Origin of the sequence: Pararhizobium sp. LjRoot255 (genome assembly GCF_964252905.1) — a bacterium.
In the GTDB taxonomy this organism is placed as follows: domain Bacteria; phylum Pseudomonadota; class Alphaproteobacteria; order Rhizobiales; family Rhizobiaceae; genus Pararhizobium.
Map to the genome: position 1 here is coordinate 452,918 of NZ_CAXUPQ020000002.1, position 114,059 is coordinate 566,976.

The following is a 114,059-nucleotide window of genomic DNA, read 5'->3' on the forward strand; positions in this document are numbered from 1 at the left end:
GCGCCGACCTTGAAGACCAGCCCCGCGACGATGAAGATCACCGCCAGCAGCAATCCGGGATCGCGCGGATCGCCGGTCACCGCCGCAGCCATCGCGTCCAATTGCGTCGTGCCGGTGAGCCCGTAGACCAGCGAAACGCCGTAGAGGAAAATCCCGGTCGAGACCGACCCAAGGATCACATATTTCAGCGCCGCTTCGTTCGACCGCCGCTCCTGTCGCAGGAAGCCGGTCAGCACATAGGTGCAAAGCACCATCAGCTCGAGGCCCACATAGATCGACAGGAGATCGGTCGCCGATGCCATGATCATCATTCCCGACAGCGCGAAGAGCAGTAGGACATAGTATTCGCTGCTCCCGATCCCCTCGATCTCGGCGTATTTTCGCGAAAGGAGGAACGTCAGGATGGTGGCCAGATAGAACACGAACTTGAAGAAGACCGCGAAGCGGTCGGCGATGAACATGCCCGTGTAGGCCGGCCGCACCTCGCCCGCCAGCGTGAGTGTCGCCAAGGCGGCAATCAGCACGATGGCGACGGAAGCCCAGACAAGGACGTGTTCCTGCCCCTTGCGCACAAACTGTCCCAGGATCAGCAGGATGCAGGCCCCAGTGATCACCACGATCTCGGGCAGGCTTGCAAGAGCCGACTGGAAAAGCACGGCGCTAGTCATTGGCCGCTCCCCTTGCTGTGCACGTGCGCCAGCAAATGCTTCACCGAGGCGTCAATAATATTGAGAAAGGGTTTCGGATAGAGCCCGACCCAAAGCACGAAGACGGCCAGCGGGACGATCGCAGCCATCTCGCGGGCGTTCACGTCGTGTATCTTGAACCGGGCGCCGGCGCTTGCCGGACCAAGCGCGACCTTTCTATACATGCCAAGCAGATAGGCCGCGCCCAGCAATGCGCCAAAAACGGCGGCCGCGCCGGCAGCCAGGTTGGCCGCAAACCCGCCCGACAGCACCAGCAACTCGCCCACGAACGAATTCGTTCCCGGCAGCGCCATCGACGACAGGGTGAACAGCGCAAGAAACGTGGTGTAGACCGGCGCCGCCTTCATCAACCCGCCATAATCCCCTATGCTGCGCGTATGTGTCCGCTCGTAGATCAGGCCGACGAACAGGAATAGCGCGCCCGTCGTTACGCCATGATTGAACATTTGCAGGATGCCGCCCTCGAGTCCGCGGAGGTTCAGCGCAAAAATCCCCAGCGTCACAAAGCCCATGTGGCTTATGCTGGAATAGGCCACCAGCTTCTTCAGGTCGTCCTGCGCCAGCGCAAGCAACCCGCCATAGACGATCGCAAGCGCCGAAAGCGCCAGCATCAGCGGCGAATAATACACCGACGCCTCCGGCAGCATCGGCAGGGAGAACCGCAGGAATCCGTAAGCGCCCATCTTCAGGAGCACTCCGGCAAGAATGATGCTGCCCGCCGTCGGTGCCTGCACATGGGCGTCCGGCAGCCAGGTATGGACAGGGACCATCGGCACCTTGACCGCAAACGCGACCAGGAAGGCGAAGAACAGCCAGGACTGGACACGGAACGGCAAATCGTGCGCTGTGAGGGCCAGGATGTCAAAGGTCTCACCGCCGTTGAAATAAAGTACGATGACGCCGATCAGGAACAGGACGCTGCCCGCCAGGGTGTAGAGGAAGAACTTGAACGCCGCATAGACCCGGCCGTCACCGCCCCAGATGCCGATGATCAGGTACATCGGGATCAGCATCGCCTCCCAGAAGACGTAGAACAAGAACAGGTCGAGCGCGCAGAACACTCCCAGCATCAGCGCCTGCATGGAGAGCAGACTGACCATGAACTCCTTCACCTTGCGGTCGATCGCGACCCACGAGGCGAGCACGCAGGTCGAGCCCAACAGCGCGGTCAGGAAAACAAAGAGCGCGCTTATCCCGTCGATGCCAAGCGCATAAGTGATCCCGAGCGCAGGCACCCATGTGCGCGTCTCGATGAACTGCATCTCGTGGGTCGTAGTGTCAAAGCCGGCCAGCATAGCGACGCAGAGAGCGAGGTCGAGGACGGTGACACTGAGCGCACTCCAGCGCACTGCATCGTCGCTGCGGAGAAACATCAGAACCGCTGCCCCGGCGGCGGGTGTGAATACGATAAGGCTAAGGAGCGGGAACCCCATCGCGCGCCCCTACCGCCACACCACGGCGAAGACGACGGTGGCTGCGACCACACCGACGATCATCGCCAGCGCGTAATGGGTCACGACGCCGGTCTGGAGCCGCCGCAGCGCCCCGCCGCCGCGCAGGATCGAGTGGGCAACGCCGTTCACCACGGCGTCCACGCCGGCAAGATCGACCCTCAGGCCCGCCCGCGCCGCGCCATGCAGGAAGGGTAGCGCCACGGTCTCGGACACGTCGCTTACCGCTTTCTCGTAGCGGGCCAGCGGTTTTTCGGCGAGCCACATGAAGAGCCGCGCGCCCTTCCGGTAGAACCAGTCGGTGTCGATGCTGATCGTGTTCTTAGGGTCGAGCGCCCTGAGGAATATGACAAAGCCCAAGGCGGTGAACATCAGCACGCCGAGGCTCTCGGTGACATGGACACTGGTGTAGGGTTCGAAATCGACCGGATAGGGCAGCAATGCGTAAAGCGGCTGGGGGAACACCCCGATCGCAATGCAGAGCACCGCCGCCATACCCATCGCAACCAGCATGTTGCGCGGCGGCTCCCGCGCCTCCAGTTTCCTATCGGTGCCGAAAAACATGTAATATGGGAGCTTGAGCCCGGTGTGCAGGAATGTCCCCGACGACGCCATCGTCAGCGCCAGCACCACCATCGCCCGATGATCCTGTCCAGCAGCCGCCACCACCATCGACTTGGTGACGAAGCCAGAGAAGAACGGAAATGCCGAGATCGCGAAGGCGCCGACCATGTAGAGCGCAACGGTCAGCGGCATGGTCTTGTAGAGCCCGCCGAGCTCTGTGAGCTTGCGCCGCCCGGTGACGTGGATCACCGCCCCCGCGCCCATGAATAGCAGCGCCTTGTAGAGGATATGCGCGAAGGCATGGCTGGTGGCGCCGTTGACTGCCATCTCGGTCCCGATGCCGACACCCGCCACCATGTAGCCCACCTGACTGACGATGTGATAGGCAAGCAGCCGTCGACAGTCGTTCTCCAGCACCGCGTAGATGACGCCGTAGAGCGCCATCGCAGTGCCGAGCCAGACCAGAAGCTCGGTCCCCGGAAAGGCTCGCGCCAGTACGTAGACGGCTGTCTTGGTGGTGAAGGCGCTCATGAATACCGCTCCGGTAACGGTCGCCTCCGGGTAAGCATCGGTCAGCCAGGCGTTGAGCGGCGGCACCGCGGCGTTGAGCATGAACCCGGCAAGGATCAGGTAGGCGCCGACGCCCATCTCCCCCGCGATCGGGCCGAAAAGCAGCGAGCCTGTCGAGAGCCCGTAGAGAATGACGCCGCCAAGCAGGACGACGCCGCCGGTGATATGGACCATGAGATAGCGGAAGCCGGCGGCAACCGCCTGGCGGCCGCCCTGGGCGAAAACCAGATAAGCAGAGGCAAACGCCATGCCTTCCCAGAACAGGTAGAGCGTCAGGTAGTCGCCGGCGAACACCACGCCGAGCGCGCTGCCGACATAGACGAATGCCGCGACATGCTGGCCGGGGCGAGGCAGGTGCAGCGCATAGACCGTTCCGATCAGCGCCATGATGGTGAAAACGGTGGCGAAGACGATGCTCAGTCTGTCGACCTTGGCGATCAGGATTTCCTGCCCGATGAACGATGCCGCGCCGTAGCTGCCGGGCTGCATCGTGAGCACGGCGATGGTCGCCAGCGCCGGGATCAGAAGCAGATAGGCCTTGCGGATCGATCCGTTGAGGAAAGGAATCGGCAGAGCACCGAGAATGAAGACGAGGGCGGGATGGACGAAATCAGTCATAATAGTCCTCACGCCGCATCAACCCGCCTTGATGACCGAGGAACTTGGACACGAAGATCAGCAGCACGCAGGATAAGAAGCCGTAGGCGGCCGACCAGCCAGGCAGGCGGTCCCACAGGTATTCGGCGTGTTCGCGCAAGACCAGGAAGTCGGCGACGACGATCAGGACGAGCACCAGATAGAACAGGCCGCGGCGCTGCCTCGCATATTCTTCGTCACCAAAGAAGTCGACGACACGCTTGATCATCTGACCACTCCGTCCGCCAGGGTAAGAAAATAGCCGGGAAAGATGCCCATCAACACCGACAGAATGGCGGTCGCGACCAGCGGGATCGTCACCATCGGAATTTCGCGGACAGTCGCCGCGCTTTCCGGCACCGGGCTTGCCTCCGTCCCGAAAAAGGCGACATAGCTGACCGGCAGGAAATAGGCGGCGTTCAGGATCGAGCTCACCAGGAGCACGGCCAGGAACGCGATCTGCCCCGCCTCCACCGACCCCTGCGCCAGATACCACTTGCTGACGAAGCCAGCGGTCGGCGGCACTCCGATCATGCTCAGCGAAGCGACGAAAAATGCCCCCATCGTCCAGGGCAGCCTGCGGCCGATACCAGCCATGTCGCTGATGTTCCTTTTGCCGGACGCGCAATAGATCGAACCGGCACAGAAAAACAGCGTGATCTTGGAGAAGGCGTGCGCCGCGATGTGGATGATCCCGCCGACCATCGCGACCGGCGACAACAGAACCGCGCCCAGCACGATGTAGGAGAGCTGGCTGACCGTCGAATAGGCAAGCCTGGCCTTCAGGTCGTCCCGCGTCAGGGCGTAGAGCGACGCCATCAGGATGGTGAACGAAACCAGATAGGCCGTGGCGATGCCAAGGCCCAGCCCCCCGACCAGCCCAACGCCGAAGACATGGAACACCACCCGCAGCACGCAGAACACGCCCATCTTGACCACGGCCACCGCATGCAGGAGCGCGCTGACCGGTGTCGGCGCCACCATCGCGGCAGGCAGCCAGGCATGCATCGGCATCACCGCAGCCTTGGCGAAGCCGAAGAGGTAGCAGAAATAGACGACCGTCAACATCGGCGCCGAAGCGTCGACCCGCGAGAGCAGCCCCCCCGCTACAAAGTCGAGCGACCCCGCAATCTGGTAGGTCAGCGCCAGCGCGGCGAGAAGCAGGCTTTTCGACGCGCCCATCAGATAGACGAGGTACTTGCGGCTGCCCGCCCATCCCTGTTCGTCTTCGTGGTGGTAAACGAGCGGATAGGTTACGAGGCTGAGCACCTCGTAGAAGATCACCAGTGTGAACAGATTGGCGGAAAAGGCGCCCCCGACGGCCGCCGCGAGGCTGGTGGCGAAACAGGCGAAGAATCGGGTCTGCGCATGCTCGTTCAAGTGCCGCATGTAGCCGATGGAATAGATCGCCGCCACGATCCACAGCAGCGACGAGACAGTGGCAAACACCATGCCGAGCGCATCGACCCGGAACGCGAAGTCAATCCCCGGCAGAATCTCGAACAGGGGCAAATCGACCGTCCCGCCCGCCAGCACCGTGGGCGCCATCGAGGCGACAACAGCGAACATGGCGATCGCGGCCAGTGGCGAGACGACATCGCGGAGTTTCTCGCGATTGCTCAGAAGGAGAACAGCAACGGCCGCCAGACCGGCGACGGCGACGGCTAGCAGCGGCCGGATCGATATAACCGGGTCCAAAGCCGCTATCCTTTCATCATGGTCACGTCGTCGACCTTGAGGGTGGACTTGTTCCTCACGAGGGCGACCAGGATGCCGAGGGCGACGGCAACCTCTGCCGCGGTGATTGCGATGACGAAGATCGCGAAGATTTGCCCGCGGAGATCGTCGTAGTAATGCCCGAAAGCGATGAAATTGATGTTGACCGAGTTGAGCAGCAGCTCCAGCGACATCAGCACGACCAGAATATTGCGCCTGAGCAGCACACCCGCCGCTCCGATTACGAATAGGACCACTCCGAGCAAAATATACCACCAGAGCGGAACCATCACTCCCACTCCTTCCGCGCCAGCACGATGGCGCCGACCAGGGCCGCCAGCAGGATCACGGAGGCGGCTTCAAACGGCAGGAGATAGTCGGCAAAAAGTGTCGTGCCGAGCTGCCTAATCTGATCGCCGCCGCGCGCCGCGACGGGCTCCGTGACCGAAAAGCGGTCGCTCCAGAGCACCAGTACAAGCATCTCGACCCCAAGCAGGACGAGCAGCACCATTGCCGGCAGGTTGCCACCCGGTAGGAACCGCTGCAATACCGCTTCGCGCACATCGATCATCATGATCACGAATAGAAACAGGACCATGATCGCGCCGACATAGACGAAGATCTGGATGACCGCGAGTAACGGCGCCTCGAGCAGGACGAAGATTGCTGAGATCTGCAGGAAACACGCCATCAGCGCCAATGCGCTGTGAATCGGATTCCGCGCCAGGACTACCGTCAGGGCCGTGATCACAGCCACCGTGGCGAACAGAAGAAAGAACCCCTGACCCATCGACGCCCCTCCAACGCGAACTGTCACTCGGCGCGAGACGGGCGGATCTGAGATAGCGCCGCACTTCAGATGCGTTCACAAATTGTGCCCTAGTATCGGATTTTTCACAAGATTATTGTCATCGGCGACGCAAAGCCCGGCCAATCCGGATGTGGCGCAGACCGCTTACGAGCACGTATGTCTCCGACTCAACGTTCAGCGGGATCGTCCATGCCCTTCGCTGCGGCGGCCGTTGGGCAGGCTGTGCCGATGTCTATGGACGCAAGAAGACACTTTATAACCGGTTCGTCCGCTGGTCGGGACGCTGCATCGGTGGCACCGTGTTTCGCATTGCGCCAAATGGCGGCCATCGGGGCTCAAGAACCAAGTTACCAGCGCCATTATCCAACTGTCAGGATAGTTCCAAAGCTCCTCGTCGGCACGTATTTCGGCATCGGCCCCACTGAGACCTGCCGCGGATATCGGATCTTTTCCCAAGGTCCATGCATCTCTTACCCAGGAGCTGCGACCTCCGCAACAATGGCCTTGAGGTTGCGGACCGCGATCGACGACACGCCGATAGCAGACTGAAGAGAGCTAGGCTGCTGGGAGCCTAAAATTTTTACTTGGAAATGGCTGGCACCGCGAGAATCCCCTAAAAACCTGCGATAATCAAAAATGCGTGAAAGTGACAAACTCCTCCACCAATACTCGGGGGAGACAATGGACGACCTGTACAAACTACGCGGACTACTTGGGGAACTGAGCCATGCCGTGCCGGCTGGTAATCGGTACGAAATGCTGCGATATCTTATCGCAATGGCCGAGCTGGAGGTTTCCGATCTGAGCGCCCCGTTGCGACCACATCGTCGGAAACGTTTAAATCCCGAATATCGGCGAGATTCTGAGCTTTGACCAACTCGCGGAGCATTTTGAGCGTCTCGCCCATGGGCGTTCCGCGGCGCGCCTCCGTTCTTGCTCGGGCCAACATGATGCGTGTGGTCATTTGTAATCCTTGCAGACGACTAGCGTGGCGGAGTATGCCGTCAAGAGGGCGTTATTGCACCCCACAAATCTCGTGAGTTGTTGAGCTCAGCCGCCCGCCCGCGTAGCGGAGTCAAGGTGGCCAAAATGAGGAATATATTCCCTCGGTTTTAACAGAGCCAAGGATGGGCAATATCCGGACGGACGCGTACGGCGGATCGATCGAGAACCAGGCTCGGCTGATTCTGGAGGTAACGGCTGCAGTGGTCGAGAGATCGGCGCCGAGCGAACCGGGATCCGGATTTCGCCGATATCACCCGCTAATGGCGTTTCGAGCAGTGACGCTCAGGCGCAGTTTGACTACATCGTCGATCAACTCGATGCCTTGGGCATCGTTTACATTCACGTCGTCGAAGGTGCCACGGGCGGGGCGCGCGATGTTGCGCCGTTTGATTTCGGATCGCTCCGTCGGCTCTTCAAGAATACCTATATCGCCAACAACGGCTATGGTCTCGAGCTTGCGACGTCGCACCTTACCGATGGCAAGGCGGATCTGTTCGCCTTCGGCCGGCCGTTTATCGCCAATCCCGACTTGGTGGAGCGACTGCAAACCGGCGCGCCGTTGGCGCAGGTCGATCCTGCCACGATCTATGGCGGCGGCGCCGCGGGTTATACGGATTATCCCGCATTCGCAGCTGTAAGCGGCCAGTGATCCCTTCGGCGCCGCACTTTGGTGCGGCCCCGACCCTTGTGCGCTGTCTGCGATAGGGGCTCTCCAACCGGACAGGAAATACTATGGCGTCAGGCCTCGTCGAGAGGCCGGTTTGAGATAGGCTCGAAAATGCTTGCTCAGATGCCACCACTGCTGGCGAAATCACGGCATCGCGATCTCGATCGCCCGCATTTGTCGCCGTTCCGCTTTAGTGTCCAAGCGCATTAAGCCAATCTCCGAACGTTTCGCCACGGCGCTCGGGCGGAGCGGCCGGTGGGACAGGATGCTCTGCGGCGCCGGCCTTTCGGATTTCACGGGGACTGAAACCAAATTCGTGGCTAAATGCGCGCGTGAAGTTGGCCGCCAGATCAAAACCTGCGGCCTCCGCTATTTCCGATATCGGCCGGTTGTTGGTAGGATCGCTGAGGTCCGCATAAGCCGCCAGAAGCCGCCGCTTGCGAATGTAGTTGAGAACACCGCCACTTGCGCCAAACAGCTGATAGAGCCGGGTGCGCGAGATCCCGAGCGCCCGGCATATGCTGTCAGGCGTGAGCGTATCCGACTGGAGGTTGCTGTGAATATATCGGTGTGCCCGCTCCATCATGCCCATATTCGGCAGCGTCGCTGTCGCTGGCGCCACCGACGATGAGACACAGGCAACGACCATGTCGCGTATCGTGTGCACGATCCTTGGCAGCTCTTCGGCAGTGAGTCTGGAGAGATTCGACTCGATGCCATGGACATAGTTGATCAACAACGTAGCCAGATTGCCCGACAGCGTCGAATTGTTGGCCGCCTCCAGGAGACCGGCATCGTCGGCCAACAAATCGTAAGGCATGAAAAGAAGGATGGTGTCCGAATCGGTTGTCCGCCCGCGATAAGGATAGCCAAGCGATCTGAACGCGAGCTTGTCCGGCCCGCTTTCAGCAACCCGGCGATCGACTTCCGTCCAGGCCCGACCACTGCGGGGCAGTTCCACATACCAGTGATCGATCGGGCTCAAACGCAACATTGCACGAGAGCGTATGTAGCTGTGAGCCGGCACGCGCTGTTGAACGATAAGTAGCTTGCCTAGATACCATGCTGTCTGGTTTGCCAAGAAGCCGTCGTCCAGAGATTTGTCATCCGGCAAAGTGACCTCAACCAAGGGAGCCATATGTGCCCGCCACGCGTGGAACTGTTCCGCTGGCGTCAGCTCGCGTGTCGAAAAACGCAGGGGCGTCAGTGCGGGCGGAGCTGACGAAGGGGATGTCGCCTGTACATCGGATTGACGCGGCCAACGGCGACGCTCCAAGGGCGGCTGCTTGCCGGGCACCTCCGCAGGCTGCTTGTCTGGTTCGGACTCGGTTGAACGATCACTCATACAATCCTCCAGCCCACGATCGCCAAGCCAGGAAGAATTTGGCGACGATCCGTTGTTCTGGCGCGGCGGCGTCCGGCCCACGCCCTCATCACGGCCTAGTTGTACTCTATTTGGAGTAGAAATGCACGGGACGATAAATATCTGGATGGGAGGATAACGACATTCGCGCCTGATGTTTGTATTAAATAAAGCGTGGTCACTTCAGAAGAATATATGCAATTATTGAAAGACTTATTAACGTAGTTCTTTTTTGATTACCTATTTATATCTGCCTTCAGGGCGGAAGGCAGGTCACTCTATAGGATTGATGGAGGTTGCCGTGATTTTTCTGAGTAAGAGTGGCGACAACTATTCATCAGGGGCAATCCAGGGTGACAGTCCTGTGCCCCGGCGACGAGAAGATCGGAAACGAATTCTTGTCGCCGGTGGCGCAGGTTTTCTCGGATCGCATCTCTGCGAGCGACTGCTTGGCGCGGGGCATCAGGTCATTTGCCTCGATAATTTCTCGACCGGGCTGAGGCGCAACATCAGGCAATTGAAGCGCTCCGATGCCTTCAGTGTCATTGCCCACGACATTATCGAGCCGATCGACATTGAGGTCGACGAAATCTACAACCTCGCCTGCCCGGCATCGCCGACCCACTATCAGGCTGATCCGATCCATACGACGAAAACCTGTGTGCTGGGCTCGCTCAATTTACTGGAGTTGGCCGTGCGCCGCCGCGCGCGGATTGTCCAGGCGTCCACGTCGGAAGTCTATGGCGACCCAAATGTCCACCCTCAGGTAGAAGGCTATTGGGGCAACGTCAATCCGTTTGGCCCGCGCGCCTGCTATGACGAAGGCAAGCGCTGCGCGGAAGCATTGTTTTTTGACTTCCACAAGATGCATCGGGTCGAAATCAAGATCGTTCGCATCTTCAATACATACGGCCCTCGCATGCGCCCGGACGATGGCCGGGTCGTATCGAACTTCATCGTCCAGGCATTGAAGGGCGAAGACATCACCATATACGGCGACGGGTCGCAGACCCGTTCGTTCTGTTTCGTCGATGATCTGATCGACGGTTTCGTTCGCACGATGGCCTCCCGGCCGTCCGTGACCGGCCCGATCAATCTTGGTAACCCTGCAGAATTCACGATTGCCGCGTTGGCCGATAAGGTGGTCCAACTCACCGGTTCGCGGTCGAAGATCACTCATCGTCCATTGCTCATCGATGACCCACGTCGCCGCTGCCCGGACATTTCGCTCGCTATGCGAGAACTCGACTGGTGCCCGACGGTGAATTTATCCGCCGGTCTTACCCGAACGATCCGTTATTTCGATGGTCTTCTTGCCCGGACGGACCGGGCGCTGAAGGAGGTTGCCTGATGGTTACGCCACGTCTCCTCGTCACCGGTGGTGCCGGCTACATCGGCAGCCACACGGCAAAACTGCTGCGTTTGGAGGGCCTTGAACCGGTTGTCTATGACAACCTGACGACCGGAAATCTTTCGTCGGTGCGTTGGGGGCCGTTCGTTCGGGGAGATGTCCTCGACACACCCCACCTGATCCAGATCGTCGAGCAGTACAAGCCGGTCGCCGTCATCCATTTCGCCGCTTCGGCCTACGTCGGCGAATCCGTTTCCGACCCTGCAAAATATTACCGCAACAATGTTTGCGGAACGCAGTCGCTGCTTGACGCCTGCCGGCACACGGGGCTTGACAAGATCATCTTTTCATCGAGCTGCGCAACCTACGGTGTGCCGGGGACGCTGCCCATCAACGAGGCGACGCCACAGGTCCCCATCAACCCTTACGGCAGAACAAAACTGATCGCCGAGCACATGCTCGCCGACTACGCCGCCGCCTTCGGTCTGCGCTACGTGGCGCTTCGCTACTTCAACGCCTGCGGCGCCGATCCGGAGGGGGATCTCGGTGAATGGCACGAACCGGAAACCCATTTGATTCCGCGGGCGCTGCTGGCCGCGGCAGGCAAGCTTCCGCGCTTGAAGATATTCGGCGATGACTACCAGACGGCCGACGGAACCTGCATGCGCGACTATGTTCACGTTGCCGACCTCGCGCGCGCCCATGTGCTGGCGTACAGGCATATCGACAGGGGCGGAGAGAACATGGCTCTTAATTTGAGCACCGGGCGTGCGTCTTCCGTCAGGGAAGTCTTGAGAGCAATCAACCAGGTTACCGGGCAAATTGTCCCGATCGCTATCGGACCCCGCCGCGAAGGCGATCCACCGGCGCTGTATGCGGACGGCAGCCTTGCCCATAAGAAACTGGGGTTCCTGCCCGAATATTCTGATCTCGAAACCATCGTGCGGACCGCTGCCCCTTTCTTCGGATTGGACGTGCGGTCGTGACGCATCCTTGCGCCATGGACCGGACAGGCGACACGGACCGAACTCACAAGCCGCTTCATTGTCCCGAGAAGAGAATGCCCGCCTGACAACAAACGCGAACGAGATTGGAGGAGCATTGTGAACAGGAAAACAAAGGCACTTGCCTTCTCGTTCGCCGGACTTTTGCTCTCGGGCACGGTTTTCGCATCAATCAACCAGCGCGCAATGCCCAACCTTAGTTCTCCGTCCATGGCGATACCGTCGCCAAAACGACCCGTCCTGGCCGCGACATCAATAGGGTTCGGCGCGTATGATCCAAATGGCGATTTCAGCGAGCCGTCGAGCTCTGACATTGAACATCTGTTCCTGCCTTGGGAAGACGTCGATCTTTACACGCTGGCCGAGGCTGACAACTACGCGAAGGAACGCGGACGTATCCTGTTGATCACGGTTGAACCGTGGTCCTGGTCACCCAAATGGCGCTTTTCTTCGCAAGAACTTCTCAGCAGCATTCTGAACGGGCAGCGCGACGACAACATGGCGGCAGTCTGCTCGATGGCTGCCACATTGAAGAGCCCGGTCATCATACGCTGGGGACAGGAAATGGACGAGGCCGACAGCCAGTTTTCCTGGTCGCATTGGCGGGGTAAAGATTTCATAACGGCCTACCAACGTATGGTAACGGTGTGCCGGACGCATCTTAAGACCGCGAAATATATGTGGTCACCGAAGGGCAACGAGGGCCTGGAGACTTTTTATCCAGGCGACGAGTTCGTGGATATCGTCGGCCTTTCAGTATTCGGTCTGCAAAAGTACGATCACGACACCGCCGGCCGGGATCAGACATTTTCGCAGCGTCTGGCGCCCGGATATAACCGCGTAAAGGGTTATGGCAAGCCGATCATCGTCGCAGAGCTCGGCTATGAAGGCGATCAGTCCTATGTGCGGAATTGGGCGCAAGACGTCGCCACGCCCCATGCTGACTTCCCTCATCTGGCTGCCGTCGTCTATTTCAATGATCGCGAAATTAATCCATGGCCGCAAGGCTACGGCCGCCCCGACTGGCGGATCATCCAAGAACCCGTCAACTGATCGGGACCCGACAAAAGGGGCTGATCGGCGGGAGAGGTAGTGATGCGCTGATGCGTGTGCCAACCGGGCGCGGTCGGGAAACATATTGGATGCCCGGCAGAGATAGTCACCCGGCACGACTTTCATCGGTGGTTTGGTGCATGACCATAGCTCACGCGATAGACGCCGGTCTCGACAGGAAACATGGCGTAGGAAACCCCTTTCACGGTCTCGGTCTTGTAGCTCACCGGGAGCCCGTCCCGACTGATCGCGAATATTTCCTTCCCAGCGGTTCCTGCCGGGACCATTCCGCGAAGCATTGATCCGGTCCGCCTGTCGGCGAACGCCTCGAACGTAAGGGCGGTACCGTCCCAGGCGATCTGCGCGAAAAGGGAGTTGTTGCGGCCGTCGGTCCAATCGAGCAATTGCTGTACCGAAACCAGCGGCACGCCGCGGGCTTTCGCCGCGGTCGTCAACTGCCTGTCGAAATCGTCACTGAAGTCGTAGTGCGTCCCGAAGGCGCCATAATAGCCCTGAGAACCCAGCGCCCGGTCGAGTTGTGTTTCGATGGCTGACGGAAAGCGCATGCCGCTCTCGTTCACCAGATGTGATGCCACCTGGTAGACGTCGATCATGCTCCCGTCGAGATCGGCAAACCGCATCGGCTGGCCGGAGCCGGTCATGAAGCCGGGACGGTCCATTATCCACGACCCCGGCCAATAGTAATAGCCTAGATCCATCCGGACCCCATAACGCGATCAAGACAGGCCCTCCAAAACCTTGCTTAAGATCGCGCCGTGTCGTGAACGACCAACTTTGGCCGGTCGCCATCGTATTGCCGGCTTCGTCGCGAGCGCCAGCAGCAATGGTGGCCATGTACCTAGTACCGCTCGTTAGCGGCATGGTTGGCGCAAGCACTGCTGAGCGGGTCCGCTTGTCGTATGAAACGCTCGCCTCGACCGGTACGCCCATTGCTGAGAGCCGAAAGGAGTTAGACCCGATGGTGGCGGGATCAATGTCTTCGCTCCGGAGACGCATAGTCCCGTGAGGCGACCACAGCTAATCCCATCGCCGCCAGCATGGCCACGATGATTAGTGTCAGGCCCTTCCTCTCTCCCGCCATTCTCACGGATCCCTCCCTCTCTCCTCCCAATGAGATCGGGCAAGTTTAGTTCCACAAGAAGCCGCTAATGCAACAAGATGTGCACTACTGAACGTGGAGAAGCCGAAAGGGCGGCACCCATATACGTCCACGCACTGCCCGAAGCTGATCAGGTGGAACGGCCGTTCTCGAACAGCATCAAAAGTGTCTAACATGGTCGTGCAAAACGCCACAAAGAACGTCGATGCCGATCAGTCGATCCGGTACTGGACATGGTAGCGGCCGTGGTAGGCGGAGCGTTCGATATGGGCGCGCACGCCAAAAACCTCGGCGATAAGCCTTTCTGTCAGAATATCCTCCGGCGCCCCGGCGGCCACGACCTTGCCCCGGTGAAGGACGGCAAGACTGTCGCAGAACATCGCTGCCAGGTTGAGATCGTGCAGCGCGATGATGCTGGTCACCGGCAGCCGGGCCACCAGCTTGAGGATTTCCAGTTGATGCTGGATATCGAGATGGTTCGTCGGCTCGTCAAGCAGCAGTTCGCTCGGTGTCTGCGCAAGCGCGCGGGCGATGTGCACGCGCTGGCGCTCGCCGCCGGACAGCGTATGCCAAAGCTGTGCAGCCCGGCCGGGCATGCCGACATGACAAAGAGCGGCGTGCACTGCGGCATCGTCCGCGGCACTCCAGGACGAGAGCGGGCCGCGATGCGGCGTGCGTCCCAACCTGACCACGTCGAGAACACTCACCTGTGCATCGGTCGTTGCCTGCTGCTCTACGAAGGCGACGCGCCGGGCGATGTCGAGACGGGACATTGCAGCGATATCTGTGTCTCCAAGCGAAACGACGCCGCTCTTGACGTTTCGCAATCGGCAGATCAGGCGCAACAGGCTGGATTTTCCAGACCCGTTCGGCCCAAGCAGGCCGAGCGTCCTGCCGGGCGCCACCGCGATGCTGATGCCGTCGACGATCATTGCGCCGCCGGTCGACCAATGGACGTCACGGACGGAAATGCTCAAACCGGTCTCCTTGCCTTGTAGAGAATGGCCGCGAAGACCGGCGCGCCAAACAGCGCGGTGACGACCCCGATCGGCAGGATCTGCTGCGGAACGATGATGCGCGATACGATATCGGCGGTAATCATGAAGGTCGCGCCGATCAATGCCGAGGCGGGCAGAAGGCGGCCATGCGAAGGACCGACGAGGAACCGCGCCGCATGTGGAATGACCAGCCCGACAAAACCGATGGAGCCGACAATGCTAACCATGGCCGCCGTCATCAGCGCCGTTGCGCCGAGAAGGATCATGCGGACGCGGTTGACCGCAATGCCCAGCGCTGCCGCTGCATCGATCCCGAAGGTAAAGGCGTCCAGTGCGCGGGCATAGAACATCGACACGGCAAAACCGGCGAGAGCGACGGGCGCGGCCAGATAGACGTCCGGCCAGCGTACGCCGGCAAGGCTGCCGAGCAACCAGAACATGACGCCGCGCGCCTGCTCGGCATTGGCCGATGTGGTGACGATGTAGGAGGTCAGCGCGTTGAAAAGCTGTGAGCCTGCGACACCGGCCAGAATGATCCGGTCCGCCCCGCCGCCAGCCCCGGCGGCAAGGGCCGATACCAGAACGAAGGCAAGGACGGCGCCAAGGAAAGCGCCGGCCGACAGCGTCAGGACGCCGTAGCCGAAACCGAGGATCATCACCGCAACCGCACCGGTTGAAGCGCCGGCGGAGATGCCGAGCACATAGGGTTCGGCCAGCGGATTGCGCAGCAGTGCCTGCAGGATCGCGCCGGACAGCGCAAGCGCCGCCCCGGAACTCGCGGCAAGCAGGGCGCGGCTCAGCCGATAGTCCCAGACGATGCCCTCATGGATGCGGCTGAGTTCGAATGACGCGCCGAAAATCCGGTTGGCGACAGCCTTGCCGGTGGTTGTGAGCGGGATGGAAATCTCGCCGATCGAGACGGCAAGGCTGATCATGAAGGCGAGTGCTGTAAGCGTCAGGGTGGCAAGCGCCAAGCGCGCCCACCACCGGCCGCCGATCGCTACGGGTTGTTCGATCGCCGCCAGTGTCACTGCGACAATCCGAACGCCTTGATGCCTTGCGCCAGCGTCTCGATGCCGTCGATTGTGCGGATCGTCGGGTTCATCGACTGCGCATCCATCTGGATGAAGCGCTTGTTCCTGACCGCGTCCAACTGGCTGGTGACCGGATCCTTCTCGAGGAAATCGATCTTCACCGCCGGATCGTCGGCTGCGTAGCGGCGGCGGTCCATGGTGGCGATGACGATGACGGACGGATTGGCCTCGGCAATCGTTTCCCAGCCGACCAGCGGCCATTCCTCCTCGGTCGTCACGACATTCCGGGCACCGAGCGCCTTCAGGATATAGGCCGGAGCGCTGTTCTTGCCGGCAATGAAGGCATCCCCCTCCACTTCCTTGCTGGAAAACCAGAAGACGACCGGGATGTCGCTGAGCCTGGCGCCAAGGACCAAAGCAGCGGCGTCGGATTCCCGCTTTTTCAGGTCTGCGATCAATGCATCGCCGCGATCCTTTATGTCGAAGATTTGCGAGAGCTCGCGGATTTCCTGGTAGATCAGGTCCATCGTGAAGAGCTCTTTGCGCAGACCATCGCCGCCATCGGTATTGACCTTGGCGACGCAGTCGGCCGGCGAGACATAGGTGTTGATGCCGAGGCCTGAAAACTGCTCACGCTTGCCAACCGATCCTTGCGCGCCGACATGCCATTCGAATTCGGCGGCGACGAGATCCGGCGCCTCGCCGACGACGGATTCGAAGCTCGGGTCGTTGTCGGCGACGCGCTTGATCTTCCGGTTTTGGGCCTCATACTCTTTCAGCACCGGACCGACCCACACGGCGGTCCCGGCAATCTTGCCGGCCAGGCCGAGCGAGAACAGGATCTCGGTCATGCCCTGGCCGATCGAGACAATCTTCTGCGGCGGCTTGTCGAAGCTGACGGTCTGGCCGCAATTTGAGATTTCCAGGGGATAGCGCGTCGGCGCAGCCGCGGCCGGTGTGCAGAGGCTCCCCAACACAACGGCGGCTGCGGAAATCGGCGCGAGAATACGGGAAAAGGCGACAAAGCGCCCGGCAAGGCGGTCGAAATCGATCATGACGGTTCCTTTCCGGGCAACCCCGCCCGGGTGAGTGGATCTTGCTTTCGACGGCAGGTCTCCTGGCTCGCGGATATGTGTCTTTCGCCTGCCTTCCCGCGAAGCCAGAGGCTCGCAGTGGCATGGCGCCTGAGAAAGGCGCCACAAGGACGATCGGCAATCCGCTTACAGTTGCGGGGGCAGCCACGGTCTTGGTCCCTGTTGGGTCTTCCGCACCGTGTTCCCTATTAATCCCCTCGAAGTCATCCATCGGGGAACCGTCGGCGGTGATTTAGTCCGAGCATGGCGACGGCGTCAAGGTGGCCATTGACCTCGATGATCTGGCAAGAGCGTTCCGCCAGACTTTGATCCGCTTGATGCTGCCGTCGGCGTTTCGCTTGATCGAATGGGCGTGGCAGTGCGGGAAGTGATTACGCTGCAAGTCTCGGATTATCTGCAGCGTATTCCCGAGAGGGGCAACAATGTCCGTGAACCAGAGATTGCTGCCGGATGTCCAGCGGTCAGGCGGCGGATTCTGTCCGTGAAAATAGAGTGTATTGTGGCATTCGTCGTCCACTAAAGCCCAGGTGACGAAGGCGATCGGCAGGCTATCCTCGTCAAAGTAAACCTTGCATTGTCCCACCTGCAGAGCTGGCACGAGGTAGGCTTCTATCTCGGAGACGGACCAGTCTCTATAGTCGGATGCCATAGCCACGGCAGTCATCATTCCAAGCGCTTCAAAAAAACCGACAGACCGGTCTTTCCCGCCTGCATTATCGTTATACATCGCTCATCGCTCCCCGAAACTGTCTTGGATGGCCTTCAGAATAGGCTCGAAGAAATAGCTGATCAGCCGACGCTCGCCTGTGATTACGTCGACAGTCACCGTCATGCCCGGCGTGAAATCGATGATGCGATCCACGACCCGGATATTGGGTCGCTCTAGGTTCAGGCGAACGGCATAGACCCATTTGCGCGTGATCGCATCTTCGCGCGCATCAGCGCCGACGCTGGAGACACGCCCCCGAACTATGCCGAAGCGCTCCGCGGGGAAGGCGTCGAATTTCACGAATGCCTGTTGGCCCGCCCCCAAAAAGCCGACATCCCGATTGTCGAAGAAAGCCTCGATCTCAACGCCACCATCGGAAGGAACGATAGACATCAGGGGCGATCCGGCCTCGATGAACCCGCCGAGCGTAAACACCGAGAGGTGCTCGACCCGGCCGTTTGCGGGCGCCTCGAGGGATAGATTCGCGCGATAGGTTTGTGCGGTATTCAGCTCGGCCCGCGAACCCCGAAGGGCGATCCCCGCCTCGTTCAACTGCTTGCGATAGGTCGAGAGAACAGCCGATATCGCGCCCGTCCTCTGCTTGGCCACGGCCTCAGCCTCGGCATCAAGCTCACCGAGCTGACGTTCGGCAATTTTGGCATCGCTTTCGACCGCCTTGAACTCACGAAGCCGATCAAGATAGTCAACCTCACTGGTCGCTCCCCGCTTCCTCAGTGTTTCCGCGGAGGCAAATCTCTGCGCGACGATTTCCTGATCCGAACGAGCTTTTTCGATCCGCGCCAGTTGGGCGCTTTTCGCGCCCTCGATTCGTTTTAGTTGCGCGTCGGTTTGAGCCACCTGATCACGAAGCGCGGCGAGAACGGCGATGACAAGTTCCTCCGTGCCGTCCACCTCTACCTGGATGCCAACCCTCTGGCGCCGCAGAGCTGCCCTTCCCGCCTCGATAAAGCCTTCATCTGTCGGATCTTTGCGGACTAGAGGCTCCAGGATCGACGAGGCGACAGCCTCCTCCTGTACCTGCCGTTCAATCCCTGCCTCGATGCGTGCGATGTCACTTTCGGCTGCGGTGGCATCCATCGTCACCAGAACGTCGCCGCGTTTCACAGACTGGCCCTCTCCGACCAGGATCGCCATGATCTTGCCGTCGACCTGCGGCTGAACGATCTGGACCCGGCTGGTGGGTATAGCCTTACCCTGGCCGCGCGCGACGATTTCGGTCTTTGCGACATAGCTGCCCGCGACGATCACGACGAACAGGCTAACGAGAAACCAGGCCGTCAGGCGGATGGTCGGCGATGCCGGCTTTTCGACCGTGTCGTTCGTCATGCCGGCAGCGTTTCTGCGGACGTCCACTGCTGCTCTGACGCGGTGTGGCTGAGGTCGATCACGTTGATATTCGAGCCGAGCAGGTGGGGATTGTGCGTAACCACCACCAATGTCCTGTCACGCGCGAATCGCTTCATCATCTCGACAATGATCGCCGCCGATTGCACATCGAGGGCACTGGTCGGCTCATCGAGGATGAGCGCCTGCGGGTTCGTGAGAAGGGCTCGCGCCAAAGCGATGCGTTGGCGCTGACCGCCGGACAGATGACCGCCGCGCTCTCCGACGTCGGTATCGATTCCGTTTGGAAGCTGCATCACAACCCGGTCGCTCCCGCTTTCCATCAGGACGCTTTGGATCTCCTCTTCGGTCGCGTCCGGCTTAGCCAGTAGGAGATTGTCGAGGACGGACCCGGCAAACAACACAGGCTCCTGTGGTAGATAAGCGATTGTTCGCCTGACGCTTCCCGGATCGTGGTCGGAGAGGCTCTGACCGTTGACCTCAACGGTCCCGCTGGCCGGTTCGTAGAGACCTGCGATCAGCTTCGCCAAGGTGGACTTGCCCGAGCCGGAATCGCCGACAATGAGTGTCGGTCGATTTGGCTCGATGTCGGCGCTCAAGTCGCGGATGACTGCCTGATCCGTCGTGTAGCCGAACGACAAGCGGTTCAGGCACAGCGTCAGCGGCCCCTCAATCCGCAGTCGAGGCTTGAGGACATCCGTCTCAGCCGGGATGTTGAGAAAATCACCAAGCCGCAGCCGCGCAACCTTCAGTCCTTGCCACTGTTCCCATATCGAGGAGAGCGACATGATCGGTCCCGACACCTTGTCAGCCAGAAGATGAAACGCGATCAGCTCGCCGAGCGTGATCTCGTTTTGAAACACCAGTCTTGAGCCGAAAAATATGATCAGGATCACCGACCCATTCTCGAGGATTTCGCCAAGGAAACCGTTGAGGATGTTGAGTTTGGCGACGCGAAAGCCGGCAACGAGGCTCACGTCCAACGTCTCCTGGAAACGCTCGGCCTGCCGTTGTTCGGATGCCAGCGCCTTGACGGTGACGGCATTTCCGAATGCCTCGACGAGGCGTGATTGATGGCGCGAACCGGCAGCAAATGATTCCTGCATGCGACGCCGGACGAATGGCCCGATCATGCCGAAGGTCATGATCTGAAGCGGCAGCATGATCAGCACCAGCACGGTCAGAAATGGGCTGATGGAGAGAAGCGCTATGATGTACGTGATTGCAAACAACAGGTCGAGCGCAAAGCCGATCGTCGTGCCGGTAACGAAATCTCTGACCGTGTCGATCTCTCCTATGCGTGCGAGGGTTTCGCCCACTCGCCACCGTTCGAGAAAGCGCAACGGCAGGCCGAGGACGTGGCGGAACATTCTGCGTGCCAATTCCGCGACCAGACGGTTAGCCATATGACTGCCGAGATACGCAGTCACAGCGTCGAGTCCGGCGGAAAAAACCGTCGTCAGAACCAGAACCACGACGATCAGGGAGAGCGTTGCCTCACGCTGAAACGGCAGAACGCGGTCGATAATCGTCTGAAAGACAAAGGGCTGAACCAGACCAAGCAATCGTAGGACGATGGCGATTACCATCAATTCGACGATCAGCGGCGTATATCTGAAGGTGGTTTGAGTGAACCACGATAGTTCGACAGGATTTTCTCTGTGAACTGCCATTTAATTTATCAGTGAACCCGTGCCATGTGTTTAATTGTATTTTTTGGTCTTGACACTCTAGGATGATATTTGCAAGCCTAAGGTTGTTATGTCTCACATGTATTTACTTATGAGAGAAACGTGATTGAAACAAATTAGAAGGAGATTTCTTATGGGTAGCGGTAATAGTGGTGGCAGCGGCAACGGTCGCTCGCGGGCGGGCTCAAAGCAGAGCGGTGGAAAAGGAAACAAGGGTGCGCCCTCACCGAGCGCTTGTGAAAAGGCGGTCGCAGGAGGTGCCATAGGCGGAGCAATTGCGGGCTCGCCAGGTGGCGTCAAGGGGGCTGTAGCGGGGGCAGTTGGCGGCGCCGTTGGCGGAGCGATTTCTTCGTGCTTATAATTCGATTATGTCATGGTGACGGGAACCACAAGACTTGAGTCACCTGCTTAAAGGAGTGGGATTGGTTTACGGCTACCCCCACTCCATTCCCAGGAGTATATCATGATTAAATTCGCCCTAAGCGCGTCGTTTATTACCATGGTATTCTTTTATATATACTATGTATATATGCTTAAGAATCAAATTATTTTACGAGACTATTTAATAGGCTCGACACTTTCTATCATCGTTGCGATCATACTAACAGGGCTCTTTAGCAAATTTTCCGGGTAGTTAAGGGGCAAGATTGGGGAGCTCATGCATCGATAGGCGCGATTGTACCAAGCAAGTCCTTGCAATTAGAAGCGAAAGAGCCGCTATGACAATTTCCGCAATCTCTACAGCGCGCCCTTCTCTGGTTCATACTGATGTCCCGAGCTTTTAAACATCTTATAGTTTTATTCTCTTCCTCGGCGTCGCTTTTCCTGGCGCTGGTTGTAGGAATGCTATTCCATAAACACTCGATGGGCTATATTGAGCCGTTCGGGCTCGCATATCTGTTCGGGTCCGCTACCGTCGAAGAAATCAGCAGAATGCTCGGCATTGCCTTGATGATATGGCTCGTCAAGAACGGACTTAAGTTCCAAGATTTTGTGACATTTGGATTATGGTTCGGCTTGGTCGAGCTCCTGTTGAAAGCACACTTATATTCGGATGAGTTTAGCTCTTGCACGAGGAATTGCGGTGCGGAGATTTTTCACACGTATATTGTATATTCTGCGCCAATGTTAATGCACGTGCTAATAACCATCGGGTACGTTCCTTTATTATCAAATAGAGGCTCCTTTTATTTAGCGTTCACCTTGGCATGCGCAGTAGTATCTCACGCCGTTTTGAACAGTTTGTCAATCCAACTGGCCGGGGATGAGTTTCCTATTACTGACTTTCCCAAAGGTGTCGCATTATTGATGCTTATTTATGGTTTGGCGATTTCTTTTGCCTGGGTAACACACCAAAAGTCGCTCCGGCTCCAATCCGGTCGCTAGTGGTTTCCGCCTAACATCAGGGTCCGGTTTGGTATCGCGACACACCGCAAAAGCACGTTGGGCGGGCCGAGATCATTCTGTTGAGTGCCGACGGCGTGGGCACCGTTGAAATCATGGAGCGAACGGGCAATTGGACATCATTGTCTAAACCGTCAACAGGCATTATCTTCGCGGGCATGAAAAGTTCGAATGAGCCCGTTCCCAGGACCTCCGTGCACAGTCAGCGTGGCCAATGCGCCAAGCGCATCTCCATCCTGGACGCCGCCGCCGAAGTCTTCTGCCGTCAGGGATTTGCCGGCGCAAGCATCGATGAGATCGCCGCAGAAGCCTGCGTGTCGCGCCAGACGGTCTACAATCACTACCGGGAAAAAGAGAACCTGTTCACAGCCGTCGTCGAGGACGTAATGGACCGGGCGAACGCCATGCTCTTCTCGATCCTCTCGACCTTTCCGGAAAATCCGGTCAACCTCGAAGACGACCTTGCAGCCTTTGCTGTGCGCCTCAGCCACAACTGCATCTGCAATCAGGATGGGAAATTCCTGCGCAAGCTGGTGCAGTCCGAGGGCGAGCGCTATCCGCATCTTTTCGAATCCTGGCGCCAGCAGGGGCCCGGCAAGATCGGCACGGCGCTCGCCGCTCTCTTCGCCCGCCTCGCCCATAAGGGGCTGCTCGAGATCGACGATTTCGATGTCGCCGCCCGGCAGTTCCTAGCGCTGGTCAATGCCGATCTGCAGATGAGCACGCTGTTCGGCGCCACGCCGTCGGAGGAAGAACTGGAAAATGCGGCGCGCAATGCGGTGCGCACGTTTCTCCGGGCCTATGCGGCGCCCCCGGCCTGATCGGTCCCGACAGTCCCTTTCAAAAGAAACCCGCGATGCGTTCGCTTGCCAGTTCCCGATCCACTGCCAACGACCACAGACAATTGCCTTTCTGGGCTGAACCACTGGCATCTGGCTCGAAACGCCGGCCGGGGCGGGTGCGATCTCTGTAACGGCTTCGTCGTCGCGGTTCGAAACGCTGACGCTGACGCTCCAGGCTGTCTGAAGGCCTGGCATGTATCCGTCCCCGGCATCCGGCGGCAGACCTCAGGCAATCACCGGATATCTCAATCGCTGCGCCTGCCGTTCCAGCTCCGCCAGCGCTTCATAGTCCAGGTCTGATAAAACGGCAAAATCCTTCAGCGCCAGTACATCCCGGATGGGCGCGAGCGATGGTTCTGTGATCGCCTGCTGCAGCACCTGCCTGAGCAGCGAAACCTCCTCGTCGGGGGCACCGGCCCGGGTGACAAGCGGCAGTCCCGGAGCCTTGACCGTTTCGGCAAGGACGCGAACGCCTGCCAGGCTCTGCGGATCGAAACGCAGCACATTGCCGTAGGTGACGCAGTCGATTGCCGCCACATCCGCCCTGCCGGCGAGATCGCCGCAATGCTGTTGCGATGCCCACCCGTCTCGATGACGGAGGAAAAGAGCCGCCCATCGCGCGCCAGGGGCGCGATTGCCGCGCGAAACAGGTTGGTGCCGGAATTGCTGAAGGGCTCGTTGATCGCCGCCCTTGCGCCGCGCAGGTCTTCCAGCGACCGGGCACGGGAATCCTCTCGAATGACGATGAAACTGCATTTGAACGGTCCGTCGCAGCCCGGATGGCCATAGACCGGCGTTGCCACGAGCCGAACCTTGCCGCGCAGCTGTTTGACATAGGGAAAGCCGCAAGTCTGGGCTAGCAGCAGCTCGGGATCCGTCCAGGCCTCTTTGTACCGCACGACGGCATCGAGCGTATCGGGAACGTCTTCGAGACCAGCTCGCTTCAAGGCGCCGCTCAGGAAATTCCACAAAGCCGCCGTGGCTTCGGCAAGCGGTGGCGGGCTGGCATACATGGCAAGGCTGGCAAGGCGCATTCGGGAACTTTCGCAGGTGACAGGCGTGCATACCACACCTCGGCTAGCGCGAGATCTCCTTGCGCCGGGGGTTCGGCGCTGATCAAGAATGATTGGGATGCGTGATGCTGTCATGCGCCTTCACGAAGAACCGGCGGGCAATATCCCAATAGCTGTTGTAGACCAGCCCGCCATTGCCGGCGATGAGGGCGTCGCGATTCAGGCGATAGACGGCCGGCAGCCGGTACCAGGAAATTCCAGGCTTCAGGTGATGCAGCACATGCAGGTTGTTGTAGAGGAACAGCAGGCCGAACAGATGGCTGTTTTCGACGATCGCTGTCCGCTCCTCGCGCCGCTCGGCGTATCTGTGTTCGGCGTAGCCCCGCAGCCGCGTCAGCGTGGCCCCGAGATAGACGAAACCGAAGAAATAGAGCCAGAACGGCATGCCGCAGATGACCGTGACCCAAAGGAGAACGATGGCAGCGCCAATCAGGTGGATCGTCCAGATCCGCGCCCGGCCGGGTTCTCCCGCCCGCAGCAACCGGGCTTCCTGCACCAGAAAGCTCAACAGCATCACGACCGGGCCGATGGTCAGCCGCCCAAACAGCGTCGTGTTCCAGCGCGCAAGCCCCTTGCCCGCTGGCCCAAGCCGCTGCCAGGCTGCCTTGGTGAAATAGGAGGATTCGGGATCCTCGATCGGGTCCGTCAGATGCTCGTCGCGGTGATGTTCCAGATGGCTTTCGCGGTAGATCTCATAGGGCAGCCAGAGCGAGAGCGGGATCGAACCGATGGCGTTGTTGATCCGCTGGTTGCCCGTCGGGTGGCCATGGATGACCTCATGCTGCAGCGATCCATGCCAGGCGATCAGCCAGCCGCCGGCTAGTGCGACGACGGGCACCGGCAGCGCGTCCCACCACCAGGTCAGCGCCAGAAAGCCGCCATAGATGACGGCTGTGAGAATGATGGTCGGCCACTCCAGGCGGCGGCCCGGAACCTTGATAATGTAAGAAGGCTTGTCAGACATGCACCGCTGCTCCCTCGAGACGAGGGAACCTACATCGAAGCGCCTTCCGTTAGATAATTATGTTTATCTATTTTATAGACTATTTTGGGAAAATTTCGTTCCGGTTCAGCGCCTTTAGGAAAAGTTTTCGCGGGCCTCTGCGCCATACGAAGGAGGGTTGCTACATCCATGATGCCGGTGTCTTCGGCAGCCTGCTGTCGGGATCGACGACATCCAGACGCGGCGCGCCGGCGCCGTTCCACCGCCAGAGCCCCACGCAGCTTCCACCCGGAGACATGAAGGAAGGGTAGATCACCCCGTCGAAATCGTGGCTGATCAGCCGTTCGCGCAGCCGATGGGTCTCGGGCACCTCGCCCTTGTCGAGATGCATCCGCCATTCGCACCGATGGATATCGGCAGAGCTGCCAAGTTTTGCGAGTGTCGCCTCATCGGTCAAGTCGGCCAGAGAGGCGTCTTTGAGTTCCAACTGCGCGATCAATGCCGGATGCTGGACAAAACCCTGATTGTATTCCGCCCACGCCGTCGAGAGTTCGCGCGCCGCATAGATCGTCGGCGCGCCAACCGGGTTCCAGCGGCCGCCGAACCGGGCAGCGCCCTCACCAGAAAGCGGCGCAAAGGCCCATTGCGGCACGAAGGCGCGCCAGAGGGTCAGCTTGCCCGTATTTTCATCAGGCATAGACGCCGGACCGCACCGCCTCGAGATAGGCCAGCACCTTGTCCGACTTGCCCTCGCTCACCAGGTCATAGGCCGTCTTGCCCGCCCAGCCGGGGATCGGCTGATGCTTGAACCAGATGGTTGCGCGGTTTTCGTCTCCGGCCATTTCGCTCGCCATGGCGAGGATGCGCACGACCTGGCTCAAGGCGCTGTCCACCTTGCGCGCGCTCGACTTCGCCGTCAGCGTGTTGCGGGCAACGCCGATCAGCCGGGCAAGCTCGGCCAGCGTGACGCCGAGCTGTTCCGAGACGCGCCGCGCTGACAGAAACGGCGAGTGGCCGTCACCGAAGCGGCTTGCCGCAGTATCGAAGCTCAAAGCTGTCATGGCTCATTCCTAGCACATCTTGATAATGATGGTATCAAAATATGCTCAAACCATGCGCATTTCAAGCGCAGGGGCGATTAAACTGATTTGCGCCAGCTCGGCTCCCGCTTCTCCAGGAATGCCGAAATGCCTTCCCGCGCCTCCGCCGTCTCCCATGCATCGGCCAGACGCTCGATCGTCGCCTCGATGACAGCATCGGTGATCCGCATGCCCAGGGACCGCGCTAAAACCTTCGCGCGTCCGACAGCGCCCGGAGCCACCTGCAGATAGGATTGAATCTCCGCCTCCATCGCCTTGTCGAGCACCGGCGCCGGCACAACCCGCGTCACCAATCCGGCCGCATGTGCCTCGTGGGCGCCGATGATCCTGCCGGACATGAACAGCGGCCGCGCCTGGCCCTCGCCGATGCGGGCCACGACATAGGGGCTGATGGTCGCCGGGATCAGCCCGAGCCGTGTCTCCGTCAGCCCGAATTTTGCCGTATCCGCAGCGATGGCAACGTCGGCGACGGCAAGCAGGCCGATACCGCCACCAAAGGCGTTGCCGTGAACGCGGGCAATGACGGGTTTTTCCAGGTCGTTTAGCGTCTTGAACATCCGCGCCAGCCGTCGCGCCTCCGTCATCCTCGTCGCCCGGTCGGCGTTGACCTGCGCCTTCATCCAGTTGAGATCACCACCGGCGCAGAAGCTTACGCCGTCTCCGGCCAGCTCGACGACGCGAATGAACCGGTCGATACTCAATTGTCCTGCCACGTCCGTCAGCTCATCGATCATTGCGGCCGAGAGAGCATTGTGTTTGTCCGGGCGGGCAAGCGTCAGACGCGCCACGCCTCGATCATCGACAAAGAGGTGAATGGTCTCGAAAGTCATGCGGAACTCCTCAAATTTCGCGCGAAATCCGCTGCCCTTGCAAGTGCGTGCTCGCTTAACCCGGTCTCGAAACCGCGCGCTTTCAAATACCGGTCGACCAGCAGCGTATCGACATTGCCCTTTGCGCCCGGCGCATAGGGGCAGCCGCCCAAACCGCCCACAGAAGCGTCGAACACGCGGATGCCGCGATCCAGCGCGACGCCGATATTGTCGAGCGCCCGGCCCGACGTATCGTGAAAATGCCCGGCCAGTCTGGCCGCGGGGATCGCCGCCAGCACGGCCGTCAACATGCGATCGACCGCCTCCGGCGTCCCCCGGCCGATCGTGTCGCCGAGACTGACCTCGTAACAGCCGAGCTCCATGAGCTGTCCGGCAACGTTGGCAGCGCTCGCTGGGGCGATTGCGCCGTCATAGGGACATTCTACCACGCAACTGACATAACCGCGCATCGGAATGCCATGCCGCCGGGCAGCCTTTGCCACCGGGCGAAACCGCTCGATGCTCTCGGCGATGGAGCAGTTGATATTGTGCTGCGAAAACCCCTCGGACGCAGAGGCAAAGACCGCGACCTCGTCCGCCTCTGCCGCAAGCGCCGCCTCGAAACCCTTCATGTTGGGCGTCAGCACGGCGTAACGCACGCCCGGCCTGCGCGCGATCCCGGCCATGACCTCAGCCGCATCGGCCAGTTGCGGCACCCATTTCGCGCTGACGAAGCTCGTCACTTCGATCCGATCGAACCCGCAGGCCGACAGCAAGTCGACGAGCCTGATCTTGTCTGCCGTATCGATCAGCACCTTCTCGTTCTGAAGCCCGTCCCGCGGCGCCATCTCGACGATCGAAACGCGGTTCGAAGAAGCGCCTGTATCGGTTCCTGGCATCACGCGGCCTCCGGCTTCAGCGACAAAAGAACCGTGCCCTCGGCCGTCTGGTCGCCCTCAACGACGTTCATGCTCTCGACAACACCGTCCCGGCTTGCCGACAGCGTCAGTTCCATCTTCATCGCCTCCATCACGATCAACGCGTCCCCCTTCGAAACCGCATCTCCCGCCCGAACGCGCACCAGCTTGACCAGACCCGGCATGGGCGCGACAACGCGATCGGTCCCGGCCGCACTCTCCGCCTCGCCGTCGAGCGGATCGGGCAGGTGAAAATCATGGGCCTTGCCGTCGAGTAGCAGCGTCAGGCCGTGCGGTGTCTCGAGCAGCAGCAAACGAAGCTGCCGGCCGTCGACCTCGGCATGGCAGCCTCCGTCGAAGCGGCCGAAAATGCGCACGGGCAGGACGCGGCCGCCAATATGAACTGCAAACAGATCGAGCCCTCGCGCCGCCACGCGCAAGTCATGCCGCTCGCCGCCGTGGTCGACGAGCGTCACCGTGCGCGTCGCCTGTCCCCAGATCTGCCAGTGGCCAAGCGACAGCCAGGGATCGCCGGCCGGCCGTTTCCGCAGGATGCCGAGAGACAGAACCGCGGCCAGCGCCACCGCCGCTGCGTCGGGTGCCTCGGTTACAGTCAGCGTCTCGACCTCCCGGTCGATGAGGCCGGTGTCGGGATGGCCGGCTACAAAGTCCGGCTGCTGGCTCAGGCGGCGAAGGAATTCGAGATTGTTGGCAACGCCGCCGATATGGCTCTGTCTCAAGCCCTCCGTCAACTTGGCAAGCGCGGCGGCTCGGGTCGGGCCGTGCACGGTGAGTTTGGCAATCAGCGGATCGTAGTATGGACTGATGCGATCGCCCTGCCGCACGCCGGCATCGATCCGCGGCCCGTCGGCCGGGAAGCTCAGATGCCACAGCGTGCCGGTCGACGGCAGGAACCCCCGCGCCGGATCCTCGGCATAGATGCGCGCCTCGAAGGCCCAGCCGTCGATCGCAAGCTCGGACTGCCTCTTCGGCAAAGGTTCACCATTTGCTACCCGCAACTGCCATTCGACGAGATCGAGCCCGGTGATCGCTTCGGTCACCGGATGCTCCACCTGCAGCCGCGTGTTCATTTCCATGAAGAAGAACCTGTCCGGCCGCAGCCCGTCGGAGACATCGACGATGAATTCGACCGTACCTGCCCCCTGATAGCCGATCGCGTGCGCCGCCCGAACGGCCGCCTCGCCCATGGCCATGCGCATTTCCGCCGTCATGCCCGGCGCCGGCGCTTCCTCGATGACCTTCTGGTGCCGCCGTTGCAAGGAGCAGTCACGCTCGAACAGATGCACGACATTGCCATCGCGGTCGCCGAAGACCTGGATTTCGATGTGGCGCGGCCGTTGCAGATATTTCTCGATCAGCACGGCGCCGTCGCCGAAGGCCGCTTCCGCCTCGCGCCGTGCCGCGTCGAGCGCCGCACCGAAGTCTTCCGGCCGGTCGACCCGGCGCATGCCCTTGCCGCCACCGCCCGCCCGCGCCTTGATCAACACCGGGAAGCCGATATCCGTAGCCTGCCCGGTCAGGAACGCGGCGTCCTGATTGTCCCCATGATAGCCGGGAACCACCGGTACGCCGGATTGCTCCATCAGCACCTTGGCCGCATCCTTGAGGCCCATGGCGCGGATAGCGGCCGGCGAAGGCCCGATGAAGGCCATTCCCGCCGCCTCGACGGCCTCGGCGAAATCCGCATTCTCCGACAGAAAGCCATAGCCCGGGTGGATCGCCTGCGCGCCACACCGTTGCGCCACCCCGATGACACGCTCGATCGAAAGATAGCTCTCGGCTGCCACGGCAGTGCCGATGCGGAACGCCTCATCGGCCATTTCGACGTGAAGCGCGCCGGCGTCCGCATCGGAATAGACGGATGCCGTGCGGATGCCGAGCCGCCGCGCCGTGTGGATGATGCGGCACGCGATTTCACCGCGATTGGCAATGAGGATTTTCGAAAACATTGTGTATCCCGGCCTATTGCGCGGCGACAACTTCGACCTCGAGAAGCCAGGCCCCGTCGAAAATCCCGGCGATCACCACCGTCATTGCCGGCGCCAGGTTGCCGAGATACTCGCCACGGATCTCGCGGTTGGCCGAGGTGTGATGCCGGTCGGCGAGATAGGTCGTCACTTTGACGATATCCGCCTTCGTCATCCCCGCGGCCTTCAGCTGCGCATCAACGTTGAGCCAGACCTGGCGCGCCTGCGCCTCGAAACCTGCCGGTACCACGTCGTCGGAATCCGCCGGAATCTGGCCGCTGACGAGGAGCAGCCGTTGGAAATCCTCGAGCCGAACGGCCTGCGAGTAGCCGCCACGGGGTTGAGGGGCATTCTTGGCATTGAAAACGTCGCGTTTCATTATCGTCTCCTCACATCCTGAACAGGCCAAAACGGGTATCGTCTGTCGGTGCATTCAAGGTCGCCGAAAGGGAGAGCGCCAGCACGTCGCGGCTCTTGCGCGGGTCGATGATGCCGTCGTCCCAGAGCCTCGCCGAGGCATAGAGCGGATGGCTCTGGGTTTCGAACAGGTTGAGCACCGGCTGCTTGAACTTCACCTCGTCCTCTTCGGTCCAGGGCGTACCTGCCCGCTTCAGCGCATCGCCGCGTACGGTCGCCAAAACACCTGCCGCCTGCTCGCCGCCCATCACCGAAATCCGGCTGTTCGGCCAGGTCCAGAGGAACCGTGGCGAGAAGGCCCGGCCGCCCATACCGTAGTTGCCGGCTCCGAAGGAGCCGCCGACCAGCAGAGTGATCTTCGGCACCTTCGTCGTTGCGACCGCCGTCACCAGCTTGGCGCCGTGCTTGGCAATGCCTTCGGCCTCGTATTTTCGCCCGACCATGAAGCCGGTGATGTTCTGCAGGAAAACGAGAGGAATCTTGCGCTGCGAGCACAGTTCGACGAAATGCGTACCCTTCAGCGCCGATTCCGAAAACAGCACGCCGTTGTTGGCGATGATGCCGACGGGAATGCCGTGCACATGGGCAAAGCCGCAGACCAGCGTCGTGCCGTAGCGCGCCTTGAACTCGTCGAGCCGGGAGCCGTCGACGACACGGGCGATCACCTCTCTGATGTCATAGGGTGTGCGCAGGTCGGATGGCACGATGCCGGCTATGTCATCGGGATCGTAGACCGGCGCCTCCGGCGGCTGCCGCTCGACAGTAATCACCGGCCGATTGAGATTGGCGACGGTGCGGCGCGCCAAAGCGAGTGCATGCACATCATCGCGCGCCAGATGGTCGGCGACGCCGGAAAGTCGCGTATGCACGTCGCCGCCACCGAGATCCTCCGACGAGACGATCTCGCCGGTCGCGGCCCGGACGAGTGGCGGCCCGGCAAGGAAGATGGTTCCCTGTCCCTCGACGATGATTGCCTCGTCCGACATGGCCGGCACATAGGCGCCGCCCGCCGTACACGACCCCATCACCACGGCGATCTGCGGAATGCCGGCAGCCGACATATTGGCCTGGTTGTAGAAAATCCGGCCGAAGTGGTCCCGATCCGGGAACACCTCGTCCTGGTTCGGCAGGTTCGCGCCGCCGGAATCGACCAGATAGACGCATGGCAGGTTGTTTTCGGCGGCGATTTCCTGCGCCCGTAAATGCTTCTTCACGGTCATCGGATAATAAGTGCCGCCTTTGACGGTCGCGTCATTGCAGACGATCATGCAGTCGCGGCCAGAAACGCGGCCGATGCCGGTAATCAGGCCGGCGGCCGGCGCATCGCCGTTGTAGAGCCCGTGCGCAGCCGTCATGCCGAGTTCGAGGAACGGCGTCGCGGGGTCGATCAGCTGGGCCACCCGGTCGCGCGGCAACATCTTGCCGCGGCTGACATGGCGCTCGCGCGCCACCTCGCCGCCGCCGCCGGCCGCCAGCAGAGCCGCCTCTTCCACCACGCGCATCGCTTCGGCCATCGCCGCCCTGTTGGCGCGGAATGTCTCCGAAGACGTCGAAATCTGCGATTTCAGAACGGCCATTCATCCCCCGATCGACCCAACATCTGAAAGTCCTCCACCCCTATGCCGTCTCGCTGAAGAGTTCCCTGCCGATCAGCATGCGCCGTATCTCCGAGGTTCCCGCGCCGATCTCGTAGAGTTTCGCGTCCCTCAGCAACCGGCCCGCCGGATAGTCATTCGTATAGCCGTTGCCGCCGAGCACCTGGATGGTTTCGAGCGCCAGCGCCGTCGCCCGCTCGGCTGCATAGAGGATGCAGCCGGCGGCATCCTTGCGCGCCGTCTCGCCCCGGTCGCAGGCTGATGCTACGGCGTAGACATAGGCGCGCGCCGCATTCAGCGTCACATACATGTCGGCGATCTTGCCTTGCATCAGCTGGAATTCTCCGATCGGCTGACCGAACTGCTTTCTTTCATGCAGATAGGGGAGCGCTTCGTCGAGGCAAGCGGCCATGATGCCGAGTGGCCCGGCCGACAGCACGACGCGCTCGTAGTCGAGCCCCGACATCAGGATCCGCACCCCGCCGCCGACAGCGCCCAGCACGTTCTCCTCCGGCACTTCGCAATCCGTGAAGATCAGCTCGCAGGTATTGGAGCCGCGCATGCCGAGCTTGTCGAGCTTCTGGCCGGTCGAGAAGCCTGCAAAGGTGTTTTCGATCAGAAATGCCGTGATGCCCCGCGCGCCCGCTTCCGGATCGGTCTTGGCATAGACCACCAGCACATCGGCATCCGGACCATTGGTGATCCACATCTTGTTGCCGTTGAGCACATAGCGGTCGCCGTGCCTGTCGGCCCTGAGCTTCATCGAAACGACATCGGAGCCAGCCCCCGGTTCGGACATTGCCAGCGCGCCGACATGCTCGCCGGAAATGAGCTTCGGCAGGTAGCGAACCTTCTGCGCATCCGAGCCGTTGCGGTCGATCTGGTTGACGCAGAGATTGGAATGCGCCCCGTAGCTCAGGCCGACCGACGCCGAGGCCCGGCTGACTTCCTCCATCGCCACACAATGGGCGAGATAGCCAAGCCCGCTGCCGCCATAGGCTTCGTCCGCGGTAATTCCGAGCAGCCCGAGATCGCCAAGTTCGCGCCACAGCGGCGCCGGAAAGCTGTTGTCCCGGTCTATGTCGGCCGCCCGTGGCGCGATGCGCTCGCTGGCAAACCGGCGCACGGTCTCGCGCAGGGCCTCGATGTCTTCGCCCAGAGCAAAGCTCAAACCGCCTGAATACATCGGGTCTCCTCCCCTACCTTCACGCTGCCGCACCATCGGGGAGACACAGGCGATATCCACCGCGGCCTCTACCGAGGCGCACTTGGCGGACACCTGCTTTCCTCCCGGGTGCGTAGCCACCGAATTATCTCGCCAAACGGACTCCTCTTCCGTTTCGCCAATGCCGAATTTCGAGACTATCATACCCGCACAACAATTTCCGAACCAAGACAGGCGCTTGGACGCATGTTTTGCAAAAATTTTGATGAGAAATCGGTCATTTGGATTGCAATGCCGCCCAGCTCCGTTTGCCATTGCACTTGCGCGGAACCGCCGTAGGCCTCAAGACGACACAGCAGATTCGACACTGGGCAATTCATGACGGCAAAGCAGATCGTGATCATCGGCGGCGGGCCGGCGGGGCTGATGGCAGCGGAGGTGCTGTCACTCTCCGGCCATGCCGTCACGGTCTATGAAGCCATGCCGACCTTCGGCCGCAAATTCCTGCTCGCCGGCAAGTCTGGCCTCAACATCACCCATTCCGAGGATTACGCGCGCTTCGCCAATCGTTTCGGCGCAGCCTCCGACCGGCTGCGTCCCGCGCTTGACGCCTTCGCCCCTGCGGACCTGCGGGCGTGGGCGTCAAGTCTCGGCACGGAAACCTTCATCGGCACTTCGGGGCGCGTTTTCCCGAAAGTCATGAAGGCATCGCCGCTCCTGCGCGCCTGGCTCGGCCGGTTGGTAGCGCAAGGCGTGACGCTGCTGCCGCGCCATCGCTGGATGGGTTTTGAGGCCAACGGTCTCGTCTTCGAAACGCCGAATGGAAGAACCGTCATCCACAGCGACGCGACGCTGCTCGCACTCGGCGGCGCCAGCTGGCCGCGTCTGGGCTCGGATGGAGGCTGGGTCGCCCTGTTGGCAAACAAGGGCGTTGATATGGCCGCCTTTCAGCCCGCCAATTGCGGTTTCGACGTGGCCTGGAGCGACGTCTTCAAGAACCGTTTCGCCGGCGCACCTCTGAAAGCCGTGACCACGACCTCCGACGCGGGCACCTTTCCCGGTGAATTCGTCATCTCCTCCCACGGCATCGAAGGCAGCCTTGTCTACGCGCATGCGGCTGCCTTGCGCGACAGGCTGAATCGGGATGGCGTGGCCACGCTGTCCGTCGATCTCGCACCGGGAAGAAGCATCGAACGCCTGGCAAGAGACCTCGCGCGGCAGGATCGAAAAGCCAGCCTTTCCAACCGTCTGCGTAAGGGCGCCGGGCTGGAGGGTGTCAAATCCACCCTGCTGCGCGAGCTGCTCCCGGAAACCGCGCTCACCGATCCGGAACGACTTGCGCGGTCGATCAAGGCGCTACCGATCCCTGTCCTCAGGCCGCGTCCGATCGCCGAAGCGATATCCTCTGCAGGCGGCATCCGCCTCAACGATCTCGACGAGCGATATATGCTCAAATCCCTTCCCGGCGTCTTCGCCGCAGGAGAAATGCTGGACTGGGAGGCGCCGACCGGAGGCTATCTGCTGACCGCCTGTTTCGCCACCGGCAGGGCAGCCGCCCGCGGCATTATTGAATGGCTGCAAGCCCGGTGACGCTTCAGCCGGAAGCTTTGCGCGTCGGTGCCTGGTCGATCAGCTCGAAGATGGTGGAAACAGGTACAACATCCTCAGACCGCAGCTTGACCAATCCATCCTTGCCGACAAGCAGCAGGGCAAAGGCGCCATCGGCGACATCGAGATCATACCGGATGGCATAGGGATTGAGATCATGCTGCGGCCCGAACAGCACCTTCACATCGTCGCGGTCGACTTCCAGCACGATCAGATCGCGCTCGCCCAACTCCCCGGTGTCAGCCAGCAGCATATTGGCTTGGCGCACGGCCCTGCCACGATCTTCGCCGGGAAAAATCACGAGAACCCTGTAGCGCCATTCGAAATCGACAAGACTTTCTCCGCCATGCTGCGGATCGACACCCATGCCGAACACCTCGGCAGTCAGTGATTTCAGCATTGCCTTGATCCTCGTACTATTGAACCATGAGAGGAAAAACCAGCAAGCCGGCGGTTGGTTCCAGATTTTCGGTTCACGGATGCCTTTATTGAACGAGCATCGCCCGAAAATCGTCGACGTTCGTAAACGTCGTCCCAGGTTTGAAAATATCGCCGATCGCATCGAAGGTGGACCAGCTGTCGTTGCGGCGTGACCGCCCGGAGGGTATGGCCCTGTCGCGCGTAGTAAGGTGGCTGCATTTCACTCCTGGCTGCCTTTGAGGCCGTTGCCCCGCTCGCCAAATAACGCAAACCTCCCTCAGGTCCGCGCCACCCACCTGTGCCAATCGTCCTCGCTGCCACGAAACGCATTGAGGTCGATCCTACCCTCAACCCCGTGCGAGAGGCCGGAGCCGGAATACTGCCAGAACAGCCACTTGCGGCCCGGATAGACTTTTGAGGGATGGGCGGCCACCGAGCGCAGCCAGAAGGGGTGGTTCTTGAATTCGCCCGCCAGGTTGTCGCGATAGAAATCCGGCGCGGTATAGATCACCGGACGCCTGCCATAGTGCCGTTCCAGCTTGTCCATGAAGACCTGCATCTTCTCCAGCACCCGGGCGCGCGACAGGCGCCTCTTGCAGCTCGATTCGCCATTATATTCGACGTCGATCACCGGTGGCAGCGCGTCCGGGTCACGCGGCACGTTGCGGATGAACCAGTCGGCCTGTTCGCCGGCCGTGCGGCACCAGTAGAAGAAGTGATAGGCGCCACGCTTCAGTCCGGCCTCCTTGGCCCGGCGCCAGTTCTTCTTGAACATCGGATCGAGATGGTCGCCGCCATCGGTCGCCTTGATATAGGCGAAGTTCGCCCCTTGCGACCTGAGCTTTACCCAGTCGATCTCGCCCTGCCAGCGCGAAATATCGACGCCGTGCACGGCATGTCTGCGTGGCGAGGCGGAACCGAAATTGATCGGATGTGCGTCGCGGAACTGGCGGCTGTAGATTTGCGCGCGTTGCCGCGGTGTTTCGCCGGGCTCTGGCGTGGTGAGCTCGACCGGCCGCTCCGTCGGAACGGCCATGCCCTCCGTCGTCACGGATTCGAACGCCTGGGGCTGCGGCACTTGGCCGGCCCAGGCCAGTTCCTGCGGATGCGCGTCGGATTGTGCGATGATCTGCCCCACATCCGCCGCGGGCACAGGGCCGGAACCTTGCACGACCGAACTGGTCGTCTCCTTCGACGGCAATCCGGCCGAAAGGCTCTCCGGTCCGGAACTGGATGTGCAGCCTGCCAAAACAAGGCCGGCAAGGAAGATTGCTGGAACAGCCGATAGACGCATAGGAACCCGCACGCAAAAACAAACAGCCGGCGACATCCGTGCCGCCGCGCCCCACTGACATCAATTGCTAACGGAAAATTACCAAGAAAGATTGAATCCGATCCTTTCCGCGGCCGATCAGGCGGGCAACGCGGAAAAGCCGCCTGCGTCGAACAGGCTGCCTGCCAGATACTTGTGCCGGCGCATCGTCGCGAGGGCCGACAGCATGTGACTTCGAGGACAGGATTGGGCGAAACGAGGCCTGTTTGCAAAGGAGACGTAGCTCCGCTTTTCATCAAAGCGGTGCGTCTCGCCAAACATGCCGATTTTCGGAAAGGAAGACCCAGAAACGAAAAAGCCTGCCGCGGGAGGAGGTGCGGCAGGCTTTCAAATAGAACCGAACGGCGACTGGGAGGAGGAGCGTCGCCATTCCGCAAGTGCCCTCTGGGAGGAGGAGTAAGGACACTTGCAATCGAAGCTCTGCGGGAGGAGGTGCATCACTTCGATGATTTGAATATACACTAATTTCGCTCAAATCGTAGGCAGAATTTTGCAGAGCAGCCATGCGCTATGCGCGTAGCGGATGGCTCTTCCGCCCATAAATCGATTGAGCATTGCTGAAAACGAATAACACTCTTAAACCGTGTTCTTGTCGATTTCAGCACTTATTCGGCGGCCAGGGACGCCGGATAGATCGCCTCATGCTCCTGTTCCTCGCTTGTCTGCTCAGGCTCGGAGACGGGTTTCGTCGGCTCCTTGCCGAAGAACAGGGCGTAGCCTGCCGGCAGCACGAGAATCGTCAGCACCGTGGCAACGAGGATGCCGCCCATCATGGCGAAAGCGAGCGGCCCCCAGAAGACCCCCCGCGAAATCGGGATCAGCGCCAGCACCGCCGTCATTGCCGTCAGCACGATCGGCCGGAAACGACGCACGGCCGAACCGATGATTGCCTCCGATCGTTCCATGCCGGCTGCGATGTCCTGGTCGATCTGGTCGACGAGGATGATCGAGTTGCGCATGATGATGCCGAGCAGCGCAATGACGCCGAGGATGGCGACGAAGCCGAAGGGGGCGCCACTGATCAGAAGCGCTGCAGCCGCACCGATGATGCCGAGCGGGCCGGTCGCCAGCACCAGCATTGCCTTGCCGAAATGCTGCAGCTGGATCATCAACAGCACGACGATGACGGCAAGCATGACCGGCGCCTTGTCGGCGATCGACTGCTGGCTTTCGGCGGAATCTTCGGCACCGCCCTGGATCTCGACCGTATAGCCCGGTGCCAGGCTATCGCGCAGCGGCTTCAAGTCGGCATACATCTTCAGCGCGACGTCGTTAGGTTGCACGCCATCCGGCAATGTGCCGCGCACGGTAATCGTCGGCAGGCGGTTACGCCGCCATTCGATACCCTGGTCCAGAACCGGGACGACCTTGGCGACCTGCGACAGGGGCACGAAGCCGCCGAAATCCGTCGGGATGTAGACCGAATCCACCGAGGACAGCAGATGGCGGCTTGCCTCCGGCTCGCGCGCGACGATGGAAACGGTCTCCTCGCCATCGCGGAAATTATCGAGCGGCGCACCACTCATGGCGGCCTGCAGCATCTGGCGGATACGTTGCGACGTTACACCGAGTGCGCGGGCACGATCCTGATCGATGACCAGCTTCATCGCCGGCACCGGCTCCAGCCAATCGTCGTGGATGGCGCCGAGCTTAGGGTTTTCGGCAAACTTCGCCTTGACCTGATCTGCGATCCGGCGGACCTCCGCGCGATCAGGACCCATGACCCGCATCTGGACCGGCCAGCCGGTCGGCGGCCCAAGGAACAGGCGATCGACCTTGCTGCGGATCGATGGGAAGTCCTCGGCAAGGACGGTCCGCAGCTTGACGATCAGCCGCTCGCGGGCCGGTTCGTCGTTGGCCATGACGAGAAGCTGGGCGAAGTTCGGATTGCGCAGTTGCTGGTCGAGCGGCAGGAAGAAGCGCGGCGCACCTTCGCCGATATAGGTGGCGATGAACTTCTTGTCCGGATCATCCATCATTTTCGCTTCCAGCGCCTTGGCCTGAGCCTCGACCTGCCAGATGCTTGTGCCTTCCGGCAGCCAGAGATCGACAAGGACTTCAGGCCTTGAGGACTGCGGGAAGAAGTTCTTCGGGATGAACTGGAACGCCCAGAGGCTGGTTGCGAAGGTAACGAGCGTCAGAGCGAGAACGATGACGCGATGGCGCACGGCCCAGCCGACGGTGGCGCGCAGGCGGCGATAGAAGCGGGTATCGAAGACGTCGTGATGGTTGCCGGCGTGCTGGCGTTGCTTGAGGATCATATAACCGAGCCATGGCGTGAAATAGACGGCGACAAACCAGGACACGACGAGCGCGATGCCAACGACATAGAACAGCGAGCGCACATATTCGCCGGCCGTCGACGCGGCAAAGCCGACGGGAATGAAACCGGCCGTGGTGATCAACGTGCCGGTCAGCATCGGGAAAGCCGTCGAGGAATAGGCGAAACTTGCCGCGTCGACCTTGTGCAGCCCCTCCTCGAGCTTGCGCTCCATCATCTCGACGACAATCATCGCGTCGTCAACGAGCAGGCCAAGTGCAATGATCAGGGCGCCGAGCGAAATGCGCTGCAGGTCGATCCCGAGCTCGTACATGATCGCAAAGGTGGCGGCGAGCACCAGCGGAATGGCAATGGCGATCACCAGGCCGGAGCGCCAGCCGATCGACAGGAAAGAGACGACCAGCACGATGACCAGCGCTTCGCCGAGCGCTTTCATGAACTCGTTGACCGCCTCGGTCACGACTTCCGGCTGGTTGGAAATCTGATCGACCTTGACGCCGTAGGGCAGCGCGGATTCGAAACGCTTGTAGGTCTCCTCGACGGCGGCACCGACGTCGGTGACCTTGAAGCCCTTGGCCATGACGATGCCGAGCTGAACACTGTCCTCGCCATTGAAGCGGTATTTGCGCTGATAGGGATCTTCGAGCCCGGACGAAACGGTGGCGATATCGCCGAGACGGGTGACCTGATCGCCCGCCCTCAGCCGCAGTTCGCGGATATGCGATGGCTTGGTCACGCCGCCGTCAACGGCGATCCGGACGGAGCGGGTGCCGGTATCGACAGAGCCCGCCGGATCGACACTGTTCTGGCCCCTGATGGCGTTCTGGACATCGGTCAGCGTCAGGCCACGCGTCGCGAGCACCTTGGAGGATATGTCGATATAGATCTTCTCCGGCTGGTCGCCGATGATGACGGCCTTCTCGACGCCGGGGGTCGTCAGTAGCATGTCACGCGCCTGGATGGCGAACGTCTTCAGCTCGGGGTAGCTGTAGCCGTTACCGCTCAGCGCATGCAGCGTGATGAAGGTATCGCCGAACTCGTCGTTGAAATAGGGCCCGAGCAGGCCCTGCGGCAGCTCGTTTTCGATATCGCCGACCTTCTTGCGAACCTGGTAGAAGGCGTCGGCAACCTGCTCGGCATTGGTGTCGCCCTTGACCTGCAGCGTGATGATCGTGCTGCCGGCGCGGGTGTAGGAGCGGACGAAATCGAGATGCGGCGTCTCCTGCAGCTTGCGCTCGATCTTGTTGACGACCTGGTCTTCCATCTCCTCTATCGAGGCGCCTGGCCAGATCGCCTGCACGACCATCACCCGGAAGGTGAAATCCGGGTCTTCCTTCTGGCCCATGCGCATCAGGCCGAGAACACCGGTGATGAGGATCAGGCCGAACAGGAAGCGCGCAATACTCGGATGCTCGATCGCCCAGCGGGAGAGGTTGAAGGACTGCTTCTGGTCGGTGGAGATGGTCATCGGCTTCGTTCCGTTCTCGATCAAACCGGTTCAACGCGTCAGCGTGGCTTTATCGGCTGCGGCCGATTGCTGGCCGGCGATACCTTCGAGCTTCACCTTGAGGCCTTCGGTCATGAACTGCGTGCCGGCGGAAACGACGACGTCGCCGGGCTTCAGCCCTTCGGCGATACGCACGCCTTCTCCGGTGAAATCGGCAATCTTGACCACGCGGGCATGCACGGTTTCGGCGGTGCGATCGACCGTCCAGACGATCGGCTGATCATCCTTCTTGCCAAGAGCGCTCAAGGGGACGGAGACAAGTTGGCGCGTGCTGTCAGCGGCAGCCTCGATATTGGCGGTCATCCCCAGCAGCACCCTGGGATCGTTCGGCAGGCTGACGCGGACAGCGAAGGTGCGCGACTGCGGATCGGCGCTGCCTGCGACTTCCCGCACCCTGCCCTGCAGCGTCAGGGCGGCATCGGACCAGAAGCTGGCTTTCACCGGTTTTCCCGGCTGGAACTGGGTGATGTCCAGTTCCGGTATCGCGATCAGCACTTCCTTTTCACCATCGACAGCGACGGTGACAACCGGCGTTCCCGAACTGACGACCTGACCGACATCGGCATTGATAACGGTGACGATGCCGTTCCGGTCCGACTTCAAATCGGTATAGCTGACCTGGTTCTTTGCCTGGTCGAGAACGGAGCGGGCAGAATCGCGCGTGGCAACCGCCTGATTGTAGCTCAGCACTGCCAGTTCCAGCTCCGACTTCGGCGAGACGTTCTTGGCAAAGAGCTGTTCGGCGCGGATGCGGGCCAGCTCCGTGGTCTCGACCTGCCGCTCGGCCGCATCGAGGCTCGCCTTGGCGCTGCGCACGGAAAGCTCGTAGTCGGCAGGGTCGATGCGGGCAAGCAAAACGCCGGCCTTAACCCTCTCGCCTATATCGATGAGGCGTTCGCTGATCTTGCCGTTGATCCTAAAGCCGAGGTTCATTTCGACGCGGGCGCGCACCGACCCGGAGTAGTTGAGCATGCGGGTGTCATTCGCCTGCGCGATCTCGATCACCTTGACTGGGCGGACAACTTCCTTGGTCTCGGCTTTCTCCTCGGAGCAACCGGCGAGCGTGAGGAGCGCGGCAGCAAGAAGGGTCACGGAAGACATCCGAAGGCGGGTACGGCTGGGCGAAGACATTTCGCACTCCTGAATAAAGAAACAGAAACAATTACCAACGGGGCCGCCGGGCGGCGGCGTTCATCTCAAGGCTTTGATCGCAAATTCAACAAGTTCCTCGGGCGTCGCCCGGTTCTGCTTGGCAAGACACTGCGCCACCATCTGCGGATGGCACAGGTTGACGGTTGCCGCGCCGAGGCAGCGGGCCGCGACGGCAGCGTCCTGCTCGGCAAATTCACCGGCCTGAATGCCCTGCCGGATAATCCCCTCGACCACCCCATGCATCCGGTCGAGGTGTTTTTCGATGACATGCCAGTCGCGCTCGATGGCGACAACGACCATCTCATGCACTTTTTCCTGATCGAGCATCGCCGTCAGAACAAGCTGATACTGCGTATGCAGATACTTGCGCAGGCGGTCGGCGGCGCTGATCGGCAGACGGGAGATTTCAAGAGCCTGCTGATAGCTGCCCGCGAGCATACGGCCGCACACGGCCTGATGGATCTCCGTCTTGGAGGCAAAGAAGCGGTAGATGTTGGCCGGCGACATGCCGAGATCCCGCGCAACATCGGCGACGGTGGTCTTGGAGTAGCCATAGTGCCGGAAAAGCCGCTCCGCCGAATCGAGGATTCGGGTGATGTTTTCCTGCCGGATGGCTTCGATGCTGTCGGCAACGTCATGCATCTTGGACACGCTTTCGATTTACGACTGACGAATTTCGATTTTCATCAGTCGTAAATCGAAAGCGTGTCCAAGTCAACAGGAGAGTCGCTTGCGATTGCGAGGCTGGCTGCCCTGGATTTGCTCGACACAGCACAGCCCAACCACCAGACCGCTGGCAAAAACGGGGGTTTTGGGCGAGGTATGCCGGTCTTTGGAATGCACGGCATGACCAGGTAGCATGCGTTTCCTCGTGATCGGCCAGACGATTGGAAGGCGCCCCTCCTTATCGGCGGAGCAACCTGATAGGACAACCGTGCACCAGGCCACGGCCGCTGATGACCGTCGGATCGTGGCATCGACAGCGTTGCAGAACAGCCGCGGATAAAGCACGCTGCAGAATTCTATTTGTTGAATGGACGGCAACGACTGGAACTTCCATGGCCACTGGGAATTTCTGGCATGCAGATTCCAAGGGAGGAACACTATGTTCGCGAAGCCCAGCTTGTTTTCCAGATTTTCCGGAAGCGTCGCAGAATTGACCGGCAAGCCGGCAACGTTCGCCATTGCCCTTGCCGGCGTTATCCTCTGGGCCGTTACAGGTCCATTTTTCGGCTTTTCAGAGACGTGGCAACTCGTCGTCAACACGGCAACGACGATCATCACCTTTCTGATGGTCTTCGTATTACAGAACTCGCAGAACCGGGACAGCAGGGCGGTTCAAGCGAAACTCGATGAGCTGATCCTCACCGGCGACGCGGAAAATCGTTTCATGGGTATCGAACATCTCGATGAGGAGGAACTGAAGCGGTTGACGCGGCTCTTGAGGGAAGCGGCCGAGAGCGAACCGGATCACGTCCTTGCCGGAAAGGTCGATCACATCATCCGGGATCGCCGTACCAAGCTGAAAAAGAGGATATAGGTAAACGGAGGGGCGACCGCTCAACTGTTGAAATTGTCGGGCGATTCCGATGGGAGGAGAAAATCATGAGCCGAGCATTTACGAGAGAAATCGACGACGCACCTCCCCCGCCCGTTCCGGAGCGCCAGATCAGCGCAGCCCGCAATCTCGTAACGCAGAATGGCGCACGTCAGATCGAACAGGCGATCGCAACGCTGAGCCAGCAAATCGAAGCAAGCGGCGACAGCGATGTGCTAGCCGTTTTAAAGCGCGACCTGCGATACTGGCATGCACGCCATGCCAGCATGGAGATCGTCGAGCCTATCAGAACGCCGGCGGTCGTCATGTTCGGAACACATGTCACCATCAAACGCGGCGGCAGGACCAAACCGCTTCACATCGTCGGCGAGGATGAGGCCGATCCGGCGGCCGGCGCGATTGCCTGGACATCGCCTCTTGCGCGAGCGCTGGAGGGCGCAAGCGCCGGTGATGTCGTCGAGTTCGAAGCGGCCGGACGCGAGGAGGAAATCGTCGTCCTGTCCGTAACCGGAGCTTCGCGATGAGCGACCTACTGGGCGACGGAATGTGCCGGTAAAGCTGCGCCTTCGTTTGATTTGATGCGGAAAATGCGCAAAGACCGTGGCGCCGAACAATCGGGGACATGATTTGGAAACCACGCTCTATCTGCCGATCAAGCGCTTTCTCGAGGCTGCCGGCTACAGCGTCAAGGGCGAAATCGCCGGCTGCGATGTCGTGGGCTTGAGCGCGGACGAACCGCCAGTCGTCGTCATTTGCGAACTCAAGCTCAGCTTCAATCTCGAACTCATCCTGCAGGCCGTCGACAGGGCATCGGCCAGCGACGAAGTGTGGATTGCCGCCCGGGTTTCGGCCAAGGGAAAGGGACGCGAAAGCGACCGCCGCTATCGCGATCTCTGCCGCCGCCTCGGCTTCGGCATGCTCGGCGTTTCCGACAACGGCACGGTCGATGTCATCGTCAGTCCGATCGCGCTGATGCCGCGCAAGAATGCGCGTAAACGATCCCGCCTCGTCGACGAGCACAGGCGCCGGAAAGGCGACCCGGCCATTGGCGGCAGCACAAGGGCGCCGATCATGACGGCCTACCGGCAGCAGGCGCTTATCTGCGCCGGCGCCCTGCAGGACGGACCTGTGCGCCCGAAGGATTTGAAGGCCATCGCGCCCAGGGCAGCGAATATTCTGCGCGACAATGTCTATGGCTGGTTCACGCGCATTGACCGCGGTATATATGGACTGACCGCAGCGGGCACCGAAGCACTGACCCGCTGGCCGATATTGCCGGCGACAGAGGGTGTCAAGGCCGCGGCAGAATAGTCGAGATGCAGCTCTTCAGGTCCAGTAGGCGGACCGCAAATTCTCGGCTTCTCGGAAAATTCAGGCGCCCAAGCTGCGACATCGTTGGGGCCTGATATATTTAGCGGCCCCTGATCGAGGTCCGCTAAATTGCTTCGAACGGAAATTGCACGCGATTGCAGAGCGCTGATATGGAGACGGCGTTGACGTCAGAGAATTTCCTGCGACAACCTCCACTACGAAACAGCATCCCTGCGGCATTCGGAAGGACCATACCCATGACATCGCAGATATCCGGGCTCGACGCGCGGTTCGCGCTGGCGCAGGCCATCGCCAAGGAAGCAGGCGCCGTCGCGCTCGGCTATTTCAACCAGCGCGAAACGCTGGTGGTTGAAACCAAGCGTGACCCGCAGGACGTCGTCTCGATTGCCGACCGCGAAGTGGAGAACCTGATCCGGGCGCGGGTCGCGGAGGTTCATGCCGGTGATGGCTTCCTCGGAGAGGAATTCGGTCTTGTCGCGGGGCATTCCGGTTACACCTGGGTCGTCGATCCGATCGACGGCACCAGCCCCTTCGTCAACGGCATGCCGAACTGGTGCGTTTCGATCGCGATACTGCACGACGGCGAACCGGTGATCGGCGTCATCTGCGCGCCTTGCCACGACGAACTCTATGCCGGCGCTTTCGGCAGGGGCGCGACTCTCAACGGCAAGGTGCTCAAGCTCGATCCATCCCGCACCATTCGCAACGCCGTGACCGGCATCGGTGCGAACACCTACGTGACGCCGGCCTTCGTTGCGAAGACGGTCGAAAAGCTGCTTGAGGCGGGCGGCAACTTCATCCGCAACGGCTCCGGCGCGCTGATGCTCGCCTATGTCGCCGCCGGACGCCTGGTTGGCTACTACGAGCCCTACATGCACGCCTGGGACTGCCTTGCCGGGTATTGCCTCGTCAGGGAAGCCGGCGGCTGGGTTCACCCCTTCCCCGTCGACGACGAGCACCTGACCAAGGGTGCGCCGGTGCTTGCTGCCGCACCTGGGGCGATCGATGATCTGAAGGCAATTGCCGACGTGTAAACGGCCACACCGTCCGCATCTGATCCTGGCTCATCCCAGTTTCTCGCCGCGGCCGTCAGCTTCGTGCTGCCGCCATCGCGAAGAAACCCTCCACGACGCCATGCCGGGAATGGGAACGATTTAAAGCTGCCTGCCGGCCTGCGTCATTCCTTCAATCGGAATCGATTTAAGGATAAAATTGTGCAGCAGTTGCAAAGTATTACAGCGCCTTTGCGCGTCATTGATGCGCGCCGCCATGATGCCGGGTAGAGACGCGCCCCATTCTGGACAACAGGATGACGGGCAGGATGCCGATGGCGACAATGGCGAGAGCGGCGATCGACGCCTCCTCATAGGTGCCCCTCGCCGCTTCGCCATAGAGATGCGTCGCGAAGGTCTCGACATTGAGCGGACGCAGCAGCAACGTCGCAGGAAGCTCCTTGACGCAATCCACGAACACCAGCAAGCCGGCGGCGGTGATCGCCGCCTTCGACAGCGGCAGATGGACATATCGGAAGGTACCCGCCTTCGATTGACCCAGGGTCCGGGCGGCGTGATCGAAGGAGATGGGGATGCGTGTCAACCCCGCCTCTATACCGCCGGCCGAGATTGCAAGAAATCGCACCGTATAGGCATAGAGCAGCGCTGCACTTGACCCCATGACCAGCAAGCCTGTTGAAATGCCGAACCAGGCGATCGCCGTGCGGTCCACAAAGCGGTCAAATGTTCCCAGCACGATCAGAGTTCCGATCGCGACGACCGTACCGGGAGCGGCATAGCCGAGCGTCGAGAGACGGTGGAACCAAGATGACGCGGCACCAGGGCGCAGACGGCTGGCATATGCGACAAGCAGGCCGCAAACAACCGTCATGACCGTTGCAAAGGCCGCCAGGCCTATGGTGTTGACGGCTTCGGTGAGGAACCGAGGCGAAAGCCCTGCAAACTCCACCCTTTTCAAGGCTTCGACGACGAGATAGGCCGCCGGCGCAGCGAAGCCCACAAGGATGGGCAAAAGCCCGGTGAAAAACAGGAACAAACCTTTTGCCAGGGAAACGCGTCGGGGTTCGAAAGCGCGGTTGCGCTGCGCGCTGGAAGAGTAGCGTTGCTTTCCCCTCGCCCATCTTTCCCACGCCACCAGGGCCACGACGATCGCAAGCAAGGCCAGGGCGATCTGCGCGGCGCCCGGCAGATCGGACCGGGTGACCCAGGTGGTGTAGATGGAGACGGTCAATGTCCGCACGCCGAGAAACTCGGACGCGCCGATATCGTTGAGCGTTTCCATCAGCGCGAGACTGACGCCGACGGCAACGGCCGGCCGCGCCAGCGGCAGAGCAACGTGCCAGAAGATCGCGCGCCTGGAAATGCCGAGTGTTCGAGCAGCCTCGATCAGATTGGCGGACTGCGTTAGGAACATCGCCCGCACCGGAATATAGACGTAAGGATAGAGCACGAAACCCAGAAGCAGGATAGCGCCCGTCATCGAGCGCAGGTCCGGCAGGCGAAACTCTCTTGGGCTGGAATAGCCGAGCAGCCATCGCACCGCCCCCTGAACCGGCCCTATCGGATGCAGGATGTCGAGATAGGCATAGGCGATGATATAGGTCGGCACGGCAAGCGGCAGCAACAGCGCCCATTCGAGCAGCCGGCGGCCCGGAAAGGTATAGGCCGTGACCAGCCAGGCCGTCGTCGTACCGATAATGGCGGTGATCAAGCCCACACCAAGGAGGAGGATGATCGTATCCATGAGGGCGACGGGCAGGACGGTCGAGATGAGGTGCGACCACAGGCCTGCGGATCCCTGCACCGCCTGCAGCAAGAGCGCCACGAACGGCAGCATGACGAAACCGGCGATCGCGCCCGCGCAGACCAGCCACCTGGATCCGGTGGAGCGCCGGTGCCGGCTTCCTGCGGCGCTGGTCATCAAGGCAAATCCATTTCGTCAGCGAGAAGGCGCCCGCATTTTTTAGTTGTCGAAGCCGACCTTGTCGACCAGTTCGCTTGCCTGCTTACGATGGCTGACGATTTCCGTCAAAGGTTTCGGATCGATCTTCAATTCACCGAAGGATGCAATGATCGGGTCGGCCGCGGCACCCGCCTTCACCGGATATTCGAAATTCGCTTCGGCGTAGATCTTCTGGGCCTCGTCGGAGACGAGGTATTCCAGGAGCTTTACGGCTTCGGCCTTGTTCGGCGCATGTTTTGCGACGGCAGCGCCGCTGACGTTGACTTGCGTTCCGCCGTCCTTGAAGGTCGGCAGGATGACCTTGATGGCGTTGCCCCAGGCGACCTGCTCTTCGCCGCCCTTGCCCGAGCGCATCAGACCGACATAGTAGGAGTTGGCAACCGCGATATCGCAGATGCCGCCAAGAATGTCCTTGGCGCCGTCGCGATCGCCGCCGGCTGCCTTGCGAGCCAGGTTGGCCTTGACGCCGGAGAGCCATTTCTCCGTCTCTTCAGCGCCATAATGGGCGATGTAGTCGGCAAACAGCGCGGTGTTGTACGGATGCTGGCCGGAACGAATGCAGACCTTGCCCTTCCATTTCGGATCGGCCAGATCCTCGTAGTTGAAGGCTGCGAGATCGAGATCCTTTGCGGCATAAAGGACGCGGGCGCGCATGGACAGCGCAAACCAGTTGCCTTTTGCATCGCGCAGCTGCTCTGGGATCGACTGCGTCAAAACAGCCGATTCGACCGGCTGGGTGACGCCCTTCTCGACGAGATCGACGAGATTTCCCGCATCCACGGTCATCAGGACATCGGCGGGAGAGTTCTCGCCCTCGGCGGCGACACGCTCGACCAGGCCGTCCTTGAGGAAGACCGTATTGACTTTGGTACCCGTGGCTGCGGTGAAGGAATCCAGCAGCGGCTGGATCAGCCCTGGCTCGCGGGTTGTGTAGATATTGAGCTCCGCAGCCGATACCGCACCTGTGCTGAACAGCAAGGTGGTTGCAAGCAATGCAGATTTTGCGATGATCAGTGTGGTCATTTAATCCTCCAGATGAACGGTGCTGCGCTTTCGAGCATTAATGGAGTAAAAAAGTCAAGTTCAGAAAAGCAGGTTTTACAGTAAAGGACCGCTCAGGCTCGATCGGGTTATCCATGGTCCCTGCTCAGGTATCGGCAAATGCCAGGCAACCCTCCGGCAAGATGGCCAAGCCGACGGTGTCGGTGGCAGCATCCAGACGCTGCATCGTTCGAACCAGAAGCGGCTGCTCCAAACCCTCCACTTTGACGGCGAGCTGCTCGACATCGCCAAGGAAAACACGGCTGTGGACACGGCCGCTGACGTCTGCGGGTTCCCGCGACACCGAAATTCCCTGTGGGCGGATGTAGAGCGTCGTGGGGCTGCCTTCACCAAGATCCAGCCTCTGGGCAAACCGGCCGATCGCCGTTTCGACATGACCTTGGCGGTAGACGCCGGGAACCTTGTTGAAGGCGCAGAAGAACTCAGCGGCATAAGGGTTCACCGGCCTGTCATGCAGGTCGTAGCCCGACCCGGTCTGGACGATCTGTCCGGCCCTCATCAGAACAACCCTGTCGCCCGCCGAAAGAGCTTCTTCCGGGTCATGGGTAACCATGATAACGGTTGTGCCGAGGTTTCTCAGAAGCGACAGCGTTTCATCGCGAACCCTGTCCCGAAGGCCGCGATCAAGGTTGGAAAACGGCTCGTCCATCAGCAGGATATCCGGCTGGGGCGCCAGCGCGCGGGCGAGCGCGGCGCGTTGCTGTTCGCCGCCCGACAGCATATGCGGATAGCGGGCCTTCAGATGCTCTATGCCGATATGTTCGAGAATTTCGGCGACCCTATAGGCGGCAGTCTTTTTCGGCCGGCCCCTGAGACCGAACAGGATGTTCTGCTCGACGGTCAGATGAGGAAAGAGCGCGTAGTCCTGGAAAACGAAACCGATCCTGCGGTCCTCCGGTTCCACGAAGGTTGAAGGACCCGAAACTTCGTCCCCGTTCAACAGGATGCGGCCGGCATCGATCATATCGACGCCTGCGATCATTCTCAGCAATGTCGATTTCCCGCAGCCGGAACGGCCAACGAGACAGATGATCTCGCCGGACCCGATCGTCAACGATACGTCGTCCAGGGCGACGGTCTTTCCAAACCTGCGGCTTACATTGCAAAGCTCGAGCGCAAAATCTTTTGCTGCCGCAACCATCTCTCCTCCGTCTCGGTTCAATGCTCCAAGGTCCTGCAAAAACACCTATGCCCCCGCCGATAACTTGACAATAGCATTCATGCATTTCATAGGGAGCAAATCCACCTCCCTTTCCTCTACCGTACTGATCGCTTACCATGGCACCGCTCTTTACGTCCGCGCTGGCAAATTGGGGCGATGCGCCGGCACTGCTTTTCCCAGACCGCGACCCGATCACCTACCGGGAGCTGGCCGATCGCGTCAGCCGGAAATCTTCGACATTCGGTCCGGGGAAAATGCTGGTCGCGGTGGAGGCGGCGCAATCCGAGCATGCCGTCATCGGCTATCTCGCAGCGCTTCAGGCGGGCCACGCCGTCGTCATGATCCCTCCGGACGATCGGGCGCAGGGTGCGATCATCGACGAGGCCTTTGCGCCGGACATCAGCGTGTGCCAGAGAAGCGGGCGCTGGGAGATGACCGGGTCGCTCCGCGGCCCCGGCGAGGCCGGCATTCCACCCCATCCCGACCTGGCGCTTCTGCTCATGACATCCGGAAGCACGGGTCGCGCCAAGGCTGTAAGGCTCTCGCATCAGAACCTGGATGGGAATGCGGCGTCGATTGCGCAGTATCTCGGGCTGACACCATCCGACCGCAGCTGCATGGTGCTGCCCTTGCATTATTGCTACGGACTATCCGTGCTGAATTCGCATATTTGCGCCGGTGCGAGCCTCTATTTCCCGAAGATTCCGATATCGGATCCGCGGTTCTGCGAGCGGCTGGAACTGGCCGGATGCACGAACTTCTCCGGGGTGCCCTATTCCTATGAGCTTTTGGAAAGCATCGATTTCCGCAACAAGCTGCCGGCGTCCCTTCGGTTCATGACCGTCGCCGGCGGTCGGCTTTCGCCCGACATCATCTGCCGCTACAATCGCCTGATGCGCGAGAACGGCGGCGCATTCTTCGCAATGTACGGACAGACGGAAGCCACGGCGCGGCTGGCCTATGTGCCGCCTGATCAGCTGGACGGCAACGAGGATCGGATCGGCATTGCGATCCCCGGCGGTGCGCTGACACTGGAAGACGAAGAAGGACGGTCGATCCTGTCGCCGTGGCAGCCCGGCGAACTCGTCTATCGCGGCCCCAACGTCATGATGGGATATGCAAGCGCACGCCGAGACCTGGCGCACGGCCGCGAGCTCGACTGCCTGAAAACCGGCGACCTCGCCGAACTCGACGATCAGGGGCTTTTTCGCATCTGCGGGCGCCTGAAGCGCATTTCGAAGATCGCGGGTCTGAGAATTAGCCATGACGCGATGGAGGAGGCGCTTGAGAAACATGGGATTCGCGCTGCCGTTGTCGGCGATGACAAGGCAATCCACGCCTATTGCGCCGGTCCTGCCGAAGAACTTGCGGTAAACCGCATCTTGGCTGCGGCAAGCCGGCTCACCTTGCTGCAGGTCGGCGCCACGTCGCGGGCGAAACTGCCACGCCTTTCATCGGGCAAGATCGATTATGGCCGGCTGACGGCGCAATTTACCGCGAAGAACAGGGAAAGCGACAACCGGCAAGAAACCGTCCAGGAGGTTTTCGCGCAGCTCTTCTACCCGGCCCGGGTCGGCCCGCGGGACAGCTTTCTGTCGCTGGGCGGGGATTCGCTGCGTTTCGTCCAGCTTTCGATCGCGCTGGAGCGCATCCTCGGTGAAGCGCCGCCGAATTGGGAAAAGCTTTCCGTTTCGGAATTGGCTCGCAGGGTCAAGCGCACTGAAACGGCACCTAAACTGGAGGCTAGCCTTCTCATCCGGGCGCTCGCCATCCTTTTCGTTGTCGTCCAGCACGAGACGCTTTGGCCGATTCCGGGCGGTTCAGCCGCGATGGTTCTGCTTGTCGGCTTCGGACTTGCCCGCTTTCAATGGCAAGCCGTTACGGAGTTCGATATCGTCCGCCTGTTCCGCTCCGCGCTTCCGATCGTGATCCCCTATTATCTTATCGTCGCGGGCTACGTGGTTGCCTGGGGCGAGGTGCCGTGGGCGTCCGTCGTCATGGCCGGCAATTTCGGTTTTGCCGATCCGGAGCGACGCACCATGCTTCCCTACCTCTATTGGTTCATCGAAGCTTACTGCCAGATGCTTCTGCTGTTTGCGGGTTTCTTTGCCCTTCCGCCCGTTCGAAAAATGGCCGCATGGTCACCCTTTTCGGCGGGACTGGTGCTGCTGGGCGTCGCGCTGCTCGCCCGCCTGATCATTCCCGACCTCTGGCAAATTGGAAACCGGCAGATTTTCACATTGCCGTGGATGCTCTATCTCGCTGCCATCGGTTTTCTGGCGGCTTTCGCGGATACGACCGCGAAGCGGCGGCTGCTGATGGCGGCGGGCACGGCCGTCTTCTGCTTCTTTGCGTTCTACGAAAGCGTCTGGATCGGCACCAGGGTCAAATATTTGCTACAGATCCCTGTCCTGGCGCTGCTCCTGTTCCTGCCAAGACTGTCGGTGCCGCGCGCGGTGAAAGCGCTCGTCCTGCCGGTCTCCACCGCGGGTTTCCACATCTATCTCTTCCACCGTTTCATGCCGGAACTGCTTCTCCTGCCGTTCTCCGGCAAAATTCCGGCGCCGGTTTTTTCCATGCTCTCCATTGTCGGGGGCGTGGTCTTGGGGGTCATCGCATGGTGGACGCAGAAGCAGGTTTTGTCATTCCTCTCCAAACACCGCGACCTCCCCCTCGGGAGACGGCTGCTGCACTTCGCCGGCACTGACAGCCATAGGCGCTTTTTGCCAAATGGATTTGCGTGGCGACGGTGACCGGAGGCGGCGGGTTTCGCGGATAGGATCAGCGAGGCATCGCTTGGGCGATGGCCCGGCCGATGTCGCCTCGGCTCCCGTTACGATCGCGACGAATGCTGCCATGCCGATTCCCTTCTGAACATGCACGTCAATCCCCGAGAAGTTGGCGGTCGTCACCATCGCGATGGGTGACGAGCTGTTGCTTGATACGCCGCAGCGTCACCGTCGCCTGCGGTCGGATGTGGTAGGCGACGAGACTGGCAATAATGTCGACGAGCGCGAGATAGGCGATGCGGGTCGAGGTCGGCCGGTAGATGTTGTTGCCTTCCGGCAGATCGACTGCCACGGTGATATCGGCGGCGCGGGACACCGGACTGCCGCTCTGGGTCAACGCAATCGTCGCCACCTTCTGCTCGCGCGCCAGCGTAAAGGATCGCACGAGCTCGGCGTTGCGCCCGGAAAACGACGAGCCGATCAGGACGTCGGTGGGCTTTGCCGCCGCCGCCATCATCAATTGCATGCTGTGGTCGGAACTCGCAGTGACGCGCAATCCGAGGCGAAAAAGCCGGTTCTGCATTTCGCTGGCGATCATCGAGGAATTACCACCGGAGCCGAAGGCATAGATCATGTCTGCCGCTGCAAGCCGCGCGGTTGCCTGTTCGATCACCGCAAGATCGAGATTGCGATGCAGCAGGAAAAGCGCGTTCTGCGCCTTGGTGACGATATCCTGTGCCACATCGGCAGGCTCCTGGCTTTTCGGCTCTGGCTTCAGGTAGCGCATGCCGACATAGGCGGTGCGCGCCAGCTGCACCTTGAAATCGGAAAAGCTCTCGCAGCCGAGGCGGCGGCAAAAGCGCGTGACGGTGGGCGGCGAGACATTTGCCTTGCCAGCGAGCTCGATGATCGAGGCATTCACGGCAAATTCGAAATCGGTGAGCAGGATCTCGGCGATACGGCCTTCGGCTTGGGAGAGCTTGGCTTTCTCTTCCTGAAGCGTTGAGAAAATATCCATTTAAAGTGCACCTTTCATGAGATCGCCGATCGCCCAGCCAGACGCCAATACGGACGACATGCTCGGGTCCATAACCGCCTCGGCAAGAATCGAATCCAGATCGGCGATGGTCTTGTGGTCTGCGGGATGATGCCGCCGTCGATGATCTCGCCATTGTCCATTGCAACCTGACCGGAAACGAAGCCAGCCGTTCGCCTCTACCGCGCAAGAAACCGGAAGCGCCTTGCCGCCAGCATCAGTCTGTTCGGCACCGTAACGATTGATGGACGTTCCTTCGCCTTGCAATTTATTTTCTTGATCCGTTGACAACGGACCATAGAAAGCGGAATTTTGCAGCGAAAAGCAATCGTTATGAAAATAATTTCAATATGGGAGCAAACGTGCGCGATCCTTTCCGCAATCCATTCTCTTCGTCCGACGCAGATCGCCACGCGATCTGGCAAATACTGGTCGAACGCGACATCAATGCCTTCCTCGCCGCCGACTGGTCGAAGGTGGCCGGGGATTTCGTCGAAGAGGGTTTCATCGGCATCGACGGAAAGCGAGAAACGAGCCCTGACAAGTGGCGCCTTGCCTTTCCTTCACTGGATGCCTATTGCAACGAATGGCTGCGGCAGGCAAAGGACTTCGCGCGACAATCCTTCGCCGAAGATCCGCGCACCGCGATCTTCGCAATGACGACGCTTGAGGATATCGAGATCGAAGGCGACATGGCGCTGGCCCGCAAGAAGTTCGATGGCAGCCTGAAGAAATCGGATGGCAGCGTCGATATCCTGAAGTGGCAGACACTTTATTATTGCCGCTGGCACGACGGGCGGTGGAAGATCTGCGGTTTTACCGGCTACCTGCCCAATCCGATGGGCTGAACGGCGACCAAGAGGCAACGGCATTGCGTATATTTACCGCCGCCCTGGCGACCGAAACAAACACCTTCTCGCCGATCTGTGTCGATCGTCGCGCCTTCGAAGCCTCGCTTTACGCGCCACCGGGAGAACATCCGGAAACGCCGACGCTCTGTTCGGCGCCAATCACTGTTGGCCGCCGGCTGGCTGCGGAAAAAGGTTTCGAACTGATCGAGGGCACGGCCGCCTGGGCGGACCCGGCGGGCCTCGTCAATCGCCTGACCTATGAAAGCCTGCGCGACGAGATACTCGATCAGCTGCGCGCAGCCCTTCCGGTCGACGCAGTCGTGCTCGGGCTGCACGGCGCCATGGTCGCCGACGGCTACGAGGATACCGAAGGCGACTTCCTCACCCGCGTGCGCAATATTGTTGGCGCTGATATTCTCATTTGCGCCGAGCTCGACCCGCACAGTCACTTGACCGCGAAACGCCTGGCCGCCGCGAATTTCTTCATCTACTTCAAGGAATTTCCGCATACTGACTTCGTCGACCGCGCCGAGGATCTGTGGCGCATCGCGCTCGATACGCTTGCCGGCCGCGTCAAGCCGGCGATGTCGATGTTCGACTGTCGCATGATCGACGTCTATCCGACCTCACGCGAGCCGATGCGCTCCTTCGTCGACAAGATCACGCGGACGGAGGCCGCGGATCCGGATATTCTGTCGATCTCGGTCGTACATGGTTTCATGGCCGGCGACGTGCCGGAAATGGGGACGAAGATGCTCGTGCTCACCGACGGCAAGCCAGAAAAGGGCGCGGTCCTCGCTCGCGAACTGGGCCTCGAGCTTTTCGCCCAACGCGGCACCTTCATCATGCCTCAGATCGATGAAACGGAAGCAGTGTCCCGTGCGCTTGCAGCAGTGAGCGGGCCGGTGGTAATCGCCGACACCTGGGACAATCCGGGCGGCGGGACGGCCGGCGATGCGACGGTGCTGCTCGCCGAGCTGCTGGCGCAGGGCGCGCAGGACACGGCGGTCGGCACGATCTGGGATCCGATGGCGGTGCAGATCTGCACGGCCGCCGGCGAAGGCGCCGAGATCCAGTTGCGCTTCGGCGCGAAATCGGCGCCGGGCACCGGCAATCCGATCGATGGCGTCGTCAAGGTCGTCCGGCTTGTGCGCAATGCCGAAATGCGCTTCGGGGAAAGCTACGCACCCTTCGGTGATGCGGCGCATATCCAGCTCAACGGCATCGACATCATCCTGAACTCGACGCGGGCGCAGAGTTTCGACCCGAGCCTGTTTTCGGCGATGGGCATCGAGCCGACATCGAAGAAAATACTGGTGATCAAATCGACCAACCATTTCTACGCATCCTTCGCCCCGATCGCCGCGGAAATCCTCTATTGCTCGGCAGGCACACCCTACCCGAACAACCCGGCCCGCACGCCCTATCGCCGGGCACCGCGTGACATCTGGCCGATGGTGGACAATCCGCACGGAGATGCGCAGGGCGCGGCTTGAACGGCGGTTTGGAGCGGGATGAATTTAGGCGGAATCGGAATTGGGATTGAACTAAGCTGCTGGCGCGGCAATTGCGGCAGGCTTTTGAGAAGGGTGCCCTGGCAGACGCAAACGGTGCAGCGCGACCCAATCATATGGGCCGACCCGGCGATGCGCGATTCTGATCAGGGCAACAGCCTGCTCATTACACCTCAGCTCTAATCGCATCTTCATCCAAAGGTGCCTCCCGAGCACCCGCTTCACCTTCGACGAACTTTCGATACTCTGAATTATTGGCGAGGAGCACGGAATGGGCGCCTGCCCAATACCGCTGCGCAGGGGCCAGAAATAGCACCGGCGTATCGTCATTGAGCAGCGAGAGGTCATGGGTAACAAAGATGCTAGTGCACGTCTGTTGCAACTCCGCGAGAGCATCCAAAACCCGCTTACGATTACCTTCATCCAACGCTGCCGTGGGCTCGTCCAAGATTAGCAAACGCGGCTTTGTCAGCAACGCGCGGGCCATAGAGAGCCTTTGCTTTTCGCCTCCTGATAGCCGGTTTCCTCTTTCTCCAACCGTTGGCTCGCCTAAAGTTTGGTGACGTTGAACAACCTCATCAAGCGCAAGCTTTCGAATTACATTCTCGATCTCCTCGGCCGGCGCTTCTATTCCAAAGGCTATATTCTCAGATATTGACCAGTCGAATAGCAAGCAATCCTGCTGCACTACGGCGATATTTGATCTGAAATTAGTTGCGTTTTGCTCGGTTATCTTTTGCCCATTGATGAGATAGTCGCCACCGCTGGCAACGGATAGGCATGAAATCACCTTCAAAAGTGAGGATTTGCCTACGCCCGATGGGCCGACAATGAACAATTGCCCATGGCTAGGAACAGCAAAGGAGAGATCGGCCAGCAATGTTCGGTCATCGATTTTAAGCGTCAAGTTTCGCGTTTCCAACGATACGGGATCGCTGCTTGCCGCATCCAACTGAGCGATTTGCGGGACGGGTACAGAAAGGAGATCAGTCAGCAGTCGCGCCTCGCCTAGTGAGGAATTCACCTCCCTATAGACTCTGGCAAATGTCTCAACGGGTTGGAGCAGGCGGATGATGTAGGTGTTCAGGAGAACAAGCTCTCCGATACTCATTGTTCCCTGACCGGTGTCAACAGCTCCACGCCAGAGCACGCCTAGAACAACAACGCCAAACACGAGGGCCTGAAGAGCTCCAAAGTAGGCCCGCTGTTTAAAAGTCACCGCCCAAGCGCGATCGTTGATCTTCAACTTGGCGTTCAACCGCTCCGTGAAATCCGGCACCATGTTGGATTGTTGCACGAGTTCCGCGTTTGCCACGCCGTCGAGTCCGAAATTCCAAGCCTGAATACCGGTCTCCATCGCTCCTTCTGTTGCCTTCCTGATTTTGGCGGCTGAGATATTGGTGATGGCTCCGTACAAAAACAGCGCGGAAAACAGAAAAAGCGCTATCCACACATCGATCATAAAGGCAATAACCGAAGCGGCGATCACCAGCTCGATCAGCGTCGGAATTAGAAAGAACGTTAAATTCGACGTGATTTCGCGAACAGCATCAAGACCCCGCTCAACGGTCCTCCCTATCTCGTAGGTCGTGTAGTTCTTCAGGCGATAATACGGGAGCGACAATGCATGTCTGAACACATGCGTAGTAAGGTGTCGTTGGAGCCGCAAGTTCATGGGACCAAATGTGAGCCACTGGGCCTGCTCCAAAATACCTACAATCGTCAGACCAATCCCAAATGCGATTATGTATTTGACACCCAGGTCGACCTGAACGTCGCCCTTTGTGAGCGCGTCTATACCTAACGAGAAAAATATGGGGAACAGCGCTGCGCCTATCGCTGTAAGCGTAATAGTAGCCAGAACCAACGAAAACAAAGCTCTTTGTTTCCCGTTCTTCAAAAGCATAATGTTTATTATGCCAAACAAGTTTGCTTTATCACCCATTATCACTCAACTCCTATTAGATTATCAATCTATATCTAAGAATAACAAATAATATTATTCTTAGAATTATTCTGAATGTATTTCATATCATGATGTTTTTGCTTGACCAACAAAAAATCCATGCTAGCTATTTCTTCGCAGCAATCTCGCTGCACTAAGAATGTAAAACAGGAGGTAAGTGATGGCTTCGCAGATTCTTAACCCACCGCAGTTTGGCACCGAGATCGAGTTCATCGACGCCGGTGAGACACCAACCCAGACCGCAGCGGCAACATGCTCGCGTTGCGACAGCAGCAGCCGTTGCGGCGCTTCTGGTAAGTCGTCTGGCTCTTCCAGCTCCGTATCGGCCTAGCCGGGCCAAGGCGGCCCCTGTTCGGGGCCGCCACCATTTCAGAGGAGGTTCGCATTCATGTTTTCGGTATCCCCATTTATACTGAGTTCCGCGTCAGCCGACGGGGCGTGGCAGCTTTTCACGCCGCTAGGCGCCTCTCGCGTAACAGATGCAAATCTCGTTGCTGCGTTGGGCGAGCTATCGACCCTGGATCGTCACATTCATGAGGACACAATTGGCGAACTTTTGGAACGACAAGCGCTTCCGATAAGCGCCGCGCAGCAGTTTTTGGAGCGCCTGAAGGTCCTTCGAAGGATCGATGAAAAGAAGAACATCGTCATTTTCTCGCCTTCGGAATCCATTGCCGCCAGCTTGGCGGAGCTGATCTTGAACCGCGACGCGGTTTCGTGCCGTTACTGCACGAAAGTCACAGATTTTGCAGGCGCCGACCTCGTCCTTGCGATCCAGGATCAATATCAGCCACAGCTTGCGAGGGAAATTTACAGCGCATGCAAAGAAAAGAAGGAGTGCATATTGTTGCACTCATATTTTGTCTTTCGGCATTTCATAATCGATGGTTTTTACTCCCCGGCCATCGACCTGCCGGATCATTTCAGCGGCCTGCATAACCTGGCGGGCCTCGACCGCTCCGCAAAGTTCAAGCCTGCGAGCTGGGCGGATTTCTTTTTCGCTGACCCTTACGCCATCGAAACGTTATCGGTACCCACGTTTCCGTCCGCCGATATCGAAATCTCCGCCGCCCTCCACCTGGCATATATGCGCATGCGGCCTTTGCTAACTGACGGCGTATCACCGCTCTTTCCAGACGACTTGAGCACCGTCATAGAACTGAACCTGGACACCGGCCGGGTTGAACGACACAGGGGTGTCCACTCCAATTTCAGCTCCGCTCTCAGAGAGATTTAAGAGGAGATCTCCTATGAGGCACATCAAAATCACTTCCTTGAACCAGATCGCGCACGCAAGTCAGTTTGTTGATGCCGAGGTGGAAACGGAAATTCGCACTTTTCACCAGCACACCATCTCCGTTGCGGGCACTGCGCTCGAAAACTCGTTGAGCCAACCATACCTATCGCTGGAAGATCTGAAACGAGCAGAAGCGTTCGAAACGCGCTTCTCCCACATCACTGGGAGCGTAGAGGGGAGCACCTGTGGCCGGGCAGATCCGGTGGTGCGCTGGCCTTCTGTTTCCAAGGGAAGTCCACGGCAGATCGATTTTGAAACTGTTGCCCAAGTTTTTGCGCAAGCAATCGGGGCAGACGGCCATGGTCGCAGGCCATATCCCTCTGGCGGTGCTTTATACAGCATTGAAGCGGTTGCCATATTGGGGGATTCGGCGGGATGCGTTACCGACTTCAACGTCCTTCACTATATGCCAGTAAGCAATTCCTTTGAGGTGCTCGCCGGAGCCTACGATCGAGAGAAGTTCCAGAAAATCTATAAGATTGAAGCCGCAGCTTTTTATGTGGCGTATTTTATCAATCTCAAGAAAGCGATTTTTAAATACCGGTCCAGGGGTTACCGGCTAGCCCTGATGGAAATCGGATCGATGTATCAACAAATGCTGCAGGTTGCTCAAACACACGGTCTCGGATCTCGGGTGCTCTCAGGATTTTCCGAATATGCACTGGCAAAGAACTGTGGCTTGGATAGCCGAATTCTCTTGCCTGGCATTATCCAGGCGTTTGCCTACCCGGGGGAGAATTGATGTTTCACTCTTTTCGCAGCTTTGCGGTGCAGACACCGCGCTATCGGGTTACACCTGCTTATCCGGCTTGCATTCAAGAACCTACAGTTTATTCCGCTGACGATGTGAACGCGATCTATGGGCATGGTTTCGGGTTTGGGGAGGGGATCGTAGTAAAAGCGATCGGCGAATACCTGGAACGATATACGGCCTTCAGAACCGTGACGCATAGAAAATCCGGGGCCATCGCAGATATGGGCCTAAGCTTGTCGGAAAGGCAGGCACTTGTGCAGGCGCTCCGGCAGACATGCGACGATGGCGTTCGCGAGGACATCGAAGCGCATTCTTTTCGCCTCGTTGAGGTCACATCACTCGGGACGGATCGCAAAGTCCACTATCCCGCCGTGTTTCTGTCTTTGCACAGTTTTGATGGGCAGCTCGATTCCAGCTTTCTTCCGGTTCGAGATACCTCTGGTTCTGCCATACATCGAAGCAGAACAGCAGCGCTCCGTGGCGCGTTGCTTGAGTTCATCGAGCGACAGAGTACGACGGCCATGTGGGTGTCTCGTCGCTGCAACGATATCCAACCCCTTACAGATAAGCTGAAGGACAGGAAGGCCATCACAACTCACAACCAGATGGCGATGAACGGCAACGTCCGCGTCTTGGACCTTTCATTCATAAAGGGTGTAAGCGTGCAATTTTGTGAATACAGCTCGAAAATCGAAGGAGCTGTCGTAAATTTTTCTTGTGGGTGCGCGGCTGACTTTGACCCGGAAACGGCGCTCATGAAGGCATTTACGGAAACGTGGCAGACATCACTACTGCTGCCGCAGATGGAGTTTTTTGGTAGCCGTGAATATGGCAGCAATACACTTAAAGAAAATTTCCAGGCGGCAAACAGGCCCGAATTTGATCTCGGTGTACAAAAAGCCCCAATCGAGTTCGGATCAAATTTGTCAGGCAACGATTTGGATAATCTGGTCCAAAACATAAAGACGATATCTGAAAACGTTTACGTCTACTTTCGCGAGATCAATATTGCGGGCGCGCAATTGCATTTTTGCCGCGTCGTGTCCCCTGACTTCTTTGTCCATATGAGCCCAGGGGCGAATAACAATAATGAAAACACCTGGATAAATTCATTCTGCAAGGCATCAGAGAGGCGGCTTGAACCGATGCCTTTCTCTTAAAAACAGGGCGGCGACACGCCGCCCTGTTCGTTCTCTAAAATAGCTATTCCTCAGCCCTCTTGGAACGCTTTGATACGGTAACACCTAGGCCAATGTCCTTGGCGATGTTTGAGCGAGCCGCAGCGTAGGATGGCGCAACCATCGGATATTCCGGTGATAAACCCCATTTGACGCGATATTCGTCAGGAGTGAGGTTATAGCTTGATTTTAAATGCCGCTTCAGCGAACGGAATTTTCGACCGTCTTCCAAGCAGACAATATAGTCCTTCAGGATTGATTTTCTAATTGGAACTGCCGGCTGCTGTGTTTTTTCTGAGGGTCGCTCGGCGCGTTGGGGATTTTGCTCCAGCGCGTTTTGGACACTTGCGATAAGAGAAGGCAGATCCTGAAGCGAAACATCGTGCCTGCTCACGTATGCCGTGACGATGTTGGCGGTCAGTTCGGTTATGTTTTCTTGAGCTTGATTTTGGGGCTTGGAATACATCGAGTAACCTACATCTACCGCTACAACGGGTATGTCCAACATCCAGATTCAGCCTCGCACGACAGCGCGAAAAAGGCGATCATCTCAGTAGGGACACTTGCTATAGCGGAAATTGATCTGGCAGCTCAATTCCCGTGGCAACAGAACCGGCGACGCCGCTCTGTATTCTCTACCAAAGAAGATTGAACCGATATGTTCTGTTGTTTGAACACCCAGATATTAGATAAGGTTTGAACGCAAAACTCGTCCTCCGGAATTTGCTGCAACCTAGGAGGTTACATCAAAAAAGAAGGTCATAATCAAGGGCTTTTTCAATCTGTTGTGGTAGCCACAGGAGGCCCCGTGCCTATTTGCCTTGAAACTTCGGGTCTCGTTTTTCGATGAAGGCTGCCATGCCCTCTTTCTGGTCTGTGGTCGCAAACAGCGAGTGAAAAAGGCGGCGCTCGAAAAGCAGGCCCTCCCTGAGACCCCCTTCCAGAGCTCGGTCCACGGCCTCGCGCGCGGCCATGGTCGCGGCCTTGCCATAACCGGCGATGGTGCGGGCGGCGGCAAGCGTCTCGTCCACCAACTTCTCAGCGGGAATAACCCGCGCAACGAGGCCGCAGCGTTCGGCTTCCGTCGCGTCCATCGTCCGTCCCGTCAAGATCATATCCATGGCTTTTGATTTGCCGACGAGTTTTGTCAGCCGCTGCGAGCCGCCCATTCCGGGCATCACGCCGAGCTTGATCTCGGGTTGGCCGAATATGGCGGTATCGGCCGCGAAGATAATGTCGCACATCATCGCCAGTTCGCAACCGCCGCCGAGCGCGTAACCCGACACAGCGGCGATCTTTGGCGTCCGGAAAGAAACAAAGCGATCCCAGGCGGAAAAGAAATCCTCGCCGAACATCTCAGAGAAGGACTTGTCCGCCATCTCCTTGATGTCGGCGCCTGCGGCAAAAGCCTTGTCCGAGCCCTTGAGCACGAAACAGCCGACGCCAGGGTCGCGGTCGAGCGGTGCAAGATCGGCCGCGAGTGCGTACATGATTTCCGAATTCAACGCATTGCGGGCGGCAGGTCTGTTGAGCGTGACGATCACGACACGGTCCTGCTGTTCGATGATGATCGGCTTTTCCACTGGCTTGTTCCTCAGTTTACACGTTTTGGGGGTGACTGCTCACGCGACACCGTCGCCCGACTTTTCCCGCAGGAGATTGATGATACCGGAGAAATCCTTGTCGGCATTGCCGAGATCGTTGAACAGTTGATAGAGTTCAGCAGCTTTGGCGCCAAGGGGGGTCATAGCACCCGTCGCTGCGGCCGCCTCCTGCGACAACTTCAAATCCTTCAGCATGAGTGCTCCGGCGAAACCCGGTTGATAGTCATTGTTCGCCGGCGAGGTGGAAACGGGACCCGGCACCGGACAATAGGTGGTGAGCGACCAGCACTGCCCCGATGAAACCGACGCCACGTCAAAGAGCGCCTGATGGGTGAGACCGAGCTTCTCGCCGAGCACGAACGCCTCACCGACGGCGATCATGCTGATGCCGAGGATCATGTTGTTGCAGATCTTTGCCGCCTGGCCGGCCGTTGCGCCGCCACAGTGGATGATGCGTTTACCCATCGCCGCGAATATCGGCTGGCCCTTGGCGAAAACGGCCTGATCTCCACCAATCATGAAAGTCAGCGTTCCCGCAGCAGCACCGCCGGTACCGCCGGAAACGGGTGCATCGAGAGAAGGGCAATTCTCCGCGGCAGCCATGGCATGCGCCTTGCGGGCACTATCGATGTCGACGGTCGAGCAGTCGATGAGCAGCGTGCCGGAGGGCACGGATACCACCAGTTCCTCCCAGACCGACAGCACGTGTTTGCCGGCTGGCAGCATGGTAATCACGGTTTCGACAGCATCAACCGTTTCGGCAAGGGACGCACATGGGATCACCCCGGTTTCACGCGCCTGCTCCAGCAATGGCTGCGATAGGTCGAAGCCCCTGACCGTGTATCCGGCCTTGACCAGATTGGCCGCCATCGGGCCACCCATGTGGCCGAGGCCGATAAAGCCGATGGATGTCATGTGCGGGGTCCTCCCTCGATCGTTTCGGCAAAAAGCGGATGGGCAGATGGTTGGAAATAGGCTGCGACCTGCGCCTCGGTGACGTCGCCAAGGCTGGCCGGACGCCATTGCGGATTGCGGTCCTTGTCGATGACGGCCGCACGCACGCCCTCGTAGAAATCTTGGCTGCGCAGCACCGCCGCCGTCGCGGCAAATTCCCGCTCGAGGCAAGATTCCAGACTTGCCGTTTGCCGTCCTAACCGCAGCAGACCGAGTGTGACCTTGAGACTGAGCGGCGATTTTGCCGTGAGCACCGCAAGGACTTTTTCAGCGAAAGGGCTTTCATCCCGACGCAGTGCCTCGAAAATCGCCTCCACGGTGTCGAAGCCGAACAGTCGGTCGATTGCCTGCTGATGTGCCTCGAGCGTGCCGGCGGGAGGCGCTTGCGAAAAACCTTGGATGAGTGCGGATATCTCCTCGCCGGCTGCTCCGGCCGGAAGACCCGCCAATGCCTCCGCGAGGGCCGGAAGGCGATCCGACGGGACAAAACTATCTGCAAGGCCAATCAGAATGACATCGGCGGCGCCAAGCGGCTCGCCCGTGAGCGCAACATAGGTACCGAGTTCGCTGTTCTGGCGCGTGAGGAACCAGGACGCACCGATGTCGGGGAAAAAGCCGATGCCGGTTTCCGGCATGGCAAAACGCGTGCGCTCCGTAACGATGCGCTGGCTGCCATAGACGGATATACCAACGCCGCCACCCATGACGATCCCGTCCATAAAGGCAATATAGGGTTTCAGAAAGCGGCCAATCCGGGCGTTGAGGTGGTACTCCTCCCGCCAGAAGGTTTCCGGCATATCCGAACCTGCCCGCCCGCCGTCATAGATGACGCGAATATCGCCGCCGGCACAAAGTCCTCGCTCGCCCTCACCGGTGACCAGAACCGCGGCGACGGTTGGATCATGCTCGAATTGGTCAAGAGCAGCGTCCACGTCGCGCACCATCTGCAGCGTCAGGCTGTTGAGCGCTTTTGGACGGTTGAGTCGGATGCGACCGAGAGCACCATCGCGATCAACCAGCGTTTGCGGTTCGGGGCTGAGAGAAACGGGGTCAGATATGGAGCGCATGGCCGAGTGCTTTCATAGCGGCTTCCTGGAAGCCTTCGCTGCGTGTCGGATGTGCATGGATCGTCGCGGCGATGTCTTCCAGACGTGCGCCCATTTCGATTGCCAGCGCAAAGGTGCTCGATAGTTCCGACACGCCAGCGCCGACCGCCTGGATGCCGAGAACAAGATTGGTGTCCGCGCGTGCCACCACCCGCACGAACCCGTCCTCGGACAGCATTGTCATCGCCCGGCCGTTGGCGGTAAAGGGGAACAGACCCACCCGGATTTCAAAACCTTGAGCCCGTGCCTCGTCTGGTGAAAGTCCAGCGGTAACGATTTCAGGGTCGGTGAAGCAGACAGCCGGGATACAGTGCTTGTCCCACACTCGCTTCTTTCCCGCAACGATTTCGGCAACCATCTCGCCCTGCGCCATGGCGCGGTGCGCAAGCATCGGCTCGCCGGTGATATCGCCGATGGCATGGACACCGCGCATCGATGTCCGGCAGCGCTCGTCGATGCGCAGGAATCGTCCGGCGCGGTCGAGGTCGAGCTCTTCCAACCCCCATCCTTCGGTGCACGGCTTGCGACCGACGGTCACCAGAACCCTGTCGGCGGCAAGCCGCTGCTCCTCGCCATTCGCCGACTCGACCAGAAGCGCAAGGCCCTCATCCGAAAGCCTCTTGGCCTTGGCACCGGTCAAGACCCGGACGCCCAGCTCGCCCAGGCGCTTGGCGACGGGTTTTACAAGTTCCGCATCATATTGCGGCAAGAGCTGCTCCGTCGCCTCCACGACCGTCACCTCGGACCCCATCTTGGCGAAGGCGGTCCCGAGTTCCAGCCCGATATAACCGCCGCCGACAACGATCAGCTTCTTCGGGACTGCTTTCAGCGACAAGGCCTCGCTCGAGGATATGACTGGCCCGCCGAAGGGAAGCGATGGCAGTTCAACCGGCTCGGAGCCGGTCGCAATCACTACTGTCTCGGCGCGGATCACCTGTGAGCCCGTTTCCGTCTCGACCTCGACTGTCTTGCCGTCCCGGAACCTTGCCTTTCCATGCACGATCTTCACCTTGGCCTTGCGCAGCAATCCGAGCACGCCGCTGTTCAATCGGCCGACGATGCCGTCTTTCCAGGCGACCGTCTTGGCGAGGTCGAGTTTCGGGGCCTCGACGCTGATCCCGAGCGGGCTTTTTGCGCCGGCCATATGGCTGACCCTCTCGAATTCCTCGGCCGCGTGGATCAGCGCCTTGGACGGAATGCAGCCGATATTGAGGCAGGTGCCCCCGGCCTTGGCGGCCTCGACGATGACGGTATCGACCCCGAGCTGCCCGGCGCGGATGGCGCAGATATAGCCACCGGGGCCGGCGCCGATGACGAGAAGTTTGCAGGCGATCTCTTTCATGGGCATCAGCTTTCGATGAAAATCAGCGCGGGGGTTTCGAGCAGCACCTTGAGCCGCTGGACGAAGGTCGCTGCGTCCCAGCCGTCCACGATCCTGTGATCGAAGCTTGACGAGAGGTTCATCATCTTGCGCGGAATGAATTGGCTGCCGTCCCACACAGGCCGCGTCATGATCTTGTTGACGCCAACTATTGCCACTTCCGGGTGGTTGATGATCGGCGTCGTCGCAATGCCGCCCATGGCGCCGAGCGAGGTGATGGTGATCGTCGAGCCGGAAAGCTCTTCGCGCAGCGCTGAGCCTGTTCTGGCGGCTTCCGCGAGCCGCACCAGTTCAGCCGCGCAATCCCAGATACTGCGAGCTTCCGCGTGGCGAACCACTGGGACGGTGAGGCCTGCCGGTGTCTGGGTGGCGATGCCGATATTCACGGCACCATGGCGAGTGATCATGCCGGCGTCGTCGTCGAAAGTGGCGTTGACACCAGGTTGCTCGCCGATTGCCTTCACCATCGCCCGCATCAGGAAGGGCAGGATCGTCAGCTTCGTCTGGTTCGGCTTGCGGCTGCCGTTCATGGTTGCCCGCAAATCCTCGAGATCCGTGACATCGATCTCCTCTACATAGGTGATGTGGGGGATGCGCGAGGTGGCAAGCACCATCTTCTCGGAGATGCGGCGGCGCAGCCCTGTGACCTTGATCTCCTCGACGGCCGTCTTCTTCGCAAGGCCAGCCGGCGTTGCAGCAGGCTGATGAGTACCGCGGGCAAGAAACTGGTCGAGGTCGTCATGGGTGATGCGTCCCGCCGGCCCCGTGCCCGACACCTGGCGCAGATCGATGCCGCCCTCCTGCGCACGAAGGCGGACGGCTGGCGAGGCAAGCGGCTTTTCCGCCGGCGTCTGTACCTCGAGCCGTACGACCGGCGCGGCATGGGCGGGTGTCTTGCTCTCAACCGGCGGCGGGCTCTCCACCGTTGCGACGGGGGATTGCTCCTCAGCCGGCTCGATGGTCACCGTTTCCGGCATTGGGGTTGCCGAGGCCTCGCCCCCCTCGCCTGCCACCTTGATGCGCAGCAGCGGCGCCTTGACGGCAACCGTATCGCCAATGTCTGCCCCAAGCCACAGAACCGTGCCTGTCACCGGGGAGGGAATCTCGACCGTAGCCTTGTCGGTCATGACGGCGGCAAGCACCATGTCTTCGCGCACGGGATCGCCCGGCTTCACATGCCATTCGACGAGCTCTGCCTCGGCCACGCCTTCGCCGACATCCGGCATCTTGATGGTGAATTCACCCATGGTCACGCCTCCATGACTTCAGCGAGCGCGCGTCCGACGCGGGCGGGGCCGGGGAAATAGTCCCATTCCTGCGCATGCGGATAAGGCGTGTCCCAGCCTGTCACGCGCACGACCGGCGCCTCCAGATGATAGAAGCAATGCTCCTGCACCAGCGCCACTACCTCCGCACCGAAGCCGGATGTCAGGGTCGCCTCGTGCACCATGACACAGCGGCCCGTCTTTGCGACAGATTGAACGATCGTGTCGAGATCGAGCGGCAACAGGCTGCGCAAGTCGATCACCTCCGCGTCGATGCCCATCTCCTCCGCGGCAGCCAGCGCGACATGGACCATGGTGCCATAGGCGACAACCGTCACTGCAGATCCCCGCCGCCGGATTTCTGCCTGGCCGATCGGAATGCTGTAGTGACCTTCCGGCACCTCGCCCAACTCATGCTTGGACCATGGTATCACCGGCTTTTCGTGATGACCGTCGAAGGGCCCGTTGTAGAGGCGCTTGGGCTCAAGGAACATCACCGGGTCCGGGTCCTCGATAGCCGCAATCAGCAGCCCCTTGGCATCGTAAGGATTGGAGGGGACGATGACCTTCAGGCCGCAGACATGGGTGAACAACGCCTCCGGGCTCTGGCTGTGCGTCTGGCCGCCGAAAATGCCGCCGCCGGTCGGCATGCGCAGGACGATCGGGCAGGTGAAATCGCCGTTCGAGCGGTAGCGGATGCGGGCGGCTTCCTGAGTGATCTGGTCATAGGACGGGTACATATAGTCGGCGAACTGGATCTCGACGCAGGGTTTCAAGCCATAGGCTGCCATGCCGATCGCCGTGCCGACAATGCCGCTTTCGTTGATCGGCGTATCGAAGCAGCGGGTCTTGCCGTATTTTGCCTGCAGCCCTTGGGTGCAGCGGAAGACGCCGCCGAAATAACCGACGTCCTCGCCGAAAACGACCACATTGTCGTCGCGTTCCATCGAGACGTCCATCGCACTGCGCACGGCCTCGATCATTGTCATTCTGGCCATGTCAGTATCCTGCTTTCTGCCGCTGGCGGCGAATATGCGGGGGCATCTCGGCATAGACGCCCTCGAAGATATCGCGCACTGAAGGCCTTCCGCCGGCATGCAGCGTGCCATGCACTTCAGCCTGCTTCTGCGCCTGGATCACTTCGTCGAGGATTTCGGCTTCCGCCTGCACGTGCCGTTCCTCAGACCAGACACCCTTCACGATCAGGTGCTTCTTCAGGCGAAGGACGGGGTCACCGAGCGGCCAGGCCTCGGATTCCGTCTTCGGGCGGTAGGCGCTTGGGTCGTCGGAGGTCGAATGCGCGCCGACACGATAGGTGACATATTCGATCAGCGTCGGCCCGAGATTGCGCCGGGCGCGCTCGGCCGCCCAGCGCGACACGGCATAGACGGCGAGATAATCATTCCCATCGACACGCAGCGCCGGGATGCCAAAACCAAGACCGCGCGCCGCAAAGGTTCCGGAACCGCCACGGGCGATGCCCTGGAATGTCGAGATCGCCCACTGATTGTTGACGATGTTGAGGATGACCGGTGCCTTGTAGGTCGAGGCAAAGACGAGCGCGGAATGAAAGTCCGATTCCGCCGTCGAGCCGTCACCGATCCAGGCGGCGGCGATCCTGCTGTCGTTCTTGATGGCCGAGGCCATGGCCCAGCCGACGGCCTGCACATATTGGGTGGCGAGGTTGCCGGAGATCGTGAAGAAGCCATGCTCCTTTGACGAGTACATGATCGGCAGCTGCCGGCCGCGCAGCGGATCGCTCTCGTTCGAGAAGATCTGGTTCATCATCTCGACCATGGGGTAATCGTCGGCGATCAGGAGGCCCGCCTGGCGATAGGTCGGGAAGTTCATGTCGCCTTTCCTCAGCGCCTTGCGGAAGGCGCAGCTGACGGCCTCTTCGCCGAGATGCTGCATGTAGAAGGAGGTCTTGCCCTGCCGCTGCGCCATCAGCATGCGGGCATCAAAGGCGCGCAGCTTCATCATGTTGCGCAGGCCGGTCAGCAGTTCCTCGTTCGACAGCAGGCCCGCCCAAGGGCCAACCGCTTCTCCATCGCGGTTCAGGACGCGAATGATCGAATAGGCGAGATCACGGATCTCCTCCGGTGCGACGTCGACTTCCGGGCGCGGCACCGCGCCGGCCTTGGCGATCTTGACGTTGGAAAAATCCGGCTGACCGCCCGGCCGGACGGCCGGCTCCGGAACATGCAGGCTCAATTGCGGGAACTCGGTCATGCCTTCGTTCTTCCTCCCTTTTCGCCCCCGCTCTCCTTGCTCTCTCCCGGAAAACGAGGGCCTTCGTTTCACAGATTACGCGCAATCACGATGCGCTGCACGTCGCTTGTTCCCTCATAAATCTGGCAGATGCGAACATCGCGGTAGATGCGCTCGACCGGATAATCCGACATGTAGCCATAGCCGCCATGGATCTGGATCGCATCCGAGCAGACCTTTTCCGCCATTTCCGAGGCAAAGAGCTTGGCCATCGAGGCTTCGGTCAGGCAGGGTTCCCCGCTTTCCTTGAGTTCCGCGGCATGCAGCACCATTTGCCGCGCCACCTCGATCTGCGTCGCCATGTCGGCAAGGCGGAAGGCGACCGCCTGATGCTCGACGATCGGCTTGCCGAAGGCGATGCGTTCGCGGGCGTAGTCACGCGCAGCCTCGAAAGCTGCGCGCGCCATGCCGACCGATTGCGACGCAATGCCGATGCGGCCGCCTTCGAGATTGGCGAGCGCGATCCTGTAGCCTTCACCCTCTTGCCCAAGCCGCAAATCCGCTGGAATGCGCATGTCGGTAAATGCAATCTGGCAGGTATCGGAGGAATGCAGGCCGAGCTTGTGCTCCACCCGCACGACCTCGTAGCCGGGCGTATCCGTCGGTACGATAAAGGCGGTAATTCCCTTCTTGCCGGCGTCGGGATCGGTGACGGCGAAGACGATGATCACCTGCCCATTCTTGCCGGAGGTGGTGAACTGCTTGGCACCATCGAGCACATAGTGATCGCCGTCGCGGCGAGCGCGCGTGCGCAGGTTGGAAGCATCCGAACCCGCCTGCGGTTCGGTCAGCGCAAAACCGCCGATCCATTCGCCGGAGGCGAGCTTCGGCAGGTACCGCTGCTTCTGTTCCTCCGTGCCGAATTTCAGGATGGGAACGCAGGCGACGGAACTGTGGACGCTCATGATGGTGGAGCACGGGCCATCGCCGGCGGCGATCTCCTCGAGTGCGACGGCATAGGCGACGGTTCCCGTCTCCGAGCCGCCATAGGCCTCCGGCACCAGCATGCCGAGGAAGCCGAGTTCGCCCATCTCCGTCAATTCGTCTTTCGGAAAGGCATGCGAAACGTCGCGCTCGGCGGCTCCCGGCATCAGGCGCTCGCGGGCGAAGTCGCGAGCCATGTCGCGAATTTGGATTTGCTGTTCAGTCAGGATCATCTACCCTCCTCCTCTCCAGCCCGGTCAATGCCGCTCGACGGCGATGGCGGTCGCCTCGCCGCCGCCGATGCAGAGCGAGGCCATGCCGCGTTTCAGCCCATATCGCTCAAGCGCTGCCAGGAGCGTAACGATGACGCGGGCGCCGGATGCGCCGATCGGGTGGCCGAGCGCGCAGGCGCCGCCATGCACGTTGACCTTGTCATGCGGCAGGTCGAGGTCGCGCATCGCCGCCATGGCGACGACGGCAAACGCCTCGTTGATCTCGAACAGATCGACATCCCTGAGGTTCCATCCTGTCCGCTCGGAGAGCTTGTTCAGCGCACCGATCGGGGCAGTCGCGAAGAGATTGGGTGCCTGGGCGTGTGTCGCGTGACCGGCGATGCTTGCAAGCGGCGTGAGCCCTCTGCGATCCGCTTCGGAGCGATGCATCAGCACCAGGGCGGCCGCGCCGTCGGAAATCGACGAGGAATTGGCGGCCGTCACCGTTCCGTTTTCACGGAATGCGGGTTTAAGGGTCGGGATCTTTTCAAGTCTCGCCTTACCGGGTTGCTCGTCGCGATTGACCACCTGCTCCGTCCTTCCGGTCTTCATCGTGACCGGCGTGATTTCGGCATCGAAAAGCCCCTCGTCGACCGCCTTCTGCGCGCGGGTCAGCGACGTCACCGCAAAATCGTCCTGCGCGGGCCGTGTGAACTGATAGGCCTCGGCGCAATCCTCCGCGAAAGTGCCCATCAACCTTCCCTTGTCATAGGCATCCTCCAGCCCGTCGAGGAACATGTGATCAAGGACGCGGCCATGGCCGAGCCGGTAACCACTGCGGGCACGATCAAGCAGATAGGGCGCGTTGCTCATGCTTTCCATGCCGCCGGCGACGGCAATATTCGCGCTGCCGGCCGCGATCAGGTCATGTGCCAACATCACCGCCTTCATGCCGGAGCCGCACATCTTGTTGACGGTGCTCGCACCAGCAGCGAAAGGCAGGCCCGCGCCGATGGCTGCCTGTCGCGCCGGCGCCTGCCCCTGTCCGGCCGGCAGGACGCAACCGAAAACCACTTCCTCGACCGCGTCGGCGGAAACCTGGCCGCGCTCCAAGGCGGCGCGGATAGCCGCGGCCCCGAGCTGCGGAGCGGTCGCATCCTTCAGGTCGCCCTGAAACCCGCCCATTGCGGTGCGGGCGGAACCGACGATGACGATGGGATCATGCATTGTCATTTCAACCTCCCGGAGCCCGCTTCAACGCGGCCCCATGCGCAAGGCTCCGTCCAAGCGGATCACCTCGCCGTTCAGCATTGTATTCTCGCAGATATGGCGTACCAGCGCAGCAAATTCAGGGGGATGTCCGAGCCTGGGCGGGAAAGGCACGCCCTTGCCGAGCGCATCCTGGACCTCCTGCGGCATGCCGGCCATCATCGGCGTTTCGAAGATGCCGGGCGCGATCGAAACGACGCGGATGCCATGGCGGGCGAGTTCGCGGGCGATCGGCAGGGTCATGCCGACGATGCCGCCTTTCGACGCCGCATAGGCGGCCTGCCCGATCTGTCCGTCGAAGGCTGCAATGGAGGCCGTGTTGACGATGACGCCCCGCTCACCTTCGCTGTCCGGTTCCTCATTCTGGATGACTGAGGCCGCAAGGCGGATCATGTTGAAGGTACCGACGAGATTGATGCCGACCGCGCGGACGAAATTTTCGAGACGATGCGGGCCATCGCGGCCCAGCACCTTTTCGCCCGGCGCGATCCCCGCGCAGTTTACCAGACCATGCAGATGACCGAAGGTCTCAAGTGCTGCCTTGACCGCGGCAAGGCCGTCCGCTTCGCTGGACACGTCGGTGGGGACAAAACGGGCGCTCGTTGGTCCCAGCTCGGCGCTGACCCGTTCACCGGCCTCAAGGTTGACATCGGCAATGATGACGCGGGCGTCGGCCTCGACCAGCATGCGGGCGACGGCGGCGCCCAAGCCAGAGCCGCCACCCGTTACCACAAAGACCTTGCCGGGGATCAACATGACGGTCCGCTCCCGTTTCGAGCAGATGCGGGTGCTGATTTTCGATCCATCATGCAGCCCTCCCCTGCCGCGTTTCGTTGATGGTACCTGCTTTTCGGCAGCATTGTCTTGCAGGACTCTACGCTGACAGGGTATTGCAATCGATGACAGAACTGTCCTTCATTTTTTGGCCAGTTTTGCCATGTGGGAGGAGCGATCATGGCAGATGCGGACCGGCGGATGATCTCACCCTCTTTCGTGGAAGAGGCGCTGGATTGTCTGCGGCGGCAGGGCAAGCCGACGGAACAGCTGCTCGCGTCACTCGGTCTGCCGCCGGTGGTCGACAGGCCGATTTCAGCGGAGGCTTATGGCGCCCTTTGGTTGGCGGTCGCAGCCGAAGTCAATGACGAATTCTTCGGCATGGGCGGACGGCCGATGCGCAGCGGCAGCTTCACGCTGCTTTGCCATTGCGTGCTGCATGCGAAGACCCTGGAACAGGCGCTACGGCGCGCCTTGCGCTTCCTCGGCGTGGTGCTCGAAGACCCGAGCGGCGAACTCGTCATCCGCGACGGGCTGGCCGAGATCGTGCTGACGGACAAGGGCGAGGCCCGCTCGGCTTTCGCTTACCGGACCTACTGGATTCTGCTGCATGGCATCACCTGCTGGCTGGTCGGGCGCCGCATCCCGATCCGCAGGGTGGATTTCCGCTGCGCCGAGCCACAGCAGGGCGCGGACTACCGATTGTTTTTCGGGGCGCCGGTGCAATTTACACAACCTGCCAGCCGTCTCGCCTTTGATCGCGCCGTGCTGAAGCTGCCGATCGTGCGCACGGAGCAGGCCTTGAAACAATTTCTCCGCGGCGCACCCGCCAATATTCTCGTGCGTTATCGCTACGACGCAGGTCTGGCTGCCAGCGTGCGCAAGCGGCTGCGGCAAGCGACGCCTTCCAGCTGGTCCGGCTTCAGCGCAATTGCCGCACAGATGAAGATGTCGCCATCGACGCTTCGCCATCGCCTGCAAAGCGAAGGACAAAGTTATGCCGGCATCAAGGACGAGATCCGCCGCGATCTTGCGATCGAAATGCTGCTCCATGGAAAGAGCAGTGTCGGAGAGATCGCCGCGCAACTCGGCTTCTCCGAACCCAGCGCCTTTCACCGGGCCTTTCGCAAATGGACATCGAAGAGCCCGGCCGCCTTCAGGCGCGAGACGGGTTCGGTTGCCGCTCTACCCGAAAGTTCGGAAATAGATAGCAAAAGTCACAAGATTTCGTCACGCGATGTTACCTAAAATCAAGCAGCCGGGCGATTTTGCGCAACGCTTACATTAAACGAGTTAATGCAAACATTGGTGAACATATGCCGGCGATAAGCAATCCCGGAAGATGAATCGCCAAGAGAGTGAATATTGGCCTGATATAATCGTGGTGTTCCGACGGAGCATCGAAGCGCCCAACCACAAGAATCTAGGCGAGGCGATTCTTGTCAAGGAATACACCTTCAGCGAAACGGGATGCCGTTTAACGGATTGATTTCAGGCTTCCCGGACGCTTTCGTAAGCCGAGGCTTGCGCTGCTTTTATGAATTTTCGGTCGAAGGTGACAAACTCTTCGCAATGGGCCGACTTGCAGAGGTGCAGGGCATCGGCAAAATCCATTCCCTTCTCTGCGAGATCGAAAGCAACAGCAACGATTGCCGCCTCCTCGACCGTCACGGTGGGCAGCCCGCCAAAAGCGCGCAGGGCACGGGCAACGTCTGGTCGACCGTACCCGTAGGCGCTGCGCAGCACCCATTCGACTTCCAATATTACTGTAGCGGCGACAAAAACTGCCTGCCCGTTGACGAGCTCACGAGCGCGGGGAGACTGTTCAGGGTGATCGCCCGTCAGATACCGGGCGATGAGATTGGTATCAATCGCGATCATGGCGGCGTCGAGCTTCGGCCAGTACGCCGGCCTCCATATCCTCCGGAGTCTTCGGCTCACCCCTGAAACGGAGCATGCCAAACACATCATCCGGTCGCGTTGGCGAGAATGCGGGTGCCTGCTTCAACAATACACCTTCGGGGGTTTCCTCGACAATCAGCCGAGTACCGGCTTCCCAGTCCCGCCGCTGTCGGATCGCCTTCGGCAGGATGACCTGTCCTTTGGTCGAAACGATCGTAGTCAGGTTTTCAGCATGAGCCATCGGTCGGAGTCCCTGCAGGTAAGACAAGCGTAAGATAGTCCCGTCGACTTCGATATTCAAGGTGAATAATGCTGAGGCTTCACTAGTTTCGCGCCAACGAGGTAGCTTCTTGACATTGATGTGATAACCCCAGTTCCTTGTAGCTATCACCTATTGACCATCAACCACCGGCATTCGGCTGGTTAACTATGCCAAGACCCGCTAAAATCTCCTTTGGTATCCAAATACGCCCCGTCACACGCACTCGATTGTTAAATAATATATAACCCATTGAAATCACTGGAAAATTCATTCTGGCCGCGAACAAGCTCCGACGTCTGGATCGTCAAAAAGCTACGCTATTGATTTTAAAGGGAAAATCGCCGAGAAATTTTTCAAGATTTGGCCATCTATCGGGACAGTCGGACGACTTTGATGTCATCGGGTCTCGGCACCGGCTGCATTGATAGTCATATCGTGAAAAGGCGTGGTTGCCGCGTTGATGGGAATCGAACTGCGGGCCCTCAGCGTTTTCTGTGTTAGAAGCAAATACCTCAAGGTGCCAACGCAGAAGGTGCGAATGGTCTTTTAAACGAGCGCATTGGCCTAGGCCTCACAGGCCCGCAATCTGGTTGGCGTGAAGGTCAAGTTTTGCGTTGACCATTGCTAAAATGCCATCAGATTTATTCACCTGATATTTTCACCGAATCCCTCAAAGATAGCGCCCCTGCAAAAGCTCCGTTTACCGATGACTCTGCAATTTCGCCAAGCCGTAATCGTCCCGCATATCAAGATAGCAACGCTCGGCGCTCTTGCCTGTGCCGTTGGGGCGATCGCAGCCGTTTGCGTAATAAGCTTGCTTATTCCCGACCGTCCGTTTTGGGCAGAATTGACCGCCGTGGCGTCAATAACGGCAGCTGTTTCATTTCCGCTTCAATTTGCGCTTTGTCTACGCAACGAAGCGCTTCGTGAGATCCAAAATGAACTTCAGCACGCACTCCGTCATGATCCCGTCACGGGTACACTGCGCGCCAACGCATTTGCGACCTCGGTCGAGCATGCGATAGACCGCAGGCGCCTGAGCACTGCTGAAAGCCCGGATGGCGTCATGCTCGTTCTCAGGGTCGGCAATTTCGATGAGATCGGTCGTCGCTATGGCCCGCAATGGGCAGATACGCTGCTTCAATCGATTGTTCGGATCGTACATTCTTCCGTGCGCTATGGTGATCTCGTCGCCCGCCTTGCCTCCGACGAACTCGGGATCTATCTGCCAGGCACAACAACGGAAAACGCCAGAGACATCTGCGAGCGCATCCGCGCGCAGATAGACGAGACCACCTTCACAGCCGGGCAAGAGCGCCATATATCGGTGACGGTGCGGCTTGGCGGTACCAGGGTCGGGGACCAGGCCGACTTTCAGGCACTCCGCGAGGCAGCTAACCACGCCGCCCTTGCGGAGGAAGAGGCTGGCCCCCTCCTATTCCGGGAGCTGTTTTCGTGACAGGGAGGCTTTCGGGCCTGCTCTGCGGGGCGTCGCCTTATCCTGTACAGGAGCGCGGAATGTACCGCGGAACCTATGAAGCCCGCGCCGCCGGTGACAAGAATCCGCGTGCCCCCGTCCCCATCACGCAGTCCCTTCGAAAACGGTTGCATTCGCCAAAAGCGGTGCATTTCGGTCCTTCGCAGATATCATCACGCGGTCGATATTGGCGGATCATTCGATGGCGATTTCGGGATCATCAAAGCGGACAGCCCGGTCATGGTCAGGCGAGTAGAAGTCGGTCACTTTGTATAAGACCTCCGTATCCGGCTCCAGCGTGACGAAGCCGTGCACAAAGCCCGCCGGCACCAGGATCTGATTGCCCTTCTCGGCCGAGAGTTCGATACCGACCCATTTGGCAAAGGTCGGCGAGCCGCGGCGAAGATCGACAGCGACGGCAAAAACGCGCCCCGGACGACCCGGACGAGCTTTGCCTGCGCGCGCGGCGGGAGCTGATAGTGGAGTCCCCGCAGGGTGTCGGTTTTGGCCGAATAGGAATGATTGTCCTGCACGAAGGTTGTATCGATCCCCTTCGCAGCGAAGGTGGCCGTGTTGTAGGTTTCGGTGAAGAAGCCGCGCTCGTCTTCATATCTGCGCGGCGTCAACTCATGCACGCCGTCATGCAGTTTCTCCCGTTGCCATTTCCACGCACCACCCACCGCGGCCACGCTCGGACCGAGAATACAGGAGGGGACAGATCACATTGGTCATCTCGCCGATCCTTCACCGGTATCCGGTTCGGTGGCCGCCACGCCGGCCGGGCTCAAGGCGCCGCAACGCCAGACGCTGTAGACCGGCTGGGTATCCCAGTCATAGTAGAAGACCGCTTTCAGCGTTCGCTCCGCCATCTCTTGACCGAAGACGCGGCGCATGGCGCGGATCGCCCCTTCTCGCTCCCGGTCGTCGATCGGGCAAGAAAGCGCGGTGTTGGCAATGCCCCATTCGGTCACCCAGCACGGCTTGCCCTCCCCTTCAGGTTGGCAAAAGTCGAGAAGCGCCGTCACATACCGCGTAAGCGCCGCGTCACCTTTGCGCCCCGGATAGACATGAATGCCATAGCCATCGATCAGCGCGTCGATCCCCCGTTCCCGCAGGAGTGAGACGAACGCACCGGGATCGAGCCGTTCCATCCCACGGTAGTCGGCCTCTTCTGCGCCGACATCGGAAAGTCCGGCGGAAATCAGAAGCGCGCCGCGGCTATGCACCGTCGCCTGCAATTCCTCTCGGGTGATCCGGACAGCGCCGACATATGCGTCGAGCCCGCGCTCGAAGGCCGAGCGATTTGCGACTTCCGAAACGCTACGCGGTGTCTGCCGCCCAGGTTTTTCGTAGACGACGAGGTCGCCATTGTAGGCGCTGTAGTTTATTTCGTTTCCGGGCTCGACGGCGTCGATGCGGATGCCCATGCCATCAATGCGGCGAAGCACCGAGCGCAGCTGCGCGCGGTAAAGATCGAGGTCGAGATCCGAAAGCCGCCGAACATCCCAGATGCGGCCGAAACCGGTGCGAGGGCGCACCCCCGCCGGATAGTAGTCCTTGTTGCCGAGCTGGATCTCGATAAGGATTTTCAGCCCCAGCCGATCCGCCATTTCGAGCGCTTCGATGCTCTTCTCCACCGGTCTCGACAGCGAAAGCCGGACATGGGTGATGCCGCTTGCCGCAATTTCCTTCAGCACGCGCTTCTGATCGGCGCGGGAAAGCCAGGCGAGGTTTACTCTGTTAATGCCGATACGATCGGCGAACGCATCGTCTGCGTCCGCCGGCGCCGCCGGGGCAAAGACCCAGAGCGCTGCCAGCGCGCAAGCGAGGCGCGCGCGCGTTCGCGCCACCGCTTTCATCCTCTCAAAGTCCAATCTGCCCCAGAGCATTTCGGAAATTCGCCTCGCAAGCCGAATAGCGGTCGATCACGGCTTGCGTGTCTATCTTGGCGAGGAAATTCGACAGATATGCGCGCTTGTCCGCCTCCCGGTTCCAGGTCGCCGCCTCGATATAGGGGAAGCCGATGAACTCCAGCATTTCCCGCATGCGGTCGTCGACCGCGATCATGAGGGCGGGTGTGCCGGCCTGCATACCGATGATGCAGCCGTGGAAACGGCGACCGAAGCAGAGATCGCGCGAGGACATTGCGCCCCGCCACTGGTTCGTGTCGAAATAGACCAGCAGTTCGGATTTCCGCTGCCATTTTTCCGAATGCTTGTATTCGGTCGCGCCAGTGATGCGCCCACTCGCCCGGTCATAGACAATGTCATTGTCGTCGCCGGTCAGCGAGAGGTTGTAGGCAACCACCTCGTCCTGGACCACATAGCTTGCGACGCTGTCGGGCTTAAGCAAGGCATGCGCGTCAACGATCGTATCGGCTACACTGCCGAGATAGCCGCCGAAGGCGATCTTCTGGGCTTCTGCCAGTCCCGGATTGGCAAGCGCGGCAAGTGACCGCTTCATCTCGTTCGGAGCGAAATAGAGCGATGGGCAGCCGGTCGGTTTGACGAACTTCATGCCCTGCTCCCTGAGAAACTCGGCAGTGAAATAACCGCGGGTAAGGAAGAAGCTCTCCTTTTTCTTCAAGACCTCAAGGAACTGGAGCGTGCCGGCCGGCAGCAGTTCCTTGAGACCCTCCTTGCGCTGGATACCGATGCCCATCACCACGACCGGCATCTTCAGCTTGGCGAAGACTTCGGCTTCCAGGTCCGCGGAGTAGCCGGGCCGCAAGAGGTTGGCGGAGGCGAAAACGCAAATATCGAACTCGCGGTTGACGCGCTCGTAGAGGTCTTCCGATCCCCGGTTGTTGGCGAGGTGCCAGAACGGGAGGTAGGTGACGTCATGACCGCGCAGGCTTTCGGCCGCGCCCTCGCCTATCAGGTAGTTGCCGGTATTGGCGATCCGCCTGACCTGGGAAATCAGGTCCTTCTTGGTGCTGGCCTCGTCAAAATAGGGCCGGTGGACGACAGTCGTGCCCGAAACCTGCGCAATCGTTCTCTGCAGATAAGACGGAATTCCCGTTAGCAAAATACGCATAACTATCCTCTGAACCGATAAATGGTGGCCTTCGGGCCATTAATTCGCGATGCCGATTTCACGAAGCGTCGTTCGGAAGGCGCGCTCGCGGTCGGAATACCGGTCGACAAGCTCGCTCGTGTTGAGCTTTGCCAGATGATCGGCCACGAACTCGGCGCGGTTCTCCGCCTTGTCGATCTCGGTGATGTCGACGGCGGGCAGGCCGGTGAAGCCGAGCATCTCGCGCATGCGATCGTCCACCGCCACCATCAGGCTCGGCACCGCCGCCTGCATGGCGATGATAGAGCCGTGGAAACGACGGCCGAAATTGAAGTCCATCGACGAGGCCCAGGAGCGCCACTGGTTGGTGTCGTAGAAAGTGCGAACCTCAAACCGCTGCTTCTCGCGCTCCGTGCCGGGATAGGCCAGATCGCCGATCATCAGGCCCGACGCGGAATCATAGACGCGCCCCTCGTCGTTAGGCTCCACCTTCATGTCGAAGTGGAGGAACTCGTCCTGCACCACGTATTGCGGCGCGGTGTCCTGTGGGGCCAGCGCATTGGCGTCGAGGATCGCATCCTGATTGCCGCCGAGGTAGCCTGAAAAGATTGTCCGCGCCTTGCCAATTTCTACGCTCGACAGTTTCTTCATGGAGCGGCGCATGTTCTCCGGCATGAAATAGACGGAAGGGCATCCGGTCGGTCGCACGAAGGAGAAGCCCTGGTCTTTCAGGAAGCCGGCCGACTCGTGGCCGCGCGTCAGGAAATAGTGCTCGCGCTCCTTCAAGATGGCGAGAAGCCGCTTCGTTCCCTCCGGAAGATTGTTCTCCAGGTCCTTGCGGTTTTGCAGGCCGATGCCCAGCATGACGATCGGCATGTTGAGCCGGCTGAGCACTTCCGCCTCGGCGTCCGCGGACAGCCCCTTGCGCAGGAGGTTCGCGCAGGTGAAGACGCAGATGTCGAAGTTGGCGTTGAACTCATCGAACCCGCTGCCGCTTTTGCTCAAATTGTAGAGATGCCAGAAGGGAACCTGCTTCGCATGCGGCGCGAGCGCGCGCAGAGCGCCTTCGCCGATGAGGTAGTTGCCGGTGTTGCTGATGTTGCGCAGCTCCTGCAGAAACTCCTCTTTCGCTTCCGGCTGCTTCTGCCGCTCCGCATAGGAGACGGACGAGCCCTGGGCGCCATTGGCAAGGCGCGTGTAGTGACCAGGAATACCCGTCACGAGAATTCGTGGATGCATTCGACTAGACCTTTCTGTTCAGGGAAGCGGCCCGGCAATCAGCCGATCGCCGCGACCACGGGATTTGCCGCCGACTGCTCGCGAAAGACCGCGGCGCGGGACAGTGATGAGTTTTTCACGGAGCGATCGCTCCACGCGATGAAATCCGAGAAGGAGGAAGCCCATGACCGGCGCGCGGCGGTCCTGATGCAGCCCTCCATGAGCGGAGCGAGCCTCTCACGATTGTGCGCCACCTCTTGAATGATCCGCGCCATCTCCCTCACGACCTGAGGATCGGAAGCCGCGTCGATGAGGATGCCGTCCTCGCCGTCGGAAATGAGCTCGTCCACAGCGCCGACCGCGGTCGCGATGGGCACGCAGCCGAGCTGCTGCGCCTCGGCGATCATCAGTGGCGCGCCCTCCCAGCGTGAGGGCATGACGAGAACATCCGCCCAGCCCAGCGCCTTGATCAGGTCCTTGCTGGCGAAAACGGGCGGGCGCACGTCGACGCCCAGGTCCTTCAATCGTTCGCTCCAGGACACGCTGGAATCGGCGAGGATTTCGCCGCCGATAGCCCGGGCGTCGAAGGGGACGTTGGAGGCCCGCAGTTCCGCGAGCGTCGCTGCCAGTCGATCGATGCCCTTCTGCTGATCGAGACGCCCCATGTAGAGAAGCCGCAACCGGTCGTCCTTGCGCTCGATTCGCCTGACCGCCAGAACCTCCGCCAGGACCTTTGGCGGCACCGAAAAGCTCGCGCCATTGGCAACGGCGAAGACTTTCTCGTGGGGGACACCGTAGCTGTGCAGATAGATCTTGAGCTGTTCGGAGCAAGTCAGGAAGGCATCGTAGCAATGCTCGTGGGCAATCGCTGCGAAGGGCTGACCGGCGGGCCTCTTGAAGGCCGTGTTGTCGACGACGTGAAGATAGCAGGCGGTGCGCGTGCCTTCGGAGCGAAGTCGCGCGATAAGGGGATGGACGGCCATCACATGGTTGTTGATGATCAGGTCGAAGCCGGAAAGCTGTCCCTTGAGCGCCTCCCAGTCGACCGCATGCTCCTCGGCGATAAAGTCCTGCCCCAGGAAGGAACCCGACCCTCCCCAGGCCGGAATTCCCGCGTCCCAGAAGTGAATGTGGTCGAAGCTGGAATCGAATTCATCGATCACGTCCATCCGGGACGTGCCGAGCACGAAGAGATGGGTTTCGTAACCCGCCGCCTTCAATTCCCGGGCGGCCGCGTAGACGACTTTCTCGGCCCCGCCGAACGAGGCGTTCGGCACGAGTAGCGCCACGGTCCGCTTGCCTTCGCTGTGCCCGAGCGGCAGGACCGGTGATCCCCCGACTTCCTTGCGCAGCGCCTTGTGCAGATCGCCATAAGGCACGAGCCGCGCCGGACGCCAGGTCCACCGCTTGCCCGCCGTCTCCCGCAGGGGACTCGCGGCAATCGCGTTGACGCAATTGATCATCACCTGCTGAGGCGTGATGACAGAGCGGCGCGGGAGGCTTCTTGGAAAAGGAAAACGTACTTTCAGAACCGTCGATGTCGGCCATACCTGCTGGCTGCCGATGGAAGCGAACCAGTCCACCGCGTTGTTCTGGACCACGTCCTGGACGAGCCGGGACGAAAGGAAAATCAGATCGGCGGGGCCGATTTTTTGTCCACCCGCCCCTTGACCGACCGGTTCGATCTTGCGCTGGGCGGCATCGTTGGCGAGTTGGACAAAGACGACGTTGCTGGTCTCGCTCAGGCGCTCAAGTTGGGCAAGCACGTTCGGCAGCATGCGCGAACGCCGGAGCAAGTCGAGCGCCGCGCCACTTCCAGCGACCATGAACGGCGGGAAATGTTCATTGTCGGGTTCGCCGATGTTTGCCCAGAACGCCGGTATGATGTCGTCGAGGCGAAGCATCGTCGGTGGCTTGAAGGGATCGGTGAAGAAAGAGATCGCGGTGTCTTCCGTTCGCCCAAACAGGTAGCGCGGGCACTCCTCATGCTCGAAATCCACCAGCATCGGGCGCTGGAACAACGGCATGTGGCGCTTGCGCAGGAAGCTTACCGACGTGGCGCGGTCCCGGTTCGCCTCCTTGAAGCGGCTCTCTGCCCTCAGCCGGTATTCGAAGACGGTGTCGTGGCAGGGCGTGCCGACGAAACCATGCTCGATGCAGGACAGCCAGAACTCCCAATCCTCGAAGCCGTTCTGCCTGTCGTCGTTGAAGCGGACGCCTTCCTGAAAAACATCGACCGAGATCATCGATCCCGTGTCGCAGATATTATCGGTGACGCAGTGGACCAGCCGCGAATAGCGGTTGCCGTAGTGGGCGCGCCAGCTTACCGAAAATGTGTCGATATTGGTGTAGACCCACCCACAACCACTGGAGAGGAGCTGCCGGTAAAGCGTCTCGATGGTGCCGGGAAGGACGCGATTGTCGGCATCGAGGAAATAGACGGCCTTCGCCTCGGGAAAGCGCTCGAGGACGTATTCGATGGCGCGATTGCGTGCGCCGCCCGGCCCGGCGTTCTGGCCGAACACGACATGGACGGAAGGATGGGCCGCGGCGTAGAGCAACAGTTGATCGAACGTTTCGTGCCGTGGATCGCCGTCGACCGAGATGACAATGACGACCCGGCAGCTACTGAGATTCGAGGCAAGTAGGGACTCTATCGCCTCCAGGGCGAGTGCCGCGTGACCGTAGAGGGGCATGGCCACGGCGATCAGGTCCATGAATTTCCGGTTACCGGACATCGGCGGCCTCCGTCGATTGCTTGACCAGCCTGAAGCCGGACACCTTGAGCCAGGAGAAATCGACCGAATCCGTGACCGCGCGACTGAGGATCATCAGATCCATCGGGCCGCGTACCGGCTCGTCCAGCTGGATGTTGATGTTGACGACCTGCTTGGAGGTGACTTCGCGCCACCCGCTGAAGAATGCCGACGGCTTGACCACGCCCTTTCGCGCAAGCTCGGCCACTTCGGAACGCGCATTTGAATTCGCCGGGGCGAGCAGGAAGCTGACCGCCGCGGGCTGGCCTTCCGGATGATCGATAACGGCGCTTGCCGAGAAGGATATCGTTCCGGGCTCGACAGCGCCACAGACCGCGCCCGCCGATATACCGCTCGGCAACGGGTGGCAGACGATCGCATGCTCATGCTCAAGGAAGCGCACCGTCTGGAATTCCGGGACGATGGGCGTGACCGAAACGTCCGCGATCTGGCTCAACGTGTCGACCGCCAGGCGATAATCGACGACGTACTGGCCCTCGAGCAGGCTGCTCGGCGCAATCATGTTGGGTGCCCTGGCGGGCTTCACCCCGGGCAGTCCCGTGAACACTTTGAACGCCAGCGGGCGAAGGTCGAGATCCGGATGCGGAATTTCCGACCGCGCCGAATAGCGCTCGCCGGCGATCGGATAGCCGAGCGAAAGGCCGACGGTCTCGGGTCCGGTCGCGGATATCCGCAGCCGAAGCGTCCGTGCCGCGCCTCCGCAGGCCCGGGGCAATGAGAAGAAGTTCCAACTCGGGACGAGTTGCGTATAGGGCACGGTCCACTCAGCCACGCCTTCCCCGCTTTCAAGATACCGCAACCCAACGACGAGCTCTCCACTGGATTTCGGTACGGAATGGAGGTGAAGCGCGAGCCCCGCCACGCCGAGGCTGGACACCGGCAGCAATTGATCGACAAAGGCGTTGGCGAGCAGTTGACCGGTCCCCTCGTCCTTTGGGTCGGCATAGGGATCGTGGGAGAATATCTCGGAAACCGGCTCCCAGTTTCGCGCCTGGAACGCGTCTTCGAGAGCCCGGTAATTTTCCAGCAGCGTCTCGCGTTCCCGCCGCAGAATTGACAGCTCCGACGTGATCGAGGCGCTGTATCGGGCGAGCCGGCCGACGCCGCCCTCGGCCAGCGTTCGCAGAAGCGCAAGACTGTCCGGCTTGCTGGCGGGATCAAGCCGCTGGAGGGGAACTACGGGCACTGTACCCAGCGACCCAAGCAGCGCCAGGCGCTCTTGCAGATCCGCCTCGCCCTCGTCGGAAAAGGCGACGGCGATCAACGGAAAGGCGTTCTGCAAGGTCGCCTGAGGGCGTCCGGCCGTTTCGAGGTATGTGACCAGATGCTCTATATCGCTTCCCTCGAAGCACGACCGGTCCCGGTCCGATGCCGCCACCAGTTTTTTTGCCGCCAGTCGCTGCCCTATGCCGGAAGACATCAAATCTTGCACGAACCGCCTCTGAAGAATTATTTTGGAACAAAAATCAAAAACGCTGGATAATCAGTTGCTTATTCAAATCATCCGGACGCCACCAACGAGAACGTAGCAACTAATTTTGCAACGCACAATGATGAAATTCAAAATAATACAGGCAAAATAGTTCACATATACTTTGAAAATCAAAGTAATACCTCATAATTGCACTAAACCCTGACGGAGAAGAGATTTCCCGCTCAATTTTTCAAGAAGATCCTGTTGGCGTTCGAGGCAGTCCGTCAGTCGGAAACGACGCTCGACCGTCCGGCGCGCCGCGGCCCGCATCCCGAGGTGGCGTTCCGGATTCTTCAGGGCGCCAACAATGACCTCGGCGAGTGCGTCCGCGTCAAAGAATGGCACCAACAGGCCGTTCCGGCCGGCGCGTATAACCTCCCGGACAGGCGCGGTATCTGATCCAATGACCAGAGCGCCGCACGCCATTGCCTCCAACACCGACCAAGACAAAACGAACGGATAGGTCAAGTAGAGGTGCGCCGCCGAGATCTGGAAAAGCTGCCGCAAAACTGAATGCGGCACCACGCCGGGAAAGAGGATATTTTCCCGCGGTATGTCCAGCGATTCCAGGAGATGGTGCTTCCACGACCCGCCGCCGGGCGGCGGCACACCATAGCTGGTGCCATCTCCGCCGACGAAAACGAACAGCGCATCGGGACGCTGTCGCACAACCTTCGCGGCAGCCTCCAAAGCCTGTGGAAATCCGCGATACGGCTCAAGGTCGCGCGCGACAAAGGTGACAATGGGAGAACCCCCAGCCCTGAGCACACGTCCGTCCGAAAGTCTGACCGAAGTTGTCGGGTCGGGTCGAAACCGCGCCGTATCGACGCCCTCGTGACACACGGAAATGCGCCCCTGGGCATCGGCAGGGTACAGACTTCTTTGCCAATGGGTGGGGCTGATGCCGGCCTCAATGGCCTCAAGGGACAAAAGCTGCGCGATGTTACGCAGCCGCAGCCTCTTTCGCGTCTCCAGATCGGGCCGATCGTCGGGGGAGAACCCGATGTCCGCCCCTTCCGATCGGTAGAAGAACTCGCAATATCCCAATGCGGGCACCCGCGGCAGCACGTCCTTCAAGAACATCATGCTGCCCCAGCCGATATGGCCAACGACAATGTCGGGCACCAGCCCCTGCCGCGCCATGGCGTCGAGCGTTTCGGCGACGCGATGGCCGATTCGCGCGTGGTGATCGGGAGTACCCATGTGCCGGGCCATGTGTGGATTCGCGCGCGGACCTGATTCCGCGCGATGTCGAACAACGCGAACGGATGGGATCTTTTGATCTATGGTTTCGGTGATGAGGCTTACATCATTGCCCGCCTGCGCGAGATGGGCGGCCAAGGCAGCGAACTGGCCGAAGCCCCGCCGATGAACAAACGCCACGTGCATCGCCTAGTCCGCCATTGTCAGGCCCACGGCACCACTCACCACTTAGACGCCGTACCGTGAATTGGTGCCCCAGGCCAGTTCGAGCTGGTGCAACGTCTGGAAGGCCGTCTCAAGCATCCGCCGGTCCTGGTCGCCACGATTCACCGCGCGCTCATAGGTCATGGCCGCGTCGCGGAGATTTGCCCTCAGTTGCCGCCCCTTCTCTGTCAACTTGATCCGTGCGGACCGCTTGTCGCGCTGGGAGGCAACGCGATCAATGTAGTCGCCGTCTGCAAGCTGCTTCAGATAGTAGGAAACGTTGGAACCAACATAATGCCCACGATCCAGAAGCTCGGCGACCGAGAGCTCCGAGTCGCCGATTGCCAGTAGAATCATCGCCTGAGCCGGCCCCACGTCATCGACACGAAGCTTGGTCAGCTCCGCCCGAATCAGCCCTGAAAACCGTCGACTTGCCCGTTCCATGAGGCGAGCAAGCTCGAAATATGTAACTTGCCGGAGGTCACTAAACTCTGCATCCCGAGAGTGCCCGGGGTCCGTTTGTGCTGCCTGCCCGTTATTTCGAACTCCTAGATCATCATTAAGTCCGGACAGACTGAGCACACTATTTTCTTTCATTTCACACTCCGATTCGGAAAAGTTACTTCAAAAATTGAAGTACTTTTCAAATATGCTCATCACCCCTGATTAACCCGCGCTTGCACAAGCCCTCCCTTCTGTGCCAGATTGGCCGAAGCATTACTACACTTCGGCACAGTTATAACCAATTCTGCCCTCCAGAAGTTGGCTCTAACGTTAACTCAAGGCAAATCACCATGCGTGATACTGTTCAAAATGGGACAAGAAGCAAGAGTCAAATTTGGGGAGGCAAAGATCAAAACAACCCGGGATTGTTGATGTCGCAAGCAAAGCGTGTCTTCTTGTCCGGGTTGCTGTATGCGGCGGCGCTTAGCGTGTGTCTAAATTTGCTACAACTCACGATGCCTCTGTTTATGCTGCAAGTTCATGACAGAGTGCTCAACAGCCAGAGCATGGACACGCTCGTCATGCTCACCATTTTGGCGATCGGCGCCCTTGTGGTGCTCGGTGTTCTGGAATTCATCCGCGCCCTGTCTTTCCAAGTCATCGGGGGCGCGCTCGTGCGCCGTTTAAACATGCCAGTCCTGGCCGCCGCCGTTCAGGCCTCGGTCGACCAGGGCCTGTCGCGCGCGACCCAGTCGCTTCGCGACATCGCAGAATTGCGAAGCTTCCTGACCTCGTCAGCGGTGACCGCGCCCCTCGACGCGGCCTGGTCCCCGATTTTCCTCGGCGCCCTTTTCGTTTTGCATCCGCTTTTCGGCCTCATTGGGGCTGTCTCCGCGGCGCTGCTCCTTTGCGGCGGCCTGGTCACGGACATGTTGACACGCCAACTCACCAAGGAAGCAAACCAGACAAATATCGAGGCCGTGTCCAAGATTGGCGCATCGCTGCGACATGCCGAGGCTATCGAGGCGATGGGTATGCTGCCGGCCCTGGCGAATCGTTGGCGCGCCCTGCAAATGCAAGCCCTCAGCGCCTTTGAAGCGAGTGGGACCAGGAGCAAGGCGATGTCGTCCATCACCCGCAGCCTGCGCTATTCCATCCAGATCGTCACCTTGGCAGCCGGAGCGTTTCTAGTGCTGGAGCAGGCAATCACGCCCGGCGCGATGATGGCATCGAGCATTCTTGTGGGGCGCCTCCTGATCCCCTTCGATTCGATCATCGACAATTGGCGGCAGTGGGTTCTGGCGATCGCGGGCTGGCGTCGCCTTGAGGCCACCCTCACGGCGGACCTTGCGATCCGCCAAACAATGCCTACGCCGCATTCGTCGGGCGACATCGTGGTCGACAAGCTGGTCTATGCAGCGCCGGGGCTGGATGTGCCGATCATCAAGGGCATTTCTTTCTCCCTCTCTCCTGGCGAGGTTCTGGGCGTGGTCGGTCCCTCCGCGGCAGGCAAATCGACCCTCGCGCGCCTGCTGGTCGGAATCTTGCGACCCACGTCCGGCGGCGTCTTCCTCGACGGCAACAACACCTATCTCTGGGAGCGCAGCTCGTTCGGCCAAGTGGTCGGATATCTGCCGCAATCCGTATCGCTTTTGGAAGGCACGATTCGAGAAAACATTGGGCGGATGGCCGAAAGCGATCCATACAAAGTGCTGGAGGCTGCGCGACTGGCCGACATCCACGACATGATCGGACGCCTACAACTCGGCTACGACACGCCCGTCGGCGACGGACACCTGACCCTTTCCGGAGGGCAGCGGCAGCGCATAGCGTTGGCGCGCTGCCTCTACAACAGACCTCGTCTCATCGTGCTCGACGAGCCGAACGCAAACCTGGATGCGATTGGCGAGCAGGCCCTCATCCGCGCGATCCAGCACGCGCGCGGCGACGGCGCCATCGTCATCATAATCGCTCACAGGCCAGCCATCATGCAAGTCGCCGACAAGCTGCTCGTGCTCGAAAACGGCCGCGTCACACAGTTCGGGCCGCGAACGGACGTGATTCCGGCCACAATGCCGGGCGAAGCACGCCGCGAGGTGGCCGCAATATGACGGAGAAGAAGCCTCTTGCGGTCCGCCCCGACCTTTCCGAGCGTCGCCTGCCATTGCATCAGCCGGTGTCGCTGAATATCAGCCCCTCGGACTTGGAATTCGAACAACTTGATACCCGCTCGCCTCTCCGCCGTCTTGTCATCGCGGGGATCGCCACGATCCTGGTGTCCTTCGGTGGATTTTTTGCCTGGGCGTTTTCGACCGAACTCAGCAGCGCGACGATCGCCAACGGCACGGTCATCGTCGATTCGAAGAGAAAGACCATCAGCCATTTTGAAGGCGGTGTGATGAGCCGACTGCTCGTTCAGGAGGGCGACAAGGTTTCTGCCGGGCAGCCCCTGATCGAGTTGGAGGATACGCGAGCCCGTTCCAGCCTGCGGTCGGTCCAAATCCGGCGCATTGGCCTAATCGCGAAACTGGCGCGACTGAAGGCCGAGCAAACCGACGCGCCCCGGATCAGCTTTCCACACGATTTCAGCCACGCCCGGGATGCCGCGATCGACGACGCCGTCATGGCGGAGACGATGTTTTTCGAAAAGCGGCGCGAGACCCTGGGGGGGCACACAGAGGTCCAGAAAAAAACCATCGAGGAGCACCTTGAACAAGCGAAGTCACTCGGCATCCAGATCCAGGCGACGGACCAGCAAATCGACCTCATTAACGAGCGGCGGACGGCGATAGCAACGTTGGTGAAAAAGGGTGTCTTCCCGCGCACGCAACTCATCGACATCGAGTCCCGGCTGAGCGAGGTTGCGCGGGAACGGAGCGAGCTCGTCGGCGACAAGGCCCGGGCAGAGAAAGCCGGAGCGGGCGCGCAGCTTGCACTGACGGGAATCGAAAGCGAGTTTCAGTCGACGATCGCCGGCGAAATCACGACGGCACGCATCGAACTCGCGGATGTCGAGGAGCAGATCACCGCCTCGAAGGATGTGCTTCGGCGCCTTGAGATCCGCTCTCCGCAGGACGGTATCATCAGCAACATCTGGCTGCGCACCCCTGGCAGCGCGGTCACGCCCGGCCAGGCGCTGCTCGAGATCGTTCCGGAAAATGAGCCCCTACTGATCGAGATGCGCGTCAATCCTCGTGACATCGACAGCATGGTCGTGGGCTCCCACACGCAAATCCGGTTGACGGCCTATAATCAGCGTTCCCGCCTGCCAATGGAAGGCGCCATCACATATGTCGCTGCAGACCAGTCGCTAGATGAAAAGTCAAACACCGCATTCTTCGTCGCGCGCGCCAAAATCGACGCGGCATCGCTCAAGGCAAACCCCGATGTCCGCCTCTATCCCGGCATGCCCGCGGAGGTGCTGATTATCCACAAGTCACGCCTTGCGATCGACTACCTTACCTCTCCCGCCGTCGAGAGTTTCAATCGCGCCTTCAGGGAAGACTAGCGCGCGGAAACGGAATGCAGAGGTTTATCATGTAAATTGCTTCAAGTTTTGAAGTTATTTCCGAGTAAAATAGATTAATTTTACTTCATAACAACTGCGATTGGCGAAATAATGTACCATTATGACTCAGATTAAGAAATTTATTTCTCATTACTAGACGATTATCTCTTTTAGATACTTGCGCCGCTCTTTTTTGCAATGCACAATCCGGGTGCGCAATCGTCGCACCCAGCGCCGAAAACGCGTGCATATAAACCTGAAGAGGAGAGGCAGATGGCTACATTGGAAGGCGGCGCATACGACGACGCCCTGTTCGGCTCCCGCTTCAGCGATTTCATTCGCGCCCATGGGGGCGATGATTTCGTGAGCGGCGGCAACGGGCACGACGTCGTGTTCGGTGATGACGGTGACGACCTGCTGTTCGGCGGAAAGGGAAACGACACCCTGTTCGGCGGCGAGGGCAGCGACTTGCTGAACGGTGAAAACGGCGACGACACCCTCGTCGGCGGCTGGGGTGATGACCTTCTCTACGGCGACAAGGGCAGCGACATCTTGTTCGGTGGACACGGAAGCGACCTTTTGTCCGGCGGCAAGGGCAACGACATACTGCATGGCGGCGATGGCCACGACATCATTGACGGCGGGGCTGGAAACGACATCCTGGCTGGCGGTGCCGGCCACGACATCTTCGTCTTCGACGGCGGCGGCGGCAATGACGTCATTCTCGACTTTACCGCGGGCGAGGATCTGCTGCAGATCTCGAAGGGCATCAATGGCCTCGACGTGTCTTCGCCCGAAGACCTGGCCTCGCGCGTCACCCAGGTCGGCGGCAATGTCGTCGTGGATCTCGGTCATGGCGATACACTCACATTGGTAAATGTCGATGCCGACGACATCCAGGCCAATCCCGATAACTACTTCACCGTTCACTGAGCCTGAGCTCGGCGCGCCCTGCCTCCTCCCGTGGGGCGCGCTATTCTGATTCAAAGGGATAGCGTGTGACATTCGACGATTCGATAGACGCCGCTGGCGTTTTCAGGAGCGCAAAGATCTTTCGGCTCGGCACCGAGCTTGCCGTCCTCATCTGGGACCTTCCCCCTGCCCTTCCCGCCAATACGAGGTGTCTGTTGTCCATGGAGCAGTCGCCGGTACCGCTCGTCAGCATGATGCTGCCGCTTGGCAACGGGCGACAACGCATGTTCTGGGCGATGAGACCAGAAAAGCGACCCGTGAATGTGGATATTTGCACGGAGCACGGCAGCACCATCGAAACCGTCATGATGCAGCCGGCACGCGCGCTTGCACCCCTCGATGTTGAGGCTCTTTTCGCGGATCTCGCGCCGGATGCCCGCATCAAGTTCGTCAACAACCTGCTGACTGTGTGGCGAAGCGCCTTTCGCATCGCCGGCGACCATCTTTTCAGCAGGGTGGTTGAAGACGCCGTTTACGCGCTCGTACCCGAACCGCAGGCCGCCAGCATCGTGTGTCAGGTTGCGCAAGGCCGCCATCTGATTGAGACGGCCGTCAATCCGGATCTGGGCGAGATCACAGCGATCTATGCGATCGGTGCCACTTCGATCACACGCGTGGCCGACAGGCTCGTCCTCGGGCGCAATGCGAAAAACGGCCTACAATCGTGCCATTTCATCGCAGGCGCACCCTCCCCTCCGTTTCTCATCGTTCTCCTGAGCAAGAATGGCCTCGCCATTCGCCAACTGCCTGACGCCAAGCCGCGCCATGCCAGCCTTCAGGGTTGGTGGAGCAAAAACCGCGAGGCGGTGGAACTGCGCGAAATGATCATCCGTCAACTCGCCCTGTTGCCGGAGGGCGGCGCCGCCACTGCGATCGATCTTCAAACGCGCGCGCCGCTGGCGGCGAGCCGGATTGCCAAGTCGTCTATGCACCCGTCCGGTGAAGTCGATCTCGCGCTGGCGCTCGACGGCGGCCTTCTGGCCGGCGGCTGGTTTCATGCACCATCATCGGCCTTCGCCGGCATCGACTATGTCAAGGAAGACGGCACCGCCGTACCGCTCGACGGAAACAACTACAAATTCCCGGCATGGGCGCAAGAGAAGGACGAAAAGAGCAAGACCGATGTGACGGGTTTCGTTGCCTGGATTCCACTCGCGGAATCCCCCGGACCGCTACTGCAACCGCGATTTCAGATGCGTCTCGCTTCAGGAGCGGTCAGGCCGCTGATACCGAAGCCACAGCCTTTCGAACCCGCAATCCAGCGAAACCACCTCCTGCGCGCCGTGCCGCCGCAGCATGCAGTCGACGATGCTTTCCGCACGATTCTCGCTCCCGCTCTGCAGGACATTGAACGACGATTGGGCAAGACCATCGAGGTCGACTACACAAAGGACTACAGCCTGCCCAAAAACGCGCCGCTCGTTTCCATCGTCGTGCCCCTCTACAAGGTTCTCGATTTCCTGCGTTTTCAATTATCGGGGATGGCCACGGACCCTTGGCTGGCAGCCAACGCGGAGGTCATCTACGTCCTCGATTCACCGGAAATCCAGGATGAGACGGAGCATCTGCTGGGCGGACTGCATCTTCTGCACGGGCTGCCGATGAAACTGGTGGTTATGAACCGCAACGGCGGTTACGCGCGTGCCTGCAATGCCGGCGCGCGTTTCGCACGCGGCTCCATCCTGGCGATGGTCAATTCGGATGTCGTGCCTTGCAAGCCCGGCTGGCTTCAAATCCTTTCGCGGGCGCTGCTGGAAGACAAGGCACTGGGCGCCATCGGCCCGAAACTGATCTTCGAAGACGGATCGCTGCAGCATGCCGGGCTTTATTTCGGCCGCGACCAGCGCGGGATCTGGCTGAACCACCATTTCCACAAGGGCATGCCTGGCGACTACCGGCCGGCGCAGCAGACCCGCGACGTACCCGGCGTCACAGGCGCCTGCCTCGTGGCCCGCAGGGAGACGTACGAGCGCGTTGGCGGTTACACCGACGACTACGTGATCGGTGACTACGAAGACAGCGACCTCTGCCTCAAGATCCGCCGCCTCGGGTTGCAGATAGCCTATGAGCCGGCGGCGTGCCTCTATCATTTCGAACGCCGTTCGATCCGCCGCAGCCAGGACTACATGCGCGGCGTTGCCAGCCAGTACAATTCATGGCTGCACACGCAGCGCTGGGATGACGACATCAGCGAGCTGATGGCGAACCAACGCGATAAAGACCCACATCGCCCCGCCGCCATGGGTGAGAGAATCCGGGAAAGGAGCGCAGCATGACGAAAGTGGCACTCCTGCAGCCGCCCGCGCCGGCCCGGCTGATCGATGAAGACCGTATTCGCTGGCTCATCGAATCCGTTCGGGCAAATCGTTTCCTGCCGCAACCGGATACCACCAACGTTTTCGTGGGAGATGGTGATTTTCGCGCGATCGGAGCCGAGTTTCTCGGTTACTTTATTCGCATCGGTGGCCTGCGCGAAGACAGCCGTGTGCTCGATATTGGCTGTGGTATCGGCCGGATGGCTGTGCCGCTCACCCAGTATCTCGATCCGCAAACGAGTCGCTACGATGGCATCGATCCCGTCGAAGACGGTATTGGCTGGTGCCAGCGTACAATCACGCCTGCCTACGCTAATTTCTCCTTCCAGCGACTGGACATCGCACACGAGCTCTATAATCCGGGCGGCAAGATCAGCGGTAAGGCCTTGGCGCTACCCTTTCCGGACCATCATTTCGACTTCGTGATCATGACGTCCGTGATCACGCATCTGCCGCCCGCGGAAGTCCTCGTCTACCTCTCCGAAGTCCGCAGGGTTCTGTCACCCGGCGGGCGCCTGTTCATGACAGCGTTCGTGGTCGACCAGATCGCGGCGGCAAACGAACACGGGCGGCGCGATCCGCGTCTTGCTTTCCAACGCTATCGCGAAAGCCCATGCTGGTTCGTCCCTAACCAGCCGCGCCTTGCCGCAATCGGCTTCGAGGACGGTTTTCTGGACAAGGCGCTCGAACGCGCCGGCCTCTCCGTCGCCCTAAAATCGCTGGGCCATTGGCGCGGCACCAAAGCGAGCCACCATCAGGACTTCATCGTGTCGAAACGGCGGGGAAGCGGCCGATGAGCAAGCGCATTCTGGTGGCCGCCCACAACCATCCGTCTCTTCATCCCGGCGGGACGGAGATCTTCGCGCACGACCTGTTTCGCGCCTACCAGCGCGAGGGGCACGAAGCCCTGTTTCTCGGTGCCACGAACCAGATCCATCGCGAAGCGAGGCCCGGCACGAGTTTTCAGAGCATCGGCCAGGCGGGAGACGAAATCCTGTTGTGGTCCGGACATTTCGACCGCTTCTTCATGAGCCAGATCGACCTCTACGGCATCGTGCCGGATATAACGGAGCTGCTGCGCGATTTCCGGCCGGACGTGGTTCACCTCCACCACCTGCTGCTGCTTGGCGCCGAGTTTCCTCACATTGTCCGCCGCACCCTGCCCCACTGCCAGATAGTGATGACGCTGCATGACTACTACCCCATTTGCCATCATGACGGCCTGATGGTGCGCACCGGCAGCAAGGAGCTGTGTCACCAGTCCAGCCCGGACCGCTGCCACGGCTGTTTCAAGGACATTCCGCTCGACCGCTTTACCTTGCGCGAAAGCCACCTGAAGGCCCTGCTGAGCACAGTCGACCACTTCGTCTCGCCCAGCGCCTTTTTAAGGGAGCGCTTCGTGCGATGGGGACTGGATGCGGATAAGATCAGCGTCATTCCCAATGGTATCCCCAGGCGAGATGCCGGCGTTCGAAGAGAGCTGCTCGAGGGCGGAAGGCCGGTCTTCGGATATTTCGGAAATCTCAACCCCTGGAAGGGGGTAACCGTGTTGCTCGACGCCGCGCGCCAGCTTCTGGCCGATGGCCTCGATTTCGAGCTTCGCGTCCATGGCGGCGCGCCCTTCCAGAGCCAGGCCTTCGTCGACGAGATCGATCGGCGCTTTGCCGAAACATCGGCCTCGGTGCAGTCCCGAGGCCCCTATCGCCGCGAAGATATCGGCGATCTGGTGGCCGCGGTCGATTGCACCATCGTTCCCTCGGTCTGGTGGGAGAATGCACCGTTGGTCATTCAGGAAGCCCAGGCTCAGGGTCGCCCGGTCATCGCCAGCAACATTGGCGGAATGGCTGAAATGGTCGAGCACGGCGTCAACGGCCTGACCGTTCCGCCCAACGATGCCCGAGCGCTCGCCACGGCGATGCGCAGCATACTGGAAGAGCCGAGCCTGCTGCGCCGGTTCGCCGCCAACGCGCGCAAGCCCGACGACATCGATACAACCGCCCGCCGCTACCTCAAGCGGATCGAGACGACGCAGGTTCAGGCATAGGAGAACGCATGGCCAATCCCGCCGAACGACCGGATGCCGCATCCGAACAGGACAATGCCAAGCCGATGAACGGTCGGGTGGATGCCATCGACATGGGTAGGATCTTCGGCTGGGCATTCGACCCGATGGCGCCGGATCAACGGCTGATCATCCGTGTCCTGCTCGATGGCAAGGTGATTGCAGAGGCCGTTGCCGATCGCAATCGCCCGGACCTGCGGCGCAACGGCATTGGCGACGGCAAACATGCATTTGAAATCGCGCTGCCCGATCCCGTTCAGTCGCGGGCGAACGATATCGTCGTCGTGGCGCGAAATGGAAGTGGTTCCGAGCAAGCTTTGCGCGTTCCACAGCCAAACGAGCAGGCGGCCGAGGCTCTTATCGCCGCGCCGCTTGCGAAGGTGCTCGACAAGCTCGACGTATTGATGGCGTCCCAACGGCAGTTGCAAGTCTCCCAGCGCTCGTTGCAGCGCACACCGGACATTGACGCCGACAAGGCAGAAACCACCGGCCTCAGCGAGGTCGGCCACGCCGTCGAAAGCCTCAGGGTGGATATCGGCCAGAGGCTGAATGATCTCGACGTCCATCTCATGCGGCTGGATGGGGTTGTGGCGGGAATGGAAAAAAACCTGAACACTTTGCGCAAACGTGGGAACGGCGAATTGAAGCCGCTGCTGCTGTTGCTGTTTGTTCTCGTGGGATTTGCCGCGGGCGCCAGCCTTGCGCTGATTGCCAGGATCTGATGCGGAGAGAGGAAGGCGTGCTGGTTACAGAACAATCCCCGGCTGTTACGAGCCCCACGGCAGGCAGGCATGCGGCGAGCAGGGCAATGCGCCCTGGTAGGGTTATCGGCTGCCGCATCGACGAGACAACCTTGCTGATCATCGGCCTCGGTCGTGTCACCGCCGGCAACGCGGTGGTCGTCATCGGCGACGACCACGCGGACACGCGAAGCGCGTTTGTCTCGGAATGGCGATTGGCCGCGCCCTCACCACGGGCCAGACACGGATTTGCAGCGCTCCTGCCAACACGGGATACGCACCCGGCCATAACCACGATACGGTTCGGAGAAGAGGAGACAGGCGCCCAGTTCATCTTCGCGCCCCGGCTCGCCTCGGCGGAAGAGGCAGCCGCGCTTGTGCTCGAATCCGCGGGATCTCAGTCAGCCGCCGTCATCGATGGGCTCGTGGACGTCCTGATGGCCGGCAATATAACCCGCCACAGGCTTCTGACCATCACCGCGCTTTTGCAGGCGGCCCACGCAAGTGATGGTTTCGTCGAGATGATCGGCGAAAGCCATGATGGCGTGACGTTCCTGCAAGGCTGGAGCCGTGGCATGGCGCCCGGACCTTGCCGGGTGTCCGTGGTCGGCGACGCGACACCTATGGTCGCCGAGTGCGGCATCGCGGTCTTTCCCCGCCCCGACGCTCCCGATGGCGCCTCCGGTTTTGTCGGCCTTCTCGATGCCAATCGGGCGACCCGCGCTCTCGATATCGAAGGTCTGGTCTTTCGGGCGCGCGCCGGTTGGCGGCACACTGCGGTCCACCCCAAAAAACGCATCGCCGGCCCGCTGGAAACGCCCGAACATATCCGGTCGATCCTGCTGCGGACGCACGGCTCTCCCGACGTGTTGCTGTCCCTTCGAGCAGTTGCCAACAGCTTTGAGGGCAAGGAAACCGTCTCCAGCCTGCCCTATCCCGTCCGGATGGGAATAGACAACGCATTCGAGGCAGATGGAGGAAATCTCCTCGCCTCCGGCTGGCTTTATGACCCCGACAGCCACGTCGCAATGGTGAGGTTACGCCGAAACAATGCCGCGGCTCGCCTCGACGAATGCTGGACGCGCTTCGATCGTCCCGATGTCACGGACAGTTTCAACGAGCAGCAGCACTTCGCACCGAGCCTTCGGGGCGAGCAGCATACGCATGGCTTCATCGCCCAGGCACAATTGCCGAGTGACGATCCTGACGCACCCCTCTACTTCGAATTAACGCTGCGCGATTTGCGTCGCGCTTTTTTGCCGGTGAAACCAAAGCGGGTTTCGGCGCGTTCGGCGACATTGCACCAGATGGGCGCCATCGATCCCGCGAACTGTGCGCTGCCGGCGATCGTCGATGCGCAAATTGTCCCGTTTCTCAGAAAATCCGGAAGGTCGGTGCCTGTCATCGACACCATCCAGGATGTTGGCAGCTTCGATGAGGAAAGCAGCCCGCCGATCGTCATCGGTGCCGGCGAGAGCGAGGAGGACATTGCCCCGCTATTGGCCTTGCTCGCTCTCGATCCGGAAACCCGGTGCGCGCCGATCGTCATCGCCATGCCTGCAGAGCGCTTTCGCAGGCAAACCACCCGCATCAGGGAACTCGCGCGGTTCTATCGCCTTTCGGTTCGGCTGGTATCGGTGAAGGGAACCGGCGATGGCTGCGACATGCTTGAAGCGGGCACGCAAGCACTCACCTGCGAAACGGTCGTCTCACTCTCCGCCTTGCTGATCCCGCACGGGACAGGCTGGTACGGCAAACTGGTGGCCACGACCGCGACCCTGAAAGGAAGCGTCGTCTCGCCCGTACTGGCATATGAGGACCATTCCATTCGCTGGGCGGGAAGCTGGATCGAGGAAGACAACGGCGACCAGCCCGTCGTCGGCCGCTATACCGGATATCCGCTCAAAGCGGTTACCGACATGACACTGACCCGTATCGCAGCAGCATCGCTCGAGTGCTGCATCATGCCTCGCAACGCTCTGGCGCGCGCGGGCGGCTTTTCCGGCGGCTATCTGGGCGCGCAGGAAAAAGGCCTGGATCTCGGCCTCCGTCTCAGCCGGTCCGGCATCGACTCCTATTTGCTGCCATCGGTGCAGATGTGGGGCTGCGACGACGCACGCGACGGGGACGGTCCGGCGATGACGGCTCTGGTGGAGGAGATCGATCGAAAGATCTTCAAGAGCCAATGGGCGCCTGTCCTCGCCGTTGAAAAGCACCCGGAAAAGAGGTCCGCATGAACGAGCAGCTTCGCGTCCTTATCGTCTCGCATGCGCACCCGACAGTCTCGCTCGGCGGAGCGGAAATCGCATCTCACAACCTGCATCACGGCCTGAAGGCATTGCCGAACGTGGAATCGGTTTACCTGGCCCGGGTCGGCCATCCGGTACCGCGCCACGCCGCGTCCGCGCTGATGAGCCTTCGCCTTCCCGACGATGAGCTACTGTTCCACACGGACGACTACGACCACTTCTTTTTGTCCAACGGCGATACGCAGGCGATCAGCCGGGACCTGTTGCGTTTCGCGTGCGATCTCAGGCCCCATGTCGTGCATTTCCATCATGTTCTCGGCATCGGTCTCGAAGCGCTCTACGCCCTTAGAGAAGCATTTCCGCACGCGGCCGTACTCGTCACGTTCCACGAATATCTGTCGATCTGCCACAATCACGGGCAGATGGTGAAACGGCCTTCCGGCCAGCTCTGCGAAACAGCATCTCCCGTCGCCTGCCACGGCTGCTTTCCCGACATCCCCGTCTCGCGCTTCCTGAAGCGGGAGCAGTTTACCCGCGGGATGCTTGGCCTTGCCGACGCTTTCGTCTCCCCCAGCCGTTTTCTGGCGGATCGCTACGCCGCTTGGGGCATTGAAAAGGACAAGCTCTGCGTGATCGAAAACGGGATCGCTGTGGAAGCGGCGGCACCCGCCCGAGCGCTGCAGGGTCCCAACCCTCGCCGCAACCGCTTTGCCTATTTCGGGCAGATTACGCCGTTCAAGGGGGTCGATGTCCTGGTTGACGCTGTTTCGCGCATTCCGAAGGAGATATGGGGCGAAGACTCCTGCCTCATGATCTTCGGCGGCAACCTTGAGCGCCAGCCAATCGAATTCCAGGAACGGATGAAGAAGCTCATCACGGACGCCGGCCACCGCGTCCGCTTCTACGGCGCGTACCAGAACGCGGACGTGCCGCGCCTGATGCGTTCGGTCGACTGGGTGGTTTTGCCGTCCGTCTGGTGGGAAAACTCGCCCGTCGTGATCCAGGAGGCGCTGCTCCATGGCAGGCCGATGATCTGCTCCGATATCGGCGGGATGGCCGAGAAGGTGCGTGACGGAAAGGACGGCCTGCACTTCCGCGCAGGCAGCAGCCAGGATCTCGCGGACCGTATCGTCGAGGTATTGGGTGATACCCAAATCTGGGATCGGCTGCGCGTTTCCATGCGACGACCCGCCGACCACCTCGGCTGCGCGCGCGAACACCTCAAACTCTATCGCGCGCTGCTGCGGCGGAAACTCGATGCCGCCATGGCCGAGAGCCCTGCGCTTCTCTCTCACTCGCTTTAACGATGCTCGTCTTGAGGAACGCTGAAACGGCCTCGACCAAGAGACGATCGATGCAACCAACCCCTTGAGAAAGACCATTCGCAAGGTTCGTATGAACTGGAGGCTACCTTCATGCACAAGAAAGTCCGCAAGGCCATCATCCCCGCCGCCGGTTTTGGAACACGGATGCTGCCGGCAACCAAGAGCGTTCCCAAGGAATTGCTGCCCATCGTCGATCGGCCAATCATCGACTATATCGTCGCGGAGGCCTTCGCGTCTGGGATAGAGCATGTCGTCATCGTCACCGGGCGCATGAAGGGTGCGATCGAAGACTATTTCGACCACGCCTTCGAAATCGACGTCTGCTTGCGCAACGCTGGCAAGCATGGCCTGGCCGACCGGATGGCGCAGCACACGCCGGGTGTTGGAAGCATTTCCTTCGTTCGCCAGCAGCAGGCGCGCGGCCTGGGGCACGCGGTGTGGACGGCGCGCCAGATTGTCGGTGACGAGCCCTTTGCCGTCTTGCTCCCCGACATGCTGATGGCCGACGACGAACCGTGCCTCACGTCGATGATGGACCTCCATGACCGTCACGGCGGCAACATTATCGCCGTGGAAAGATGCGCGCCCGAGGAGACCCAAAAATTCGGCATCGTGTCCTTGAAGCCGACGGGTGACGGTCCGCTTGTGACGGGTCTCGTGGAAAAGCCGGCGCCGGGCACCGCGCCGAGCAACCTGTTCATTTCCGGACGCTACATCCTTCAGCCCGAGATCTTCGACCTGCTGGAGAATCAGTCTCCCGGCGCCGGCGGCGAGATCCAACTGACTGATGCCATGATCGCCGTGATGGCCAGGCAGACGATCAGGCCGTTCGAGTTCTGCGGTCGCACCTTCGATTGCGGCTCGCCTGCTGGCTTCGTGAGTGCCAACTTGCACGTGGCACTTGCCCGTGCCGACCTCGGCGCCTTCGTCAACATGGAGATAGAAACCCTCGTCGCGGCACAGCGCGCGGTCGCCTGAGCAATGCATCCGAAGGAGATCGCTTGAGAAGGTTCACGGGATCTGCTTCGGGTCTTTGCATTTGTTTTGCTTGTCTTTCCCTCACAACCAATGCCCGGTTTCGGGAGAACCGCATTGGTCAGGAGCCCAGCCCGCGGGTGGACCTGAGATGGGCCTTCCCTCTTCAGGAAGGCCATCTTCTCGAGTAGGCTCGGCAACATTCAGATCACGAAAGCGCGGCGCAATCCGCCTCGCGGCTGCGCGCGATACGGCCGTCCAGTTCCGCTATCCGGCAGGCGAAGCCGGGATTTTCCGGCTCATGGTCCGCGCCGTCTCGAGCTCACCGTCGCGAATGTGGCGGTTGGCCCGATGGTAGAGGAAGTTTGCTCGCTCGACCGTAGAGAAATCCGAGCCGAAGCCCGCATCAAATCGATCGGCCCAGGCAGGATGGCGGGCGATCGCCGTCACAGCAATCTGATAGGGTCGCATCGGCGCCGTCACTCGGGCTGCGCGGGCCAAAGCGCGTAGACCCGGAAGATCGTCTCGGCGGCAGGCCTCGATCAACGACAGCGCGCGCGCCGTCCCAGTGAACGCCCGAACCGTGCCATGGCCGGTCATGTGGACCGGCACGAGATGCGTCCTCTCCTGCAGCGTCGCGATTCGCACCGCGTGCCGGTGGTCGACGGCGTGGAACGGATCGAAGAAGAGATAGGCGCGGCCCGCTGCGTGATCAGGCGCTATCCCCATATTGGCGTGGAAGTCGGGCGAGAAATGGCGTGCGAACCTTCCGTCGAAAGGAACGGCCTTTGGATCTATCGAGACTTGCGGGCAAAAGGCGATGGCAACGGCAGCGTTGAAGCGCCTGCGGTAGCGCAACGCCGCGTAGCCGCCCTGCGAGTGCCCGTAGAGGACCCGCTCCGGTGCTGTGCGAAGAATGGGCGCCGCCGCCTCGACAGCCTTGACGACGCTCGCCGCCGGAAACCAGTTTGGCCGTCGGCTGATGAAGCCAAGCGCCGAAATGTCAGCTTTCTCGCAGAACCGCTGCCCCCAGAAGCGGCTGCCGTTCGCCTTCATTTCCACCTCATTAAAGGTGATGAGAAGATAGGGAGATGACCCCGCGCGATGTATCACCTCCAAGTTCTCATCTGAAAATACGCGCATGCGGCCCACCCACCAAGCCATCTAATATACTTCAATATTTGAAATATACTTTCCGAAACGGAAATAGACAGAATAGGTAGCTCAAAATCAACCCGTAGTCCACACTCTCGCTTTCCGGATATATTGCTTAATCGCTCCGCCCTGGAAGCAACGACGACCCCCGAGGAGCGTTTCAAGCTCCTGGAGCCTCACGACTATTTGGTTCGGGTTGAGTCCGGCGAACTGGAGACAGCCCAGAACGCAGAAGGGCCTCGCGACATTTCTATCAGCGGGGCCTGATTATGGTTGCGGGGGCCCGATCACCCCGAGACTTGCAATCTCCTAGGCCCCTGGCGAACTATGCGGCAATGATTTCCGCTTTGCGCCGATATCGTTGAAAAAATCGGTGGGGCTGAGCAAGGCGGGGCACCTTTTGGATTTTGTCTGAGGATTAGTCGGGCTGCTCGTCGCCCTGCGGCAAGCGCCGGCTCGTTAAGCCGCTGCACAGCTGCGGTGGTGGACATGAAGGTCTGAGCTCGCCAACCTTCTGCGATTTTTGGCGGTTGCAGCGAGGAGGAATTCATCGCATGCCCCGCATGGTCCTCGCAGTCTCAATCGAGACGTACGCAGGATGCTCTTGAGGTGGGCGAACAGTGTCTCCACCTTCTGACGCCGAAAAGCCCTGCCGCTTTCCGGCGCGAGACGGGTTTGGTTGCTGCATGATCCGAAAGTCCGGAAATAGGTAGAAAGTGCCACAAAATTCCCTCGCGCGATGTTACCTAAAATCAAGCAACCGGGTGATCTTGCGCAAAGTGGCTCAGGCATCATCAACGAAGAACTTGAAGATATGCTCACCAACGCTCACACTAAGCGAGTTAATGCAAACGTTGGTAAACATTATTCCGGGAAAACCCGAAGCTACATCGCCGACATCTGTTCGCCGCGCATCGCGGAATCTGGGTGCTGATATTCGCAGCGCGCGCCGACGTCGGGTGTACAACGGTCATGATGAGATACTACCTAAGCGCATTCGCAGTCGCGCATGCACATGACCTCGTCACCGGATAATCTCCGAAGTTAATTCAACCGACTTTGATTTGTTCCCAATATGGGAATATAAATAACTCATGCAAATTATCGCGAAGTCCACATTGAAGCAGTTCTGGGAGGACCAAGCAGAAACACCTTTGAAAACGTGGCATGCGATTGTCAGCAAAGCGGACTGGACAGGTCCGGCAGACGTAAAGGCGATGTTCGGCGCCAATGTCGATTTTGTGAGCGATAATCGCCTCATCTTCGACATTTCGGGCAATAAATATCGCCTGGTCGTGCACGTCGCCTATCCATTCAGACGAGTGCTCATAACATTCATTGGCACTCACAAGGAATACGATGCCATCAACCCGGAGACAGTGTAATGGAAAACATTCGAGCCATCAGAACAGATGATGATCTTGCATGGGCTATTGCGGAGGTCGCGCGGTATTTTGACAGCCAGCCAGCACTTGGCACGGCGGAAGCCGATCGCTTCGATATCCTTTCGACCCTCATCGAGGCTTACGAAGACAAGCACTATGCAATCGAGGCACCGGAGCCCGTTGAACTGATCAAAGCCCACATGGAGATGTCCGGTCGCACCCAGGTTGATCTCTCCGCCCTTTTCGATTCCCGCTCGCGCGCCTCAGAGGTCTTGAACAAGAGGCGTGCGCTCACTGTCGATATGATCCGCAAGCTGCACAAGGAGTGGGGCATCCCTGCAGACTGCCTTGTAGAACCATACCATTTGGTAGAGCCGGAACGGGTCCACGCTTAAACAGAGAGATCCGAAGCAGGCTCTCGGATTTCTCTTCTCGTCTCTTTGTCAAACGATCAGATCATGGCCTGAACCGCGGTTCGCCGAGCAATCGCCAACTTTGGAGCATTCCGTCCCATCGGTCCGCTGTCGTCGTGGGCAGGCAATTTTCCACCGCTGACAAAACGTCTCGTCAAATCCCGATCACACAGGCACCGCCCGTCAATCCCGCGCCCGCTGCGGTCAGCAGCAGTTTTTCGCCCCGGCCAAGAGGCACAGTCTGATGGGTCAGCGAAAGGGAAAGGGGGATCGTTGCGGCGGAGGAGTTTCCATAGTCCATGATCGTGCGAACGGTCTTTTCCGGTTCTATGCGGAGGTGGCTGCAAACTGCATCGAAAATGCGCGCGTTGGCCTGGTGCGGAACGAAGCGGCTGATATCGGCTGCGCAAAGCCCTGCCCTTGCGAGCGCCCGTTCGCCACAATGCCCCATCATTTCGACCGCCTGCGCGAACATCTCCCGCCCGTCGCGCATCGTCATCAGGCATTCACTCGCTGCCACGTCCGCCGCAAAGGGCCGGTTGCTGCCGCCCGCCGGAATCGAGATCAGGTCGTAGCGGCTGCCGTCGGAGGCAAGGTCGACGCCGAGAATTCCCGTTTCCACATCCTGAGACGGCACCAGGACGACGGCGGCGGCAGCATCGGCAAACAGCACCGCGCTTGCCCGTTCGGCCGGGTTGATCCGGCGGCTCAATATGTTGGCGGCAACGACCAGTACCGGCCGGCCCTGCGCCCGGACAAAACCGTCGGCGAGCGTCAGCGCATAGAGAAAGCCCGAGCAGGCACCGGCGAGGTCGATCGCACCGGAATTGGCCAGGCCGAGACGATGGGCCAGAAGCGGCGCGGAAGGCGGCAGCAGATGATCGGGCGTCGAAGTGGCGAGAAGTGTGAGCGCGATATCGTCCGGGGCGATGCCGGCATTTTTAATGGCAGCCGCTCCTGCGCTTGCCGCAAGGCCAGACAGCGTATCGTCCGGTTCAGCCCAGTGCCGCGCCCGGATCCCGGTCCGGCGTTCGATCCAGCCCGGCTCCAGGCCGAGCCTTTCCTCGATCTCAGCGTTTTCGACACGCCGGCGGGGGACACAGTGACCGAAACCGGCAAGCCGGGACGACCGCGCGCCCATCATAACCGTCCCGCCGCGAAACAGGCGGCCGCTTCGTCGATCGCGTCATAGGCCCGGTCGAGCTCGGCGGCGGTCACACAATAAGGCGGCATCAGATAGATCACGTTTCCCAGCGGCCGGATCAGCAGTCTTCGCTCGCGAAAGAAAGCCCTGAGCCGCGGACCTACGTCCGACAGATAGCCGCCTGCCGGCACCCGCAGATCGAGAGCCGTGATCGTGCCGACCTGGCGGATATCGGTAAAGCGCAGATCGTCCTGGAAACGGGCAAGTCGCTCCTGTTGCATCTCCTGCAGCGAAAGGATGCGCTCGCGCACTGGCTCGTCCTTCCACACGGTCAGATTGGCGACCGCAGCAGCGCAGGCGATCGGATTGGCGGTGTAGGAACTCGAATGAAAAAAGGTCCGGCGGCGGTCCGTCGAAAGGTGTGCGTCGAATATCCGGGCCGTACACAGCGTTGCGGCCAGCGGCAGGGCGCCGCCGGTCAGCCCCTTGGAGGTGCAGAGGATATCGGGCGTCACGCCGGCCTGCTCGCAGGCGAACAGGCTGCCCGCGCGCCCCCAGCCGGTCATCACCTCGTCGGCGATCATCAGGGCGTCATGTTTTTCGGCAATCCGCTTCAACTCGGCGAGGACGGATGCCGGATAGGTGCGCATGCCGCCCGCCCCGAGAACAAGCGGCTCGATCAACAACGCCGCCACCTGACCCGTCGCGCAGTAAAACTCGAAGGCGTCGAGCGTTTCCTGTTCACGGCCGGGCGCCGGGAACGGCAGGCGATCGACGCCGAACAGCAGTGGCTCATAGGCCTGGTTGAAGACGCCGCGTTCACCCGCCGACATCGTGCCGATCGTATCGCCATGATAGCCGTGCTCCAGCACCACAACGCGACTGCGCGGCGCGCAGGAATTGTGGAAGAAGCCGAGGGCCATTTTCAACGCGACTTCGACGCAGGTCGAGCCGCTGTCTGAATAGAAGACATGCTTGAGCCCGACAGGAGCGATCTCCACCAGGCCCCGCGCCAGGTCCTCGGCGGGCTCATGCGTGTATTCGGCGAAGATGATCTGGTCGTAGGTCTCGCATGCCGCCTGGATAGCCTTCATGATCGCAGGGTGCCGGTGACCATGGGTGATGACCCACCAGGAGGATATGGCATCGAGGATACGCGAACCGTCTTCTTCGATCAGGCAGGCGCCGTCCGTTTGTACGACGCGCTTCATCGGCGGTTCCAGCCCATGCTGGGTGAACGGGTGCCAGACGGGTGAGGTCATGCCGTCCTCTCCTGGAAGGAGGAAAGAGGGAAATAATTGCCAAAGGCCCGCTGCAGACGCTCCGGCGTCAGTGGATCAAGCGGCGGCAGGCGGCCGAGAACCCGCACCTGCCCCATTGCAGCGATGATGCGTTGTGTTTCGGCCGCTTCGTTGCCAATGAACGCTACGCCGAAAATCGGGATGGACCTGTTGCGCAGTGCTTCGAGCGACAACAGCGTGTGATTGATCGTGCCGAGCCCCGTGCGTGCGCAGAGGATCACGGGGATGCGCCAACGCGCAAAGACATCGGCGAACACTTGGTGTTCCGTCAGCGGCACCAAAAGGCCGCCGGCGCCCTCGATGATGAGGGGGGCATCGGTCAGAGGCGGCGTCAGGGTCTCGGGCGCGATCTCGATGTTATCGAGTTGCGCCGCCAGATGCGGCGATGCGGGGGTCTTAAGCCGATAGGCTTCCGACAGAATGCGTTCCGGCGGCAGGCAGCCCAACCGGCTGACGGTCTGGCTGTCCGTTTCTTCCTCGAGCCCCGATTGCACCGGTTTCCAGTAATAGCCGCCAAGTGCCGCCGCCAGCGCCGCCGAAAACACCGTCTTGCCAATGCCGGTATCCGTGCCGGTCACGACGAACCGCATCACGGCTTCTCCTCCGCCATGATCGCCGCCAGCCGGGTGAACATGCGTGTAATCGTCGTCTCATCGACGTTGAGCGTGATCGCGATCCTAAGCCGTGCCGTGCCTTCAGGAACGGTTGGCGGACGAATGGCCCGGATGTCGAAGCCTTCGACCCGCATGCGCGCAGCGATCCGCACGGCCCGGCCATTATCGCCGATGATCACGGGCAGGATTTGCGAACCACTGCCCTCCATCCCGAGCTTTTCGGCAAGTTCCTTGTTGGCAAAGGCGCGCAATCCGTCGAAATCCGCGCGCCGCTTCGGCTCATCCACAAGCATTCGCAGGGCTTCACGCACGGCAGCCGCCATCAGCGGCGATGGCGCAGTTGAATAAATGAAGCCGCGCGCCCGGTTGACCAGATAGTCGCAAAGCGTTGCGCTCGCGCCGAGCAGCGCCCCGGAGACGCCGAGGGCCTTGCCGCAGGTGTGCAGCACGATAACATTCTTCCGGTTCTCAAGGTCAGCGGCGAGACCACGGCCACTGGTGCCAAAGACGCCGGTCGCATGGGCCTCGTCGATCACCAGAAAGCCGTCATGCCGTTCGGCAAGTGCTGCAAGCGCGGCGAGTGGCGCACGATCGCCATCCATCGAATAGAGGCTTTCGACGGCGATCCACGGATGGCCGGTTCCGCCGTCGCGTCGCCAGCGGATGATCGCCTCTTCGAACGCCGCGACATCATTGTGCCGAGCCGGCACCGCCAGCGCCCGGCTTGCCTGCATGCCCTCGTGCGCACTGGCATGCACCAGGGCGTCATGGACGATGAGATCGCCGCGCTGCGGCAGGGTTGAAAAAAGAGCCGCGTTGGCGGCATAGCCGGTGCTGAAATAAAGGACGCGCCCGGCGCCGAAAAAGGCTGCAGCCTCCGCCTCCAGCGCCTCGTGTTCCGGGTGGTTGCCGCGCAGCAGGCGCGAGCCGCCGGCACCGACAGGTACACCGCGTTGAAGCGCAGCAGTGACCGCCATCGCCAGGCGCGTCGAACCGGCAAAGCCGAGATAGTCGTTCGAACTGAAATCTGCGCCGTCCCGCCCCATCAGGGTCCGGAGCCTTTCCTTGCGCTCCAGCCCGGCCAGGGTCGCTTCATAGCGCGCGAGCCGCGTCGGCGTCATTCAGCCGGTTCCAGTTCCATCGGCTTCAGACCAAGGCGGCGGAACAGCGCCGTGTCGTGATCCTCGCCTGGATTCTCGGTGGTGAGCAGTGTATCGCCGGCAAAAATCGAATTGGCGCCGGCGAAGAAACAGAGCGCCTGCATTTCGTCGCTCATCTGCGTGCGCCCTGCCGACAGGCGGACGTGGGTGCGCGGCATCAAGATGCGGGCGAGCGCGATGGTCCGGACGAACTCGATCGGGTCGACCGGTTCGGCATCGGCGAGCCGCGAACCAGGAATCGGAATCAACATGTTGATCGGCACGCTCTCGGGCGCTGGCTGGAGATTGGCGAGTGTCACCAGCATGGAGATGCGGTCATCCGTCGTTTCGCCCATGCCGAGGATACCGCCGGCGCAGACCTTCATGCCCGCTTCACGCACATTCGACAACGTCTCCAGCCTGTCGGCAAAGGTGCGGGTGGTGATGATCTGCGAGTAGAACTCTTCCGACGTATCGATGTTGTGATTGTAATAATCGAGGCCCGCCTCGGCCAGCGCGCTGGCCTGGGCCGGCGAGAGCATGCCGAGCGTCATGCAGGTCTCCATGCCGAGCGCCTTTACGCCGGCGACCATGGCAAGCAACGTGTCGATGTCGCGGTCCTTCGGGCTGCGCCATGCGGCCCCCATGCAGTAGCGGGTGGCCCCTTCGGCCTTGGCCTTGTGGGCTTCGGCGACCACCTGTTCGACCATCATCAGCTTGGAGGCCTTGAGGCCGGTTGGAGAATGCGCCGACTGGCTGCAATAGCCGCAATCCTCGGCGCAACCGCCGGTCTTGATCGACAAGAGCCGGCTCATCTGCACAGCGTTGGGATCGAAATTCGCTCTGTGAATGGTCTGGGCCCGAAACAGCAGATCATTGAAAGGCAAATTATAGATAATTTTTGCCTGAGCGACAGATATCGATTCAATCGGGATGGTGATGGGCGCTTCCATGCGGTCTGCGGCTGTGCTTTCGTGCAACATTATCGATCTACTCCCTTTCGTCGCGCCTGCTTGTGAGCTCAGTATAGATAAGACTTGATATTATCTATAATTTATTGAGGCGCAATCGAACGCAAGCGCCCTTTCGTTGACCGGCCATAAAATTACAATCACAGAGAGAGTTTAAGGACGCAACACGAGTTACGCTCCTGGCGCATGTCAGGCAACACTGACGGGACCGGCGGACCGGGTGGTCAGCCAACGATCGCGAATGCCTCGCGCGTCGTCCCGGAAGCGTTCCGCACGGGTTTTTGCCCGATCCACTGCACGTGGCGTTCGAGAACGGCAGCGGCGTTCTCGACGTTGCCCTGACGCAGAAATGTCAGGATCGCGCGATGGTCATGGTCGGTACGGACTTCCCATTCCGAGCGCCAGCTGGCGAACAGGAAGCGGGCGCTGGCAGCGTGCAGATCGTTGATCGAGGCCAAGAGGCGCGGCATGCCGCAAGGGGCAAGAATGAGACTGTGGAAACGGCGGTTGGCCTCCTCCCAGGACCGAACGTCGCGGGAATTGTCGCCGGCAACCGTCGCTTCTTCCGCCTGATCGAGGATCGATGGCGTCAGGTGCGGCGCCGCATGCCGAAGCGCCAGAACTTCCAACGCCGCCCGCATCTGCGCCACTTCGCGAACCTCCTTCAGATCGAAGGATGCGACCCGCACGCCGCGGCGCGGCTCGCTGACGGCAAGCCCCTGCGCCTCCAGCCGGCGGAAGGCTTCGCGCACGGGCACATGGCTCGTTCCGAACTCCTCGGCAATATGATCCTGCCTCAGCTTCGTGCCGGGATCGAGTTCGCCGGTCACGATCCTATCGGCTAGGATGCGGCTGATGCGGCTGGCAATGGTATCTTCGTGCGTCGAGGTCATTTTTTATAGATAATTTGCCGTAGACGCGCTGTCGAGACAAAGACTGAAAACATTAAATGTCTTCACAGCTTGCCGCACGCACACAAAACAAGAGGCGGTCGCCGCTTGCCGTGCCATCCCAACGGCCGCGCCAACAGCCCTTGACGCATCGTCCAGAACCATGCCTTACTGACCACATTCACCAGGGGGGTCCCGACAAGGGGCTGAGATTCTGCTGGCGCGAAAGGTGGCCTTGCCGCCCTCAAGCAGCGCAGTGACCCGTTGAACCTGATCCAGTTCATACTGGCGTAGGGACGGTGCAAGCGCTGCCACGATTCGATTTTCCGCTTGCGGATTCGTGTCAGCGTCTTTCCATCATTCCGGCTCTAAAGGACTGGGTCTCCAACCTAAAATTTGGAGCCTCAACCATGAATGTTGCCGCAAAAAACCTCACTCCCACTGTCACCACCGGCCCGCTGCCGGCCTCCCGCAAAGTCCATGTTCCGGGCGAACTGCATCCAGCCATCCGCGTGCCGATGCGTGAGATCGCGCTTCATCCAACGTCGGGCGAACCGCCCGTCATGGTCTATGATTCCTCCGGCCCCTACACCGATTCCACGCTCACCGTTTCGATCGACGCCGGGCTGCCGCGACTGCGCCAGGCCTGGGTGACGGCGCGCGGCGACGTCGCGGCGTATGAGGGCCGGCATGTCAAACCCGAAGACAACGGCTTTGCCACAGGCGAACGGTTGACGCCGGAATTTCCTATCCGCAACCGGCCGCTGAAGGCCAAGGACGGCAAGGCCGTCACCCAGCTTGCCTACGCGCGGGCCGGGATCATCACCCCCGAAATGGAATACATCGCCATCCGCGAAAATCTCGGGCGCAAGGCCGCTAAGGAGGCTCTTGTTCGTGACGGCGAAAGTTTTGGTGCCCGCATCCCGGATCACGTCACAGGCGAGTTCGTGCGCGAGGAAGTTGCGCGCGGGCGGGCGATCATCCCCGCGAACATCAATCACCCCGAATCCGAACCGATGATCATCGGCCGCAATTTCCTGGTGAAGATCAACGCCAACATCGGCAATTCGGCCGTTACCTCGTCAATGGCCGAGGAAGTCGAGAAGATGGTCTGGGCGGCGCGCTGGGGCGCCGATACCGTCATGGACCTGTCGACCGGCCGCAACATCCACAACATCCGCGAGTGGATCATCCGCAACTCGCCGGTACCGATCGGCACGGTGCCGCTCTATCAGGCACTGGAAAAGGTCAACGGCATTGCCGAGGATCTCACCTGGGAGGTCTTCCGCGACACCCTGATCGAGCAGGCCGAGCAGGGCGTCGACTATTTCACCATCCATGCCGGCGTGCGGCTCCACTATATCCCGCTCACCGTCAACCGCGTCACCGGCATCGTCTCGCGCGGCGGCTCGATCATGGCCAAGTGGTGTCTGCATCACCACAAGGAAAGCTTCCTCTACGAGCATTTCGAGGAAATCTGCGACATCTGCCGCGCCTATGACGTCTCCTTCTCGCTCGGTGACGGCCTGCGTCCCGGCTCGATCGCCGATGCCAACGACGCCGCGCAGTTCGCCGAACTGGAGACGCTGGGCGAACTGACCCAGATCGCCTGGGCAAAGGATTGCCAGGTGATGATCGAGGGCCCCGGCCACGTGCCGATGCACAAGATCAAGGAGAACATGGACAAGCAGTTGGAAGTCTGCGGCGAGGCCCCGTTCTATACGCTCGGGCCGCTGACGACCGATATTGCGCCGGGCTACGATCACATCACCTCGGGCATTGGTGCCGCGATGATCGGCTGGTTCGGCACGGCCATGCTCTGCTACGTCACGCCGAAGGAGCATCTCGGCCTGCCCGACCGTAATGACGTCAAGGTCGGCGTCATCACCTACAAGATCGCCGCTCACGCCGCCGACCTTGCCAAGGGGCACCCGGCAGCGCAGCTGCGCGACGACGCTTTGTCGCGGGCCCGTTTCGAGTTCCGCTGGGAGGACCAGTTCAACCTGTCGCTCGATCCGGAAACGGCCCGCTCCTTCCACGACGAAACCCTGCCGAAGGAAGCCCACAAGGTTGCGCATTTCTGCTCGATGTGTGGCCCGAAATTCTGCTCCATGCGCATATCGCATGACATCCGCGCCGAGGCCCAGAAGGAGGGGCTGGAAGCGATGGCCGCGAAGTTCCAGGCAGGCGGCGATCTCTATATGCCGCTTGGCGCCGATGGGAACGTTCCGCCCGCGGGAGAGTAGCCATGCGCGTCTTGATCAGGGGGGCCGGCGTTGCCGGCCTTACCCTTGCCCACGAGCTGCAGGCGAGAGCGGTCCATGTCGAGATCGCAGAGACGGCGGCACGCGCCGGCGGCGGGGCTTCATGGTTCGCCGGCGGTATGCTCGCGCCATGGTGTGAAAGGGAAAGTGCGCCTGACACCGTACTGGCGCTCGGGCGCACTGCCGCCGACTGGTGGGACGCGGCCCTGCCCGGCCACGTCATCCGCAAAGGCACGCTGGTTGTCGCGCCGCCGCGCGACACCGGCGAGCTTGCCCGCTTTGCAGCCCGCACCTGCGGGTGCGACTGGCTGGATGCGGATGACATAACAGCGCTCGAACCGGAGCTTGCCGGGCGGTTTCGCAAGGCGCTGTTTTTTCGGCAGGAAGCGCATCTCGATCCGAGACGGGCAATAGCTGCGCTCCACGACAAGCTGCGGGCGATCGGCGTACGGTTCCATTTCGAAGCGGCGCCGGATTTTTCGGGTGCCGGGTTCGACCGTGTCGTCGATTGCACCGGGGCAAGCGCTATCGACCAAGCGGTGAAACTGCGCGGCGTGCGCGGAGAAATGCTGATGCTGGAAACATCGGATGTGAGGCTGTCGCGTCCGGTCCGGCTGCTGCACCCACGCATCCCGCTTTACCTCGTGCCGCGTGGCGACAGGCGTTTCATGGTCGGCGCAACGATGATCGAGACCGACGATCCCGGGCCGATCAGCGCCCGGTCGCTGATGGAGCTTCTGAACGCCGCCTATACGCTTCATCCGGCCTTCGGAGAGGCGCGCGTGATCGAAACCGGCGCCGGCGTGCGCCCTGCGTATCGGGACAATCTGCCGCGTTTTGAGATTGATGGCAGCACCATCCGCATCAACGGCTTCTACCGCCACGGATTTCTGCTGGCGCCTTCCATCGCACGGGACGTTGCAGCCCACATGACAGGCGACTTGCGAAGAGACATCGGGCAGATGTCCGTTGGCGTCGAGGCGACGCTTCGCGCGCCCGAACGCGCCCACGTCATTCCACTTCAGACTGGAGCAAACCGATGAAACTGACCGTCAATGGCGAAGACCATCAGACAGACATTTCCGTTCTTTCAGACCTTCTCGCCTCCCTCGACTACGAGGGCGACTGGCTGGCGACAGCAGTCAACGGCGAACTGGTGCATCGCGAGGACCGCCCAGGCTTCGTCCTTGCCGACCGCGACCGCATCGAGATCCTGTCGCCGATGCAAGGAGGCTGATCATGCTTGAGCTTTATGGAACCACAGTCGCCTCCCGTTTGCTTCTCGGAACCGCGCGCTACCCATCGCCTGCCATCCTTAGCGATGCAGTTCGCGCGTCGAAGACCGATATCGTCACCGTCTCTTTGCGCCGCGAAACGGCCGGCAGCCGCACGGGTGGCGTCTTCTTCGAGTTGATCCGCACGCTCGGCGTAAAGGTCTTGCCCAACACCGCCGGCTGCCACACCGTCTCCGAGGCTGTCCTCACGGCGAAAATGGCACGTGATGTCTTCGCCACCGACTGGATCAAGCTCGAGGTGATTGGCAACCATGATACGCTGCAGCCCGATGTGTTCGCGCTTGTCGAGGCGGCTCGCATCCTAAGCGGAGAAGGGTTCAAGGTCTTTCCCTATACGACCGACGATCTCGTTGTGGCGGAACGCCTCATGGAAGCGGGATGCGAGGTGCTGATGCCCTGGTGCGCGCCGATCGGATCGGCCATGGGGCCGATCAATCTGCCGGCCCTGCGCAGCATGCGAGCGCATTTCCCGGACGTCCCGCTGATCGTCGATGCCGGCATCGGGCGGCCCTCCCATGCTACCATTGTGATGGAACTCGGCTTTGATGCCGTGCTGCTCAACACCGCCGTCGCCGGCGCCGCCGATCCGGCGGCAATGGCTGTGGCTTTTACCGGTGCGATCGAGGTAGGCCGTATCGCGTTCCAGGCAGGCATGCTGGAACCGCGCGACATGGCGGTGCCCTCAACGCCGGTCATCGGCAAGGCGGTGTTTTCATGAAGCTCGATCC

The 114,059-nt window shown here is 60.5% G+C and carries 97 protein-coding genes, 8 pseudogenes and 2 riboswitches (2 of these 107 running past the window's edge); of the genes and pseudogenes, 37 read left to right on the forward strand and 68 right to left on the reverse strand.

Features of this window, described 5'->3' with window-relative positions:
• The 7 genes in view from ACSQ2W_RS21235 to ACSQ2W_RS21265 are tightly spaced (at most 9 nt apart) and all read right to left on the reverse strand, a layout consistent with a single transcriptional unit that may run on beyond the window.
• Positions 1–668, reverse strand: the beginning of a protein-coding gene (locus tag ACSQ2W_RS21235; RefSeq protein WP_436088187.1) for an NADH-quinone oxidoreductase subunit N. Its footprint begins 772 nt before the window's first position; only the first 668 of its 1,440 coding nucleotides appear in the window; its start codon is at positions 666–668; the stop codon falls past the left edge of the window.
• Positions 665–2,140 (reverse strand): NADH-quinone oxidoreductase subunit M, encoded by a 1,476-nt coding sequence (locus ACSQ2W_RS21240; protein ID WP_436088188.1) that lies wholly within the window; start codon positions 2,138–2,140, stop codon positions 665–667. Before ACSQ2W_RS21240 ends, ACSQ2W_RS21235 begins: the two co-directional genes overlap by 4 nt.
• 9 nt (positions 2,141–2,149) lie before the next feature.
• Entirely contained in the window at positions 2,150–3,910 is a 1,761-nt protein-coding gene (locus ACSQ2W_RS21245) for a Na(+)/H(+) antiporter subunit D (RefSeq protein WP_436088189.1), read from the reverse strand.
• Entirely contained in the window at positions 3,903–4,157 is a 255-nt protein-coding gene (locus ACSQ2W_RS21250; protein ID WP_436088190.1) for a hypothetical protein, read from the reverse strand. The genes ACSQ2W_RS21245 and ACSQ2W_RS21250 overlap by 8 nt, the downstream gene beginning before the upstream one ends.
• Positions 4,154–5,626 (reverse strand): monovalent cation/H+ antiporter subunit D family protein, encoded by a 1,473-nt coding sequence (locus ACSQ2W_RS21255; RefSeq protein ID WP_436088191.1) that lies wholly within the window; start codon positions 5,624–5,626, stop codon positions 4,154–4,156. Before ACSQ2W_RS21255 ends, ACSQ2W_RS21250 begins: the two co-directional genes overlap by 4 nt.
• Before the next feature lie 5 nt (positions 5,627–5,631).
• Positions 5,632–5,934, reverse strand: coding sequence for an NADH-quinone oxidoreductase subunit NuoK (nuoK, locus tag ACSQ2W_RS21260; RefSeq protein ID WP_436088192.1), 303 nt, complete (start codon positions 5,932–5,934; stop codon positions 5,632–5,634).
• On the reverse strand, positions 5,934–6,434 hold the full coding sequence (locus tag ACSQ2W_RS21265; RefSeq protein ID WP_436088193.1) for an NADH-quinone oxidoreductase subunit J: 501 nt from the start codon (positions 6,432–6,434) through the stop codon (positions 5,934–5,936). Before ACSQ2W_RS21265 ends, nuoK begins: the two co-directional genes overlap by 1 nt.
• Positions 6,435–7,588: 1,154 nt before the next feature.
• Here ACSQ2W_RS21265 and ACSQ2W_RS21270 point away from each other — a divergent pair.
• Positions 7,589–8,109, forward strand: a pseudogene (locus tag ACSQ2W_RS21270) (alkene reductase); the annotation flags it as partial.
• A gap of 208 nt (positions 8,110–8,317) precedes the next feature.
• Here the strand turns inward: ACSQ2W_RS21270 and ACSQ2W_RS21275 are convergent.
• Positions 8,318–9,472: an AraC family transcriptional regulator gene (locus ACSQ2W_RS21275; RefSeq protein ID WP_436088194.1), complete on the reverse strand. Its 1,155-nt coding sequence runs from the start codon at positions 9,470–9,472 to the stop codon at positions 8,318–8,320.
• Positions 9,473–9,836: 364 nt separating this feature from the next.
• Between ACSQ2W_RS21275 and ACSQ2W_RS21280 the strand changes: the two genes are divergently transcribed.
• The 3 genes from ACSQ2W_RS21280 to ACSQ2W_RS21290 all read left to right on the forward strand — a co-directional run bounded on the left by ACSQ2W_RS21280 (position 9,837) and on the right by ACSQ2W_RS21290 (position 12,898).
• A complete protein-coding gene (locus ACSQ2W_RS21280) occupies positions 9,837–10,841 on the forward strand; it encodes a UDP-glucuronic acid decarboxylase family protein (protein WP_436088959.1) in 1,005 nt (334 codons plus the stop codon).
• A complete protein-coding gene (gene galE, locus ACSQ2W_RS21285; protein WP_436088195.1) occupies positions 10,841–11,827 on the forward strand; it encodes a UDP-glucose 4-epimerase GalE in 987 nt (328 codons plus the stop codon). The genes ACSQ2W_RS21280 and galE overlap by 1 nt, the downstream gene beginning before the upstream one ends.
• Positions 11,828–11,944: 117 nt before the next feature.
• On the forward strand, positions 11,945–12,898 hold the full coding sequence (locus ACSQ2W_RS21290; RefSeq protein WP_436088196.1) for a glycoside hydrolase family 26 protein: 954 nt from the start codon (positions 11,945–11,947) through the stop codon (positions 12,896–12,898).
• Positions 12,899–13,020: 122 nt separating this feature from the next.
• Here the strand turns inward: ACSQ2W_RS21290 and ACSQ2W_RS21295 are convergent.
• From ACSQ2W_RS21295 to ACSQ2W_RS21330, 8 genes and pseudogenes are all read right to left on the reverse strand, one after another.
• Positions 13,021–13,635: pseudogene (locus ACSQ2W_RS21295) on the reverse strand (Ig-like domain-containing protein); the annotation flags it as partial.
• A gap of 52 nt (positions 13,636–13,687) precedes the next feature.
• Positions 13,688–13,915, reverse strand: a pseudogene (locus ACSQ2W_RS21300) (Ig-like domain-containing protein); the annotation flags it as partial.
• 315 nt (positions 13,916–14,230) lie between these two features.
• Positions 14,231–14,950, reverse strand: a complete 720-nt coding sequence (locus ACSQ2W_RS21305) for an ABC transporter ATP-binding protein (RefSeq protein ID WP_436088960.1) — start codon at positions 14,948–14,950, stop codon at positions 14,231–14,233.
• A 41-nt stretch (positions 14,951–14,991) separates the two neighbouring features.
• Positions 14,992–15,951: a FecCD family ABC transporter permease gene (locus ACSQ2W_RS21310; protein ID WP_436088961.1), complete on the reverse strand. Its 960-nt coding sequence runs from the start codon at positions 15,949–15,951 to the stop codon at positions 14,992–14,994.
• A gap of 92 nt (positions 15,952–16,043) precedes the next feature.
• Positions 16,044–17,105, reverse strand: a complete 1,062-nt coding sequence (locus ACSQ2W_RS21315) for an ABC transporter substrate-binding protein (RefSeq protein WP_436088197.1) — start codon at positions 17,103–17,105, stop codon at positions 16,044–16,046.
• Positions 17,106–17,140: 35 nt separating this feature from the next.
• A riboswitch (cobalamin riboswitch) is annotated at positions 17,141–17,382 on the reverse strand.
• Entirely contained in the window at positions 17,377–17,871 is a 495-nt protein-coding gene (locus ACSQ2W_RS21320; protein ID WP_436088198.1) for a toxin-activating lysine-acyltransferase, read from the reverse strand. It overlaps the preceding riboswitch by 6 nt.
• Before the next feature lie 3 nt (positions 17,872–17,874).
• Entirely contained in the window at positions 17,875–19,200 is a 1,326-nt protein-coding gene (locus ACSQ2W_RS21325; RefSeq protein ID WP_436088199.1) for an HlyD family type I secretion periplasmic adaptor subunit, read from the reverse strand.
• Positions 19,197–20,891, reverse strand: a complete 1,695-nt coding sequence (locus ACSQ2W_RS21330) for a peptidase domain-containing ABC transporter (protein ID WP_436088200.1) — start codon at positions 20,889–20,891, stop codon at positions 19,197–19,199. Before ACSQ2W_RS21330 ends, ACSQ2W_RS21325 begins: the two co-directional genes overlap by 4 nt.
• Before the next feature lie 1,544 nt (positions 20,892–22,435).
• Here ACSQ2W_RS21330 and ACSQ2W_RS21335 point away from each other — a divergent pair.
• Entirely contained in the window at positions 22,436–23,134 is a 699-nt protein-coding gene (locus ACSQ2W_RS21335) for a TetR/AcrR family transcriptional regulator C-terminal domain-containing protein (RefSeq protein ID WP_436088201.1), read from the forward strand.
• Between the two features lie 246 nt (positions 23,135–23,380).
• Here the strand turns inward: ACSQ2W_RS21335 and ACSQ2W_RS21340 are convergent.
• The 11 genes and pseudogenes from ACSQ2W_RS21340 to ACSQ2W_RS21390 form a co-directional block, all read right to left on the reverse strand.
• Positions 23,381–24,189: pseudogene (locus tag ACSQ2W_RS21340) on the reverse strand (phosphate/phosphite/phosphonate ABC transporter substrate-binding protein).
• A gap of 82 nt (positions 24,190–24,271) precedes the next feature.
• Complete coding sequence (locus ACSQ2W_RS21345) at positions 24,272–25,192, reverse strand: fatty acid desaturase (protein WP_436088202.1); 921 nt, start codon at positions 25,190–25,192, stop codon at positions 24,272–24,274.
• 160 nt (positions 25,193–25,352) lie between these two features.
• On the reverse strand, positions 25,353–25,868 hold the full coding sequence (locus ACSQ2W_RS21350; RefSeq protein ID WP_436088203.1) for an RES family NAD+ phosphorylase: 516 nt from the start codon (positions 25,866–25,868) through the stop codon (positions 25,353–25,355).
• A complete protein-coding gene (locus tag ACSQ2W_RS21355; protein WP_436083365.1) occupies positions 25,861–26,232 on the reverse strand; it encodes an antitoxin Xre/MbcA/ParS toxin-binding domain-containing protein in 372 nt (123 codons plus the stop codon). Before ACSQ2W_RS21355 ends, ACSQ2W_RS21350 begins: the two co-directional genes overlap by 8 nt.
• Before the next feature lie 77 nt (positions 26,233–26,309).
• On the reverse strand, positions 26,310–27,101 hold the full coding sequence (locus ACSQ2W_RS21360; protein WP_436088204.1) for a crotonase/enoyl-CoA hydratase family protein: 792 nt from the start codon (positions 27,099–27,101) through the stop codon (positions 26,310–26,312).
• The gene (locus tag ACSQ2W_RS21365) at positions 27,098–27,979 is read right to left on the reverse strand and encodes a hydroxymethylglutaryl-CoA lyase (protein WP_436088205.1); all 882 of its coding nucleotides are present in this window, start codon (positions 27,977–27,979) and stop codon (positions 27,098–27,100) included. The genes ACSQ2W_RS21360 and ACSQ2W_RS21365 overlap by 4 nt, the downstream gene beginning before the upstream one ends.
• Positions 27,979–29,967 (reverse strand): acetyl/propionyl/methylcrotonyl-CoA carboxylase subunit alpha, encoded by a 1,989-nt coding sequence (locus ACSQ2W_RS21370; RefSeq protein WP_436088206.1) that lies wholly within the window; start codon positions 29,965–29,967, stop codon positions 27,979–27,981. Before ACSQ2W_RS21370 ends, ACSQ2W_RS21365 begins: the two co-directional genes overlap by 1 nt.
• Positions 29,968–29,980: 13 nt before the next feature.
• Complete coding sequence (locus ACSQ2W_RS21375) at positions 29,981–30,364, reverse strand: RidA family protein (protein WP_436088207.1); 384 nt, start codon at positions 30,362–30,364, stop codon at positions 29,981–29,983.
• Between the two features lie 10 nt (positions 30,365–30,374).
• Positions 30,375–31,979 carry a carboxyl transferase domain-containing protein gene (locus ACSQ2W_RS21380; protein WP_436088208.1) on the reverse strand — a complete coding sequence of 535 codons (1,605 nt, stop codon included), beginning with the start codon at positions 31,977–31,979 and terminating at the stop codon, positions 30,375–30,377.
• A 40-nt stretch (positions 31,980–32,019) separates the two neighbouring features.
• Positions 32,020–33,183: an isovaleryl-CoA dehydrogenase gene (locus ACSQ2W_RS21385; protein ID WP_436088962.1), complete on the reverse strand. Its 1,164-nt coding sequence runs from the start codon at positions 33,181–33,183 to the stop codon at positions 32,020–32,022.
• Between the two features lie 179 nt (positions 33,184–33,362).
• Positions 33,363–33,530, reverse strand: a complete 168-nt coding sequence (locus ACSQ2W_RS21390; protein ID WP_436088209.1) for a hypothetical protein — start codon at positions 33,528–33,530, stop codon at positions 33,363–33,365.
• A gap of 10 nt (positions 33,531–33,540) precedes the next feature.
• On the opposite strand from ACSQ2W_RS21390, the gene ACSQ2W_RS21395 reads away from it, so the two are divergent.
• The gene (locus ACSQ2W_RS21395) at positions 33,541–34,752 is read left to right on the forward strand and encodes a TIGR03862 family flavoprotein (RefSeq protein WP_436088210.1); all 1,212 of its coding nucleotides are present in this window, start codon (positions 33,541–33,543) and stop codon (positions 34,750–34,752) included.
• Positions 34,753–34,756: 4 nt separating this feature from the next.
• Here the strand turns inward: ACSQ2W_RS21395 and ACSQ2W_RS21400 are convergent, their stop codons facing one another.
• Positions 34,757–35,170, reverse strand: coding sequence for a DUF4174 domain-containing protein (locus tag ACSQ2W_RS21400; protein WP_436088211.1), 414 nt, complete (start codon positions 35,168–35,170; stop codon positions 34,757–34,759).
• Here ACSQ2W_RS21400 and ACSQ2W_RS21405 point away from each other — a divergent pair.
• Complete coding sequence (locus ACSQ2W_RS21405) at positions 35,136–35,363, forward strand: hypothetical protein (protein WP_436088212.1); 228 nt, start codon at positions 35,136–35,138, stop codon at positions 35,361–35,363. The two genes, ACSQ2W_RS21400 and ACSQ2W_RS21405, sit on opposite strands and share 35 nt — an antisense overlap.
• A 104-nt stretch (positions 35,364–35,467) precedes the next feature.
• Here the strand turns inward: ACSQ2W_RS21405 and ACSQ2W_RS21410 are convergent, their stop codons facing one another.
• From ACSQ2W_RS21410 to ACSQ2W_RS21430, 5 genes are all read right to left on the reverse strand, one after another.
• Positions 35,468–36,484, reverse strand: coding sequence for a GH25 family lysozyme (locus ACSQ2W_RS21410; protein ID WP_436088213.1), 1,017 nt, complete (start codon positions 36,482–36,484; stop codon positions 35,468–35,470).
• Positions 36,485–36,601: 117 nt separating this feature from the next.
• Positions 36,602–36,784: a hypothetical protein gene (locus ACSQ2W_RS21415; RefSeq protein WP_436088214.1), complete on the reverse strand. Its 183-nt coding sequence runs from the start codon at positions 36,782–36,784 to the stop codon at positions 36,602–36,604.
• A gap of 344 nt (positions 36,785–37,128) precedes the next feature.
• Entirely contained in the window at positions 37,129–40,272 is a 3,144-nt protein-coding gene (locus ACSQ2W_RS21420; protein WP_436088215.1) for an efflux RND transporter permease subunit, read from the reverse strand.
• Between the two features lie 30 nt (positions 40,273–40,302).
• The gene (locus ACSQ2W_RS21425; protein WP_436088216.1) at positions 40,303–41,442 is read right to left on the reverse strand and encodes an efflux RND transporter periplasmic adaptor subunit; all 1,140 of its coding nucleotides are present in this window, start codon (positions 41,440–41,442) and stop codon (positions 40,303–40,305) included.
• 60 nt (positions 41,443–41,502) lie between these two features.
• Positions 41,503–42,105: a TetR family transcriptional regulator gene (locus ACSQ2W_RS21430; protein WP_436088963.1), complete on the reverse strand. Its 603-nt coding sequence runs from the start codon at positions 42,103–42,105 to the stop codon at positions 41,503–41,505.
• Positions 42,106–42,568: 463 nt separating this feature from the next.
• On the opposite strand from ACSQ2W_RS21430, the gene ACSQ2W_RS21435 reads away from it, so the two are divergent.
• The 4 genes from ACSQ2W_RS21435 to ACSQ2W_RS21450 all read left to right on the forward strand — a co-directional run bounded on the left by ACSQ2W_RS21435 (position 42,569) and on the right by ACSQ2W_RS21450 (position 45,387).
• Entirely contained in the window at positions 42,569–43,003 is a 435-nt protein-coding gene (locus ACSQ2W_RS21435; RefSeq protein ID WP_436088217.1) for a low affinity iron permease family protein, read from the forward strand.
• Positions 43,004–43,068: 65 nt separating this feature from the next.
• A complete protein-coding gene (locus ACSQ2W_RS21440; RefSeq protein WP_436088218.1) occupies positions 43,069–43,545 on the forward strand; it encodes a GreA/GreB family elongation factor in 477 nt (158 codons plus the stop codon).
• A 103-nt stretch (positions 43,546–43,648) separates the two neighbouring features.
• The gene (locus ACSQ2W_RS21445; protein ID WP_436088219.1) at positions 43,649–44,332 is read left to right on the forward strand and encodes a DUF2161 domain-containing phosphodiesterase; all 684 of its coding nucleotides are present in this window, start codon (positions 43,649–43,651) and stop codon (positions 44,330–44,332) included.
• A 257-nt stretch (positions 44,333–44,589) separates the two neighbouring features.
• On the forward strand, positions 44,590–45,387 hold the full coding sequence (locus ACSQ2W_RS21450; protein WP_436088220.1) for an inositol monophosphatase family protein: 798 nt from the start codon (positions 44,590–44,592) through the stop codon (positions 45,385–45,387).
• Between the two features lie 217 nt (positions 45,388–45,604).
• Here the strand turns inward: ACSQ2W_RS21450 and ACSQ2W_RS21455 are convergent, their stop codons facing one another.
• From ACSQ2W_RS21455 to ACSQ2W_RS21465, 3 genes are all read right to left on the reverse strand, one after another.
• A complete protein-coding gene (locus tag ACSQ2W_RS21455) occupies positions 45,605–47,203 on the reverse strand; it encodes an ABC transporter permease (protein WP_436088964.1) in 1,599 nt (532 codons plus the stop codon).
• 126 nt (positions 47,204–47,329) lie between these two features.
• Positions 47,330–48,352 carry a Fe(3+) ABC transporter substrate-binding protein gene (locus ACSQ2W_RS21460; protein ID WP_436088221.1) on the reverse strand — a complete coding sequence of 341 codons (1,023 nt, stop codon included), beginning with the start codon at positions 48,350–48,352 and terminating at the stop codon, positions 47,330–47,332.
• A gap of 124 nt (positions 48,353–48,476) precedes the next feature.
• Positions 48,477–49,532 carry an ABC transporter ATP-binding protein gene (locus tag ACSQ2W_RS21465; RefSeq protein ID WP_436088222.1) on the reverse strand — a complete coding sequence of 352 codons (1,056 nt, stop codon included), beginning with the start codon at positions 49,530–49,532 and terminating at the stop codon, positions 48,477–48,479.
• Between the two features lie 137 nt (positions 49,533–49,669).
• On the opposite strand from ACSQ2W_RS21465, the gene ACSQ2W_RS21470 reads away from it, so the two are divergent.
• The gene (locus tag ACSQ2W_RS21470) at positions 49,670–52,306 is read left to right on the forward strand and encodes an AMP-binding protein (protein WP_436088223.1); all 2,637 of its coding nucleotides are present in this window, start codon (positions 49,670–49,672) and stop codon (positions 52,304–52,306) included.
• 130 nt (positions 52,307–52,436) lie between these two features.
• On the opposite strand, the gene ACSQ2W_RS21475 is transcribed toward ACSQ2W_RS21470, so the two are convergent.
• Together ACSQ2W_RS21475 and ACSQ2W_RS21480 are read right to left on the reverse strand one after the other, a co-directional pair.
• Positions 52,437–53,300: a MurR/RpiR family transcriptional regulator gene (locus ACSQ2W_RS21475; RefSeq protein ID WP_436088224.1), complete on the reverse strand. Its 864-nt coding sequence runs from the start codon at positions 53,298–53,300 to the stop codon at positions 52,437–52,439.
• A gap of 22 nt (positions 53,301–53,322) precedes the next feature.
• Positions 53,323–53,564, reverse strand: a pseudogene (locus tag ACSQ2W_RS21480) (RidA family protein); the annotation flags it as partial.
• A gap of 116 nt (positions 53,565–53,680) precedes the next feature.
• On the opposite strand from ACSQ2W_RS21480, the gene ACSQ2W_RS21485 reads away from it, so the two are divergent.
• Together ACSQ2W_RS21485 and ACSQ2W_RS21490 are read left to right on the forward strand one after the other, a co-directional pair.
• Positions 53,681–54,166, forward strand: coding sequence for a hypothetical protein (locus ACSQ2W_RS21485; RefSeq protein WP_436088225.1), 486 nt, complete (start codon positions 53,681–53,683; stop codon positions 54,164–54,166).
• A gap of 23 nt (positions 54,167–54,189) precedes the next feature.
• On the forward strand, positions 54,190–55,665 hold the full coding sequence (locus ACSQ2W_RS21490) for a M81 family metallopeptidase (protein ID WP_436088226.1): 1,476 nt from the start codon (positions 54,190–54,192) through the stop codon (positions 55,663–55,665).
• A 184-nt stretch (positions 55,666–55,849) separates the two neighbouring features.
• Here ACSQ2W_RS21490 and ACSQ2W_RS21495 read toward each other — a convergent pair whose 3' ends face one another.
• Positions 55,850–57,628, reverse strand: a complete 1,779-nt coding sequence (locus tag ACSQ2W_RS21495) for an ATP-binding cassette domain-containing protein (RefSeq protein WP_436088227.1) — start codon at positions 57,626–57,628, stop codon at positions 55,850–55,852.
• A 181-nt stretch (positions 57,629–57,809) separates the two neighbouring features.
• Between ACSQ2W_RS21495 and ACSQ2W_RS21500 the strand changes: the two genes are divergently transcribed.
• Genes ACSQ2W_RS21500 through ACSQ2W_RS21515 form a run of 4 tightly spaced genes read left to right on the forward strand, consistent with a single transcriptional unit; the run spans position 57,810 to position 60,860 of the window.
• Entirely contained in the window at positions 57,810–57,980 is a 171-nt protein-coding gene (locus tag ACSQ2W_RS21500; RefSeq protein ID WP_436083333.1) for a phazolicin family TOMM bacteriocin, read from the forward strand.
• Positions 57,981–58,037: 57 nt separating this feature from the next.
• Complete coding sequence (locus tag ACSQ2W_RS21505) at positions 58,038–58,886, forward strand: McbB family protein (RefSeq protein WP_436088228.1); 849 nt, start codon at positions 58,038–58,040, stop codon at positions 58,884–58,886.
• 13 nt (positions 58,887–58,899) lie between these two features.
• Positions 58,900–59,688 (forward strand): nitroreductase family protein, encoded by a 789-nt coding sequence (locus ACSQ2W_RS21510; RefSeq protein WP_436088229.1) that lies wholly within the window; start codon positions 58,900–58,902, stop codon positions 59,686–59,688.
• The gene (locus tag ACSQ2W_RS21515; protein WP_436088230.1) at positions 59,688–60,860 is read left to right on the forward strand and encodes a YcaO-like family protein; all 1,173 of its coding nucleotides are present in this window, start codon (positions 59,688–59,690) and stop codon (positions 60,858–60,860) included. Before ACSQ2W_RS21510 ends, ACSQ2W_RS21515 begins: the two co-directional genes overlap by 1 nt.
• A gap of 43 nt (positions 60,861–60,903) precedes the next feature.
• Here the strand turns inward: ACSQ2W_RS21515 and ACSQ2W_RS21520 are convergent, their stop codons facing one another.
• The 11 genes from ACSQ2W_RS21520 to ACSQ2W_RS21570 all read right to left on the reverse strand — a co-directional run bounded on the left by ACSQ2W_RS21520 (position 60,904) and on the right by ACSQ2W_RS21570 (position 72,620).
• A complete protein-coding gene (locus ACSQ2W_RS21520) occupies positions 60,904–61,344 on the reverse strand; it encodes a MucR family transcriptional regulator (protein ID WP_436088231.1) in 441 nt (146 codons plus the stop codon).
• 346 nt (positions 61,345–61,690) lie between these two features.
• Entirely contained in the window at positions 61,691–62,461 is a 771-nt protein-coding gene (locus tag ACSQ2W_RS21525) for an enoyl-CoA hydratase (protein WP_436088232.1), read from the reverse strand.
• Between the two features lie 39 nt (positions 62,462–62,500).
• The gene (gene mmsB, locus ACSQ2W_RS21530) at positions 62,501–63,397 is read right to left on the reverse strand and encodes a 3-hydroxyisobutyrate dehydrogenase (RefSeq protein WP_436088233.1); all 897 of its coding nucleotides are present in this window, start codon (positions 63,395–63,397) and stop codon (positions 62,501–62,503) included.
• Positions 63,394–64,503 carry an enoyl-CoA hydratase/isomerase family protein gene (locus tag ACSQ2W_RS21535; RefSeq protein WP_436088234.1) on the reverse strand — a complete coding sequence of 370 codons (1,110 nt, stop codon included), beginning with the start codon at positions 64,501–64,503 and terminating at the stop codon, positions 63,394–63,396. Before ACSQ2W_RS21535 ends, mmsB begins: the two co-directional genes overlap by 4 nt.
• Positions 64,487–65,884, reverse strand: a complete 1,398-nt coding sequence (gene lpdA / locus ACSQ2W_RS21540; RefSeq protein ID WP_436088965.1) for a dihydrolipoyl dehydrogenase — start codon at positions 65,882–65,884, stop codon at positions 64,487–64,489. The genes ACSQ2W_RS21535 and lpdA overlap by 17 nt, the downstream gene beginning before the upstream one ends.
• 5 nt (positions 65,885–65,889) lie before the next feature.
• A complete protein-coding gene (locus ACSQ2W_RS21545; RefSeq protein ID WP_436088235.1) occupies positions 65,890–67,170 on the reverse strand; it encodes a dihydrolipoamide acetyltransferase family protein in 1,281 nt (426 codons plus the stop codon).
• A 2-nt stretch (positions 67,171–67,172) separates the two neighbouring features.
• Positions 67,173–68,186, reverse strand: coding sequence for an alpha-ketoacid dehydrogenase subunit beta (locus ACSQ2W_RS21550; RefSeq protein ID WP_436088236.1), 1,014 nt, complete (start codon positions 68,184–68,186; stop codon positions 67,173–67,175).
• A 1-nt stretch (position 68,187) separates the two neighbouring features.
• Entirely contained in the window at positions 68,188–69,420 is a 1,233-nt protein-coding gene (locus ACSQ2W_RS21555; RefSeq protein ID WP_436088237.1) for a 3-methyl-2-oxobutanoate dehydrogenase (2-methylpropanoyl-transferring) subunit alpha, read from the reverse strand.
• Between the two features lie 68 nt (positions 69,421–69,488).
• The gene (locus tag ACSQ2W_RS21560; protein ID WP_436088238.1) at positions 69,489–70,616 is read right to left on the reverse strand and encodes an acyl-CoA dehydrogenase family protein; all 1,128 of its coding nucleotides are present in this window, start codon (positions 70,614–70,616) and stop codon (positions 69,489–69,491) included.
• Between the two features lie 24 nt (positions 70,617–70,640).
• Entirely contained in the window at positions 70,641–71,828 is a 1,188-nt protein-coding gene (locus ACSQ2W_RS21565) for an acetyl-CoA C-acyltransferase (RefSeq protein WP_436088239.1), read from the reverse strand.
• 21 nt (positions 71,829–71,849) lie between these two features.
• Positions 71,850–72,620, reverse strand: coding sequence for a 3-hydroxyacyl-CoA dehydrogenase (locus tag ACSQ2W_RS21570; protein ID WP_436088240.1), 771 nt, complete (start codon positions 72,618–72,620; stop codon positions 71,850–71,852).
• 198 nt (positions 72,621–72,818) lie between these two features.
• Here ACSQ2W_RS21570 and ACSQ2W_RS21575 point away from each other — a divergent pair, with 198 nt between their 5' ends.
• Positions 72,819–73,886, forward strand: a complete 1,068-nt coding sequence (locus tag ACSQ2W_RS21575) for an AraC family transcriptional regulator (RefSeq protein WP_436088241.1) — start codon at positions 72,819–72,821, stop codon at positions 73,884–73,886.
• A gap of 243 nt (positions 73,887–74,129) precedes the next feature.
• Here ACSQ2W_RS21575 and ACSQ2W_RS21580 read toward each other — a convergent pair whose 3' ends face one another.
• On the reverse strand, positions 74,130–74,519 hold the full coding sequence (locus ACSQ2W_RS21580; protein WP_436088242.1) for a type II toxin-antitoxin system VapC family toxin: 390 nt from the start codon (positions 74,517–74,519) through the stop codon (positions 74,130–74,132).
• Positions 74,506–74,781 carry an AbrB/MazE/SpoVT family DNA-binding domain-containing protein gene (locus tag ACSQ2W_RS21585; RefSeq protein ID WP_436088243.1) on the reverse strand — a complete coding sequence of 92 codons (276 nt, stop codon included), beginning with the start codon at positions 74,779–74,781 and terminating at the stop codon, positions 74,506–74,508. Before ACSQ2W_RS21585 ends, ACSQ2W_RS21580 begins: the two co-directional genes overlap by 14 nt.
• 727 nt (positions 74,782–75,508) lie before the next feature.
• On the opposite strand from ACSQ2W_RS21585, the gene ACSQ2W_RS21590 reads away from it, so the two are divergent.
• Positions 75,509–76,261 carry a GGDEF domain-containing protein gene (locus tag ACSQ2W_RS21590; RefSeq protein ID WP_436088244.1) on the forward strand — a complete coding sequence of 251 codons (753 nt, stop codon included), beginning with the start codon at positions 75,509–75,511 and terminating at the stop codon, positions 76,259–76,261.
• A 123-nt stretch (positions 76,262–76,384) separates the two neighbouring features.
• On the opposite strand, the pseudogene rfbC reads toward ACSQ2W_RS21590, so the two are convergent.
• The 8 genes and pseudogenes from rfbC to ACSQ2W_RS21630 form a co-directional block, all read right to left on the reverse strand.
• Positions 76,385–76,926: pseudogene (rfbC, locus tag ACSQ2W_RS21595) on the reverse strand (dTDP-4-dehydrorhamnose 3,5-epimerase).
• An 81-nt stretch (positions 76,927–77,007) separates the two neighbouring features.
• Positions 77,008–78,138 carry a glycoside hydrolase gene (locus tag ACSQ2W_RS21600; RefSeq protein WP_436088245.1) on the reverse strand — a complete coding sequence of 377 codons (1,131 nt, stop codon included), beginning with the start codon at positions 78,136–78,138 and terminating at the stop codon, positions 77,008–77,010.
• 4 nt (positions 78,139–78,142) lie between these two features.
• Positions 78,143–79,315: a polysaccharide pyruvyl transferase family protein gene (locus tag ACSQ2W_RS21605; RefSeq protein ID WP_436088246.1), complete on the reverse strand. Its 1,173-nt coding sequence runs from the start codon at positions 79,313–79,315 to the stop codon at positions 78,143–78,145.
• Positions 79,316–79,354: 39 nt separating this feature from the next.
• Positions 79,355–80,533 (reverse strand): polysaccharide pyruvyl transferase family protein, encoded by a 1,179-nt coding sequence (locus tag ACSQ2W_RS21610; RefSeq protein WP_436088247.1) that lies wholly within the window; start codon positions 80,531–80,533, stop codon positions 79,355–79,357.
• Positions 80,534–80,571: 38 nt separating this feature from the next.
• On the reverse strand, positions 80,572–83,250 hold the full coding sequence (locus ACSQ2W_RS21615) for a glycosyltransferase (protein ID WP_436088248.1): 2,679 nt from the start codon (positions 83,248–83,250) through the stop codon (positions 80,572–80,574).
• Entirely contained in the window at positions 83,240–84,709 is a 1,470-nt protein-coding gene (locus ACSQ2W_RS21620) for a DUF6212 domain-containing protein (protein WP_436088966.1), read from the reverse strand. Before ACSQ2W_RS21620 ends, ACSQ2W_RS21615 begins: the two co-directional genes overlap by 11 nt.
• A 195-nt stretch (positions 84,710–84,904) precedes the next feature.
• Entirely contained in the window at positions 84,905–86,152 is a 1,248-nt protein-coding gene (locus ACSQ2W_RS21625; protein ID WP_436088249.1) for a glycosyltransferase family 4 protein, read from the reverse strand.
• 42 nt (positions 86,153–86,194) lie between these two features.
• Positions 86,195–86,767 (reverse strand): MarR family transcriptional regulator, encoded by a 573-nt coding sequence (locus tag ACSQ2W_RS21630; RefSeq protein ID WP_436088250.1) that lies wholly within the window; start codon positions 86,765–86,767, stop codon positions 86,195–86,197.
• A gap of 197 nt (positions 86,768–86,964) precedes the next feature.
• Between ACSQ2W_RS21630 and ACSQ2W_RS21635 the strand changes: the two genes are divergently transcribed.
• The 10 genes from ACSQ2W_RS21635 to ACSQ2W_RS21680 all read left to right on the forward strand — a co-directional run bounded on the left by ACSQ2W_RS21635 (position 86,965) and on the right by ACSQ2W_RS21680 (position 100,763).
• Positions 86,965–88,725 (forward strand): type I secretion system permease/ATPase, encoded by a 1,761-nt coding sequence (locus ACSQ2W_RS21635; protein WP_436088251.1) that lies wholly within the window; start codon positions 86,965–86,967, stop codon positions 88,723–88,725.
• Positions 88,722–90,122 carry an HlyD family type I secretion periplasmic adaptor subunit gene (locus ACSQ2W_RS21640; RefSeq protein WP_436088252.1) on the forward strand — a complete coding sequence of 467 codons (1,401 nt, stop codon included), beginning with the start codon at positions 88,722–88,724 and terminating at the stop codon, positions 90,120–90,122. Before ACSQ2W_RS21635 ends, ACSQ2W_RS21640 begins: the two co-directional genes overlap by 4 nt.
• 273 nt (positions 90,123–90,395) lie before the next feature.
• The gene (locus ACSQ2W_RS21645; protein WP_436088253.1) at positions 90,396–91,055 is read left to right on the forward strand and encodes a calcium-binding protein; all 660 of its coding nucleotides are present in this window, start codon (positions 90,396–90,398) and stop codon (positions 91,053–91,055) included.
• 65 nt (positions 91,056–91,120) lie between these two features.
• Positions 91,121–93,370: a glycosyltransferase family 2 protein gene (locus ACSQ2W_RS21650; protein WP_436088254.1), complete on the forward strand. Its 2,250-nt coding sequence runs from the start codon at positions 91,121–91,123 to the stop codon at positions 93,368–93,370.
• Positions 93,367–94,206 carry a class I SAM-dependent methyltransferase gene (locus ACSQ2W_RS21655; protein ID WP_436088255.1) on the forward strand — a complete coding sequence of 280 codons (840 nt, stop codon included), beginning with the start codon at positions 93,367–93,369 and terminating at the stop codon, positions 94,204–94,206. Before ACSQ2W_RS21650 ends, ACSQ2W_RS21655 begins: the two co-directional genes overlap by 4 nt.
• Entirely contained in the window at positions 94,203–95,453 is a 1,251-nt protein-coding gene (locus ACSQ2W_RS21660; protein WP_436088256.1) for a glycosyltransferase family 4 protein, read from the forward strand. Before ACSQ2W_RS21655 ends, ACSQ2W_RS21660 begins: the two co-directional genes overlap by 4 nt.
• An 8-nt stretch (positions 95,454–95,461) precedes the next feature.
• Positions 95,462–96,193, forward strand: a complete 732-nt coding sequence (locus ACSQ2W_RS21665; protein ID WP_436088257.1) for a hypothetical protein — start codon at positions 95,462–95,464, stop codon at positions 96,191–96,193.
• Positions 96,194–96,210: 17 nt separating this feature from the next.
• Positions 96,211–98,448 carry a glycosyltransferase family 2 protein gene (locus tag ACSQ2W_RS21670; protein WP_436088258.1) on the forward strand — a complete coding sequence of 746 codons (2,238 nt, stop codon included), beginning with the start codon at positions 96,211–96,213 and terminating at the stop codon, positions 98,446–98,448.
• Positions 98,445–99,764: a glycosyltransferase family 4 protein gene (locus ACSQ2W_RS21675; protein WP_436088259.1), complete on the forward strand. Its 1,320-nt coding sequence runs from the start codon at positions 98,445–98,447 to the stop codon at positions 99,762–99,764. Before ACSQ2W_RS21670 ends, ACSQ2W_RS21675 begins: the two co-directional genes overlap by 4 nt.
• A 111-nt stretch (positions 99,765–99,875) precedes the next feature.
• Positions 99,876–100,763, forward strand: a complete 888-nt coding sequence (locus ACSQ2W_RS21680) for a UTP--glucose-1-phosphate uridylyltransferase (RefSeq protein ID WP_436088260.1) — start codon at positions 99,876–99,878, stop codon at positions 100,761–100,763.
• A gap of 205 nt (positions 100,764–100,968) precedes the next feature.
• Here the strand turns inward: ACSQ2W_RS21680 and ACSQ2W_RS21685 are convergent.
• Positions 100,969–101,903 (reverse strand): annotated as a pseudogene (locus ACSQ2W_RS21685) (hypothetical protein).
• Positions 101,904–102,374: 471 nt separating this feature from the next.
• Positions 102,375–102,554 (reverse strand): annotated as a pseudogene (locus ACSQ2W_RS21690) (hypothetical protein); the annotation flags it as partial.
• A gap of 455 nt (positions 102,555–103,009) precedes the next feature.
• Here ACSQ2W_RS21690 and ACSQ2W_RS21695 point away from each other — a divergent pair.
• Together ACSQ2W_RS21695 and ACSQ2W_RS21700 are read left to right on the forward strand one after the other, a co-directional pair.
• A complete protein-coding gene (locus ACSQ2W_RS21695) occupies positions 103,010–103,300 on the forward strand; it encodes a type II toxin-antitoxin system HigB family toxin (RefSeq protein WP_436088261.1) in 291 nt (96 codons plus the stop codon).
• Entirely contained in the window at positions 103,300–103,695 is a 396-nt protein-coding gene (locus tag ACSQ2W_RS21700; protein ID WP_436088262.1) for a helix-turn-helix domain-containing protein, read from the forward strand. Before ACSQ2W_RS21695 ends, ACSQ2W_RS21700 begins: the two co-directional genes overlap by 1 nt.
• A gap of 172 nt (positions 103,696–103,867) precedes the next feature.
• On the opposite strand, the gene ACSQ2W_RS21705 is transcribed toward ACSQ2W_RS21700, so the two are convergent.
• From ACSQ2W_RS21705 to ACSQ2W_RS21730, 6 genes are all read right to left on the reverse strand, one after another.
• Entirely contained in the window at positions 103,868–104,854 is a 987-nt protein-coding gene (locus tag ACSQ2W_RS21705) for a beta-ketoacyl-ACP synthase III (protein ID WP_436088263.1), read from the reverse strand.
• Positions 104,854–106,119: an adenosylmethionine--8-amino-7-oxononanoate transaminase gene (locus tag ACSQ2W_RS21710; RefSeq protein ID WP_436088264.1), complete on the reverse strand. Its 1,266-nt coding sequence runs from the start codon at positions 106,117–106,119 to the stop codon at positions 104,854–104,856. The genes ACSQ2W_RS21705 and ACSQ2W_RS21710 overlap by 1 nt, the downstream gene beginning before the upstream one ends.
• Entirely contained in the window at positions 106,116–106,748 is a 633-nt protein-coding gene (bioD, locus tag ACSQ2W_RS21715; RefSeq protein ID WP_436088265.1) for a dethiobiotin synthase, read from the reverse strand. The genes ACSQ2W_RS21710 and bioD overlap by 4 nt, the downstream gene beginning before the upstream one ends.
• Positions 106,748–107,893: an 8-amino-7-oxononanoate synthase gene (locus tag ACSQ2W_RS21720; RefSeq protein WP_436088266.1), complete on the reverse strand. Its 1,146-nt coding sequence runs from the start codon at positions 107,891–107,893 to the stop codon at positions 106,748–106,750. Before ACSQ2W_RS21720 ends, bioD begins: the two co-directional genes overlap by 1 nt.
• Positions 107,890–108,864, reverse strand: coding sequence for a biotin synthase BioB (bioB, locus tag ACSQ2W_RS21725; RefSeq protein ID WP_436088967.1), 975 nt, complete (start codon positions 108,862–108,864; stop codon positions 107,890–107,892). Before bioB ends, ACSQ2W_RS21720 begins: the two co-directional genes overlap by 4 nt.
• Positions 108,865–109,106: 242 nt before the next feature.
• A complete protein-coding gene (locus tag ACSQ2W_RS21730; RefSeq protein WP_436083311.1) occupies positions 109,107–109,775 on the reverse strand; it encodes a GntR family transcriptional regulator in 669 nt (222 codons plus the stop codon).
• Positions 109,776–109,948: 173 nt separating this feature from the next.
• Positions 109,949–110,087, forward strand: a riboswitch (TPP riboswitch).
• Between the two features lie 95 nt (positions 110,088–110,182).
• Between ACSQ2W_RS21730 and thiC the strand changes: the two genes are divergently transcribed.
• The 5 genes in view from thiC to ACSQ2W_RS21755 are tightly spaced (at most 2 nt apart) and all read left to right on the forward strand, a layout consistent with a single transcriptional unit that may run on beyond the window.
• Positions 110,183–112,018 carry a phosphomethylpyrimidine synthase ThiC gene (gene thiC, locus ACSQ2W_RS21735; protein WP_436088267.1) on the forward strand — a complete coding sequence of 612 codons (1,836 nt, stop codon included), beginning with the start codon at positions 110,183–110,185 and terminating at the stop codon, positions 112,016–112,018.
• Between the two features lie 2 nt (positions 112,019–112,020).
• Complete coding sequence (gene thiO, locus ACSQ2W_RS21740) at positions 112,021–113,079, forward strand: glycine oxidase ThiO (RefSeq protein ID WP_436088268.1); 1,059 nt, start codon at positions 112,021–112,023, stop codon at positions 113,077–113,079.
• Positions 113,076–113,273, forward strand: coding sequence for a sulfur carrier protein ThiS (thiS, locus tag ACSQ2W_RS21745; protein WP_436088269.1), 198 nt, complete (start codon positions 113,076–113,078; stop codon positions 113,271–113,273). The genes thiO and thiS overlap by 4 nt, the downstream gene beginning before the upstream one ends.
• 2 nt (positions 113,274–113,275) lie before the next feature.
• Positions 113,276–114,049 carry a thiazole synthase gene (locus ACSQ2W_RS21750; RefSeq protein ID WP_436088270.1) on the forward strand — a complete coding sequence of 258 codons (774 nt, stop codon included), beginning with the start codon at positions 113,276–113,278 and terminating at the stop codon, positions 114,047–114,049.
• Positions 114,046–114,059 carry the 5' portion of a thiamine phosphate synthase gene (locus ACSQ2W_RS21755; RefSeq protein ID WP_436088271.1) on the forward strand. 592 nt of this gene lie beyond the right edge of the window, so the window shows 14 of its 606 coding nt (coding positions 1–14); it begins with the start codon at positions 114,046–114,048; the stop codon falls past the right edge of the window. The genes ACSQ2W_RS21750 and ACSQ2W_RS21755 overlap by 4 nt, the downstream gene beginning before the upstream one ends.

What these genes read in the sequence shown, in the direction of transcription:
- ACSQ2W_RS21700 (WP_436088262.1), top strand. Translation starts at nt 103,300, where the DNA reads ATGGAAAACATTCGAGCCATCAGAACAGATGATGATCTTGCATGGGCT.
- ACSQ2W_RS21350 (WP_436088203.1), bottom strand. Translation starts at nt 25,868, where the DNA reads ATGCCTGATGAAAATACGGGCAAGCTGACCCTCTGGCGCGCCTTCGTG.
- ACSQ2W_RS21425 (WP_436088216.1), bottom strand. Translation starts at nt 41,442, where the DNA reads ATGTCTTCGCCCAGCCGTACCCGCCTTCGGATGTCTTCCGTGACCCTT.
- ACSQ2W_RS21245 (WP_436088189.1), bottom strand. Translation starts at nt 3,910, where the DNA reads ATGACTGATTTCGTCCATCCCGCCCTCGTCTTCATTCTCGGTGCTCTG.
- ACSQ2W_RS21365 (WP_436088205.1), bottom strand. Translation starts at nt 27,979, where the DNA reads ATGCCAGGAACCGATACAGGCGCTTCTTCGAACCGCGTTTCGATCGTC.
- ACSQ2W_RS21375 (WP_436088207.1), bottom strand. Translation starts at nt 30,364, where the DNA reads ATGAAACGCGACGTTTTCAATGCCAAGAATGCCCCTCAACCCCGTGGC.
- ACSQ2W_RS21265 (WP_436088193.1), bottom strand. Translation starts at nt 6,434, where the DNA reads ATGGGTCAGGGGTTCTTTCTTCTGTTCGCCACGGTGGCTGTGATCACG.
- ACSQ2W_RS21665 (WP_436088257.1), top strand. Translation starts at nt 95,462, where the DNA reads ATGGCCAATCCCGCCGAACGACCGGATGCCGCATCCGAACAGGACAAT.
- ACSQ2W_RS21470 (WP_436088223.1), top strand. Translation starts at nt 49,670, where the DNA reads ATGGCACCGCTCTTTACGTCCGCGCTGGCAAATTGGGGCGATGCGCCG.
- ACSQ2W_RS21355 (WP_436083365.1), bottom strand. Translation starts at nt 26,232, where the DNA reads ATGACAGCTTTGAGCTTCGATACTGCGGCAAGCCGCTTCGGTGACGGC.
- ACSQ2W_RS21710 (WP_436088264.1), bottom strand. Translation starts at nt 106,119, where the DNA reads ATGACCTCACCCGTCTGGCACCCGTTCACCCAGCATGGGCTGGAACCG.
- bioD (WP_436088265.1), bottom strand. Translation starts at nt 106,748, where the DNA reads ATGCGGTTCGTCGTGACCGGCACGGATACCGGCATTGGCAAGACGGTG.
- ACSQ2W_RS21585 (WP_436088243.1), bottom strand. Translation starts at nt 74,781, where the DNA reads ATGGCTCATGCTGAAAACCTGACTACGATCGTTTCGACCAAAGGACAG.
- ACSQ2W_RS21415 (WP_436088214.1), bottom strand. Translation starts at nt 36,784, where the DNA reads ATGTTTGGCGAGACGCACCGCTTTGATGAAAAGCGGAGCTACGTCTCC.
- ACSQ2W_RS21615 (WP_436088248.1), bottom strand. Translation starts at nt 83,250, where the DNA reads ATGTCCGGTAACCGGAAATTCATGGACCTGATCGCCGTGGCCATGCCC.
- ACSQ2W_RS21275 (WP_436088194.1), bottom strand. Translation starts at nt 9,472, where the DNA reads ATGAGTGATCGTTCAACCGAGTCCGAACCAGACAAGCAGCCTGCGGAG.
- ACSQ2W_RS21535 (WP_436088234.1), bottom strand. Translation starts at nt 64,503, where the DNA reads ATGCGCTCCATATCTGACCCCGTTTCTCTCAGCCCCGAACCGCAAACG.
- ACSQ2W_RS21400 (WP_436088211.1), bottom strand. Translation starts at nt 35,170, where the DNA reads ATGCTGAAATCACTGACTGCCGAGGTGTTCGGCATGGGTGTCGATCCG.
- ACSQ2W_RS21315 (WP_436088197.1), bottom strand. Translation starts at nt 17,105, where the DNA reads ATGATCGATTTCGACCGCCTTGCCGGGCGCTTTGTCGCCTTTTCCCGT.
- ACSQ2W_RS21620 (WP_436088966.1), bottom strand. Translation starts at nt 84,709, where the DNA reads ATGTCTTCCGGCATAGGGCAGCGACTGGCGGCAAAAAAACTGGTGGCG.
- ACSQ2W_RS21450 (WP_436088220.1), top strand. Translation starts at nt 44,590, where the DNA reads ATGACATCGCAGATATCCGGGCTCGACGCGCGGTTCGCGCTGGCGCAG.
- ACSQ2W_RS21500 (WP_436083333.1), top strand. Translation starts at nt 57,810, where the DNA reads ATGGCTTCGCAGATTCTTAACCCACCGCAGTTTGGCACCGAGATCGAG.
- ACSQ2W_RS21510 (WP_436088229.1), top strand. Translation starts at nt 58,900, where the DNA reads ATGAGGCACATCAAAATCACTTCCTTGAACCAGATCGCGCACGCAAGT.
- ACSQ2W_RS21515 (WP_436088230.1), top strand. Translation starts at nt 59,688, where the DNA reads ATGTTTCACTCTTTTCGCAGCTTTGCGGTGCAGACACCGCGCTATCGG.
- thiS (WP_436088269.1), top strand. Translation starts at nt 113,076, where the DNA reads ATGAAACTGACCGTCAATGGCGAAGACCATCAGACAGACATTTCCGTT.
- ACSQ2W_RS21640 (WP_436088252.1), top strand. Translation starts at nt 88,722, where the DNA reads ATGACGGAGAAGAAGCCTCTTGCGGTCCGCCCCGACCTTTCCGAGCGT.
- ACSQ2W_RS21560 (WP_436088238.1), bottom strand. Translation starts at nt 70,616, where the DNA reads ATGATCCTGACTGAACAGCAAATCCAAATTCGCGACATGGCTCGCGAC.
- ACSQ2W_RS21380 (WP_436088208.1), bottom strand. Translation starts at nt 31,979, where the DNA reads ATGGCCGTTCTGAAATCGCAGATTTCGACGTCTTCGGAGACATTCCGC.
- ACSQ2W_RS21570 (WP_436088240.1), bottom strand. Translation starts at nt 72,620, where the DNA reads ATGTTGATCCCCGGCAAGGTCTTTGTGGTAACGGGTGGCGGCTCTGGC.
- lpdA (WP_436088965.1), bottom strand. Translation starts at nt 65,884, where the DNA reads ATGAAAGAGATCGCCTGCAAACTTCTCGTCATCGGCGCCGGCCCCGGT.
- ACSQ2W_RS21675 (WP_436088259.1), top strand. Translation starts at nt 98,445, where the DNA reads ATGAACGAGCAGCTTCGCGTCCTTATCGTCTCGCATGCGCACCCGACA.
- mmsB (WP_436088233.1), bottom strand. Translation starts at nt 63,397, where the DNA reads ATGACATCCATCGGCTTTATCGGCCTCGGCCACATGGGTGGCCCGATG.
- ACSQ2W_RS21505 (WP_436088228.1), top strand. Translation starts at nt 58,038, where the DNA reads ATGTTTTCGGTATCCCCATTTATACTGAGTTCCGCGTCAGCCGACGGG.
- ACSQ2W_RS21565 (WP_436088239.1), bottom strand. Translation starts at nt 71,828, where the DNA reads ATGACAATGCATGATCCCATCGTCATCGTCGGTTCCGCCCGCACCGCA.
- ACSQ2W_RS21600 (WP_436088245.1), bottom strand. Translation starts at nt 78,138, where the DNA reads ATGAAAGCGGTGGCGCGAACGCGCGCGCGCCTCGCTTGCGCGCTGGCA.
- ACSQ2W_RS21310 (WP_436088961.1), bottom strand. Translation starts at nt 15,951, where the DNA reads ATGATCAGCCTTGCCGTCTCGATCGGCGAGATTTCCATCCCGCTCACA.
- ACSQ2W_RS21455 (WP_436088964.1), bottom strand. Translation starts at nt 47,203, where the DNA reads ATGCTGCCGTTCGTGGCGCTCTTGCTGCAGGCGGTGCAGGGATCCGCA.
- ACSQ2W_RS21555 (WP_436088237.1), bottom strand. Translation starts at nt 69,420, where the DNA reads ATGACCGAGTTCCCGCAATTGAGCCTGCATGTTCCGGAGCCGGCCGTC.
- ACSQ2W_RS21750 (WP_436088270.1), top strand. Translation starts at nt 113,276, where the DNA reads ATGCTTGAGCTTTATGGAACCACAGTCGCCTCCCGTTTGCTTCTCGGA.
- ACSQ2W_RS21545 (WP_436088235.1), bottom strand. Translation starts at nt 67,170, where the DNA reads ATGGGTGAATTCACCATCAAGATGCCGGATGTCGGCGAAGGCGTGGCC.
- ACSQ2W_RS21645 (WP_436088253.1), top strand. Translation starts at nt 90,396, where the DNA reads ATGGCTACATTGGAAGGCGGCGCATACGACGACGCCCTGTTCGGCTCC.
- ACSQ2W_RS21550 (WP_436088236.1), bottom strand. Translation starts at nt 68,186, where the DNA reads ATGGCCAGAATGACAATGATCGAGGCCGTGCGCAGTGCGATGGACGTC.
- ACSQ2W_RS21410 (WP_436088213.1), bottom strand. Translation starts at nt 36,484, where the DNA reads ATGCGTCTATCGGCTGTTCCAGCAATCTTCCTTGCCGGCCTTGTTTTG.
- ACSQ2W_RS21405 (WP_436088212.1), top strand. Translation starts at nt 35,136, where the DNA reads ATGCCGAACACCTCGGCAGTCAGTGATTTCAGCATTGCCTTGATCCTC.
- ACSQ2W_RS21605 (WP_436088246.1), bottom strand. Translation starts at nt 79,315, where the DNA reads ATGCGTATTTTGCTAACGGGAATTCCGTCTTATCTGCAGAGAACGATT.
- ACSQ2W_RS21730 (WP_436083311.1), bottom strand. Translation starts at nt 109,775, where the DNA reads ATGACCTCGACGCACGAAGATACCATTGCCAGCCGCATCAGCCGCATC.
- ACSQ2W_RS21345 (WP_436088202.1), bottom strand. Translation starts at nt 25,192, where the DNA reads ATGTCTGACAAGCCTTCTTACATTATCAAGGTTCCGGGCCGCCGCCTG.
- ACSQ2W_RS21320 (WP_436088198.1), bottom strand. Translation starts at nt 17,871, where the DNA reads ATGTATAACGATAATGCAGGCGGGAAAGACCGGTCTGTCGGTTTTTTT.
- ACSQ2W_RS21590 (WP_436088244.1), top strand. Translation starts at nt 75,509, where the DNA reads ATGACTCTGCAATTTCGCCAAGCCGTAATCGTCCCGCATATCAAGATA.
- nuoK (WP_436088192.1), bottom strand. Translation starts at nt 5,934, where the DNA reads ATGGTTCCGCTCTGGTGGTATATTTTGCTCGGAGTGGTCCTATTCGTA.
- ACSQ2W_RS21720 (WP_436088266.1), bottom strand. Translation starts at nt 107,893, where the DNA reads ATGACGCCGACGCGGCTCGCGCGCTATGAAGCGACCCTGGCCGGGCTG.
- ACSQ2W_RS21385 (WP_436088962.1), bottom strand. Translation starts at nt 33,183, where the DNA reads ATGTATTCAGGCGGTTTGAGCTTTGCTCTGGGCGAAGACATCGAGGCC.
- ACSQ2W_RS21635 (WP_436088251.1), top strand. Translation starts at nt 86,965, where the DNA reads ATGCGTGATACTGTTCAAAATGGGACAAGAAGCAAGAGTCAAATTTGG.
- bioB (WP_436088967.1), bottom strand. Translation starts at nt 108,864, where the DNA reads ATGGAAGCGCCCATCACCATCCCGATTGAATCGATATCTGTCGCTCAG.
- ACSQ2W_RS21630 (WP_436088250.1), bottom strand. Translation starts at nt 86,767, where the DNA reads ATGAAAGAAAATAGTGTGCTCAGTCTGTCCGGACTTAATGATGATCTA.
- ACSQ2W_RS21325 (WP_436088199.1), bottom strand. Translation starts at nt 19,200, where the DNA reads ATGACGAACGACACGGTCGAAAAGCCGGCATCGCCGACCATCCGCCTG.
- ACSQ2W_RS21435 (WP_436088217.1), top strand. Translation starts at nt 42,569, where the DNA reads ATGTTCGCGAAGCCCAGCTTGTTTTCCAGATTTTCCGGAAGCGTCGCA.
- galE (WP_436088195.1), top strand. Translation starts at nt 10,841, where the DNA reads ATGGTTACGCCACGTCTCCTCGTCACCGGTGGTGCCGGCTACATCGGC.
- ACSQ2W_RS21460 (WP_436088221.1), bottom strand. Translation starts at nt 48,352, where the DNA reads ATGACCACACTGATCATCGCAAAATCTGCATTGCTTGCAACCACCTTG.
- ACSQ2W_RS21395 (WP_436088210.1), top strand. Translation starts at nt 33,541, where the DNA reads ATGACGGCAAAGCAGATCGTGATCATCGGCGGCGGGCCGGCGGGGCTG.
- ACSQ2W_RS21305 (WP_436088960.1), bottom strand. Translation starts at nt 14,950, where the DNA reads ATGATCGTCGACGGCATCAGCATCGCGGTGGCGCCCGGCAGGACGCTC.
- ACSQ2W_RS21360 (WP_436088204.1), bottom strand. Translation starts at nt 27,101, where the DNA reads ATGACTTTCGAGACCATTCACCTCTTTGTCGATGATCGAGGCGTGGCG.
- ACSQ2W_RS21695 (WP_436088261.1), top strand. Translation starts at nt 103,010, where the DNA reads ATGCAAATTATCGCGAAGTCCACATTGAAGCAGTTCTGGGAGGACCAA.
- ACSQ2W_RS21440 (WP_436088218.1), top strand. Translation starts at nt 43,069, where the DNA reads ATGAGCCGAGCATTTACGAGAGAAATCGACGACGCACCTCCCCCGCCC.
- ACSQ2W_RS21610 (WP_436088247.1), bottom strand. Translation starts at nt 80,533, where the DNA reads ATGCATCCACGAATTCTCGTGACGGGTATTCCTGGTCACTACACGCGC.
- ACSQ2W_RS21495 (WP_436088227.1), bottom strand. Translation starts at nt 57,628, where the DNA reads ATGGGTGATAAAGCAAACTTGTTTGGCATAATAAACATTATGCTTTTG.
- thiO (WP_436088268.1), top strand. Translation starts at nt 112,021, where the DNA reads ATGCGCGTCTTGATCAGGGGGGCCGGCGTTGCCGGCCTTACCCTTGCC.
- ACSQ2W_RS21420 (WP_436088215.1), bottom strand. Translation starts at nt 40,272, where the DNA reads ATGACCATCTCCACCGACCAGAAGCAGTCCTTCAACCTCTCCCGCTGG.
- ACSQ2W_RS21680 (WP_436088260.1), top strand. Translation starts at nt 99,876, where the DNA reads ATGCACAAGAAAGTCCGCAAGGCCATCATCCCCGCCGCCGGTTTTGGA.
- ACSQ2W_RS21330 (WP_436088200.1), bottom strand. Translation starts at nt 20,891, where the DNA reads ATGGCAGTTCACAGAGAAAATCCTGTCGAACTATCGTGGTTCACTCAA.
- ACSQ2W_RS21625 (WP_436088249.1), bottom strand. Translation starts at nt 86,152, where the DNA reads ATGCACGTGGCGTTTGTTCATCGGCGGGGCTTCGGCCAGTTCGCTGCC.
- ACSQ2W_RS21520 (WP_436088231.1), bottom strand. Translation starts at nt 61,344, where the DNA reads ATGTATTCCAAGCCCCAAAATCAAGCTCAAGAAAACATAACCGAACTG.
- ACSQ2W_RS21465 (WP_436088222.1), bottom strand. Translation starts at nt 49,532, where the DNA reads ATGGTTGCGGCAGCAAAAGATTTTGCGCTCGAGCTTTGCAATGTAAGC.
- ACSQ2W_RS21705 (WP_436088263.1), bottom strand. Translation starts at nt 104,854, where the DNA reads ATGGGCGCGCGGTCGTCCCGGCTTGCCGGTTTCGGTCACTGTGTCCCC.
- ACSQ2W_RS21240 (WP_436088188.1), bottom strand. Translation starts at nt 2,140, where the DNA reads ATGGGGTTCCCGCTCCTTAGCCTTATCGTATTCACACCCGCCGCCGGG.
- ACSQ2W_RS21660 (WP_436088256.1), top strand. Translation starts at nt 94,203, where the DNA reads ATGAGCAAGCGCATTCTGGTGGCCGCCCACAACCATCCGTCTCTTCAT.
- ACSQ2W_RS21250 (WP_436088190.1), bottom strand. Translation starts at nt 4,157, where the DNA reads ATGATCAAGCGTGTCGTCGACTTCTTTGGTGACGAAGAATATGCGAGG.
- ACSQ2W_RS21580 (WP_436088242.1), bottom strand. Translation starts at nt 74,519, where the DNA reads ATGATCGCGATTGATACCAATCTCATCGCCCGGTATCTGACGGGCGAT.
- ACSQ2W_RS21430 (WP_436088963.1), bottom strand. Translation starts at nt 42,105, where the DNA reads ATGCATGACGTTGCCGACAGCATCGAAGCCATCCGGCAGGAAAACATC.
- ACSQ2W_RS21575 (WP_436088241.1), top strand. Translation starts at nt 72,819, where the DNA reads ATGGCAGATGCGGACCGGCGGATGATCTCACCCTCTTTCGTGGAAGAG.
- thiC (WP_436088267.1), top strand. Translation starts at nt 110,183, where the DNA reads ATGAATGTTGCCGCAAAAAACCTCACTCCCACTGTCACCACCGGCCCG.
- ACSQ2W_RS21370 (WP_436088206.1), bottom strand. Translation starts at nt 29,967, where the DNA reads ATGTTTTCGAAAATCCTCATTGCCAATCGCGGTGAAATCGCGTGCCGC.
- ACSQ2W_RS21475 (WP_436088224.1), bottom strand. Translation starts at nt 53,300, where the DNA reads ATGGATATTTTCTCAACGCTTCAGGAAGAGAAAGCCAAGCTCTCCCAA.
- ACSQ2W_RS21655 (WP_436088255.1), top strand. Translation starts at nt 93,367, where the DNA reads ATGACGAAAGTGGCACTCCTGCAGCCGCCCGCGCCGGCCCGGCTGATC.